General features: G+C 61.9%; 108 protein-coding genes and 5 pseudogenes (2 of these 113 cut by a window edge). 49 read left to right on the forward strand and 64 right to left on the reverse strand.

The annotated features are described in order from the left end of the window. Window positions 1-858, reverse strand: the 5' portion of a protein-coding gene (locus L0U82_RS26330) for an aspartate aminotransferase family protein (RefSeq protein ID WP_233835755.1). The gene continues 483 nt to the left of window position 1, outside the view; the window shows 858 of its 1,341 coding nt (coding positions 1-858); the start codon lies at window positions 856-858; the stop codon falls past the left edge of the window. A 489-nt stretch (window positions 859-1,347) separates the two neighbouring features. On the opposite strand from L0U82_RS26330, the gene L0U82_RS26335 reads away from it, so the two are divergent. Genes L0U82_RS26335 through L0U82_RS26350 form a run of 4 tightly spaced genes read left to right on the forward strand, consistent with a single transcriptional unit; the run spans window position 1,348 to window position 5,006 of the window. Further along, window positions 1,348-2,628, forward strand: coding sequence for a toxic anion resistance protein (locus tag L0U82_RS26335; protein WP_233835757.1), 1,281 nt, complete (start codon window positions 1,348-1,350; stop codon window positions 2,626-2,628). Window positions 2,629-2,664: 36 nt separating this feature from the next. After that, window positions 2,665-3,183: a hypothetical protein gene (locus L0U82_RS26340; protein WP_233835759.1), complete on the forward strand. Its 519-nt coding sequence runs from the start codon at window positions 2,665-2,667 to the stop codon at window positions 3,181-3,183. Between the two features lie 32 nt (window positions 3,184-3,215). Continuing rightward, complete coding sequence (locus L0U82_RS26345) at window positions 3,216-4,106, forward strand: heavy metal-binding domain-containing protein (RefSeq protein ID WP_233835762.1); 891 nt, start codon at window positions 3,216-3,218, stop codon at window positions 4,104-4,106. A gap of 60 nt (window positions 4,107-4,166) precedes the next feature. After that, window positions 4,167-5,006, forward strand: coding sequence for a heavy metal-binding domain-containing protein (locus tag L0U82_RS26350; RefSeq protein ID WP_233835764.1), 840 nt, complete (start codon window positions 4,167-4,169; stop codon window positions 5,004-5,006). Window positions 5,007-5,087: 81 nt separating this feature from the next. Here the strand turns inward: L0U82_RS26350 and L0U82_RS26355 are convergent, their stop codons facing one another. Beyond that, window positions 5,088-5,942: a MurR/RpiR family transcriptional regulator gene (locus L0U82_RS26355; protein ID WP_233835766.1), complete on the reverse strand. Its 855-nt coding sequence runs from the start codon at window positions 5,940-5,942 to the stop codon at window positions 5,088-5,090. A gap of 341 nt (window positions 5,943-6,283) precedes the next feature. Here L0U82_RS26355 and L0U82_RS26360 point away from each other — a divergent pair, with 341 nt between their 5' ends. Then, a complete protein-coding gene (locus L0U82_RS26360) occupies window positions 6,284-7,054 on the forward strand; it encodes a DUF2306 domain-containing protein (protein WP_233835768.1) in 771 nt (256 codons plus the stop codon). A 147-nt stretch (window positions 7,055-7,201) separates the two neighbouring features. Here the strand turns inward: L0U82_RS26360 and L0U82_RS26365 are convergent, their stop codons facing one another. The 3 genes from L0U82_RS26365 to L0U82_RS26375 are packed head-to-tail and all read right to left on the reverse strand — an operon-like array spanning window position 7,202 to window position 10,906. Beyond that, complete coding sequence (locus tag L0U82_RS26365) at window positions 7,202-8,713, reverse strand: aldehyde dehydrogenase (protein ID WP_233835771.1); 1,512 nt, start codon at window positions 8,711-8,713, stop codon at window positions 7,202-7,204. Between the two features lie 18 nt (window positions 8,714-8,731). Then, window positions 8,732-10,129 carry an MFS transporter gene (locus L0U82_RS26370; RefSeq protein ID WP_233835773.1) on the reverse strand — a complete coding sequence of 466 codons (1,398 nt, stop codon included), beginning with the start codon at window positions 10,127-10,129 and terminating at the stop codon, window positions 8,732-8,734. Between the two features lie 45 nt (window positions 10,130-10,174). Next, on the reverse strand, window positions 10,175-10,906 hold the full coding sequence (locus tag L0U82_RS26375; protein ID WP_233835774.1) for an enoyl-CoA hydratase/isomerase family protein: 732 nt from the start codon (window positions 10,904-10,906) through the stop codon (window positions 10,175-10,177). Window positions 10,907-11,101: 195 nt separating this feature from the next. Here L0U82_RS26375 and L0U82_RS26380 point away from each other — a divergent pair, with 195 nt between their 5' ends. Then, complete coding sequence (locus L0U82_RS26380; protein ID WP_233835775.1) at window positions 11,102-11,737, forward strand: GntR family transcriptional regulator; 636 nt, start codon at window positions 11,102-11,104, stop codon at window positions 11,735-11,737. A gap of 177 nt (window positions 11,738-11,914) precedes the next feature. Here the strand turns inward: L0U82_RS26380 and L0U82_RS26385 are convergent, their stop codons facing one another. Beyond that, window positions 11,915-13,426 (reverse strand): CoA-acylating methylmalonate-semialdehyde dehydrogenase, encoded by a 1,512-nt coding sequence (locus tag L0U82_RS26385; protein WP_233835776.1) that lies wholly within the window; start codon window positions 13,424-13,426, stop codon window positions 11,915-11,917. 120 nt (window positions 13,427-13,546) lie between these two features. On the opposite strand from L0U82_RS26385, the gene L0U82_RS26390 reads away from it, so the two are divergent. Next, window positions 13,547-14,488 carry a LysR family transcriptional regulator gene (locus tag L0U82_RS26390; protein WP_233835777.1) on the forward strand — a complete coding sequence of 314 codons (942 nt, stop codon included), beginning with the start codon at window positions 13,547-13,549 and terminating at the stop codon, window positions 14,486-14,488. A gap of 418 nt (window positions 14,489-14,906) precedes the next feature. On the opposite strand, the gene L0U82_RS26395 is transcribed toward L0U82_RS26390, so the two are convergent. Together L0U82_RS26395 and arsD are read right to left on the reverse strand one after the other, a co-directional pair. Further along, window positions 14,907-15,959 carry an ArsA-related P-loop ATPase gene (locus L0U82_RS26395; protein WP_233835778.1) on the reverse strand — a complete coding sequence of 351 codons (1,053 nt, stop codon included), beginning with the start codon at window positions 15,957-15,959 and terminating at the stop codon, window positions 14,907-14,909. 13 nt (window positions 15,960-15,972) lie between these two features. Further along, complete coding sequence (arsD, locus tag L0U82_RS26400; protein WP_233835779.1) at window positions 15,973-16,338, reverse strand: arsenite efflux transporter metallochaperone ArsD; 366 nt, start codon at window positions 16,336-16,338, stop codon at window positions 15,973-15,975. A 268-nt stretch (window positions 16,339-16,606) separates the two neighbouring features. Between arsD and L0U82_RS26405 the strand changes: the two genes are divergently transcribed. Next, the gene (locus L0U82_RS26405; RefSeq protein WP_233835780.1) at window positions 16,607-17,125 is read left to right on the forward strand and encodes a hypothetical protein; all 519 of its coding nucleotides are present in this window, start codon (window positions 16,607-16,609) and stop codon (window positions 17,123-17,125) included. Between the two features lie 66 nt (window positions 17,126-17,191). Then, window positions 17,192-17,539: a carboxymuconolactone decarboxylase family protein gene (locus L0U82_RS26410; protein ID WP_233835781.1), complete on the forward strand. Its 348-nt coding sequence runs from the start codon at window positions 17,192-17,194 to the stop codon at window positions 17,537-17,539. Between the two features lie 75 nt (window positions 17,540-17,614). On the opposite strand, the gene L0U82_RS26415 is transcribed toward L0U82_RS26410, so the two are convergent. From L0U82_RS26415 to L0U82_RS26435, 5 genes and pseudogenes are all read right to left on the reverse strand, one after another. After that, a complete protein-coding gene (locus L0U82_RS26415; RefSeq protein WP_233835783.1) occupies window positions 17,615-18,136 on the reverse strand; it encodes an aspartate carbamoyltransferase in 522 nt (173 codons plus the stop codon). Window positions 18,137-18,174: 38 nt separating this feature from the next. Beyond that, window positions 18,175-18,318: pseudogene (locus L0U82_RS39915) on the reverse strand (sulfite exporter TauE/SafE family protein); the annotation flags it as partial. A 62-nt stretch (window positions 18,319-18,380) separates the two neighbouring features. Further along, on the reverse strand, window positions 18,381-18,812 hold the full coding sequence (locus L0U82_RS26425) for a YeeE/YedE family protein (RefSeq protein ID WP_233835785.1): 432 nt from the start codon (window positions 18,810-18,812) through the stop codon (window positions 18,381-18,383). A gap of 1 nt (window position 18,813) precedes the next feature. Further along, entirely contained in the window at window positions 18,814-19,248 is a 435-nt protein-coding gene (locus tag L0U82_RS26430; RefSeq protein ID WP_233835787.1) for a YeeE/YedE family protein, read from the reverse strand. Window positions 19,249-19,263: 15 nt separating this feature from the next. Then, the gene (locus L0U82_RS26435; protein WP_233835789.1) at window positions 19,264-19,581 is read right to left on the reverse strand and encodes an ArsR/SmtB family transcription factor; all 318 of its coding nucleotides are present in this window, start codon (window positions 19,579-19,581) and stop codon (window positions 19,264-19,266) included. Between the two features lie 86 nt (window positions 19,582-19,667). Between L0U82_RS26435 and L0U82_RS26440 the strand changes: the two genes are divergently transcribed. Continuing rightward, window positions 19,668-20,528 carry an MBL fold metallo-hydrolase gene (locus L0U82_RS26440; RefSeq protein ID WP_233835791.1) on the forward strand — a complete coding sequence of 287 codons (861 nt, stop codon included), beginning with the start codon at window positions 19,668-19,670 and terminating at the stop codon, window positions 20,526-20,528. A 179-nt stretch (window positions 20,529-20,707) separates the two neighbouring features. Here the strand turns inward: L0U82_RS26440 and L0U82_RS26445 are convergent, their stop codons facing one another. After that, window positions 20,708-20,914: a hypothetical protein gene (locus L0U82_RS26445; RefSeq protein ID WP_233835793.1), complete on the reverse strand. Its 207-nt coding sequence runs from the start codon at window positions 20,912-20,914 to the stop codon at window positions 20,708-20,710. A 12-nt stretch (window positions 20,915-20,926) separates the two neighbouring features. Here L0U82_RS26445 and L0U82_RS26450 point away from each other — a divergent pair. From L0U82_RS26450 to L0U82_RS26460, 3 genes and pseudogenes are all read left to right on the forward strand, one after another. Beyond that, window positions 20,927-21,379, forward strand: a pseudogene (locus tag L0U82_RS26450) (ABC transporter substrate-binding protein); the annotation flags it as partial. Between the two features lie 810 nt (window positions 21,380-22,189). Further along, window positions 22,190-22,537, forward strand: coding sequence for a DUF3040 domain-containing protein (locus L0U82_RS26455; RefSeq protein ID WP_233835795.1), 348 nt, complete (start codon window positions 22,190-22,192; stop codon window positions 22,535-22,537). A gap of 166 nt (window positions 22,538-22,703) precedes the next feature. Then, window positions 22,704-23,369 (forward strand): DUF4410 domain-containing protein, encoded by a 666-nt coding sequence (locus tag L0U82_RS26460; RefSeq protein WP_233835797.1) that lies wholly within the window; start codon window positions 22,704-22,706, stop codon window positions 23,367-23,369. A gap of 9 nt (window positions 23,370-23,378) precedes the next feature. On the opposite strand, the gene L0U82_RS26465 is transcribed toward L0U82_RS26460, so the two are convergent. Beyond that, window positions 23,379-23,882, reverse strand: a complete 504-nt coding sequence (locus tag L0U82_RS26465; RefSeq protein WP_233835799.1) for an NUDIX domain-containing protein — start codon at window positions 23,880-23,882, stop codon at window positions 23,379-23,381. A 369-nt stretch (window positions 23,883-24,251) separates the two neighbouring features. Between L0U82_RS26465 and L0U82_RS26470 the strand changes: the two genes are divergently transcribed. After that, complete coding sequence (locus L0U82_RS26470) at window positions 24,252-24,590, forward strand: transcriptional regulator (RefSeq protein ID WP_233835801.1); 339 nt, start codon at window positions 24,252-24,254, stop codon at window positions 24,588-24,590. Between the two features lie 158 nt (window positions 24,591-24,748). Here L0U82_RS26470 and L0U82_RS26475 read toward each other — a convergent pair whose 3' ends face one another. Together L0U82_RS26475 and gltA are read right to left on the reverse strand one after the other, a co-directional pair. Next, complete coding sequence (locus tag L0U82_RS26475) at window positions 24,749-27,034, reverse strand: amylo-alpha-1,6-glucosidase (RefSeq protein WP_233835802.1); 2,286 nt, start codon at window positions 27,032-27,034, stop codon at window positions 24,749-24,751. 394 nt (window positions 27,035-27,428) lie between these two features. Next, window positions 27,429-28,727, reverse strand: coding sequence for a citrate synthase (gene gltA / locus L0U82_RS26480; RefSeq protein ID WP_233835803.1), 1,299 nt, complete (start codon window positions 28,725-28,727; stop codon window positions 27,429-27,431). A 521-nt stretch (window positions 28,728-29,248) separates the two neighbouring features. Between gltA and L0U82_RS26485 the strand changes: the two genes are divergently transcribed. Further along, complete coding sequence (locus L0U82_RS26485) at window positions 29,249-29,650, forward strand: hypothetical protein (protein WP_233835804.1); 402 nt, start codon at window positions 29,249-29,251, stop codon at window positions 29,648-29,650. An 84-nt stretch (window positions 29,651-29,734) separates the two neighbouring features. Here L0U82_RS26485 and L0U82_RS26490 read toward each other — a convergent pair whose 3' ends face one another. The 3 genes from L0U82_RS26490 to L0U82_RS26500 all read right to left on the reverse strand — a co-directional run bounded on the left by L0U82_RS26490 (window position 29,735) and on the right by L0U82_RS26500 (window position 32,688). Further along, entirely contained in the window at window positions 29,735-30,523 is a 789-nt protein-coding gene (locus L0U82_RS26490) for an alpha/beta fold hydrolase (protein ID WP_233837506.1), read from the reverse strand. A gap of 260 nt (window positions 30,524-30,783) precedes the next feature. Then, a complete protein-coding gene (locus tag L0U82_RS26495; protein ID WP_233835805.1) occupies window positions 30,784-31,836 on the reverse strand; it encodes a rod shape-determining protein in 1,053 nt (350 codons plus the stop codon). Between the two features lie 189 nt (window positions 31,837-32,025). After that, window positions 32,026-32,688 carry an alpha/beta hydrolase gene (locus L0U82_RS26500; protein WP_233835806.1) on the reverse strand — a complete coding sequence of 221 codons (663 nt, stop codon included), beginning with the start codon at window positions 32,686-32,688 and terminating at the stop codon, window positions 32,026-32,028. Window positions 32,689-33,036: 348 nt separating this feature from the next. On the opposite strand from L0U82_RS26500, the gene L0U82_RS26505 reads away from it, so the two are divergent. Next, complete coding sequence (locus L0U82_RS26505; RefSeq protein ID WP_442793668.1) at window positions 33,037-34,659, forward strand: DHA2 family efflux MFS transporter permease subunit; 1,623 nt, start codon at window positions 33,037-33,039, stop codon at window positions 34,657-34,659. A gap of 22 nt (window positions 34,660-34,681) precedes the next feature. Here the strand turns inward: L0U82_RS26505 and L0U82_RS26510 are convergent, their stop codons facing one another. The 5 genes from L0U82_RS26510 to L0U82_RS26530 form a co-directional block, all read right to left on the reverse strand. Beyond that, window positions 34,682-35,464: an AraC family transcriptional regulator gene (locus tag L0U82_RS26510; RefSeq protein ID WP_233835808.1), complete on the reverse strand. Its 783-nt coding sequence runs from the start codon at window positions 35,462-35,464 to the stop codon at window positions 34,682-34,684. 120 nt (window positions 35,465-35,584) lie between these two features. Further along, on the reverse strand, window positions 35,585-36,601 hold the full coding sequence (locus tag L0U82_RS26515; RefSeq protein ID WP_233835810.1) for an alpha/beta hydrolase: 1,017 nt from the start codon (window positions 36,599-36,601) through the stop codon (window positions 35,585-35,587). Continuing rightward, window positions 36,598-37,893 carry an MFS transporter gene (locus L0U82_RS26520; protein ID WP_233837510.1) on the reverse strand — a complete coding sequence of 432 codons (1,296 nt, stop codon included), beginning with the start codon at window positions 37,891-37,893 and terminating at the stop codon, window positions 36,598-36,600. The genes L0U82_RS26515 and L0U82_RS26520 overlap by 4 nt, the downstream gene beginning before the upstream one ends. A gap of 128 nt (window positions 37,894-38,021) precedes the next feature. Beyond that, entirely contained in the window at window positions 38,022-39,194 is a 1,173-nt protein-coding gene (locus L0U82_RS26525; RefSeq protein WP_233835811.1) for an alpha/beta hydrolase, read from the reverse strand. 79 nt (window positions 39,195-39,273) lie between these two features. Beyond that, window positions 39,274-40,389, reverse strand: coding sequence for a porin (locus L0U82_RS26530; protein ID WP_233835812.1), 1,116 nt, complete (start codon window positions 40,387-40,389; stop codon window positions 39,274-39,276). A gap of 221 nt (window positions 40,390-40,610) precedes the next feature. On the opposite strand from L0U82_RS26530, the gene L0U82_RS26535 reads away from it, so the two are divergent. Next, window positions 40,611-41,537: a LysR family transcriptional regulator gene (locus L0U82_RS26535; protein WP_233835813.1), complete on the forward strand. Its 927-nt coding sequence runs from the start codon at window positions 40,611-40,613 to the stop codon at window positions 41,535-41,537. 108 nt (window positions 41,538-41,645) lie between these two features. On the opposite strand, the gene L0U82_RS26540 is transcribed toward L0U82_RS26535, so the two are convergent. The 3 genes from L0U82_RS26540 to L0U82_RS26550 form a co-directional block, all read right to left on the reverse strand. Continuing rightward, on the reverse strand, window positions 41,646-42,740 hold the full coding sequence (locus tag L0U82_RS26540) for a porin (protein WP_267929696.1): 1,095 nt from the start codon (window positions 42,738-42,740) through the stop codon (window positions 41,646-41,648). 192 nt (window positions 42,741-42,932) lie between these two features. Then, window positions 42,933-43,808, reverse strand: a complete 876-nt coding sequence (locus L0U82_RS26545; protein WP_233835815.1) for an MBL fold metallo-hydrolase — start codon at window positions 43,806-43,808, stop codon at window positions 42,933-42,935. Between the two features lie 115 nt (window positions 43,809-43,923). Further along, on the reverse strand, window positions 43,924-45,387 hold the full coding sequence (locus L0U82_RS26550) for a 2-hydroxymuconic semialdehyde dehydrogenase (protein ID WP_233835816.1): 1,464 nt from the start codon (window positions 45,385-45,387) through the stop codon (window positions 43,924-43,926). Between the two features lie 123 nt (window positions 45,388-45,510). On the opposite strand from L0U82_RS26550, the gene L0U82_RS26555 reads away from it, so the two are divergent. After that, window positions 45,511-46,209 carry a GntR family transcriptional regulator gene (locus L0U82_RS26555; RefSeq protein ID WP_233835817.1) on the forward strand — a complete coding sequence of 233 codons (699 nt, stop codon included), beginning with the start codon at window positions 45,511-45,513 and terminating at the stop codon, window positions 46,207-46,209. Window positions 46,210-46,247: 38 nt separating this feature from the next. Here the strand turns inward: L0U82_RS26555 and L0U82_RS26560 are convergent, their stop codons facing one another. The 21 genes from L0U82_RS26560 to L0U82_RS26660 all read right to left on the reverse strand — a co-directional run bounded on the left by L0U82_RS26560 (window position 46,248) and on the right by L0U82_RS26660 (window position 65,681). Next, complete coding sequence (locus tag L0U82_RS26560; protein WP_233835819.1) at window positions 46,248-47,600, reverse strand: MFS transporter; 1,353 nt, start codon at window positions 47,598-47,600, stop codon at window positions 46,248-46,250. Between the two features lie 147 nt (window positions 47,601-47,747). Then, a complete protein-coding gene (locus L0U82_RS26565; protein WP_233835821.1) occupies window positions 47,748-48,737 on the reverse strand; it encodes an ABC transporter substrate-binding protein in 990 nt (329 codons plus the stop codon). Between the two features lies 1 nt (window position 48,738). Continuing rightward, window positions 48,739-49,347: a 3-hydroxyanthranilate 3,4-dioxygenase gene (locus tag L0U82_RS26570; RefSeq protein WP_233835822.1), complete on the reverse strand. Its 609-nt coding sequence runs from the start codon at window positions 49,345-49,347 to the stop codon at window positions 48,739-48,741. Window positions 49,348-49,359: 12 nt separating this feature from the next. Continuing rightward, the gene (locus tag L0U82_RS26575) at window positions 49,360-49,764 is read right to left on the reverse strand and encodes a RidA family protein (RefSeq protein WP_233835823.1); all 405 of its coding nucleotides are present in this window, start codon (window positions 49,762-49,764) and stop codon (window positions 49,360-49,362) included. A 121-nt stretch (window positions 49,765-49,885) separates the two neighbouring features. After that, the gene (gene dmpG / locus L0U82_RS26580; RefSeq protein ID WP_233835824.1) at window positions 49,886-50,917 is read right to left on the reverse strand and encodes a 4-hydroxy-2-oxovalerate aldolase; all 1,032 of its coding nucleotides are present in this window, start codon (window positions 50,915-50,917) and stop codon (window positions 49,886-49,888) included. A gap of 11 nt (window positions 50,918-50,928) precedes the next feature. Continuing rightward, window positions 50,929-51,873 carry an acetaldehyde dehydrogenase (acetylating) gene (locus L0U82_RS26585; protein ID WP_233835825.1) on the reverse strand — a complete coding sequence of 315 codons (945 nt, stop codon included), beginning with the start codon at window positions 51,871-51,873 and terminating at the stop codon, window positions 50,929-50,931. A gap of 55 nt (window positions 51,874-51,928) precedes the next feature. Beyond that, window positions 51,929-52,123, reverse strand: a complete 195-nt coding sequence (locus tag L0U82_RS26590; protein ID WP_233835826.1) for a 2-hydroxymuconate tautomerase — start codon at window positions 52,121-52,123, stop codon at window positions 51,929-51,931. 40 nt (window positions 52,124-52,163) lie between these two features. Continuing rightward, window positions 52,164-52,952 carry a 2-oxo-3-hexenedioate decarboxylase gene (gene dmpH / locus L0U82_RS26595; RefSeq protein ID WP_442793700.1) on the reverse strand — a complete coding sequence of 263 codons (789 nt, stop codon included), beginning with the start codon at window positions 52,950-52,952 and terminating at the stop codon, window positions 52,164-52,166. A gap of 84 nt (window positions 52,953-53,036) precedes the next feature. Beyond that, window positions 53,037-53,840, reverse strand: a complete 804-nt coding sequence (locus tag L0U82_RS26600) for a fumarylacetoacetate hydrolase family protein (protein WP_267929697.1) — start codon at window positions 53,838-53,840, stop codon at window positions 53,037-53,039. Between the two features lie 16 nt (window positions 53,841-53,856). Beyond that, window positions 53,857-54,348, reverse strand: coding sequence for a carboxymuconolactone decarboxylase family protein (locus L0U82_RS26605; protein ID WP_233835829.1), 492 nt, complete (start codon window positions 54,346-54,348; stop codon window positions 53,857-53,859). A 466-nt stretch (window positions 54,349-54,814) separates the two neighbouring features. Next, complete coding sequence (locus tag L0U82_RS26610) at window positions 54,815-55,732, reverse strand: LysR family transcriptional regulator (protein WP_233835830.1); 918 nt, start codon at window positions 55,730-55,732, stop codon at window positions 54,815-54,817. 358 nt (window positions 55,733-56,090) lie between these two features. Next, window positions 56,091-56,882: a biofilm regulation diguanylate cyclase SiaD gene (gene siaD / locus L0U82_RS26615; RefSeq protein WP_233835831.1), complete on the reverse strand. Its 792-nt coding sequence runs from the start codon at window positions 56,880-56,882 to the stop codon at window positions 56,091-56,093. Then, the gene (gene siaC / locus L0U82_RS26620) at window positions 56,879-57,268 is read right to left on the reverse strand and encodes a biofilm regulation phosphoprotein SiaC (protein WP_233835832.1); all 390 of its coding nucleotides are present in this window, start codon (window positions 57,266-57,268) and stop codon (window positions 56,879-56,881) included. Before siaC ends, siaD begins: the two co-directional genes overlap by 4 nt. Before the next feature lie 15 nt (window positions 57,269-57,283). Next, window positions 57,284-57,826, reverse strand: coding sequence for a biofilm regulation protein kinase SiaB (gene siaB / locus L0U82_RS26625; RefSeq protein ID WP_233835833.1), 543 nt, complete (start codon window positions 57,824-57,826; stop codon window positions 57,284-57,286). 9 nt (window positions 57,827-57,835) lie between these two features. After that, window positions 57,836-59,809 (reverse strand): SpoIIE family protein phosphatase, encoded by a 1,974-nt coding sequence (locus tag L0U82_RS26630; RefSeq protein WP_233835834.1) that lies wholly within the window; start codon window positions 59,807-59,809, stop codon window positions 57,836-57,838. 165 nt (window positions 59,810-59,974) lie between these two features. Beyond that, window positions 59,975-60,892, reverse strand: coding sequence for an acetamidase/formamidase family protein (locus L0U82_RS26635; protein WP_233835835.1), 918 nt, complete (start codon window positions 60,890-60,892; stop codon window positions 59,975-59,977). A 194-nt stretch (window positions 60,893-61,086) separates the two neighbouring features. Beyond that, window positions 61,087-61,419 carry a hypothetical protein gene (locus L0U82_RS26640; protein WP_233835836.1) on the reverse strand — a complete coding sequence of 111 codons (333 nt, stop codon included), beginning with the start codon at window positions 61,417-61,419 and terminating at the stop codon, window positions 61,087-61,089. 16 nt (window positions 61,420-61,435) lie between these two features. Next, window positions 61,436-61,783, reverse strand: a complete 348-nt coding sequence (locus L0U82_RS26645) for a hypothetical protein (RefSeq protein WP_233835837.1) — start codon at window positions 61,781-61,783, stop codon at window positions 61,436-61,438. Between the two features lie 254 nt (window positions 61,784-62,037). After that, a complete protein-coding gene (locus L0U82_RS26650; RefSeq protein ID WP_233835838.1) occupies window positions 62,038-63,333 on the reverse strand; it encodes an MFS transporter in 1,296 nt (431 codons plus the stop codon). A gap of 57 nt (window positions 63,334-63,390) precedes the next feature. Further along, window positions 63,391-64,665 (reverse strand): phosphopyruvate hydratase, encoded by a 1,275-nt coding sequence (gene eno, locus L0U82_RS26655; RefSeq protein ID WP_233835840.1) that lies wholly within the window; start codon window positions 64,663-64,665, stop codon window positions 63,391-63,393. Beyond that, the gene (locus L0U82_RS26660) at window positions 64,665-65,681 is read right to left on the reverse strand and encodes a phosphotransferase (protein WP_233835842.1); all 1,017 of its coding nucleotides are present in this window, start codon (window positions 65,679-65,681) and stop codon (window positions 64,665-64,667) included. The genes eno and L0U82_RS26660 overlap by 1 nt, the downstream gene beginning before the upstream one ends. An 89-nt stretch (window positions 65,682-65,770) precedes the next feature. Between L0U82_RS26660 and L0U82_RS26665 the strand changes: the two genes are divergently transcribed. Beyond that, complete coding sequence (locus L0U82_RS26665) at window positions 65,771-67,117, forward strand: LacI family DNA-binding transcriptional regulator (RefSeq protein WP_233835844.1); 1,347 nt, start codon at window positions 65,771-65,773, stop codon at window positions 67,115-67,117. Between the two features lie 112 nt (window positions 67,118-67,229). Here the strand turns inward: L0U82_RS26665 and L0U82_RS26670 are convergent, their stop codons facing one another. Beyond that, window positions 67,230-68,936, reverse strand: coding sequence for a methyl-accepting chemotaxis protein (locus L0U82_RS26670; RefSeq protein WP_233835846.1), 1,707 nt, complete (start codon window positions 68,934-68,936; stop codon window positions 67,230-67,232). A gap of 404 nt (window positions 68,937-69,340) precedes the next feature. Here L0U82_RS26670 and L0U82_RS26675 point away from each other — a divergent pair. Continuing rightward, a pseudogene (locus L0U82_RS26675) lies at window positions 69,341-69,536 on the forward strand (IS5/IS1182 family transposase); the annotation flags it as partial. Between the two features lie 74 nt (window positions 69,537-69,610). On the opposite strand, the gene L0U82_RS26680 reads toward L0U82_RS26675, so the two are convergent. The 4 genes from L0U82_RS26680 to L0U82_RS26695 form a co-directional block, all read right to left on the reverse strand. Continuing rightward, window positions 69,611-70,246 carry a LysE family translocator gene (locus L0U82_RS26680; protein WP_233835847.1) on the reverse strand — a complete coding sequence of 212 codons (636 nt, stop codon included), beginning with the start codon at window positions 70,244-70,246 and terminating at the stop codon, window positions 69,611-69,613. A gap of 135 nt (window positions 70,247-70,381) precedes the next feature. Then, entirely contained in the window at window positions 70,382-71,539 is a 1,158-nt protein-coding gene (locus L0U82_RS26685) for an enolase C-terminal domain-like protein (protein ID WP_233835848.1), read from the reverse strand. 12 nt (window positions 71,540-71,551) lie between these two features. Next, window positions 71,552-72,088 carry a lipocalin-like domain-containing protein gene (locus tag L0U82_RS26690; RefSeq protein ID WP_233835849.1) on the reverse strand — a complete coding sequence of 179 codons (537 nt, stop codon included), beginning with the start codon at window positions 72,086-72,088 and terminating at the stop codon, window positions 71,552-71,554. A gap of 79 nt (window positions 72,089-72,167) precedes the next feature. Continuing rightward, window positions 72,168-73,136 (reverse strand): alpha/beta hydrolase family protein, encoded by a 969-nt coding sequence (locus L0U82_RS26695; protein ID WP_233835850.1) that lies wholly within the window; start codon window positions 73,134-73,136, stop codon window positions 72,168-72,170. Between the two features lie 227 nt (window positions 73,137-73,363). Between L0U82_RS26695 and L0U82_RS26700 the strand changes: the two genes are divergently transcribed. The 7 genes and pseudogenes from L0U82_RS26700 to L0U82_RS26730 all read left to right on the forward strand — a co-directional run bounded on the left by L0U82_RS26700 (window position 73,364) and on the right by L0U82_RS26730 (window position 80,547). Then, window positions 73,364-74,314: a LysR substrate-binding domain-containing protein gene (locus tag L0U82_RS26700; protein ID WP_233835851.1), complete on the forward strand. Its 951-nt coding sequence runs from the start codon at window positions 73,364-73,366 to the stop codon at window positions 74,312-74,314. Window positions 74,315-74,384: 70 nt separating this feature from the next. Then, the gene (gene dapF / locus L0U82_RS26705) at window positions 74,385-75,218 is read left to right on the forward strand and encodes a diaminopimelate epimerase (protein WP_233835852.1); all 834 of its coding nucleotides are present in this window, start codon (window positions 74,385-74,387) and stop codon (window positions 75,216-75,218) included. Window positions 75,219-75,829: 611 nt separating this feature from the next. Next, a pseudogene (locus L0U82_RS26710) lies at window positions 75,830-76,477 on the forward strand (transketolase C-terminal domain-containing protein); the annotation flags it as partial. Window positions 76,478-76,633: 156 nt separating this feature from the next. After that, window positions 76,634-77,521: an NAD(P)-dependent oxidoreductase gene (locus L0U82_RS26715; protein ID WP_233835854.1), complete on the forward strand. Its 888-nt coding sequence runs from the start codon at window positions 76,634-76,636 to the stop codon at window positions 77,519-77,521. 47 nt (window positions 77,522-77,568) lie between these two features. Continuing rightward, a complete protein-coding gene (locus tag L0U82_RS26720; RefSeq protein ID WP_267929821.1) occupies window positions 77,569-78,186 on the forward strand; it encodes an alpha/beta fold hydrolase in 618 nt (205 codons plus the stop codon). Window positions 78,187-78,977: 791 nt separating this feature from the next. Then, window positions 78,978-79,634, forward strand: a pseudogene (locus L0U82_RS26725) (PadR family transcriptional regulator); the annotation flags it as partial. Between the two features lie 76 nt (window positions 79,635-79,710). Continuing rightward, window positions 79,711-80,547 carry a siderophore-interacting protein gene (locus L0U82_RS26730; RefSeq protein WP_233835855.1) on the forward strand — a complete coding sequence of 279 codons (837 nt, stop codon included), beginning with the start codon at window positions 79,711-79,713 and terminating at the stop codon, window positions 80,545-80,547. Between the two features lie 47 nt (window positions 80,548-80,594). On the opposite strand, the gene L0U82_RS26735 is transcribed toward L0U82_RS26730, so the two are convergent. Further along, window positions 80,595-81,758, reverse strand: coding sequence for a mandelate racemase/muconate lactonizing enzyme family protein (locus tag L0U82_RS26735; protein WP_233835856.1), 1,164 nt, complete (start codon window positions 81,756-81,758; stop codon window positions 80,595-80,597). Between the two features lie 69 nt (window positions 81,759-81,827). Further along, window positions 81,828-83,126, reverse strand: coding sequence for an MFS transporter (locus L0U82_RS26740; RefSeq protein ID WP_233835857.1), 1,299 nt, complete (start codon window positions 83,124-83,126; stop codon window positions 81,828-81,830). 240 nt (window positions 83,127-83,366) lie between these two features. On the opposite strand from L0U82_RS26740, the gene L0U82_RS26745 reads away from it, so the two are divergent. From L0U82_RS26745 to L0U82_RS26760, 4 genes are all read left to right on the forward strand, one after another. Then, complete coding sequence (locus tag L0U82_RS26745; protein WP_233835858.1) at window positions 83,367-84,443, forward strand: LacI family DNA-binding transcriptional regulator; 1,077 nt, start codon at window positions 83,367-83,369, stop codon at window positions 84,441-84,443. Window positions 84,444-84,546: 103 nt separating this feature from the next. Next, window positions 84,547-85,410, forward strand: a complete 864-nt coding sequence (locus L0U82_RS26750) for a cytochrome c oxidase assembly protein (protein ID WP_233835859.1) — start codon at window positions 84,547-84,549, stop codon at window positions 85,408-85,410. 209 nt (window positions 85,411-85,619) lie between these two features. Then, on the forward strand, window positions 85,620-85,922 hold the full coding sequence (locus L0U82_RS26755; RefSeq protein ID WP_233837515.1) for an ArsR/SmtB family transcription factor: 303 nt from the start codon (window positions 85,620-85,622) through the stop codon (window positions 85,920-85,922). Window positions 85,923-86,002: 80 nt separating this feature from the next. Continuing rightward, a complete protein-coding gene (locus tag L0U82_RS26760) occupies window positions 86,003-87,064 on the forward strand; it encodes an alkene reductase (RefSeq protein WP_233835860.1) in 1,062 nt (353 codons plus the stop codon). Between the two features lie 134 nt (window positions 87,065-87,198). Here the strand turns inward: L0U82_RS26760 and L0U82_RS26765 are convergent, their stop codons facing one another. Then, window positions 87,199-87,726: a GNAT family N-acetyltransferase gene (locus L0U82_RS26765; RefSeq protein ID WP_233835862.1), complete on the reverse strand. Its 528-nt coding sequence runs from the start codon at window positions 87,724-87,726 to the stop codon at window positions 87,199-87,201. Window positions 87,727-87,873: 147 nt separating this feature from the next. Between L0U82_RS26765 and L0U82_RS26770 the strand changes: the two genes are divergently transcribed. The 4 genes from L0U82_RS26770 (at window position 87,874) to L0U82_RS26785 (ending at window position 91,165) form a co-directional block, all read left to right on the forward strand. Further along, window positions 87,874-88,521, forward strand: a complete 648-nt coding sequence (locus tag L0U82_RS26770) for a VTT domain-containing protein (RefSeq protein WP_233835864.1) — start codon at window positions 87,874-87,876, stop codon at window positions 88,519-88,521. 117 nt (window positions 88,522-88,638) lie between these two features. Further along, a complete protein-coding gene (locus L0U82_RS26775; RefSeq protein WP_233835866.1) occupies window positions 88,639-89,091 on the forward strand; it encodes a MarR family winged helix-turn-helix transcriptional regulator in 453 nt (150 codons plus the stop codon). A 52-nt stretch (window positions 89,092-89,143) separates the two neighbouring features. Further along, entirely contained in the window at window positions 89,144-89,707 is a 564-nt protein-coding gene (locus tag L0U82_RS26780) for a cysteine hydrolase (RefSeq protein ID WP_233835868.1), read from the forward strand. Between the two features lie 111 nt (window positions 89,708-89,818). Further along, window positions 89,819-91,165: an MFS transporter gene (locus L0U82_RS26785; RefSeq protein ID WP_233835870.1), complete on the forward strand. Its 1,347-nt coding sequence runs from the start codon at window positions 89,819-89,821 to the stop codon at window positions 91,163-91,165. A gap of 43 nt (window positions 91,166-91,208) precedes the next feature. On the opposite strand, the gene L0U82_RS26790 is transcribed toward L0U82_RS26785, so the two are convergent. Continuing rightward, window positions 91,209-92,165, reverse strand: a complete 957-nt coding sequence (locus tag L0U82_RS26790) for a LysR family transcriptional regulator (RefSeq protein ID WP_233835872.1) — start codon at window positions 92,163-92,165, stop codon at window positions 91,209-91,211. A gap of 236 nt (window positions 92,166-92,401) precedes the next feature. On the opposite strand from L0U82_RS26790, the gene L0U82_RS26795 reads away from it, so the two are divergent. The 3 genes from L0U82_RS26795 to aroQ all read left to right on the forward strand — a co-directional run bounded on the left by L0U82_RS26795 (window position 92,402) and on the right by aroQ (window position 95,443). Continuing rightward, a complete protein-coding gene (locus tag L0U82_RS26795; protein ID WP_233835874.1) occupies window positions 92,402-93,805 on the forward strand; it encodes an MFS transporter in 1,404 nt (467 codons plus the stop codon). Between the two features lie 56 nt (window positions 93,806-93,861). After that, complete coding sequence (locus L0U82_RS26800; RefSeq protein WP_233835876.1) at window positions 93,862-94,929, forward strand: Gfo/Idh/MocA family protein; 1,068 nt, start codon at window positions 93,862-93,864, stop codon at window positions 94,927-94,929. Between the two features lie 70 nt (window positions 94,930-94,999). Next, complete coding sequence (gene aroQ, locus L0U82_RS26805; protein ID WP_233835877.1) at window positions 95,000-95,443, forward strand: type II 3-dehydroquinate dehydratase; 444 nt, start codon at window positions 95,000-95,002, stop codon at window positions 95,441-95,443. 25 nt (window positions 95,444-95,468) lie between these two features. Here the strand turns inward: aroQ and L0U82_RS26810 are convergent, their stop codons facing one another. Further along, complete coding sequence (locus L0U82_RS26810) at window positions 95,469-96,572, reverse strand: hypothetical protein (RefSeq protein WP_233835878.1); 1,104 nt, start codon at window positions 96,570-96,572, stop codon at window positions 95,469-95,471. A gap of 137 nt (window positions 96,573-96,709) precedes the next feature. Between L0U82_RS26810 and L0U82_RS26815 the strand changes: the two genes are divergently transcribed. From L0U82_RS26815 to L0U82_RS26825, 3 genes are all read left to right on the forward strand, one after another. Further along, the gene (locus tag L0U82_RS26815) at window positions 96,710-97,615 is read left to right on the forward strand and encodes a LysR substrate-binding domain-containing protein (RefSeq protein ID WP_233835879.1); all 906 of its coding nucleotides are present in this window, start codon (window positions 96,710-96,712) and stop codon (window positions 97,613-97,615) included. Between the two features lie 100 nt (window positions 97,616-97,715). Next, on the forward strand, window positions 97,716-98,378 hold the full coding sequence (locus L0U82_RS26820; protein WP_233835880.1) for an HAD-IA family hydrolase: 663 nt from the start codon (window positions 97,716-97,718) through the stop codon (window positions 98,376-98,378). A 31-nt stretch (window positions 98,379-98,409) separates the two neighbouring features. Further along, complete coding sequence (locus L0U82_RS26825; RefSeq protein ID WP_233835881.1) at window positions 98,410-99,546, forward strand: DSD1 family PLP-dependent enzyme; 1,137 nt, start codon at window positions 98,410-98,412, stop codon at window positions 99,544-99,546. Window positions 99,547-99,599: 53 nt separating this feature from the next. Here L0U82_RS26825 and hpaR read toward each other — a convergent pair whose 3' ends face one another. Then, the gene (gene hpaR / locus L0U82_RS26830; protein ID WP_233835882.1) at window positions 99,600-100,007 is read right to left on the reverse strand and encodes a homoprotocatechuate degradation operon regulator HpaR; all 408 of its coding nucleotides are present in this window, start codon (window positions 100,005-100,007) and stop codon (window positions 99,600-99,602) included. Between the two features lie 189 nt (window positions 100,008-100,196). On the opposite strand from hpaR, the gene L0U82_RS26835 reads away from it, so the two are divergent. Genes L0U82_RS26835 through hpaI form a run of 7 tightly spaced genes read left to right on the forward strand, consistent with a single transcriptional unit; the run spans window position 100,197 to window position 106,208 of the window. Beyond that, window positions 100,197-100,970, forward strand: a complete 774-nt coding sequence (locus tag L0U82_RS26835) for a fumarylacetoacetate hydrolase family protein (RefSeq protein ID WP_233837516.1) — start codon at window positions 100,197-100,199, stop codon at window positions 100,968-100,970. Beyond that, entirely contained in the window at window positions 100,967-101,725 is a 759-nt protein-coding gene (locus tag L0U82_RS26840) for a fumarylacetoacetate hydrolase family protein (RefSeq protein ID WP_233835883.1), read from the forward strand. The genes L0U82_RS26835 and L0U82_RS26840 overlap by 4 nt, the downstream gene beginning before the upstream one ends. A gap of 48 nt (window positions 101,726-101,773) precedes the next feature. Beyond that, a complete protein-coding gene (hpaE, locus tag L0U82_RS26845; RefSeq protein WP_233835885.1) occupies window positions 101,774-103,231 on the forward strand; it encodes a 5-carboxymethyl-2-hydroxymuconate semialdehyde dehydrogenase in 1,458 nt (485 codons plus the stop codon). A gap of 45 nt (window positions 103,232-103,276) precedes the next feature. Next, window positions 103,277-104,140 carry a 3,4-dihydroxyphenylacetate 2,3-dioxygenase gene (gene hpaD / locus L0U82_RS26850; RefSeq protein ID WP_233835887.1) on the forward strand — a complete coding sequence of 288 codons (864 nt, stop codon included), beginning with the start codon at window positions 103,277-103,279 and terminating at the stop codon, window positions 104,138-104,140. Between the two features lie 42 nt (window positions 104,141-104,182). Beyond that, window positions 104,183-104,581 (forward strand): 5-carboxymethyl-2-hydroxymuconate Delta-isomerase, encoded by a 399-nt coding sequence (locus L0U82_RS26855; RefSeq protein ID WP_233835889.1) that lies wholly within the window; start codon window positions 104,183-104,185, stop codon window positions 104,579-104,581. A gap of 9 nt (window positions 104,582-104,590) precedes the next feature. Beyond that, window positions 104,591-105,394 (forward strand): 2-oxo-hept-4-ene-1,7-dioate hydratase, encoded by an 804-nt coding sequence (gene hpaH, locus L0U82_RS26860; RefSeq protein WP_233835891.1) that lies wholly within the window; start codon window positions 104,591-104,593, stop codon window positions 105,392-105,394. Between the two features lie 10 nt (window positions 105,395-105,404). Continuing rightward, on the forward strand, window positions 105,405-106,208 hold the full coding sequence (gene hpaI / locus L0U82_RS26865) for a 4-hydroxy-2-oxoheptanedioate aldolase (protein ID WP_233835893.1): 804 nt from the start codon (window positions 105,405-105,407) through the stop codon (window positions 106,206-106,208). A gap of 226 nt (window positions 106,209-106,434) precedes the next feature. Here the strand turns inward: hpaI and L0U82_RS26875 are convergent, their stop codons facing one another. The 4 genes from L0U82_RS26875 to L0U82_RS26890 all read right to left on the reverse strand — a co-directional run bounded on the left by L0U82_RS26875 (window position 106,435) and on the right by L0U82_RS26890 (window position 111,867). Next, a complete protein-coding gene (locus L0U82_RS26875; protein ID WP_233835894.1) occupies window positions 106,435-107,019 on the reverse strand; it encodes a hypothetical protein in 585 nt (194 codons plus the stop codon). Window positions 107,020-107,398: 379 nt separating this feature from the next. Further along, window positions 107,399-107,872: an Hcp family type VI secretion system effector gene (locus tag L0U82_RS26880; RefSeq protein WP_233835895.1), complete on the reverse strand. Its 474-nt coding sequence runs from the start codon at window positions 107,870-107,872 to the stop codon at window positions 107,399-107,401. Between the two features lie 305 nt (window positions 107,873-108,177). After that, on the reverse strand, window positions 108,178-110,520 hold the full coding sequence (locus L0U82_RS26885) for a bifunctional diguanylate cyclase/phosphodiesterase (protein ID WP_233835896.1): 2,343 nt from the start codon (window positions 110,518-110,520) through the stop codon (window positions 108,178-108,180). A gap of 201 nt (window positions 110,521-110,721) precedes the next feature. Then, on the reverse strand, window positions 110,722-111,867 hold the full coding sequence (locus tag L0U82_RS26890) for a GGDEF domain-containing protein (protein ID WP_233835897.1): 1,146 nt from the start codon (window positions 111,865-111,867) through the stop codon (window positions 110,722-110,724). A 531-nt stretch (window positions 111,868-112,398) separates the two neighbouring features. On the opposite strand from L0U82_RS26890, the gene bcsD reads away from it, so the two are divergent. Continuing rightward, window positions 112,399-112,733: the 5' portion of a cellulose biosynthesis protein BcsD gene (bcsD, locus tag L0U82_RS26895; RefSeq protein WP_233835898.1), read on the forward strand. 121 nt of this gene lie beyond the right edge of the window; only the first 335 of its 456 coding nucleotides appear in the window; it begins with the start codon at window positions 112,399-112,401; its stop codon lies off the right edge, out of view.

Here is a 112,733-nt window from a genome sequence, read left to right on the forward strand (position 1 = left end):
GCGATCGCTGACCAGCGTCGCGCCGATCGCCTGGTAGCCGGCGCCGAGCCCCTTCGCGATCGTCAGCAGATCCGGCGCTACGCCATCTTCCTCGCACGCAAACAGATAGCCGGTGCGGCCCATGCCGGACATGATCTCGTCGAGAATCAGCAGCACGCCGTAACGGTCGCACACCGCGCGGATCTTGCGGAAATACTCGCGCACCGGCGGCACCGCGCCGGCCGTTGCGCCGACCACCGTTTCCGCGACGAACGCCGCCACCGTGTCCGGCCCGAGTTCGAGGATCTTCTGTTCGAGTTCGTCGGCAAGACGCTGCGCGAACGCTTCTTCGGTTTCGTCCGCGCGTTGCTCGCGATACGCGTAGCACGGGCTCACATGATGCGCTTCGATCAGAATCGGCAGAAACGGCTCGCGGCGCCACGCATTGCCGCCGATCGCGAGCGCGCCGAGCGTGTTGCCGTGATAGCTCTGACGCCGCGCGATGAAATGGCGGCGCTGCGTTTCGCCCTTCTCGACGAAATACTGCCGCGCGAGTTTCAGCGCTGCTTCGATCGCCTCGGAGCCACCCGACACGAAGTACACGTGCTCGAGTCCGGCCGGCGCGCTCGCGACCAGCCGGTCAGCCAGTTCCTCGGCCGGCGCGGTCGTGAAGAACGACGTGTGCGCGTACGGCAGCTGCTGCGCCTGACGCCGGATCGCATCGATCACGCGCTGATTGCTGTGACCGAGACATGAGACGGCGGCGCCGCCCGATGCATCGATATATCGCTTGCCGGTGGAATCGATGATCTCGATGCCGTCACCCGCGACGGCGACCGGCAGCGTCAGCTTCGGAGAGCGATGAAAAATGGTGGACATGGTGTTCGACTCCTCGTGGTTACGGCGACTGCGCGGCCCGTCAATCTCAACAAACAGTACATATTTATAATTCAATGAAACGTTTGTTGTCAAACAGTGAAATACCGCATCGATGAAAATCGTGGTTGGCGCCCAACCGGTTTTACAATTTTTGCGTCCTCATTCGTCCGATGACAGACTAGCCTTGGCCGGTTCCCCAGATGCCGAATGCATGGCACACGCACCACCATCCAGGCGAAGATTCCTATCAATATCCTGACAATCACGAGCTTGAAGCCCACCTCCGATCCATCGAAGCCGTGTCGGGTTCGATGCGAGCACACCCGACAAAGAGCACAATCTCCCCCCGTGCATCCGGTGAGTGACAAGCTGCTCACCACAAACTGACACGCGTGTTGCGCAAACTCTGACCGGAAACCCCGGCGCCCACGATTGCATTGAGCGTCCCGAATTCCGAACCAACGTCCAAGCACGAAGGAATTTTTTGCGATGAGTGATCCACAGCAGCCGACCTCCCAGCCGCTCGATCTGAGCGCGTTCGCGTCGCTGGCGGTACCGGAGACGACTGAAAATCCGCCGTCCGCATCCGGCTCGGATACCCCCGATCTGCCGGCCGGGACGGCAACACCGACCGAAATCGCGGCGCCCATGCCGGCTTTCGAACGGCTTGTCGATCTGAGTACGCTGCCGGCCGAGCTGCAAACCCGCGCGCACCAGCTTGCCGCGTCGATCCGTTTTGAGGACACGACCTCGACGCTGACCTTCATCGAACATACGCTGCAGCCGATCGCGCAGGTCTCGCGCCAACTGCTCGCCGATACCACGGTCGGCAATGCGGGCGAAGTCGGGCTGATCGCCGCCGCCGTGATCGACGGCATCAGGATCCTGCGTATCGACGAACTCCAGGCCGAAGCGCACAAGACCGCGCCGAAAGCGGCCAGCCTGCTCGGCAAGGTGATGGGCCTCGGCAAGCTCGCGCATGACGCGGTCCAGTCCTTCACGGAGAACCGCAAGAAGTTTCTGACGCTGATGGACGCGGAAGAGGCCCGGGCTCGCAAGGCGAAGGCGGATCTGATGACCACCGTGCAGTTGCTCGACGATCAGAGCCAGGCCGTGCGTCAGGGCGTCGGCAATCTGACGATCGCGATCGCCGCCGCGCAACTCGCGCTGGATCGCGGCGTGCAGGAAGCGGAGGAACTGCGTCAGGTCGCATTGCGCTCGAATACTTCGGGCGATGCCGCGATCGCGATGGACCGCCGCAACACGCTGGCAAATTTCCGCGGCCAGACCGCCGATATGCGCGAAGCAATGGTGTCCGCCGCGACGCTGATTCCGCTGATCGCGTCGAACCGCAAGGCGGCGGTGACGCGCATCTCGCAACTGAACAGCGGCATTCTGCTGACGCTGCCACGTCTGATGGCGGTGGCGTCGCAGGCGGCCGTCGAGGCAGACGTGCGACGCGGCGGGCAGGAAAAGGAAAAGCTGGACGAAGCGAACCGCCGGATCACCGAGATCGCCGGCCGCGCCGCGCACGACGCCGCCATCTCCGCCGCGCGCAGCCTGCAAGGCGACGACCGTAACCTCGAGGCGCTGTCCGCGCTCGCCGAACAGACGATCTCGACCATGCAGGAAGTGCTCAAGATCGAGCAGGACGCGGTCGACGAAGACCGTCGGCGTGAGCAGGAGCTCGTGCGCGTGCGCGATCGCCTCGTGTCCGGGATGCGTGGCGTGCAGCAAACCGCGCTCGCCAGCCCGGTCCGCGGCGCCTGATCCGCTCTGCCTCCCCCCTCTACAGGAGCATCGCGAATGACCGCGCAGCCCCCGAAGTCCCTGGACGGCATCGAGATGGATCCGGCCAGACAACCGCTCAACCTGGGCGCCATTGCGCGCGGCGTGGCCGAGATAGCACCCGGCGTCGATACGGCCACATCCGCGCCGCCCGCTACGCCGGATCTGACCTCGTTCGACCTCGACGCAGCCTGGCTGCGCCGGGCCGAAGCAGACAGCGCGGGATTTCTGTCCCGCTTCTCGCGCATCGTCGGCGAAGCGCTGCCGCAGCACGCGACGCTCGATATCGCACGTCGCGGGATCTTCCGTAAAACCGAGGAAGTCGTCGGACTGATTGTCACGTTCGAGGACGAAATCTATCGCATGCGTCTTTCCGGCAGCCGGCAGATCGTCACCGAAATCGAGAAACGCGTGCGCGGCATCACGCTGTCGACCCGACAGGTGCAAACGCACACGTGGATCTCCGGCCTGCTCGCCAACGTGCACGAGCGCACGGAAAAAGCTCGCGGCATCGCCGCGCTGCTGCGCTCGCTCTGATCCATCGCCCCTACTTTCCACCGAGGCTATTGATGGGAATCTGGTCTTCGTTATTCGGCGGCAGCAACTCCCCGACGCAGCAGAGCCGCCCCGATCAACCGTTCTTCGACGCGCAAGGCGTGCCGAACCTGTTGCATGAGCGTCTCGAACAGGCGAAAGCCGGCACGCTGCCGTGGATATCCACGCTCACGGCGCCCGAACTCGCGCTCGCCCGCTCGCATGGCGTCCGGATGATCGCGCCGCTCGCGGCCACCTGCTGGATGCACTACGGCTTTTCATGGACCGAGGGGCACAAGCAGGGCTGGAATACCGCCCAGCAGCGCCTTCAGGCTGAAGCCGCGGCGCTCGGCGCGAACGCCGTCATCGACGTGAAGATGATCTCGCTCGATCTGGCGCTCGAAAGCAGCATGGACTATTCGCTGGTCGGCACGGCGGTGCGAATCGCGGGCCTGCCGCCGAGCCCCGCGCCGATCCTGTCGACCGTGCCGGCGCTCGAATTCGTGCAACTGCTCGAGGCCGGCATCGTGCCCGTCGGGCTCGCCGTCGGCGCGCGTTTTGCCTGGAGCAAAGACAATCTCGACTTTCGTACCGACCAATCCTGGCGCAACGGCGCGATGAAGCAGACCACTTCATTCTGGGAAAGTATCCGTCGCGACGCACATCACGATCTGCGCGCGGACACGGCACGGCAGGGGCGCGGCGTGCTCGCGCAGCTGAACTTCAGCCAGATATTCCGGTGTGACTACGAAAATCCGACCCGCTACAACTACCTCGGACGCCACATCGTCATGGGTACGGTCGTGGACGGCGAGCCGGCCGGCACGATCCATCACCCGGTCGAATGGGTGCTCGATCTGAGCGACCGCCCGGATCTGATCCGGACGACTTCAGTGCACCACAACTCATTGAAAGACGGTATCTGACTACCCCAGATCGCCTCCACGTCGTTTTCCCCGTCGTTTTCCCTGTTACGGAGCCAGTACGTGTCGAACACCACCCTCACCGACTACAGCAGCCAACTTCCCTCGAGCGTGAAAGAGCGCTTGCAGGGGCTTCGCAGCGCCGCGCACCCGTCGGGCGTTTTCACCTCCGATCTGTCGGTCAACGAGTTTCTGCTCGTGCGCAAGGCCGGCTTCGAGCCGATCGGCCTGTGCGTCGGTAGCTGCATCTATCACGTCGGCATCCAGTATTCGTCGTGGAATCAGAACCAGGAAATGACGGTGCTGTCGCAGGCGATGTACCACGCGCGCGAGCTTGCGATGTCGCGCATGCGTGAAGAAGCGCGCGGGATGGGCGCGGACGGCATCGTCGGCGTGCGCCTCGAAATCAAGCACGTCGAGTGGGACGCAAATCTGCTCGAATTCGTCGCGATCGGCACCGGCGTGGTCCACAACCACGACACGAAGGGTTTCAAGGCGCACGACGGCGGGCCGTTCACGTCCGATCTGTCCGGCCAGGATTTCTACACGCTGCTCGGCGCCGGCTACCGCCCGGTCGAGATGGTGATGGGCTCGTGCGTCTATCACGTCGCGCACCGCGGCATGCTGCAGGCATTCCGCCAGGCCGGCCGCAACGTCGAACTCGAGCAGTTCACTCAGGCGCTCTACAGCGCGCGTGAACTTGCCATCGAGCGCATGCAGAAGGAAGCGCAGGATGCCAAGGCGGAAGGTGTCGTCGGCACGCTCGTGCAGGAGAAGTCGTATCGCTGGGAAAGCCATGTGATCGAGTTCTTCGCGATCGGCACGGCGGTCGTGCCGCTCAACGAGGAAATCGCTCCCAAGGACATCCCGGCGCCGACGCTCGTGCTTTCGGTCAACGATTAGAACCGTCTTAACGGCCGGACATCGCCGTGTCCGGCGCCACCACCGTGTGCATCAGGTAGCTGGCGCACTGCCAGGCGATGCTCAGGGTACGTAGGCCCCTTTCGCATGCAACGATTGCTCGGCGAGCGCGAGCTGTTCGACCGCGTGGGTGCCCTCAAGCGCGAGCAGATGCGCGACCAGCGCTTCGGCGATCGCGGTCGCGGCCACTAGCGACGGAAAGAACGACGGACTTTCGTGCGAGAAGATCAGCACCTTGTCGGCGTTCAGCGCGATCGGCGACACCGCGCTATCGGTGATCGCGATCAGCTTGCTGCCTTTTTCGAGCGCGGCTTCGGCAACGCGCGCGGCCTCGACCGAATACGGCGCGAAGCTGATGACGATGGTCGCGCTGTCGCGCTCGATCGTGCGCAGTTGCATTTCGAGCGTGCCGGCCTCGCCGTTGAGCAGCGACACCGACGGACGGAACAGCCGGTAGCCGTACACGAGACCGAACGCCACCGAGTAGCACGAGCGAAACCCCGCCACGTGCACATGCGGCGCGCGCCGCAACACGCGCGCCGCCTCGACGATCGTGCGGCCGTTGTGCGCGGCGGTGGTTTCCAGATTGTGCTGTTGCGCGACGAGCAGATCGTCGGCGAGCGCGTCTTTCGATTTGACGAGCGAGCGCGCGCGACTCGTCAGCGGCTCGGGCCGCGTGCGCACGCGCGCGACGAACAGATTGCGCAATTCGTTCCAGCCGGGGAAACCGAGCTGCTGCGACAGACGCACCAGCGACGCGGGTTGTACCTGCGCGCGCTCGGCGACTTTGCGCATCGACGACACCGCGACCTCGTCGGGATGATCGAGCAGAAAGGCTGCTCCCATCTGGAATTGCGGACTCAGTTCGGAAAAGCGCGCCCGGATCAGGGCGGCCAGCTGGTCGAAGCTGTCTGGCATGGAATTGGGACGGCGGTGAGGATGACAACAAATGTTATCACCGCCGCGCCGGCTTTCAACGGCGTGTTGACATTGTGGTGACTGACAAACCAAACCTGTTCTATCGCATACAAAGTTGATCTCGCGCTTCTTTGCAAGTAAAACTGTCCTGGAAACTCGACCTCAGCGTTCGACTCTGATGAAGGTGACCGAACGGCTGGTCTGTTTCGAAATGCGCGCGATGCAACCCACCGGCTTCACGTAGGTCCATCGCCGGCAGGATCACACCACGTATGATGCACGCGCCAAGAGAACCACCACCATCTGCTGCAATGAAATCGTCAACTTCCCCCGTCCTATATATGAATCGCGCGCTGTTCGCCGCGACGTGGATCAGCATGGCGTGCTTCGCGATCTATATCGTCATCTTTTACGGCGGCGCGATCCCAGCTCACGCGCTCGATGACTGGAACCTTCTGCTGCCAGACGTCTACGTGAAGGGAGCATTCGTCCAGACCGCTGCAATCGCCGCGCACTTTCTCGCAGGAGCCGTACTGCTCGCCATTGGACCCGCTCAAATCGTGACCGGCCAACGCGGCACGATGCCAAAGCTGCATCGTGTGATGGGGCGTGTCTACGCAATTGCCGCCGGGGTCGCGGGGTTCGGGGGATTGACGTACATCGTGCTACAGGGAACCGTGGGCGGCACCGTGATGAACATCGGATTCTCGCTCTATGGTGTGTCCGTGATCGTCGCTGCGATCGAAACGTACAGGAACGCGAGACGAAAGCAATTCGACCGCCACCGTGCGTGGGCGATACGGCTGGTCGCCCTTGCGATCGGCTCGTGGCTTTTCAGGCTGGACTATGGGCTGTGGCTCAAGGCAATTCACGGCCTTGGGCATTCGCACTCGTATCGCGGGCCGTTCGACCAGGTGATGGCGTTTTTCTTCTATGTGCCCAATCTTCTCATCGCCGAGATGATCATCCGCAGGAGGGAACCGTCTTCGCGATCGCACGTGACATTGAACGTGGTGACCGGTGCCGCGACCGTGCTCGTGGGCACTTCGACGTATCTGTTCGCGGCTTCGTACTGGTGGCCGCACATCGCGGCGCGGCTCGGTATCGCGTGATGCGAGCAGAAAAAAGCCCGTGCAACGCGGGCTTAACCGACGGAAGCAGCGGCGACCCGAGGGCTCACGCGTCGCGGCTCTGACCCAATCATGCTCCACCCGATGCGCGCACGATTCCGCGTCGCGCATCGGTCGCTCAGTGCTCGATCAATTCAGCCGCTTCAACTCGCCGTCGTCCGCATACCAGTCCACCGTCTTGCCACTCGTATTGACCGTGACGGCGCGCGGCTCGCTGAACTGATCGAAGGACTCGATACCGGTCTCGCGCCCCACTCCGCTATTCTTGAATCCGCCCCACGGCGAGGCCGGATCGAGCCGGTGATGATCGTTGACCCACACCATCCCGAACTCCAGCTTCGACGCCACGCGATGAGCGCGCGCGACATCCTGCGTCCACACCGATGCCGCCAGACCGAACTGCGTCGCGTTGGCGATCCGAATGGCATCCGCTTCATCGTCGAAGGGAATCACGACGGTAACCGGTCCGAACACCTCGTCCTGACCCATTTCCGACTCCGGCGGCACGTCGTACATGACGGTCGGCTCGATGAAGAAGCCCGTCTTCAACGCTTGCGGCACGGTCCCACCGGTCAGCAGTTTCGCACCCGTTTGCGTCCCGCGTTCCAGCATCGCGAGAATGCGCTGACGCGAGCGTTCGGAAATGACCGGACCGAGTTGCGTCTTCGGATCGGTCGGATCGCCGACGCGGATGCCGGATGCCTTGACGCGAAAACGTTCGAGGAACTCCGCGTACATCGACCGTTGCACGAGAATGCGCGCGCCGCATACACACGTCTGTCCCGCACCGATGAACGCAGCGAACGCGGCGCCGTTCACCGCGCGTTCCATATCGAAGTCGTCGAAGAGGATCACCGCACCCTTGCCGCCGAGTTCGAGCGTGGTCAGCGCGAAATTGCGCGCCGCTGCCTCGCCGATCGAGCGCCCGACGTCCGTGCCGCCGGTGAACACGACCTTGCGAATCAGCGGATGACTCGCCAGTGCCGCGCCCGCCTCCCGCCCTTCGCCATTTACGACATTGACGACGCCTTTCGGCACGCCCGCTTCAACGAGCAAACGAACCAGACGGACGGTCGTCAGCGGCGTCTGCTCCGATGCCTTGATGACGACGCTGTTGCCAGTCGCCAGCGCGGGCGCGAGGCTCTTCGACAGAATCATCAGCGGATGATTGAATGAGGTCATCAACGCAACGACGCCGAGCGCAACTCGCTGCGTGTAGCACAGATACGGGCCTTCGATCGGAATCACATCGCTACGGCGTGTCAGCGCAAGCGCCGCAAAGTAGCGATAAAACTGCGGCAAACGCGAAATCTGCGCGCGGGTTTCGGAGATTGGCCGGCCGTTGTTGAGTGTCTCGAGCTTGTAGAACTGCTCCAGGTCCGCCTCGAACAGGTCGGCGAAACGGTTCAGAATGCGCGCGCGTTGCTGAACGGGCATGTCCCGCCATGCACCGCCATCGAATGCGCGTTGGGCCGCTTGCACCGCGCGATCGACATCGCCAGCGGTCGCGGCGGCCAGCGCACCAATCACCCCGCCCGTCGCGGGATTGACGACATCCATCGTGCGCCCGCTTTCGGCGTCGGTCCATTCGCCATCGATGAAAAGCTGCGCGTTGAGATGATTCGGGAGAGCTGTGTCCATACGATTCCTTGAATGCGGTTATTTCAAAGGCGAAGCATGCGCGCGATCCAGTTCGTGCGCATCGTTTGTGTCGGGTGCATCGGGTTGAAGGTCTTCGAGGCGCGCGCCGGTCGGCTCCACGCCAAGCCACGCAACGAAAACGATCTGAATGGCGAGCAGGCCGATCATCATCGCGAGCACGCCGACGATGCCGTGCCGCGCGTACAACGCCACCACGATGAACGGCGTGACGATGGTCGCGCCGCGCCCGAGCGTGTTGCAGATACCCGACGCGCGCAGCCGCACCGATGTCGGAAAGAGTTCCGGCACGTAGACGGCAAATAGCAGCGCGACGAGCACGTAGATCGGAATGGTGAGAAGAAGCCCAATCACCGGTAGCCAGACCGCGCTGGACACGAATGGATAGATCGCGCCGAACACGATGGCTGCGAGCGACGCACCGATAATGGTCGGTTTGCGCCCCCATGTATCAGCCGTCAACGCTCCGATGCCGCTGCCGATGGGTGCGCCGATCGACATGACGAGCGCAAAGCCGAAGGACTTCGCGATGCTCATGCCCTGATGCACGAAGAAGGTCGGCAGCCATGTGACGAACCCATAGAGCAGCGTATTGATTACCACGAGCGTCACGCAGCCGACGATCATGCGCGGCAGCATCGCGCCGGAAAACAGCGAGCCGAACGACATCGGCGTGGCATTCGATACTTTCGCGATCACCGGTGGCGGCAACGCCTCGCCGCCGCGCGAGCGCGTCACGTCGGCTTCGATGCGCGTCATGATCGCTTCGGCATCGTCGTGACGGCCGACCGATTCGAGCCAGCGCGGCGACTCGGGCAACGATTTGCGGGCATACCAGACGCCGAGCGCGCCGATACCGCCGACGACGAACATCGCGCGCCAGCCAAGCCACGGAATCAGCGAGAGGCCGATCAGGCCCGCGATCGGCAGGCCTGTCACGACGAAGACGGCCATCAGCCCCTGCAGCTTGCCGCGCTTCGACGGCGGCACGAATTCCGCCAAAGTCGAATAACCGACGACGTTCTCCGCGCCGAGACCGAGTCCCATTACGAAGCGGCAGGCGATCAGCACGGTCATGTTCGGCGCCAGCGCCGCGCCGAGCGATGCAAGCCCGAAGATCGCCAGATTCGCCTGATAGGTGAAGCGCCGCCCGTAGCGGTCGCCGAGAAAGCCGGTGCCGAGTGAACCGAGCATCATGCCGAGAAAGGTCAACGACACGAACAGCGCGTTCTGCGTCAGCGTCGAGAAACCGCTATGCAGCGTCGCGCCGAGCACCGTCGACGCGACATAGATATCGAAGCCATCGAAGAACATGCCAATGCCGATCAGCCACATGATGCGGCGATGAAATGGCGACATCGGCAATCGGTCCAGCCTGGGGCCTGCATTGACGTACATGGTTGTCTCCTCCTTGTCGTCGCGTCTTTCGTTGCGTCGTTTGCCTTAGCGTCCCTGCATCAGGCGCAACGACGTGACGGTGAGCATGTCGGTGGCGGCGCGGAAATTCGCTTCCACGCTACTTTCCTGCGCAGCCTGAAAGAACGCCTTGCAGTGGCGCGCACCGGTTTCATCGAGTGCGAGGATCCGTCGGGTCAATTCGTCGGCTTGCGTCTGAAGCGTGTCGCGCTCGCAGACCTGCGTGACGAGTCCTGCACGAAGAGCCTCATCCGGTGTAATGGCATCGCCGAACAGCACCATTGGAAACAGCGCCTTCGGTAGCGCGTAGGTGCCGGCGTAAGCCATGATCGCGGCAGGCGGCAGGCCCTTGCGCATCTCGGGGAACGCAAGCGATGCGCTCGACGCGACCAGCGTGAAATCGCACAGCATCGCGAGGCCGAAGCCGAATCCCAGCGCATCGCCCTGCACCTGCGCGATCGAAACGAGCGACGTGTTGCGCACCAGTCGCTTCATCTCGATGAGGCGTGCGACTTCGTGGCGGATCGACACGGCATCGGTGCCCGCGCGTTCGCGTCCCGTGCAAAAGACGTCGCCCGCCGCGCAGATGCGTAGTACGCGCGCAGTCGGCTCCAGCGCTTCAGCGCGCAGCGCGGCTGACATCGCATCGAACATGGCGGCGGATATCTCGTTGCCGCACTCCGGGCGATTCAGCGTAAAGCTCAGCACACCATCCGTCCGGTCGATCAGGACCGGCTGGGGCAATGGATCTCGATCCATGATTTCTCCTCGTGTATAATCTGTATACAGCGTATTCAGTAAACTATCGAGGTGTCAATGCCTACCGCAAAAACCGTTAGCAAACCCCGGGAAAGTCGACAAGGGGCAAGCCGTGCCAAAGCCACACCGACGCTTGAAGGCATCGCGGAGCGGTATCACACGCGTCTGCGCGCGGTGGACGCTTCGGGAGATTCGTTGAGCGAGGGCGTCGTAGTGCCCGCGCTGCGCGAAGCGATCGTGGAAGGTGTTTTGACGCCGGGAAGCCGGCTGTCCGAGGTTCAGGTGGCGAAGCAGCTGAACGTGAGCCGCACGCCCATGCGCGAAGCCTTCGCGCAGCTCGAGCGCGAAGGTCTGGTCAATACGGTTCCACGCGTCGGCGCGTTCGTGCGCGCGGTGACCTTGCGTGATGTCGAAGAGATCTACACCGTGCGCGCTGCGCTCGAATGCCTCGCAGTACAACTGGCTTCGGAACGCATCACGGCGCTCGGCATCGCGCAGCTCGACGAGGTCATCGCGGCGATGCAAACGAGCGTCGATGCCGACGATCCTTCCGGCTATGTCGATGCGCTCGATCGCTATTACGCGATCGTGATGACCATCGCCGACAATCGCACGCTGCGGGACAATCATGCCGGGCTGATCGGTCCCGTGCGGCGTTTGCGACGCATAGCAATGGCCCGTGGCGGGCGCATGCGCGCGTCGTTCGACCAGGCGAAGAAGATTCGCGATGCGATCGTCGCGCGTTCACCGGATGTTCAGCAACTGATGCGCGAGCAACTGCAGGGCGCATGTGCGGCGGCAATCGAAGTGCTCAACAGCACCGCCGGATGAGACTCGCAGCATCGCGTATCTTTCGTTCCTGAGTGCGACCGCTAACGTGGTTTGCCGAAGCTGTTGAGCTGAGATAAAGCGGTTTGAGCCACATCGATCCAAAGGCGGTCGAGGCGGTGAAAAGCGACGTTCATGGATGCACTTGCCAACCGCAAGTCGTCCGGCACGATCCCGTGCTTACTTCGCCGTCGGCATCGCGAATTCGGCGCCCTTCTCGATGCTTTCCGACCAGCGCTGCATGATCGACTTCTGCTTCGTATAGAAACGCACGCCCTCTTCGCCGTATGCATGCGTGTCGCCGAACAGGCTGCGCTTCCAGCCACCGAAACCGTGCCATGCCATCGGCACCGGGATCGGTACATTGATGCCGACCATCCCGACCTCGATGCGACGTCCGAACTCACGCGCAACGTGACCGTCCTTCGTGAAGCATGCAACGCCGTTGCCAAACTCATGCGCGTTGATCAGTTCGACGGCTTCGGTGAAGTCCTTGACGCGCACGCACGCGAGCACCGGCCCGAAGATCTCTTCCTTGTAGATGCGCATCTCCGGCGTGACGTTGTCGAACAGCGTGCCGCCCGTGAAGAAGCCGTCTTCGTGGCCGGGCACTTTCAGACCGCGTCCATCGACGACCAGCGTCGCGCCTTCCTTGACGCCCTCGGCGACATAGCCCTCGATCCGCTCCAGCGCCTGGCGCGTGATGACCGGGCCCATTTCCGCATCCGCTTCCATACCATTCTTGACGATCAACGTGCGTGCGCGTTCGGCAAGCCTGGGGATGATCTTGTCGGCGACATCGCCGACAAGCAACGCGACCGAGATCGCCATACAGCGCTCGCCCGCCGAACCGTACGCGGCGCCAATCAGCGCGTCGACCGCTTTGTCCAGGTCGGCATCGGGCATCACAACCATATGATTCTTTGCACCGCCGAGCGCCTGGACACGTTTGCCGTGCTTCGCCCCGGTTTCATAGATGTAGTTCGCAATCGGCGTGGATCCAACGAAGCTGATCGCCTTGACATCGGGATGCGTGAGCAACGCATCCACGACCACCTTATCGCCCTGCACCACGTTGAATACGCCGTCGGGCAAGCCCGCCTGCTTGAGCAGTCCGGCCATGAACAGCGCCGCCGACGGATCGCGCTCGCTCGGCTTGAGGATGAATACGTTGCCTGCCGCGATCGCGACCGGGAACATCCAGCACGGCACCATGCACGGAAAGTTGAACGGCGTGATGCCCGCGACGACGCCAAGCGCCTGGCGCGTCGTCCAGTTGTCGATGCCGGTCGAGACCTGCTCCGTGTAATCCCCCTTCAGCAGTTGCGGGATGCCGCACGCGAACTCGATGACGTCGATGCCGCGCGCCACTTCGCCCTGTGCGTCCGAAAAAACTTTGCCATGCTCGGCGGTAATGATCGCGGCGAGCTCGTCGCGGTGTTTGTTCATCAACTCGAGGAAACGCAACATCACGCGGGCACGACGGATCGGCGGCGTATCGCTCCACTTCGGAAACGCGGCCTTCGCGCTTGCAACGGCAGCCTCGGCATCCGCAGCCTCGCCAAGCAGCAGTTTGCGGGCCCTCGCCCCCGTTGCGGGGTTGAACACGGACTGACTGCGGGTCCCCGTTCCGTTGACCCTTTGACCCGCGATGAAATGGCCCACGTCGGTGCTGTCGGTATAGGCGTGCATGTCGTCTCCTTCGAAATGGTCGGTTGCCGGAATGGCAATGTTCGAAGTGTATGGATGGGCGCACGCGCCGGAAAGACGCTAGGATTGAATTCAATGTTTTCCATTGCGAACAATCACTGTATGCAACCTCGAAATATCGAAGAGCTATGGGTCCATCTGCACTGGCTCACGACGCTTGCCGAACAGGGCACCTACACGGCGGCAGCCACGCGCCTCGGCGTCAGCAAAGCCGCAATGAGCCAACGCATCGCCGAACTGGAGCGTGCAGCGGGAATCTCGCTGGTGCAACGCACCACTCGCAGCGTACGGTTGACGGAAGCGGGCCAGCAACTCGTGGATAGCACGCGCAGCCAGTATTCGCAGATCGCCGCGAGTTTTGCGCGGGTGCGCGAATTGTCGGGCGTCCCGCGCGGCCTCGTGCGCGTCACCGCGCCGGTCGCGTTTGCGCGCCAGCAGCTCGTGGCAAGGCTACCGGCGTTTCTGACGACCAATCCGGAAGTGCGTGTTCAGCTGGAAGTGTCCGATCGGCTCGCGTCGCTTGCCACTGAAGGTTTCGACCTGGCCATCCGCCACACGGCCGAGCCGCCCGACACTCATGTTGCATGGAAGCTATGCGGCACGGAGTCGGTGCTCGTCGCGAGCCGGGGGTACCTGCGCAAACGCGGCACACCAACTGATCCCCACGACTTCGTATCGCACGACTGCCTCTTTTACCCACGTTCGGGCGGAGACACAATGTGGTCGTTCGAACGCAAGACCGCGCGAAAGCGGGACGTGAAACCCGTCATCCTGCCTGTCAATGGGCCGTTCTCTGCAAATAACAGCGAGACCTTGCGCGATGCAGCGCTGGAGGGGCTCGGCATCGCGCTGGTGCCGGATTTCACCGCGCAGGCCGCTGTACAGGCGGGCAAGCTCGTTGTCGTGCTGCCCGATTGGCGCGTCACGGGCGCCTTCGCCGAAACGCTCTATATCCTGCGACCGTATGCGTCCCACGTGCCTCGGGCGGTTGGACTATTTGTGAGTTACCTGCGTGAGCAGTTTGCGGAAGGCTTCGTGCTGTAAGCCGATCGATTGGCCTGTGCGAGTACGCGGACCGCAACTCAGGAAATCCACAAAACCCGGACGCACGAAAGTCAAACAGGCACGCCGATAGCAAAAGCATACGGGCGCAGCAACACGAGATGGTCGAGGCTCGTGGTCAAGCCGCATGCGGCACCAACAAGATTCACCACCACACCGAGACAGACCACACCCGCCCACTCATAGAGAAAGCGACGTCCAACGGGTAAGCCTAACCAGGTGCGCGAATGCCCTTTCGGGCCGATCCCGTTGCGGCCCGATCACTGCGCGAGCGTGAATGACCGAACCGCACGGCCCTTCTGGTAGAAGCGGCCATTCTCGAACTCCCCGGCAATGACATTCCCTTTGAACACGGCCCGGTGACTCCCCGCGCGTGCTGTCCGCTACGACCGCTTTATGGTCAATGTCCGCGAGCCAGCTCTTCCAGCCCGTGTAGACCAACGGGCGGAGTCGCCTGCCACGGCAATAACACAGCCCGTTTCGCATCCTGCTTCATCACGCGCTCGATAAATGGCACCTCGTAGCGCCCTCGTTCGGCGAGTGCCGGGTCCTGGGTGCCGCTTGCGAGCAGACTTTGGTCAATGACCCAGGCATACGGTTCAATCTGGGCTCGCCGGAGGTCGGCTTGTAGTCGCTCCGCTTCATGAACCGGTGTCGCCTCAGGGAGCGTCACGATAAGTACGCGCGTGAACTCGGGGTCGCGCAGGCGTGGCAGAAGCTGGCGAACCGCTTCTGGCATATCGCCCTGTGTGCGCATGACTTCGCGATGGTAGGCCTCCGCTGAGTCCATCAGCAGAATGGTGTGTCCGGTTGGAGCCGTGTCCAGTATCACGAACGAGTCCCGGGCCTCATCCACCGTTCGCGCAAACGCACGAAAAACCGCTATCTCCTCAGTGCACGGCGACCGCAGGTCCTCCTCCAGCATCGCCCTGCCTTGGGCGTCGAGATGAGCACCGGCCTTGGCAAGAACTTCGTCACGATAGCGGTTCACTTCCTGTTCCGCGTCGATGCGACTCACGCTCAGACCCGGCAGCGATTCCTGGAGAGTCCACGCCACATGTGCAGCTGGGTCAGTGGTCGAAAGCAGGACTGCGTGTCCGCGCTGAGCCAGTTCAAGTGCTATCGCCGCGGCAACCGTCGTCTTGCCGACGCCACCCTTGCCCATTGTCATGACAAGGCCATGGCCCGCTTTCTCAAGGTCGTCAACGAGCGGCAAGAGGCCGCCGGGCAACAGTTGCCTGTTTTGCTCAAGGCCTGCCAAGGGCCCCAGGCACGAATTGCCGGTTGTGTTTGTTGACAGGACGAGATTGGATGCCGGGTCGGTGCTGACAAGCAGCACAGTCTTACCCTTTTCGGCCAACTGCAGCGCCGTTGCGCAGGCGAGCGACGTCTTACCGACGCCACCCTTGCCGGTGAAAAAGAGATGGCGAGTTGTAACGGCTGGGAGTGTCATATCGGTGCGCCGGTTAGCATTCGCCAGGCTTGCAACCGCAGGCTCCGGCCTTGATGTGCGGCTTGTCGGCGGCGGAAACCCTGAGGCCCAATTTCTGAATCAACTGGGCACGTGACGGATACGCTCCGACAGAGATAATCCGGCCATCCACCGTTGCGATGGGCAGACGGTCCATACCCTCATGCAGCTCCCGGATCACTTCCGGGTTGCCCGCAAAAGCAGCCGCGTCGTGTCCGAGGCCGTGCCGAGCGACTTCGACACCCTGTTCAGCAAGCCATCGAACGTCAGCGCTGAACTGAACGAGGGTCGGGTCCACGTCGACGCCGCAGACGCCAGTCGCGCAGCACATGGCCGGCTCAAACACGTCAAGTTTGCTCATCGTTGCTCCCACGAATTCGCCTGTCGGGCCAGACTGCAGCCGCATCCACCCGCCATGCTCGTCCCTTTGAACGACGAGTCATTGACCTCGGTCAAGTCACAGACGATGGAGCGGAACCTTCCCCGCATGGAGAAGCGAATCGATTCGCCAATCGACTCAAGCTAGTTCGTTGACAAGCGTCAAGGGAAGCTCGGTCGTGACACGTAGCCTTGGGAGCACGATGACTGCACGCGTTGTGTCTCCGTATCGTGTGCCCACGGGAGGAAATATGAAAAAACTTCTAGTTGCGATGGTTGCCGGTATCGCGTTGACATCCCCGGTCCTGCACGCTGCTTCCAAGGACACCGGCGCGCCGCAAAGCAGTTCAAAAACATCGCCCGCAGGCGCCGCTGAATTCGACAAGAGTCTGGCGCAGCTTCAGGAGCAAATGAAGACAATGCAGGCGCAAATGGATCAGATTCGCAAAACTCAGGACCCTCAGGAACGCCAGAAGTTACTTGAGCAGCACTGGGCCACGATGCAAAGCGCGATGACAATCATGCACGGCATGTGGGGTCCGGGAATGATGGGTCGTGGAATGGGCCCGGGAATGATGGGTGGCGCTGGGCCCGGAATGATGGGGGGCTGGGGGCATATGGGCGGCTACTACTCGCGCCTGACACCCGAGCAACTGCGGCAGCGTCAATACATGACTGACCAATACCTGCGGATGCAGCAGGCGATGATGAACAACATGATGTGGCAGCAGCAATACCGGGGCGGCCCACCGCCTGCCAATACAAAGTAGACATGGCGAACAATCGGCTGCTGACGACTTCCGAGCCTTAAAAGCTCGCCAACCATAGGAGCGGACATGAGTGGCATATCCGACTACAAAGACCTCATAGGCGCAGTGTCGGCGCAAATGCGAGCGATGCGCGCATCTCAGCCCGAATTGATGACGGCATTCGGTCAACTCGCTGCGGCCGGCACAAAAGACGGAGCGCTGAATCGAAAGACGCGGGAACTGGTGGCGTTAGGGATTGCGATTGCCGGTCGTTGCGACGACTGCATCGGCTTTCACGTCCAGACGCTGGTAAAGCTGGGCACGACGAGAGCAGAACTGGAAGACGTGCTCGGCACCGCAGTCTATATGGGGGGCGGCCCATCAATGATGTATGCCACCCATGCGTTGAGAGCCTTTGAGGAATTCTCGCTCTGAACATCGACTCGCCCGGATTTCCGCCAGTTTCTGCCGCGCAATCCAATGCCGCGAAAAAGCACCACAGCATGCGACTCAGGGCGGCGGCGTCCCCGTGTGATGATGCATGTGCCCATCCATCGCGTCAGCACCGTGGTCCGAAAGCTGCGCATCGAACCATGCGTGAAGTGACGACACGAGATTCGGGTCATCGCTGCGATAGGTGAGTTCCCCGCCACCTGCGATGTCTTTATACGTAATCGACATCTGGCCGGGCTTTGCCGCCCTGAGTTGCACCAATCCGGGCATGTCAGCTCCGTGAGTCCGCACAGGTCCCGAAAAGTCACCACGCTGAAACTGCATCTGGATTTCGCGCAGGTGCTTACGAATCAGTCGAATCTGGTGGCTATCGGACAGGCTTTTCGCAATTACCTGCTGGCTCCCACCATCGTCCGATTTGGTGAAGATGTGAATCGTGGCCTTAAGGCTGAACGGCATGACCTCCGCACCTAGCTGTGCGACCTCGGCCTGACGTTCAGCTTCCGCTGCGAACGGTTCAATCGCTACGCCCAAGCCTGCCATCACGATAAGCGTTGTGAATAATGTGCGCGGTTTCATTGCATGAGACTCCAGCGTGGTCGACAGTGATAGCTGATTAGCGGCGCAGCCTCAGTCACATCCAGGTGAAGTACGAAGAGCAGCAAGGGCACTGCCACGGTAGCACCGCCAGCGCCCGTCAGCGCCAGAATCAGGTCGACAACACCTCCCAGGAACATACCGGCTGCAGTCGTGCTGTCCATCCCTCTACCCTATAAAAACGGCCGGATTTGCGCGCACGGCCCACCAGCCGGTGCGCAGCGGGTCAGGCCTGCTGCCGGCTCAATTTCGCGCGCTCGATGAATTCGAACACCACCATGCCGCCGAGCATCGCGCCCACAAAACCCCACGCCTTCGGAAAGCCAGCGCCCAGTGCGACCAGCGCCGGGCCCGGACAAAATCCTGCAAGCCCCCAGCCGACGCCGAACACCGCGCTTCCCAGGACCAGTCTCAAGGTCACGGATGAGTTGGCCGGAATCTGCATGGGCAGCCCTAGCAGGGATTTTTTGCGGCGTTTTGCAAACAGGAACGCGATAGAGCCAACGGCTATCGCCCCGGCCATCACGAATGCCAGTGACGGGTCCCACCGTCCCGCCAGGTCGAGAAATCCCAGCACCTTTGCTGGATTGGCCATGCCGGAGACCATCAGGCCAACGCCAAACAGAAGCCCGGAAATTAAAGCAGCGAGCAAAACCATTTCAACCTCCCAGCAGATGTCTGGACACGAACACGGTCAGAAAACCGCTTGCCATAAACGTTGCCGTTGCGACGAGTGAGCGGATGGAGCCCCGCGAGATGCCGCAGACACCATGACCGCTTGTGCAACCGCTCGCGTAACGCGTGCCGATGCCAACCAGAAAGCCCGCGACAAGTATTTCGCCCCACCCGGCCTGGATATCAGGTGTTACCGGATTCCCGAGCAGGCTTGCCAGCACAGGCGCCCCAATCAACCCTGCGAGAAACGCGACACGCCATCCCGCATCTTTCTGATGCGTGCCCAGCAGGCCACCGAGGATGCCGCTGATGCCAGCTATACGTCCGTTGAATAAAACAAGCACGGCAGCCGCGGCGCCAATCACCAGACCGCCAGTCAATGACAGGCCCGGCGTAAAGCTAGCGATATCAATCGACATACCCCCTCCTCATCTTTAATGAGCGCAAAACTGGTCGTACAGCACGTTCATGACCGCAATCGCTTCCTTGCTTGCGATGGAATAAAAGATGCTTTTTCCTTCTCGCCGCGTCGCCACGAGTTCGTTATCGCGAAGCACTCCCAGCTGTTGGGAGAGCGTGGGCTGGCGTATGCCCAACTGTTCCTCCAGGTCGCTCACACATAACTCGCCCTGCGACAACTGGCACATCAGAAGCAAACGGTCGGGATTGGCCAGCACCTTCAGTAGCGCACAGGCTTTCTCTGCCGATGCCTGCATCACCGACAGGTCGATTGGGACGGACTTCTTCCTCATCTCAACATCCTATAGTTTACATACAAACATTATATTGAATTATATATTAATTTTGAATAGAATGAATAACATCTAAGGAGGTCAGGATGCAGCCCATCGTTCAGCCGTTCTTCGACCCGGTCACCGGCACGGTGACTTACGTGGTGTTTCAGTCCGGGCATCGGGAATGTGCAGTCATTGACCCGGTCCTCGACTACGACCCCAAGGCAGGACGCACTTCGACGGCGAATGCCGGCAAGGTCATCGAGTTCGTCCGCCAGCGCGGCCTGCGGGTGCAGTGGATTCTGGAAACGCACGCGCATGCGGACCACCTGTCGGCAGGACATTATTTGCGCGGCGAGCTTGGCGGCAGGATTGCGATTGGCGAGCACATTCGCACCGTTCAGGGCGTCTTCAAGCAGATGTTCAATCTGGAGCCCGAATTCCGCCTTGACGGCTCCCAGTTCGACCATCTGTTTCGCGAAGACGAGGAGTTTTCCATCGGCACCATGACAGCAAAGGCGCTGTATGTGCCGGGTCATACTCCTGCGGACACGGCGTACCAGATTGGCGATGCGGTCTTCGTGGGTGACACGCTTTTTATGCCGGACGTCGGCACAGCGCGTTGCGACTTCCCCGGCGGCAATGCGCACACGCTGCATGGGTCGATTCGAAAGCTGCTGAATTTGCCGGGCGACACCCGGCTTTTCATGTGCCACGATTATCCACCCGAGGGCCGCAAGCCAGAATGGGAAACCACGGTACTCGCTCAGCGTACGCATAACATCCATGTGCATGACGGCATAACAGAAGAGCAGTTCATCAGTATGCGCGAAGCTCGCGACGCAACACTTGCGATGCCCGTTCTTATTCTTCCGTCTGTGCAGGTAAACATACGGGCCGGGGAATTTCCACCCGCCGAGGAAAACGGCATCCGCTATCTGAAGATTCCGCTAAACGCGCTCTGACAGCTCGAGCCCGCTGTTCCAGCACCATTGATAACGAGGAACGGCTCGTCTGATTGATATCTTCGAGGCTGCACGGGAGAGGTCCCGTAAGACCGATATTGACCCGACTCTCGCTTGTACGCGGCTATCGCGCTCGTCAATCAGCGGGCCGCCAGTTCACTGAGAAGGCACGCTGTCCGTCACCGCTTCGCCTCGAGTGCGCTTCCAACGGGTGTGCCTCGCCGCGAGGCGCAGAAAGCCCGACGCTCCCAGGCGGAAATAATGGAGAACAGCGCAAAAAATAGAAGGGTTCGAAATGTGAAGCCGTAGCCCAATCGAGTGATGTCGACCTCCCCAGCGAGCTTGAACTTGCCGGATGCGATAGCGGAAATGTTTGTGTCGCTCATGCTCCAGAAATCCTCGGAGCATTGCTGGTCTTCATCGGCGATATTCACAGCCCCGGGCTCGATGAAACGCAGGGCATGGTGTTGACGGACAGTTGCGACTGGAATCAGAACGCCGCGTCCCGCAAGTGGGCCAAGCGCTACTTCGAAAAGATGAAAAGGATGCCCTCGAGCTTGCAGGCCGCCGACTACTCTGCTGTCACGACGTATCTGAACGCAGTGAAGGCCACCGGCACGACCGACCCAGACAGAATCATGGCGTAGCTGAACGATATCAAGATTGATGACTTCTACGCCAAGGGCTCTATCCGTCAAGACGGCAGCATGATTCACGACATGTATTTGATGCAGGTTAAGACACCGGCTGAATCCAAGGAACCTTGGGACTATTACTAACTCACGGCGACCATACCGGGCGAGCAAGCCTTCACCACCAAAGCACAATCGCACTGCGCACTATGGAAATAGTGCCTCTTTTGAAATCCGAGTGGTGCTATGGCGGATCGATGACAGGCCCGAGCCTGGCGCGACGAACCCTTGAGGCGCTTTGAATCGACAAGTTGGCGCATGGCTGGTTGTGGCAGAATGCCACCGGCTACTTCTCAGAAATGGCTATGAAGCCAACCCTGCCGCTAACAAGCACCAGATGTTTAGGTCGTCGACCATAACGGGCTTCGTTTGGTGTTGCCGGCGATATTTGTGCTCAAGGCGTTGTTCAAACCGAAAGCGACCGTCTTTCAATATCTATTTCGACCTTCAGGACTCGGCATGCTGCTCGCTCCCGTGCACGCCAATGGTTCGACAACTGTTGCAATTCTTCCTCGACAGCTTAGACAACATGCCCCGAAGTCTGATGCTTGACCAGCATCGGCCCGGCTTTGCTACAGACCGCCCAATTGGGCGGTCTGTTTTTTCTGTCGCTATATAAGAAATCAAGGCTGATTGCTCCCACCGAAATCACACCTCGGCCAGAGCATCACGTTAGGACAACATTGATAGCGATTTCCAGGACAGCTTTCGTTTGCTAGCCACCACTTGCTGCCGTTGGGCTGGCGAGTGACGAATACTCCCGGCACGGGTATCGGTTCCCCTTCAGATCGACGCAAGATCATCCTCGCGGCGCTCGACCGGATCTTCGGCGCATACTAAGCGGCAACACGTCGACTTTGTTCGTACGTCGACCTTCGTATCAGCGAATCAACATCAATCCTCGAGTATTCAATTGCTGTTGCGCTTCACGCTGATACCACCCCTTGCAAAACTACGATTGGAGAAACAATGCAGTTCGACAAGCAACAGCAGAGGCTCAGGCAGAGCGACGCAACTTCGCGTTCTGGTCCGCCGAGCTTGCTGACGAAGGTACTAGCCGTGGTGATAGGCGCTGCCCTGCTCGTCGTGGGGTTCGCCGTTTCGCTCGTCGTGTTGGCCGTGGTTCTTGGGGCAGGCATTGTGATCGGGGGATTCGTCTGGTGGAAAACGCGCGATCTGCGCAAGCGGCTTCGCGAGGAGGCAATGCGGGCACAGCAGATGCACGAGCAGCAGGTGTACAAACGGGCGGCCCAGCGCATGGATAACGGCGAGGTGATCGAGGACGTCGAGTTCAGGGACGAAACGCGACAGAAATAGGCGCGGCACCGCGGCAGTGTCTGCGCTGCCGCAATTCTCAGGTCAAATTTCGATTGGCAGTCTCCGCTGCCGTTGAACTAAGCTTTAAAGCCGTAGCAACGGCGCTTTCACCCGCATCATGCGCGCCGGTACGAAGTGAAAAACACCATCAGCGCGGAGGTGCTCGATGATTTCCCGATGGATGCGAATGATCGGCCTGGCGACGTGTGTCTGCGTCACATCGCCCGGCTCCGTGGCGGCGGATGCGTCGGCCGCCGCGCCGCCGCTCGTCTATGTCAACGATTTCGATCTCGACGTCGCCAATGTGACCACCGACAGCGGGCCGGGCAACCGCGCGCGCGGCATCGTCGGTCATCTGCTGCCCGAAGGGCCGCTGCGACAGCAGAACGATCCGCAGGCACGGGCGCGGGAAATCGTCGAACTGATGGCGCAATCGCTGACCGACGATCTGAAGAAGGCCGGCATCGACGCGCGCCGTGTCTCACCGGGTGAACCGCTGCCGCGCAATGGCTGGCAGGTGCGCGGCGTGTTTCTCAGTGTCGATGAAGGCAACCGGCTGCGTCGCGCGATGGTCGGGATGGGCGCGGGTCAGAGCCAGTTTCAGGTCGCGGTGTCCTGCGACAGCCTGGCCGCGCCGGATTTGCCGCCGCTCTATGAAACCGTCGATGCGGGCGCGAGCCGGGATATGCCCGGCGCCGTGATCAAGCTCAATCCGTACGTGATCGCCGCGAAGGTTGTGCTGTCCGGCCGCGATCAAAAGACCGCGATCAAAAAGAGCGCCGCGCAGATCGCCGACGCGCTCGCGCAGAAACTTCAGGCCGGCGCAAAGTAGAATGCGCTGCTAGCCGCCGGCGAAACGGGCCGCAGCGATTTTGCCGAGATGCACGGCAACCGGAGCAGTCAGCGCGAAATTCCGCAGTTCCTCCGGCGAGGCCAGATGGGCGGCAACGATCTCGCGATTGTCGAGCCGCAACTCCGGCAAGCGATCGAGGTGAAGTTCGAAGAAATGCACGCGGTCCCGTCGCCCGTCCCAGATACCGTAGACGCTGCCCGCCGGTATCAGCGGGTAAGCCGGCAGACCGATCTCCTCGTCCATTTCCCGCTGCGCCGCCTCGGCGGGCGTCTCACCGGCATGGATACTGCCGCCGGGAAGACCCCACTCGCGCCGGTACGATGTCTTCACCAGCAACAGCGACTGGCCGACGTACAGGGTCACCAGCGCGCCCTCATGATGAGGCCGCCGAATGTGCCACCAGGCGCGAGCGAGCTGAAACCCGACGCGAAGCGCGATGCGCCAGAGCGCGTCGACAAGTGAACCGGAGCGGGCTCGCTCAACACTGGGCATGGGGTCTATCCTTTTGTGTCGGTGACGATCGTGGTCGATTGCCGGATCGTCGCGGTATCGAAGGCAGATCGCGGCGATCTGTCGACGGGCGGCCGTTTTCGCGTCGATCTGCTGTACCGGCTAAACGTCACGCGAACAAAGATCCGCGTGGACTCACGATATCCGGTTTTGAGAAATCTGATTTCTACCACCGCAGCGCGGGTAATGGGCCGCCGCGACCTCCTTGCATCCCACTCAAAAACTGCGCGATCACACAGTTTCAGGACGAAAACCGGCCTTAGGGACAAAAACTTTGCAATCACCTAGTTTTCTTAAAAAAGCCGGATTTTTTGCCTTATACTTGGTGAACGCCTAGTTTTTTACCGTCCTATGGCTCATATCATCCGCAAGGCCTCCGATATCGGAGGCATCATCCGCGCCGCCCGAAAAGTCCATCAGTTGCGCCAGAACGACGCTGCCGGCGGCGTGGGCGTGAGCGAATGGTTCATGGTCAAGGCTGAACAGGGATCGGACAGCGTTCAATGGGGGAAGTTGTTCCAGATCCTGGACGGACTTGGCGTGCGCATCACGATGGACGTTCCCGACGCCGACGATCGGCTTGTCGAGGCCGAATTGGCGCGCGCGCATCGCAGCGCGGAGCGCCGTCGCAAGCGGGTCGGCGCTGCCCGCTCCGCCGACCCGGATGAAACGCCGGAAGATTCGCAATGAGCGTCCGTCGCCTTTTCGCATACATCGACGAGCAACTGATCGGCACGCTGAGCGAATGGCCCTGAAGCAAGCGCCGACCGCATGGCATTCGCGGCACTCCACGCGCCGCGAATGCCCCGGCTCACTAGCCGCTGACAGTCACCCCGCTGCCACCAACCTCACAGCAACGCGATCACCCTGACATCGCCCTGCTCCGCCGACGCCACCACCTTTTCGCCAATCCGGCGGAACGTGATCGATACCGACGCATCCCCGACGCGCAGATCGCTAACTTCGAGCCAATCGATACCTTCGGGCAGCATCGGCTGTTCGATCAGCACCTCGCGTCGTTCCGCATCGATCGTGATGCCCAGACACGCCTCCAGCATCATGAACGGCGAACCCGCCGCCCACGCCTGCGGCAGACACGCGACCGGATACGCGGTAGGCGGCTCGCCGCGCCGGCGCGGGAAGCCGCAGAACAGTTCGGGCAGACGCATGTCGAAATTGACCGCGGCCTGGAACAGCGCCTGCAGCAGCCGCACCGCCGATGCCTTGCCGCCGTAGCGCGACAGCCCGCGCGCGCACAGTGCGTTGTCGTGCGGCCAGACCGAGCCGTTGTGATACGCCATCGGATTGAAACGCGCCTGGCTCGCAGCCAGCGTGCGCACGCCCCAGCCGGTATGGAACAGCGTCGAATCGAGTGCGCGCACCACCGCTTCGCCGCGCTCGCGCGACGGCAGGCCGAAGGCCAGCAAGTGCCCGGCGTTCGATGCCATCACGCGGCACAGTTCGCCATGACCGTCGAGCGCGATGCCGTAGAAACCGGCTTCGTCCATCCAGAACTTTTCCTCGACGCAGCGGCGGATCTTCTTCGCGCGCTCCGCGTACTGCGCGGCCTCATCGCGCTGGCCGCGCTGCGTCGCGAAGCCGGCCATCGTGTCGAATGCGGCGCTTGCGTAGGCCTGCACTTCGACCAGCGCAATCGGCCCATCGGGAAAGCGGCCATCGGCATGGAACACCGAATCGTGGCTGTCTTTCCAGCCCTGGTTCGCGAGCCCGCCATCCGATTCGCGCTGATAGTCGAGCAGCCCCAGACGGTTGCGATCGCACACACCTGCGACCCACTGCGCGGCGCGTTCGAGCGCCGGCCACAGTTCGTCGATCAGCGCGAGGTCGCCGGTGCGGGCCGCGTAAGCGCCGGCCAGCACGATAAAGAGCGGCGTGGTGTCGACGCCGCCGTAGTACAGCGCAAACGGCACTTCGCCGGCCGCCGCCATTTCGCCCTTGCGCATCTCGTGCATGATCTTGCCGGGCGCCGCGTCGCGAAACGGCGAATTCTCATGCGCCTGATGATCGGCGAGAAAACGCAGTACGCCCGCGGCCAAATGCGGCTGCAGCCACAGCGTTTGCAGCGATGTGATCACCGCGTCGCGGCCAAACGGAGTCGAAAACCATGGGATGCCCGCATACGGATATGGACCGGTCGCGAGGTCCGTCGTCAGCAGGCTGAGGTCCGCGAACGAGCGGTCGATCCACGCGTTGAACAGCGGATTGCTGGTGCGTATACGCGCGCTCGCGCGGCGCCGTTCGCGCATCACCAGGTGGGCATCGACGAGCGCGGCGCGCACCGCCGTGCGGCCGACGCGCGGACGCTCGGCATCGATCTGCGACATGTGAGCTTCGCTCATTGCATGGACCGGCTGCGCTACGTCGGAGCCGGGCTTGCCCGCCACCGGCACCACGTGCACCGCGACCGACAGATAGATCGACACGCAGGCCTGCGCGGGCAGCTTGACCGTGTAGTCGGCACGGTCGGCGAACAACTGATCCGGCTGCGGCGAGAACGCAATCTGTACGTTGCGCGCCACGTCGTCCAGACCGATATAGTCGAGCAGCACCTGCTGATTCTCGACGCGTGCCGGCTCGATACGCCCCTGCTTGTCGCGCTTCAGGCCGCGCACTTCGAACATGTCACGGAAGTCGCTGGAAAACGAAATGGACAGCGGTACGGTCGCGTCGCTCGTGCCGTAGTTCGTCAGTTCGATCGCCTCGTTGAGCACGGTGCCCGACAACACGCGCACGCGCTCGACGTGGATCACGCCTTCGGGCGTGCTGTTGCCGCCGAGCGGCGGCAAAGGACGATTGGTCAGATGCGCGGTGAACGACGTGTTGTCGCTGCTGACACTGCCCGACAGCAGCGACGGCGCGCGCCCGCCGAAGGTGAGCCGCAGTTGCGACAGCACGCGGGTGTCGTTGACGAACAGGCCATCGTCGTGGCCGGTGATATCGCCGAGAGGGTCGTTGACGATGAACGTGTCACCCGACTTCAACACGTGTTGCGTGGCGCTCGCGACGTTGAGGTTTTCCGTCGGGATGAAAACGCCTTCCTGTTCGGGTTCGCGATGATCGACGCCACCCGTATGGGTCACTCCGCCGAGGGCTTCTGGCTGCTGCTGTGTCAAGGTCGCTCCTATGGATTCGATTCGCTGCTGCTTTCAGTTTCGCATTCGGGTAACGCCCAGGGGCGTGCGCCGGCTTGCCCGGTTGCATCCGATTGTAGAAGGTCTGTGCGCGTGAGACGAACTTATCGCGGTGGAGTTTCGGCTTTTTTACGGCGATTTGCTGGCGGATTTCCCGTGGCACAGGACGTGCAGGGCAAAGTGCGGGGATACACAACAACGACATACGCGGCGCTTCTTGCGTCGGATCCACGTTGGATCCGTGCCGGGTCCTGACCGAAGCGCCGCGTGCGCAATGTGAGGACCAGCAGGATCACCGGCCTCGTGGGCCGGTGATCCGGTGTGTGTTAGCGGAGTGCGCTAACGGTTTGCGTTATGGCGTGCGTTACGGCGAGCATTAACGCTGTGCAATCGGCTTCGCTTCACGCAGCGTCTCGCCGACGAACAACTGGCGCGGACGACCGATCTTCTGCTCGGGATCAGCGATCATCTCGTTCCATTGCGCGATCCAGCCGACCGTACGCGCCATCGCGAAGATACACGTGAACATCGACGTCGGGATGCCCAGCGCGCGCTGCACGATACCCGAGTAGAAGTCGACGTTCGGGTACAGCTTGCGCGATACGAAGTATTCGTCTTCGAGCGCGATCTTTTCGAGCGCCATTGCGAGCTTGAACAGCGGGTCGTCGTGCAGGCCCAGTTCTTCGAGCACTTCGTGGCAGGTCTCGCGCATCAGCTTCGCGCGCGGATCGTAGTTCTTGTACACGCGGTGACCGAAGCCCATCAGCTTCACGCCCGAGTTCTTGTCCTTGACCTGCTTGATGAACTCGGGAATGTTATCGACCGAGCCGATTTCTTCCAGCATGTTCAGCGCGGCTTCGTTCGCGCCACCGTGCGCCGGGCCCCACAGACATGCGATACCGGCAGCGATACACGCAAACGGATTCGCACCCGACGAACCGGCCAGACGCACGGTCGACGTCGACGCGTTCTGCTCGTGGTCCGCGTGCAGGATCAGGATGCGGTCGAGCGCGCGCACCAGCACGTCGTTGACCTGGTACTCTTCGGCCGGGTTCGCGAACATCATGCGCATGAAGTTCGCGCTATACGACAGATCGTTCTTCGGATACACGAACGGCTGATCGACGCTGAACTTGTACGCCATCGCAACCAGCGTCGGCAGCTTCGCGATCATACGGATCGCCGACACTTCACGATGTTTCGGATCGGTGATATCGAGCGAGTCGTGATAGAACGCGGACAGCGCGCCGACCGCGGCAACCAGAACCGCCATCGGATGCGCGTCGCGGCGGAAACCGCGGAAGAAGAACTGCATCTGCTCGTGCACCAGCGTGTGCTTCGTGACGGTATCGACGAACTCGGCTTTCTGGGCCACATCCGGCAACTCACCGTGCAGCAGCAGATAGCAGGTTTCGAGGAAGTCGGCGTTCTGCGCGAGGTTGTCGATCGGGAAGCCGCGATACAGCAGCTCGCCCTTGTCGCCGTCGATATAGGTGATCTCGGAATTGCACGACGCCGTCGACATGAAGCCCGGGTCGTAAGTGAACTTGCCGGTCTGGCTGTACAGCTTGCGAATGTCGATGACGTCCGGGCCCAGCGTGCCCTCGTAGATCGGCAGATCGACAGTCTGGTCGCTGTCGGAGAAGCTCAGTGTTGCGTGTGTCTTCGAGTTCATCTACATCTTCCTTTTGCTTTGATACCGCAGCTTTGATACCGCATACGTGCCGGCGTACATGAGGTCGTACCGTGAGACGCGATCTCGGCGCGCTCCGAAGGACTGGCCATGCGCCAGGCTCCGCCCCGCATTCTACGGGCGTGCGCCTAGCCGATTGCGGCGATTGACGGCAACAGACCATCTCCGTTCACGCAACATTCGTTGTTCGCGCACAGTCATTCGTTGTTTGCGAACAATCGCGTCGTTTTGCCTACACCGCGCTTACGGATCACTCGCGAAACCCGCGCGCATCGTCGACCGAGTCCCTGTGCTGATCTTCGCCGCGCCGCGTGACAGGTGTGAGTCCATCGCTGGTCAGACGGAAGTCTGCGATGAAAGTCCGCGCCGCCGTTGCAACAATGTTTTGCTCGGCTTGGACTGCGTCGTCCAGCGTCCATCTGCGATACTGGATTCAAGCACTGATGCTAACAGCCCGCTTCCGAAGCGGGCTTTTCTGATCAAAGCAAAACAGGAAGGATGCAATGAACGCTTCGCTCGAAACGCTGTTTCCGGATCATGTCCATACCGAAGAAAGCACCGTCACCGCGCTGAACCATCAGGACATCGTCGTTGCGTTGTCCGCCGCGTTGAAGACGCAGGACGTCGCGGTGCTGCATATGCTCTACCCGCGCACCGACGCGCGCACGCATCGCAGTCTCGACACGCTCGTGCACGTGTTGCATGGACACGGTCTGCATGAAGTCGCCGATCTGGTCGCACGCGAAGCGCACTACCTGCTGATCAAGGATCCGGTCAAGGCATGGAAGGTGTTCCATGAAATCCGCAACGACTCGCTCGCGATCGGCGTGCATCTGTACTACCACGGGCTCGTCGGCGAAGCGGCCGAAGTCGCGCTCGACAAGGACGCGCATCGCAAGGCTTGATGCTTTTCTTTACCCGGCGATCAGCGACGCGCATGCTCGCTGATCGCCGCGTTGATCGCGCTTAATGCTGCGATCAAGCTGTATTCAACGACCGCCCATCGCCTGAATAAACTCGTCGACGTAGCGATTGAAAGCGGATGGGTGCGCGAGATTCATCCCATGCGACGCGCCGCGCACCGTCTCACGGCGCGCATCCGGCAGCCACGACTGCAACGCGTTCACCGTGCGCCGGAACATGTCCGGGCTCTTCTCTCCATCGATCAACAGCACTGGGCAGCGCACGTCGACGGCTTCATCGGGTACGTACGCGGGTAGCGGATCGCGGAATTGCCGCGCAAGCGTGTGCGCGTTATCGGTCGCCATGCGGCGAAAGCCCGCCGTGCTCATCGCCCAGAAGCCTGGACGGCTCACCGAATCGACGAACAGTTGCAGACCCGCTTCGACCTCGCCCGTTTCGATCAGTTGTGCCGCTTTCGCGCGCAACGCATTGACCGTCTCCGGCAGACGAGCGGGCGGACGCCCGGCGATCTGCAACGGGCCGCCCGGATCGGCGAGCGTCAGCGTGCGCACCTGTTCGCGATGGCGCCGCGCGAAATGAAAGGCCACGCAGCCGCCGCGCGAATGCCCGACCACGTGCGCCGGTCCCGCGCCGAAGCGGTCGATGAATTCGGCGACTTCATCCGCGTGCACGCTCCAGCTGAACGGCAGATTCGCGCCGCTGTCGGTCACCGGCCAGTAGTGCGTGAGACTCACCGCGACGCAGCGATAGCGCTTCGACAAGCCGGCCAGTTGGGGCTCCCAGTAGCGGTAATCGCACAGCGAGCCGTGTACGAACAGCAGCAGTTCGCCCTCGCCTGCCTCGACGTAAGGCATGCGCAAACCGTTCTGCAGTTCGATGAAGGAAGGCGAGGAAGAGAGCGGTGATGCGGAGGCAGATTGATTCACGGGTGGTTCGGGGCAGCGCGGCCGCGGCACGCGGATGCGCGCGGCGCCGACAAAGCGTTGGGAAGTGAGCTTACGGGCATCCCTGAAAGTGGGACGCGACGCGCGTATTGTCACATAAGCAATCAAACGCGCGTCAGGCAGATGTCAGGCAGACGCATTGCGCGCACTGCCCTCACCCTCACCACCGCTCACTCGTACCCGACTTCCTCGACCAGACCCGCCGCCGTCGCCACGCCCGCGCCACGCACCGCGCAGGTCATCGGATCGTCGGCGACATGCACGTCGAGGCCGATTTCATCGCTGAGGCGCCGACCAAGATCGTTCAGCAGCGCGCCGCCGCCGGTCAGCACGATACCGTTGTGCGCGATATCCGTGACCAGTTCGGCGGGCGCCATCTCGAGCCCGCGTTTGACCGCGCCGATTACCTGGCGCAACGGCCCTTCGATCGCCTCGGCGATATCGCGATTGCTCAGTTGCACCGTGCGCGGCAGGCCGTCGTCGACGCTGCGGCCGGTTGCGTTCATCTGCTGCAGCGGTACGTCGTGCATGGCCGAGCCGATGTTCTTCTTCAGATGCTCGGCGGTCTGCTCGCCGAGCAGTACGCCATACAGATTGCGCACGTAGCTGATGATCGCCGCGTCGAAATTGTCGCCGCCGACGCGCACCGAGCCGCTATACGCGGTGCCGCCGAGCGCGATCACGCCGACTTCGGTAGTGCCGCCGCCGATGTCGACCACCATCGAGCCGGTCGCGGCGCTCACCGGCAGGCCCGCGCCGAGCGCGGACGCGAGCGATTCGCCGATCAGGCTGACCTTCCATGCCCCGGCCGCTTCGGCGGCTTCGCGGATCGCGCGGCGCTCGACCTGGGTCGCGCTTTCGGGCACGCAAACGATAAACGCGGCGCGCCGGCTAAAGAGCGAACGCGGGCGAGCCATATCCACGAATTGCCGGATCATGTGTTCGGCGGCGGAGAAATTGGCGATCACGCCGTGGCGCATCGGCCGCACCGTTTCGAGGTTCAGCGGCGCGCGGCCGAGCAGTTGGCGCGCCTCGGTACCGATCGCGGCAATGCGTTTGGTTCCGGCGGAAGGTTCTTTCTCGAAGCACACGACCGACGGCTGATTCAGCACGATGCCGCCGTCGTCGGTATAGATAAGGGTGTTGGCCGTACCGAGATCCACCGCCACGGCGTGGCGGAACAGTCGCTCGAAGAGCGGGTAATACGGCGTCGATCTGGCCATAAGCAGGCTCTGATATGTCGTTATCCGCCGTCTCAGGCGGTCTGAAAATGCGCCCCCGGGTACCCCGAAACCGCGCGTAACGCCCCGCTGGGCGCTGCGCTTCTCGCGCGGCGGGGTGATTTTCAAGCCAATGCCCGTATAACGGCAAGCAGATCAGAATCTTTAGAGCCTGTTTCGATTACCGCTGTATCAATCGCGCGACACCGCGCCGAGCGCGTGCTGTAACGCGGTGCGGCCGAGCTCGACGCCGTCGGCGGTGATCGTGTGGCCGACCCCGGGCAGCACGTATGCATCGAGCGGGTAGCCGGCCTGGCTGAGCGCGTCGGCCGCGCGTTCGAGCTCGCTCACCGGGATCACGTCGTCGTCCTCACCGTGAATCAGCGTGAGCGGCGTCGTGCGGTTCGCCGACACGATCGCCGACGCGAGCCGCCCCGAATAAGCGACCACGCCAGCCGCACCCTCCGGGCTCGCCGCGACGTGATGCAGCGCCATCATCGAACCTTGCGAAAAGCCGACCAGCGCAAGCATTTCGAAAGTGATCTGCCAGTGCGCGAGTTCCGCATCGAGCACGCGACGCAATGCCGGATAGGCGGCGGCGATGCGCGCCTCGCGATTCGCCTCGTTGACGTCGCGCAGGCTGAACCACTGGCGGCCGCCGAAGCCGCCGTCGAACGGGTCGGTGCCGTCGAGCGACACAAACGCGGTATCCGGCAAAACTTCGCTCCAGATGTCGGCGAGCGGCATCAGATCGCGCGCATTGCTGCCGACGCCGTGCAGCAGCACGACGAGGCCCTTTGCGGGTGCGTTCAGCGGCGCGCGGCGCCAGCCGTGTTCGAATTGTTGCCAGGCCATGGCGATTTTCCTTTCTCGGTTGGATTGGCGGGTTTTGCGGTCTTCGTGTTCCGGTGTCGCGTGCAACGTCTCTGACGCCGGCGGAGTCAGGCAGCCTCATCAGGCGGCGTCATGCAGCCTCAGCCGCGAGCATACGCCGCGTGCCGGCTTTGCGCCGTCAGGACCGCATCCGCTGTGCCTGCCGGCGACGCGCCGCTGCGAATGCGGGTAAGCTGATGCGACCACCCGACTCCGCCGCCGCGGCGGCGCTCCCGCCCACGGCGCACAGCGCACCCGGCGCATCCCGCGTATTCGGCACGGCCAGTACGTCGATGCGCCCGATGCGCCGCCCGCATCCGGAGAAACCGTTTGAGCCAGCCCCCCGACGCGCCCGCTTCCGCTTCGCCATCCGAGCCAACGCCGCAGCGCCCGTCGCAGCCGTCATCACAGCCCGCCGCGCCACCGCCGCTCGAAGGCGGCAAGCTGGTTCTCGCCACCATCGCCGTTGCGCTCGCCACCTTCATGAACGTGCTGGACACGTCGATCGCCAACGTCGCGATTCCGACGATTTCGGGCAACCTCGGCGTCTCGGTCGACGAAGGCACATGGGTCATCACCGTGTTCGCGGCGGCCAACGCGGTGTCGATTCCGCTGACCGGCTGGCTCACGCAGCGCATCGGCCAGATCAAGCTGTTCGTCGGCGCGATCCTCGGCTTCGTGCTCGCATCGTGGCTGTGCGGCATCGCGCCGACCTTGCCGATCCTGCTGCTCGCGCGGGTGTTCCAGGGCGCGGTGGCCGGCCCGCTGATTCCGCTGTCGCAGGCGATCCTGCTGGGCTCGTATCCGAAGGAAAAAGCGTCCACCGCGCTCGCGCTATGGGCGATGACCGCGACCGTCGGCCCGATCGCGGGCCCGGCGCTGGGCGGCTGGATCACCGATAGTTACAGCTGGTCGTGGATCTTCTACATCAACATTCCGGTCGGCCTGTTCGCGGCCAGCATCACATGGATGATCTACCGCACCCGCGAATCGGCGACGCGCAAGCCGCCGATCGACGTGGTCGGCCTCGGCCTGCTGATCACATGGGTCGCGTCGCTGCAGATCATGCTCGACAAGGGCAAGGACCTCGACTGGTTCGCCTCGCCGGTGATCGCGATTCTCGGCATCGTCGCGCTGATCAGCTTCGCGTTCTTCCTCGTGTGGGAGCTGACCGAAGAGCATCCGATTGTCGACTTGCGGCTGTTCCAGCAGCGCAACTTCCTCGGCGGCACGATCGCGATCTCGGTTGCGTACGGCGTGTTTTTCGGCAACCTCGTGCTGCTGCCGCAATGGATGCAGGAGTATCTGAACTACCGCTCGGTCGATGCCGGCCTCGTCACCGCGCCGCTCGGCATCTTCGCGATCATTCTCGCGCCGGTGCTCGGCCGCGTGATGCCGCGCTCGGATTCGCGCGTGATCGCGACGGTCGCGTTCGTCGGTTTCGCGATCGTGTTCTACATGCGCTCGAAGTACGTGATCGAGATCGACACGTGGCACCTCGTGCTGCCGACGCTGCTGCAAGGCATCCCGATGGCGCTGTTCTTCGTGCCGCTCACGGCGATCATTCTGTCCGGCCAGCCGCAGAGCCGCATTCCAGCCGCGGCCGGTTTGTCCAATTTCGTGCGGGTATTTTGCGGCGCGGTGGGCACGTCGATCGCGGGCACCGTGTGGAACAGCCGCACGATCCTGCATCACGCGCGGCTGACGGAACAGGCATCGATCGACAACCCGGCGTTCGCACGGCAGATCGATACGACGCAGTCGCTGCTGCATCTGGATACGCAGTCAGCGCATGCGCTGTTCGATTTCACCGTGAACACGCAGGCCGCGATGATGGGCCTGAACGACATCTTCTTTATCTCGGCAATCATCTTCTTGCTGATCATTCCGCTGATCTGGATCACGCGGCCGGTCAAGGGCGGTGGCGGCGCCGACGCGGCGGGCGCGCATTGAGCCGCGCGGCGGCTTCGTTGCGTCAGCGGAAGAACCGCGCGGGCGTATCGCCGAATGCGTCGCGAAACACCGCGATAAACGACGACACGTCGCTATAGCCGACTTCGAGCGCCACCTGCGTGACGCTTTCGCCGGCGCCCAGATGTTCGAGCGCGGCGAGCAGGCGCAACTGCTGCCGCCATTGGCCGAAGGTCTGCCCTGTTTCTTTCGCGAACAGGCGCGCCGCGGTACGGGCCGTCACGCCGGCGGTGGCGGCAAGCTGCTCGAGTACCCGCGATTGAGCGGGATTTTCACTGAGCGCATCGGCGATGCGCTGCGCGCGCGGATCGCGCGGCCAGTTCAAACCCAACGGCGTCGGGGGCAAGGTCGCGAGTCGATCCAGCAGCACTTGCAGAAGGCGGCGGGCGGGTTCATCGAGCGGCTGCCGAAGCGGCAGCTCGGCCGCGGCGGCCAATAGTGCCTGCACCAGCAGATCGGGGATCAGCGCGCCGGTTTGCGCGGGTAGCGGCGCGGCACCGGAGGCGCCGGCGAATGTCGCGCCGGGCTCCATGGCAACGTACAGCGAATACAGTTGAACGGGACGCGTCGCGTGCAGACAGTGCAGCGTATTCGCGACGAGCCACAACGCGCGGCCGGGCGGCACGACCCATCGCCCGGCTTCGGTACGCACCGTCAGCACACCGTCGTTCACGTGAATCAGCCGCGCGCGCCGGTATGCGCGCCACGGTTCGTCCAGCGTCTGATGGCGCTCGCCGACCACGAAGACCGTTTGCTCGATACCGTCCGGATCGAAGGCTTCCATCATGGTGTCCGCTCTTTCGCCGCGTGGCTTCCGCGAAGGGAGCAAGATTAGCACGCGCGCGGCAGCGGGTCGGCTGGTCTCTCGCTATCGCGAGAGTCGCCGCGCCCGCGACAGACAGGCGGTTCAGCCCCGCCTACGTTCGCCGAACAGCGCGGCGAGCCCCGCCGCTGAGCTGAACACCGCGTCGGCATCGTGGCCCGCGCCCGGAATCCGGTGCAGCGGATGCGCGCGCCCGGCGATACTGCGCGCATCGATATAGCGTGCATACGCGAGGCCGCGCGCGAGCCGGTGCTGCCCTTGCGCCATCGCGGCGCACGACCGGTCGAGCGCCGGATGCTGCGGATCGCAATCCTCGTCGCCGAGCAACAGTGTCACGTCGCGCGACAGATACGCGTGTTCGAGCCCGCCATCTCCGACGTACGCCGCGCTGGCGAGCGCATACGCCGGCAGCGCGCCGAGACCGTACTTCCAGTCGTTGAAGCCGACGCAGCGCGCCGCGTCGTACGGCGCGAAGCCGCCGTCCGCGGCAGGCCGCAACGTATCGAAATAAACGTACGACGATGGATTGGCAATCACATAGCGCACATTGACGCCGCGCGCGGTCAGCGGTGCCTCGCCCTGCGCGACGACCGCATAGCGCTGCGCGACCTGCGCGCCGCCGGAATGGCCGGCGACGACCACCTCGCGCAACGCCGGAAACCGGTGCACGTCGGCGAGCGCCGCGAACAACGCGTCCAGCACCGCGAACGAACTGACCGGTGCCGGCGCGAGCGCTTCGCCGCCGCCCATCCAGCCGGTCCATTCCCAACGCAGCGTCGACGCGGGCGCCGCGTGCGCATCGACATCCGCGGCGGCGAGAAATTGCGGCACGACGAGCAGCGTGTCGTCCGAATCGAGACCGGCCGCCGCGCGCGCGCGACGCGCCAGTTCGAAGTACACATCGGCGTTGCGCAGCCGGCCGTGCAGCAGGATCACCGCGCGTTCGACGCGCGGCTGCGGCGCATCCCACTCGCCGGTCGCGAAAAACGGCACGGTACCGTCGCCGCGCGGCGTGGAAACAGTCAGATGTTGCGATGCGATCACGTCGACGGGCCGTTCGTTCGGCGCGCGTTCGTCGTGTGCGGAGTGCGGCACGGTCATGAAGCGGAAATCCTTTGGGTATGAGTGCCGTCGGTGCCTAGCTCCGGGTGTCCCCTGCGGGACAGGCCCACCAGCGCGAGCGATACGAATCCGGCAAAAATCAGATAGAACGCGGGCGTGAGGCTGCTGCCGGTCAGCCTCGTCAGCCCTGTGATCGTGAACGGCGCCATGCCACCGAACAGCGTGACGGCAATGTTGTAGGACAGCGCGACGCCGGACGAGCGGCTCTGCACCGGGAACAACGTCGCGAGCATGCCCGGATGCGCGCCGGACATCGCGGCGAGAAACACCGTCGACACCACCTGCGCGATGAACAGCCGCTCGGCCGACGGCGCCGACACGACATACACGAACAGCGGGTACGCGCACAGCATCCACGCGAGCGTGACCGGATAGAACAACCGGTACGCGCCGTATTTATCCGCGAGCCGCCCGGACACCGGGAACAGGAACAGGTTCAGCACGCCGCAGAAAAACGCGCCGCGCAGCGCGACCGCGAGCGGCAGATGCAATTGACGCTCGACATACACCGCCAGATACGAATGCCACACGTAGTTGGTCGCGGCACCAACGGCGATCACGCCCATCGCGCAAAAGGCGGCGCGGCCATTGGTACGGCAGAATTCGCGCAACGACACGCGCGGCGGCTTGCCGGCACGCTCGCGCAATTCGACGAACTCCGGCGAATCGGCGACCTTGTGGCGAATATAAAAGCCGATCGGCCCGGCAAGCGCACCGCACAGAAACGGCAGCCGCCATCCCCACGCGACCAGCGACGCATGCGACAGATGCGTGGTCAGCAGATAGCCGGTACCCGACGACAGCAGCAACGCGAACGACTGCGCGGTCATATTGAAGCTGCCATAGAACATCTTGCGGCCCGGCGGTGCGTACTCGACCAGCATCGCCGATGCGGTCGCGAACTGGCCGCCCACCGACAAGCCTTGCAACACGCGCGCAAGGATCACGAGCGCCGGCGCCAGATAGCCGATTTGCGCGAAGCCCGGCGTCAGCCCCATCAGCAGCGTGCTGGCCGCCATCGAAATGATCAGCAGCGACAGCGCGCGGCTGCGGCCCACTCGGTCCGCGTAAATGCCGAGCAGGATGCCGCCGAGCGGGCGCACGACGAAGCCGATCGCGAACGTCGCGAGTGTCAGCATCAGCGACACGAAGCCGCTGCCCGCCGGGAAAAACACCTGCGCGATGATCTTCGAGAAGTAGCCGTAGATCAGAAAGTCGAACCATTCGAGGCCGTTGCCGAGCACCGACGCGAAGATCGCGCGGCGCACCATCGACGCGGACAATTGCGGCCGGCCCGAATCGGTGGCGGCGGCATGCGGCTCGCGAGCCGCGCCATCGGCGCCCGTCGGCTGCATGGATGCCGGCCGCGCGGCCGACGCCTGAGTTCCTCGGGTCGTGCTCATGATGCGCACCCCGGCACGCCATACATCGCATGCAACGCGCAGGCCGACGTCAGCATCCGCGCGCCGTCGTGTCCGACGCCCGGCACGATATGCAACTGCTGATTCAGCCCCTGCGGATGACGCGTGCGCAGGTAGTCGAAATACGCCTCGGCGCGCGCGACGCGTTGCGGGCCCTGCGCCTCGGCCGGGCAGCTCTGATCGAGTGCCTTCTGCTGCGGATCGTTGTCTTTGCCGCCGACCAGATAGTCGACGCGGCGTGCGACATACGCGGTTTCGAGCTGCGCGGGCGTGCGTTCGGCCAGATACGCGGGCCGCTTCTGCATGCCGTATTTCCAGTCGTCGAAGCCCGGGCACGTAGCCGGCTCGAACGGTTTGCCGTCAACGGCGGGACGTTGCGCGTCGAAGTACGCATACGACGACGGGCTCGACACCACGTAGCGCAGTGCGATCCCGTCGCGGGCGAGCACGTCCGTCTCGTGAGCGGCGACCGCATAGCGCTGCACGACTTGCGCGCCGCCGGAATGGCCGGCGAACACGATCTCGCGCAGATCGGGGAAGCGCTTGCGATCGGCGAGCCGTTCGACGATCGCGTCGAGCGCCGCATACGAACTCAGCGGCACCGGCGCGACCGCGGCGTCGCCGGCCATCCAGCCGTTTGCGTCCCAGCGCAATAGATCGGCGGGCTGCGAGCGGCCACCGAAATCGAGCGTGGCGAGAAACTGCGGCGCGATCAGCAACGTGCCGTTCGCGTCGGCATCCGCCGCGTGCTGCTGTTGCGCGGCATCGCGGCCCTGCTCCGCGCTCTCGAAGTAGCGGTCCGCATTGCGCAGCTTGCCGTGAATCACGATCACCGCGCGCACGATGCCCGGCAGCGGCTGATTCCAGTCGCGCGACATATACAGCGGCAATTCGGCGGCGCCGGCCGCGGTATCGATGCGCATCCGCGTGTCGGAGATATGCGAGACCGGCCGCAGATGCGGGTTATAGGCGTGCGTTCCGGCAACGTCCGCGGCACTGGCTTGTGTACCGGTTGCGAGCGCAACAGCGGCAAGCGCGGCCGCGCGGACGACGCGCGCCCACGTGCGCGCCGCTTTGCCGCCGGCATCTGCCTCTGCTCCGCGACGATCCACGCCACGTCGCGCGCGCTGAAGAATCGGCTCAAAATTCATTCGTACGGCTCCTCGGGAATCCCCGGCCGCGCGTCATTCGCATCGCGCGGGCCGGCCCTGACATCAACGGATCAAACGTTTAGAACTGGTGGTACATGCCAAGCGTGACGCCGGTCTGGTTCGACGCGAACGCGGTGTCGGCGGTTGTCCCTACCGGCGTGAACACGCCGTTCGCGCCGCGCGTCGCCTGAGCGTACGCGACGGTCGCATACAACGCGGTGCGCTTCGACAGCGAGTATTGCGTGCTCAGCACGCCCATCCACGTATTGGAATTGCCGGGCGTCTTGTCCTGAACGTAGTAGTACGCGGCAGTCGTCTTGATATGGCTCATCACCGGGTAGCGGACACCGGCGAACCACAGCGCCTGAGACTCCGACGAGCCCTTTGTCGGGTTGTACAGATAGTGCTCGTAACCCATCTTCAGCGTGGCCGGACCGATATCCTGGCGGAACGACAGGCTCAGGTTGCGCGACTTCGTCCATGTGTTGCTCGAATTGATCGCGCCGTTGCGGTAGTCGTAGGCGAGCGCGGCGCCGAACGAGCCGCCATCGTAGTCGAGACCGCCGCCGTACGCGGCGCTGCTCTGGAACGATTCGGCGTCGCCGCCGAAGCTGTAGCCCGCGATCGCGGTCAGCCCGGCGAAGTGTCCGACGTACTTGACCATGTTCGGGTTGCGCGCGCGAAACGAAAAGCTGTTCTCCGAGCCGGTGGTCGGGAACCACGTGTATTGCGGCGAGAACGACATCGGATCGTAGCGCAGCAGAATGTCGTACATCGGCGTGTACTGCAGGCCGAACGACAGTGAGCCGTAGGTCTGATTCGTCAGGCCGACCGCCGCGGTGCGATTGAACAGCGTGCCGGCGGTCGCCATGGTGCCGTCGTTCGAGTTGAAGCCGGATTCGAGCACGAACCACGCGGCGTTGCCGCCGCCGAGCGACTCCGTGCCGCGCACGCCGAACCGCGAATTATGGATACCGCCGGAATTCATCCGGACGAGCGAGTCGCCGTTCTTGTCCGCGTGCGTCAGATATTCGACGTTGGTGTCGATCACGCCGTACAGCGTCACCGATCTGCCGGCGGGGGCGGCCGACGTTGTCAACTGCATGGCTTCGTCGACGTCGTCCTGTTGCGCGAAAGCGGATGCCGATACACAACCGGCAAGCAGCGCGATGGCTGCGGCATGGTGCTTTTTCAAAGCGGTCTCCTTGGTGTTGTTTTCGTCCGCGTGGCGGTTTCCAGCGGCGCCGGAGGTCGCGGTGCGCGGGCTGACGAAACTCGAGCGCCATCGTAAGGAGCACCGATACAGATGTAAAATATCTATTTGATTGTGTCACCATATTTTATAAATATGGATCGTCGGCCTAGCCTTCGTTTGTGCGCCGGCCATCCCTGCTTTTTTTGCTGCCGGAGCTGTTCATGGAGCTGCGCCACCTGCGTTATTTCCTCGCGGTCGCCGAGGAAGGGCAATTCACCCGCGCCGCCGAGCGCCTCGCGATTCAGCAGCCGCCGCTGTCGCAGCAGATCCGCCTGCTCGAGGAGGAAATCGGCTTTGAACTGTTCGCGCGTTTGCCGCGCGGCGTCGAGTTGACGCCGGCCGGCAAGGCGTTCGCGCAGAGCGCGGAACAGGTGCTTGGCATGCTGCAGCAAGGGGTCGCTCACGCCCGGCGCATTTCGCGCGGCGAGCTTGGCGCGATCGCGATCGGTCTCACCAGTTCCGCCGGTTTTCATCCGGTCACGACCGACGCGATACGTGCGTTCAACGCGGAGCACCCGGGCATCGAAATCACGCTGTCCGAGTTGAATGCCGCCGAGCTGATCGAGCGGCTGTTGACGGGACAGCTGCATGTCGCGTTCTTGCGCAAGCCGGTCGAAACGCCATCGGGCGTCGCGTTCGACCAGTTGCTCGATGAGCCGATGGTGGCGGTGCTGCCGGTCGGCCACCGGCTGCTCGATGCGGCCGATGAAACCCGTCCGACGATACCGTTGAAGGCGCTCGCGAATGAGGAATTCATCCTCGTGCGGCGTCCGGGCGCGCCTGGCATGTATGCGGATTTTCTGGCCGCGTGCCGCCGCGAGGGATTCGAGCCGCACGTCGCGCGGGAGGTGCCTCGCATGCTCACCGGCATTCATATGGTCGCGGCCGGGCTGGGCGTGACGCTGGTGCCGGCGTCGATGCAGCGCTACGACCACAAGAGCGCGGTGTTTTGTCCGTTGACCAGCGATGCGGGTCTATCGGCACCGTTGCATCTGGCGTATCCGGCTGTGATGCGTGATCCGGCCGCGGCGCGCTTTGTCGAGTTTGTCAGGCAGCGGGGGTGGCCGGGGGAGTATGTGGATGGGTAGGCGGTACTGATGTACCGGCCGCCGCGTTTGCCCCCGCCTCTCTCCTGTCGCATGTCATTCAAGCTCCAGCACCGCTATCTCGTTGCAGCACCGGAGCCGTGCGAGCGATCAGAACGAATGCACCATGCCCACCACCGTAGTCAGCAGGTTCTTGCCGGGACTCACCGGAATGCCTGCGCCCTGCGCCGGGTTCTCCGTGAAGCTCGCCTCGCTGCCGTTGCGCATGTACGCGATGCCCGCATACAAGCCGGTACGCTTCGACAGCCGGTAGTCGTAGCGCAGACCATACGACGTAGCATTGCCGTTCGAATTGCCTTGCAGCTTGTACTGCCCGAAATCGGCAATCAGCGTGCCGTTCAGCACGTGCGGAATCTGCGCCGACAGGTCGTAATAGAAGTTGTTCGGATCGGCGAAGGCCGCTGGATTCGACACCTTCACCTGCGCCGCTCCACGATGCAGCACGAACAGGCCATACAGGTGCACGAAACCGAAGTCGTAGCCGATGCCGAACAGGCTGTGATTGCCGGTGCTCGTCGGCGACGACGGGGTGATAACCGTATCGGTCGAATACACCTGGCTCTCGTAGTCGGCTTCAAACGACAACGGCCCCTTCGCGTAGTACACGCCGAGAGACGCGGTATTGCCGAGCGTGCGCGGCAGTGTCGGGTCGCCATTCGCGCCGAAGCCCCACATCGCCGAGAACGTGAAGCCGTTGAAAGTCGGCGACACGTATATCACCGAATTCGAGATCTTCGTCGAAACGAAAAAGTTGAAGTTATTGGCCGCATGACCCCAATCCCAGCGGCCGAGGTCGCCAGCTTCGAAGCGCGCGAGGCCCCACATTTCCGGCGAATTATTCAAGCCGAACTGGACGCGTCCATAAGGTCCCGACAGACCGACCCACGCTTCCCGGCCAAAGATCTTGCCGGTCTGCACGATCTGTCCGTTCGCGACGTTAAAACCGTTTTCGAGCTTGAAGATCACCTTGGTGCCGCCGCCGATATCCTCTGCTCCGGTCAATCCCCAGTCCGACGGAAATACGTTGTTGCTGTCGAGTCGCGCGACGGTCTTGCCGCCGGTGCGCGCATACTGAATCGATGCGTCGATCGTTCCATACAGCGTCACGCTCGACTGTGCATGAGCCGCGCATGGCAGGGTCGCCGCCAGCAAAATGGGCCAACATTGTTTGAAAGTGGTTTTCATCGTTGTTCTGAGTTGTGTGATCGAAGCGGCGGAGAATGGACGAGCTTTGACACGCGCCCTTGCCTCGCGTCCCCTGTTTAGTCGCATTACTAATGAAATTGAATACAGAACTACTGAGACGTATAACTAACTAAAATCCTTGCATTGACAGCATTCGCCCGGCACCTTGCCGGGCGGCGATCGACAGTCTGCTCAGACGTTCCAGTCCGGCAGATAGCCTCCCTGATGATCATGTCCGGTGATCCGGCAGCAGAACGGCGCCGCGAAATGCGTCGGCATCAGCAATGAGCCGCGCGCCGCGCAATCGTCGAGCATGCGGATACGCGTCTGCAGCGCCGTACCCTGATCCTCGTCGAACGACGAACACAGATCCGGGCGATGCAGTTGCAACGGGTGATGAATCACATCGCCCGAAAACATGCCCTCGCTTCCTTGCGAGCTGACACGGATCTTCACGCTGCCGGCCGTATGGCCGGGCGCCGACTCGACGCTCAGCACGTCGTCGACGCCATAGCCTTCTTCGACGAACTGAACCTGCCCCGCCTCCACCACCGGCAAGATGCTGTCCTCGAATACGCACTGGTTGAACGGCCGCGCCACATAGTCCGGCCGGCGCGCGTCCCAGCTATCGAATTCAGTCTGGCTGAACAGATACTTCGCGTTCGGAAAAGTCGGCACCCAGCGCCCGTCCTGCAGCCGCGTATTCCAGCCGACGTGATCCGCGTGCAGATGCGTGCACATCACGAAGTCCACTTCTTCCGGCTGCACGCCGGCCGCCTGCAAGCGCTGAAGCCACGGCGCGTCGCGCATATTGAAGTGCGGAACGTGCGGACGCTCCTTGTGGTTGCCGATACAACTGTCGATCAGCACCGTATGGTGCGGCGTGCGCACCAGCCAGCTATGAATGCTCGTCAGCAGCCGGTTCGCCGACAGATCGACAAAGCGGCGCGCCCAGTCCGGCGCGTCTTCCCACATCTTCGCGTCGATGGCCGGGAACATGAATTCCGGCGCGAGACCGGGTCCGTGATAGTCCTCGATCCGCGTGATTTGAACAGAACCTAGTTGCATGCTTATTGCCCTTTCGTATAACGCTACCGTATGCAAAGCGTATTTAGCCGAAAAATCGATGTCAACGACAAAATCGATTAATTGACGAAAAATCTAGGATAGCGACGTGCAGCGCTTACAGCTTCACGCACACGTTGCGCAGTTCCGTATAGAACTCGAGCGAATGCAGCCCGCCTTCGCGGCCGATACCGGACATCTTTGCGCCGCCAAACGGCGTGCGCAGGTCGCGCAGGAACCACGCGTTGACCCAGCAGAGTCCGACGTCGAGTCGCGCCGCGACGCGATGCGCGCGCTGCAGATCGCGCGTATGCACCGAGGCCGCGAGGCCGTACTGCGTGTCGTTGGCGAGCGCAACCACCTCGTCTTCACTATCGAACGGCGTGACGTGGCAGCACGGACCGAAGATCTCCTCGCGGACCACCGCGCTCGTCTCCGGCAAGCCGGTCCAGACGGTCGGCTCGATCCACGCGCCTTCGGCCAGCCCGGCCGGCATCTGCGGAATGCCACCGCCGGCGACGATCGTTGCGCCCTCTTCCTTCGCGCGCGCGTAGTACGACAGCACCTTGTCGCGATGGCCGAGCGAGATCAGCGGGCCGATGCCGCTGCCTGCATCGTCGGGACGGCCCGGTTTCATCGCACGGGCGATTTCGCCGAGACGCTGCACGAAGGTCTCAAAGAGCGGCCGCTCGACATAAACGCGCTCGGTGCCGAGACACACCTGGCCGCAGTTCGCGAACACCGCGCGGCTCGTCACTTCGAGCGCGTTGTCGAGGTCGCAGTCGGCGAATACGATCGACGGGTTCTTGCCGCCCAACTCCATCGAGGTCGCCTTGATACCGCCCGCCGCCGCTTCGAGAATCTTCGTACCCGTCGCGGTCTCGCCGGTGAACGTGATCGCGTTGACGTCGGGATGCCGCGTCAGAAATTCGCCGGCCGAGTTGGGACCGAAGCCGTGCACGACGTTGTAGACGCCCGACGGCACGCCGACCGCATTCATCACTTCGCCGAGCAAGGTAGCCGTCGACGGCGTTTCCTCCGACGGCTTCACGACCACCGCATTGCCGCACGCGAGCGCGGGGCCGACCTTCCACGTCATCAGCAACAGCGGCAGGTTCCACGGGCAGATCACGGCGACCACGCCCTTGGGCCGGCGCAGCGCGTAGTTCAATGCGGTACGGCCATCCGGCGTGGTCATCTCGAAGAACTCGGCGCTCGCGCTCTTCACCGTGTCGGCAAAGATCTTGAAGTTCGCCGCGCCGCGCGGAATGTCGAGATGCGACGCCAGCGCGATCGGCTTGCCGGTGTCGGCGACTTCGGCTTGCAGGAAATCGTCGAAACGCCGGTTGATCTCGTCGGCGACTGCATACAGCATCGCCGCGCGCTCCTGCACCGACAGACGCCCCCACGGCCCGGCCAGCGCCGCGCGCGCCGCCGCGACCGCCGCGTCGACCTCCGGTCGTCCCGCTTCGTGCACGCGCGAGATCAGCGCGTGATCGACCGGGCTGCGATTCTCGAACAGGCGTCCGCTGCTCGACGGCACGAAACGGCCGTCGATGAAGTTAAGCGTTTCCGCTGTCATACAAATTTCCTTCGCTGGATAGTAAGTGAATCAATAATCGATCAAATCGCTAAAATCGATGTTTGGCGAGTCGTAAGGCTATAATCGACCCCGACAAGAACTCGTATATCTGGAGTGCCCCCCATGATCGAAACGCCTATCGAAGGCACCAGCTCAGGCCTGACGCTGTCGGCCAGCGTCGCGAATACGTTGCGCGCGCAAATCACGAGCGGCACCATGCCGCCCGGCGAAAAGCTCCATCTGGACGACCTGCGCGCCGCGCTCGGCGTGTCGCTGAGTCCGTTGCGCGAAGCGCTGTCGCGCCTGTCGGCCGAGGGCTTCGTCGTAATGGAGAGCAACCGCGGCTATCGCGTCGCCCCGGTCTCCGAAGGCAACCTGCTCGAAGTCACGCGGCTGCGCACGATGCTCGAATCGTTCGCGCTGCGCGAGTCGATCCGGCTCGGCGACGAGCGCTGGGAAGGCGCCGTGGTCGCCGGCCTGTATCAGCTCAACAAGCGTGTCGGCGCGAAGGACGTCAAGCTCGGCGACTGGGAAACCACGCACCGCGCGCTCCATCAGCAGTTGTTGTCCGCCTGCGGCATGCCGCTCGTGCTGCACTTCTGCTCGATCCTGCACGACCTGAACGACCGTTATCGGCGCCTGTTTCTCGAAGATCATCCGATCGATCTGTCGGTCGCCGACGAACATGCGGACATCTGCTCCGCCGCACTCGATCGCGATGCCGACAAGGCCTGCGCCTTGCTCGAAGCGCACATCGAGCGCACCGGCGCGAACGTCGCCAAGACACTGCGCGAACGCAGCGTTTCGCACGACGCCGCCTGAGTCTGCACCCAAGCTCGTACCCGAACCCGCGCTACCGCCTAACGCGCGATATCCGTATCGCGCGTCTCGCGGGTGAACACCACCGCGATCAGTGCGACCACCGCCGGCCCGAGGTAATAGAAGCCGATACCGGCCGCGTTGCCGTTGTGAGCCGCTACCAGCGTCGCGGCGATCATCGGCGCGATGCCGCCGCCCAGCATCGTGCCGACCGCCTTGCCGAGCGAATAGCCGGTGAAGCGCACGCGGGTAGGGAACAGCTCGCCATAGAAGCTGCCGAACAGCGCGTACATCGGCGCATGCACGATGCCGATCGCGACGATCACCGCGAGCGTGATGTAGAGCGGCGACTTCGTATCGAGAATGCCGAAGAAGAAGTTGATATAGATCGTCGACGCGACGATACCGAGCAGGTACACGCCCTTGCGTCCGACGCGATCCGAAATCGCGCCATACAGCGGCGAACTCAGCAGCGTGAAGGCGTGCGCGGCGGCGATTGCGCCGATCGCAACGGAACCCGGCATGTGCAACGTGCGCGTCACGTAGGCGATCGGGTACACGCTCGTCAGGTAATAGAACGTGCTTTCCATCACGCTGACCGCGAGCACGACGAAGGCAGGCCACTTGTAGTCGCGCAATGTTTCGAACAGCGGCACGCGCTTGAGCACCTCCGGATCCTGCTTGCGGAACGTCGCGGTTTCCTCGACGCGCGTGCGGATGTACAGCCCGATCACGACGAGCACCGCGCTCATCAGGAACGGCACACGCCAGCCCCACGACAGCATCGCGCTGCGCTCCATGTGCGTGACGAGATAAACGGTCAACGATGCCAGCAGCACGCCGACCGGTCCCGCGCATTGCAGCAGTCCGCCGAGCAGGCCGCGGTGCTTCTTCTGCGCGCTTTCGAGCACCATCAGCGCGGAAGCCGCCGACTCGCCGCCGAGCGCGAAACCTTGCAGAAAGCGCAGCACGACGAGCATGCCGGTCGCCGTGACACCGAGTTGCGCGGCGGTCGGCAACAGGCCCATCAGCGCGGTGCCGAGGCCCATCATCAGCAGCGTGATCTGCATCATCGACTTGCGTCCGATGCGGTCGCCGAAGTGACCGAACACGAGACCGCCGAGCGGCCGGCTTGCGTAACCGACCGCGAAGGTTGCGTAGACCGCGATCACCGCGGTCATCGGATTGAGCTTCGGAAAGAACAGCTCCTCGAACACCAGCGGCGCGAGAAAGCCGTAAAGAAAGAAGTCGTACCACTCGACCATCGTGCCGAGGAAGCTGGCGAAAAAGATCCGCCAGCGGGCTTTCGCCGTCAGCGTGTCGCCAGGCCCAGACGTGTCGTCGTATGCGCTGCTTACCGCCGGCCAGTCTCTCGGTGCTTCTGCTGCTTTCATTCCCATCTCCCCATAGCGGAGCCGCGCGCGGCCCCCGCGGCCCCGTGGCCGCACTCGCCTACCTGATTGCTTTGAATGGACACGCGCGACTGGAGCTCGGCACTCCACATGAGCACCGCTAGTCCAGCCCGCGCCGTGTGAGCGGACTCAGATCACGACCTGCTCGAGCGTCGATGGCGCGAACAGCTCCGGTATCGTCATCAGCCGGTTCGACAGACCCTGCTCGTGGTGATACTTGAGGAACGCGTTCAGCGTCGCTTCGTTGCCGGCGACACCGTAGCGCCAGAAATCGCGGCCCATCAGTGCGACGGTCTCGTCGTATTCGGCGACGAGCCAAGGCAGCGTCGCCTTCAACGCGGCCAGTTCGCCGAGGTTCGCGAGCGCGAGATTCTTCGCCTCGGTGAAGGCCTTCAGCACACTCGCGGCGATCCATGGATGGCGCTCGACGAGTTCGCGCCGCACGCCGACCACATGCATGATCGGGAAGATGCCCGTGTTCGTGTAATAGGTTTTCTCGACGTCGCGAAAACGCGGAAAGAGCCGGCCGATTTCCGGATGCTCATCGCTGAATACGCTCGGCGCGCGCGGCGCGACGATACCGTCGATACGCCCTTCGAGCAGCCACTGGTTGAGCGTCTGATCGGCCGGAATCGGTTCGATCTCGATGCCGCTATCGTTCGTGTAACTGACTTTCTCGTGGCGTCCAGGCTGTTCGACGCCGCCGGTGCGCCAGCGAATATCCGACGACTTGACGCCGTATTCGTCCTCGAGAATGCCGCGTGCCCACACCGGCGCGGTGAGCTGGAACTCGGGCACGCCGAGCGTTTTGCCCTTCAGATCGGCCGGCGTTTCGATGCCGCGATCCTTGCGGATGTAGATGCACGAGTGACGGAACATCCGCGACAGGTACACCGGAATCGCGACGTAAGGCGACTCGCCTCGCGAGCGCAGGATCGTGTAGCTGCTCAACGACAGCTCGGCGACATCGAACTCGACCGAGCGCAGCGAGCGGAAAAAGGTTTCTTCGACCGGCAGCGAGAAGTACGTCGCATCGCAGCCTTCGATCGCGACGCGGCCGTCGAACAGCGCGCGGGTACGGTCGTAGTCCCAGCAGGCGACGGTAAGCGGAAGTTTCATGTCAGTCTCCAGAATTGGCGTGGCGCGCTGAATCGTTGGCACCTGTGGCGGCGGCTTCGGCACCGGCGGCTTCAGCGGCCTCGGCAGCCTCGGCTTCGGCGAGCGCATTCGGCATCACATGGCCGCAGGCCTTGCAGGTCCGATGCTGCACGTTGTCGTAAAAGTTGCGATAGGCCTGCGCGACCGGATCGGCGCCGTAGTTGCCGACCGTGAAGCGCTCCTCGTGCAGCAGGTGATCGCACTGCGGGCAGTACCACTGAAACACGTCCTCCTCGCCGGCGCGGCGGCCGCGTTCGAGGATCATCGCGTAGGCGTCGGGCGGAAAGCGCGGCGAATGCGGAATGCCGGCCGGCGTATGAATCGCCGCGCCCTCCGGAATCACCACGACCTCTTCCTTGCCTTCGGGCGTGCGATAGTGCAAATGCATCTCGCCCTTCAACTGGATCATCACCTCGTCGCTGGGATTGATGTGGAACTCGCTGCGATACGCGCGTCCACGCGCGACGAACACCAGCGATTCCGGCTGCTGCCAGAACACGCTGACGTATTTGCCGCTTTCGCCGAGACTCTGGACGCGCTCCTGCATGCTGACGACCGGCATCTTGTACATGACGCCCTCCGCCTAGCCGAGATACGCAACGCAGTCGATCTCGACCAGCACGCCCGCGCGATGCGGCGTGCCGCCCGTGCAGGTGCGCGTGACCTTCTCGCCGTTCATCACGTCGCGAAACACTTCGTTGAACACCGGAAAATCGCTGGTATCGCGCAGGCACACGCGCATGTTGACCACGTGCGCGAAACTCGCGCCGCCTGCTTCGAGCACCGCGGCGAGATTCGCGAGTACCTGGCGCGTCTGCGTCGCGATGTCGGTGGCCACCACCTGCCGCGTGACGGGGTCGAGCGGCCCCTGGCCGGACACGAACAGCAGATCGCCGGCGCGGATCGCCTGCGCGAGCGGCGAGGGCTTGCTCGCATCGGTAAAGCCGGTTACCGGCGCCTGACTGGATTGCACGAGAACTTTAGGCATCAACTCACTCCACTGGATCATTCTGAATATCGACAACCGCGCGCGGCCGGAAAGCTCGCGGCCGATGCGCGGCGCAGCACACACCCGTGCGTGCCAACGCGATTCTGTGCCGCTAAAAAAGTCACTGCGCGCGGCGCTCGCGCAGCAGATCGAGCGCGACGTCGACGATCATGTCTTCCTGACCGCCGACCATCCGGCGTCGGCCAAGCTCGACGAGGATGTCGGTCGTCTTGAGTCCGTACTGCCCCGCCGCTTTCTCCGCGTGACGCAGGAAGCTCGAATAAACGCCCGCGTAACCGAGCGCGAGCGTTTCGCGATCGACGCGTACAGGCCGGTCCTGCAGCGGCCGCACGATGTCGTCGGCGGCGTCCATCAGCGCGTAGAGATCGCAGCCGTGCTGCCAGCCCATGCGCTCGGCCGCCGCGATGAACACTTCGAGCGGCGCATTGCCGGCGCCCGCGCCCATGCCGGCGAGACTCGCATCGATGCGGTCGCATCCTTCCTCGACCGCGACGATCGAATTCGCGACGCCGAGACTCAGGTTGTGATGCGCGTGCATGCCCGTCTGCGTGGCGGGATCGAGCACGTCCTTGAACGCGCGAAAACGCTCGCGCACGTCGCGCATCGTCAGCGCGCCGCCGGAGTCGACGACATAGATGCAGGTCGCGCCGTAGCTTTCCATCAGACGTGCCTGCTGCGCGAGCTGCGCGGGCGGGGTCATGTGGCTCATCATCAGGAAGCCGACCGTATCCATGCCGAGTTCGCGCGCGTACTCGATGTGCTGGCGCGAGATGTCGGCCTCGGTGCAGTGAGTCGCGACACGCACCACGCGCGCGCCCGCGTCGTACGCGCTGCGCAGATCGTGAATCGTGCCGATGCCGGGCAGCAGCAGCGTCGCGACGCGCGCGTGCTGCACCGATTCGGCGACCGCCTCGATCCATTCGAGATCGGTATGCGCGCCGAAGCCGTAGTTGAACGACGAGCCTGCGAGCCCGTCGCCGTGCGCGACCTCGATCGAATCGACGCGCGCCGCGTCGAGCGCGCGCGCGATCCGTCGCACGTCGTCGACGCTGTATTGATGACGGACCGCGTGGCTGCCATCGCGCAGCGTCACGTCGGAGATATAGAGCTTGTCAGCGGTGAGCGTGGTCATGGAAAGCGGGCTCAGTGGATTTCGGGCTGCTCGCGCAGCGACGCGGCAATGCGTTCGCCGCAAGCGAGCGCCGCCGAGGTCATGATGTCGAGATTGCCGGCGTAGCTCGGCAGGTAGTGCGCGGCGCCCTCCACTTCGAGAAACACTGAAGTCTTGAGTCCGGCGATGCGGCCGACGCCGGGCACCGTCAGCGGCAGCTCGACGCGCTCGAACTGCACGCGCTGCTTGAGCCGGTACCCCGGCACATACGCCTGCACGCGCGCGCTCATCCGGTCGATCGAAGCCTCGATAGCTTCGGTGTCCGCGAGTTCGGACAGACAGTAGACGGTGTCGCGCATGATCAGCGGCGGCTCGGCCGGGTTCAGCACGATGATCGCCTTGCCGCGCGTCGCGCCGCCGACCACTTCGATCGCGCGCGAGGTCGTCTCGGTAAACTCGTCGATGTTCGCGCGCGTGCCCGGCCCCGCCGAACGGCTCGAAATGCTCGCGACGATCTCGGCGTAATGGACCTTCGCGACCTGCGAGACCGCGGCGACTATCGGAATCGTTGCCTGGCCGCCGCAGGTGACCATGTTCAGATTCGGCGCGCCGATGTGCGCGTCGAGATTGACGACCGGCACGACGAACGGCCCGATCGCCGCCGGCGTCAGATCGACGAGCCGCACGCCGTGCTCGCGCAGCAACGCGTCGTGACGCTTGTGCGCGCCGGCTGAAGTCGCATCGAACGCGACGCGGATCTCGCCGAAGCCGGGCATCGCGAGCAATCCGTCGATACCTTGCGCGGTGACCGGCACGCCGAGTCGACCGGCGCGCGCAAGTCCTTCGGAGGCCGGATCGATGCCGACCATCGCGCCCAGCTCCAGGTGCTGCGCGTGGCGCAGGATCTTGATCATCAGGTCGGTGCCGATGTTGCCGCTGCCGATGATCGCCGCCTTGATTTTTCCGTTGTGTTCCATCAGAGCCCTCCTCGCTCGTCGCCTGCTTGCCGCGCCTGTTATGCGGCCGGCGGACTCAATGTCGGCCCAGCGCCAGCGCGGTCTTGCCGGCGATGCCCCACTGACTGCGCGGCACTTCGTCGAGCAGCACGCGGATGTTTTCGCGCGGCGCGCCAAGGCTTTCGTGAATGGCTTCGGTGACGGCGGCGATCAACGCGGCTTTCTGTTCGTCGTCGCGGCCGTCCATGATCGAAATACGGGCAATAGGCATGGTGGTGATTCCTGAAAGTGAAAAATCGGAAGTGAATGAATCAGGCGAGCGTGAGTTCGGCGGTGCCGACGCTTTGCACGCTGACGCGCACGGTGTCGCCGGCCTCGACGCGAAACGCCTCGGTGATGCCGCCCGTCATCACGAGCGTGCCGGCCGGCAGCACTTCGCCCTCTTCGGCCAGCAGATTGACGAGCGCGGCGACACTCGCGGCCGGATGGCCGAGCACCGCGGCGCCGGCGCCCGTCGCGAGTACTTCTCCGTTCTTCTCGAGCACGACGCCGAGATGGCGCAGATCGAGCCCCACGGCCGGCACACCGCGCGCGCCGATCACGTAGCGCGCCGCCGACGTGTTGTCCGCGATCACGCTGACGAGATCGAAGCGGAAATCGCGGTAGCGCGAATCGATCACTTCGATCGCTGCGTAGGCCATGTCGAGCGCGGCAAGCGCCTCGGTCGCGGTACAGCCGGGGCCGCGCAATTCGCGCGATGTCGTGAAGGCGATCTCGGCCTCGACCTTCGGATGGATCAGGCCGTGCATCGGCAGCGTCGCACCGTCGGCCACGCAGCCGCGCCCGGTCAGAAAGCCGTGAATCGGACGCGCGACGCCCATCTGCTGCATCTTCGCGGGCGAAGTCAGCCCCATCTTGCGGCCCGACAGTTGCTCGCCTGCCGCTTGCCGGCGCCGCAGGATCGCGCGCTGGATCGCATAGGCGTCGGCCTGTGTGAGCTGCGGCAGCTCGTCGGTGATCTTCGTGACTTCGCGCGCTTGCGCTTCGGCGTCGTGCAGCAACGCGGCGAGACGTTCGATCGATGCGTCGTCGAGTGTCAGGGAGGGATTCATCGCGAGGTTCTCATTCGTTTGCATGTGCTGTTGTTCGTTCTGGTCCGTTCTTATTCGGCACTTATTCGATACTTACTCGACAAAGCGGGCGCGGCAGGTGCCGAGTCCGCTGATCGTCATCGAGATGCTGTCGCCGGCCGCGACCGGAAACATGATCGACAGCGAGCCGGACAGAATCACTTCGCCGGCCTTCAGCCCGATGCCGAACTCGCCGAGCTGATTCGCGAGCCAGGTCACGCAGGTCAACGGATCGCCGAGCGCCGCGGCGCCCGCGCCGGTGCCGACGATCTGGCCGTTCTTTTCGAGCACCATGCCGGCACAGCGCAGATCGAGCGCATGGTGTGGCGAATTCAGTGGAGCGATCGCATCGCCGAGCACGAAGGCGCCGGACGAGCCGTTGTCGGCGACCGTGTCCGCGATCGTGATCTTCCAGTCGCGAATCCGTGAATCGACGATCTCGAAGCACGGCACCGCATAGGCGATGCTCGCGCGCAGATCGTCGCGGCTGAGGCCCGGGCCGCTGATGTCGCGCGCCATCACGAACGCGATCTCGCCTTCGGCCCGTGGCGAGATGAAACGGCTCGCGGAAATCGCCGCGCCGTCTTCGTAGGCCATGCCGGAAAGCAGCACGCCGAAGTCCGGCTGCTCGACGCCGAGCATGTCCATCACCGCGCGGCTCGTGATGCCGATCTTCTTGCCGACCACGCGCTGGCCGGCGGCGATCCGGTGCGCGACCATCGCGCGCTGGATCGCGTAGGCATCGCTGACCGACAGCGACGGATCTTCGTGCGTCAGCGGGTCGATCGGCGTGACGGTTTCGAGCGCGCGATGCAGCCGCTCGCCGAGCGCGTCGATACGGGACTGTCCAATGGTCATGGTGATTTCGCCGGGCTCAGCTCGCGGCATCGGCGGCGCTATCAACCTGCGCGGCCTGAGTGGCCTGAGCGGCTTCAACGCGCTCGCGATGAGCGATATTGGCCAGCACTTCAGCGCCGCGATTGGCCGCCGACATGCCGCGGAACAGGAAGCACAGATTCACGGTGTCCTGCAGCTCGGCCCAACTCGCGCCCGCGCGGCGCGCGGCGATGGCATGCAGCGGAGCGGCGTCGCTGCTGTCCATCAGCAGCATGCCGAACAGCATCAGCTGCGCGGTTTTCACGTCGAAGCTCTTCGGATACATGCCGTGCTTGCGCAGCTTCTCCTGCAGATCGAGGATGGTCGGATCGAGCGCGCCGGTCACCGCGAAGCGGGCTTCGATGCGCGGCGGCAAAAAGCCAAGCAGGTCCTTGTAGATATCGGCGCGTGCGTCGAACGACTCGCGGGTATCGGCGTATTCGCCGATGCTGTCACGGACTGACTCAAGATTGACTCTGGATGGAAGCATGCTGGTTCTAATTCGGGTGCCGCGGAAACACCTGAGGACGCGCTCGTCTCGCGGCATCGGACTGACGAGCGAAGGACTAATCGATTATTTTTTGTTTAATCGATGATATGAGGTTATGCCGACCAAAAAATCGTGTCAACAGGAAAATCGATTATTGGGCGGCTCATCGCTTTTGGGTGAAAAGTGGCGATGGGAGCGTGACTGGAGGTTGCACTGGGTGCAACCGAGGGGGGGATTGATGGGGAACGGAGATTGAGGATTGCGTTGGGCGCGGTATCAGCTATCTGCGCACGTTGAAGTGTGCGAGACGCTAGACCCATAGCAGTAAAACAGGCGTGACAGCCGGCGACTATCTACTCTCGAGTCGCCACGGCTTGCTATCTGGGTATTGAGATGGATGACGCGCTTGAGAAGCGCGGAGCCAGTGTGTCGATGTACAACCCCACCAGGCCCATCAACACAAACACTACGTGCCAGTCAACGCATCCGCTTCGTCGATTCGGGTCTTCAGCAAGTCGATGAATGCGCGGACGTGTGGCGGCAGGTTGCGCTCCGACAGCGTTTGAATCTGCAGATTGCGGGACTGAAATTCTGCGTTTTTAATTAGCCTGGCCACCAGAGCGTCACTCACTGGTTGCGAGAAGAACGACATCCGTCCGGCGAACGTAATCGCATCGGATGAGGCGACGAATCTCATCAACGCCTGCGTGAAATTAGACTCCAGCGCAATATTCATCTGCACCGGAATCGAATCCAGACTACAGCTTCTCTCAAGAAGCAGTCGCGTCGTGCTCTGCCCGTCAGTCAATGCCAGCGGATAAGCTAACAAGGCCTCCAGTTCCACGCTGGGCCGGTCGGCTAATGGATGCGTACTGGACATCACGGCATAAACCGGCGATCGCCATGAATGCCTGACCGCCACTCCGCGAGCATGCTCCACCGCGAAATTCACCGCGATATCGACCTCGCCGTCGGCAATACGCCGGGCGGCTTCCGACGGGCGAACGACGTACATGATGAAACGGGTTTGCTTATGATGGCGCCGGAATTCAGCCATCGCTTCCGGCAGAAAAATCTGCGCGAGACTTTCCGAAGCCGCAATACGAATCTCATTGAGACATGGACCACGCAGCGCAGCGATCTGATTCAACACCGCCTCGGACTCCAGCACCGTCCGGCGTGCATGCGCCTGCAGCAGCTGGCCAGCCGGGGTCAGTCGCATACCGTGCGAGGCGCGCTCAAATAGCTGCGTTCCGACTTCAGCCTCCAATGCTGAAATCTTCCGGCTGATAGCTGAGATGGTGACGTGAATCTCTCCAGATGCACCACTCAGGCTGCCGGTTTGCGCAACCGCCAAAAAATACCTAAGTGCAGTTCCGTGCATGAGGATGTCGCTGAAGTCGACTGAGGGAATGTTGACGAAGATGCAGACCCATTGGCAATTTGAACCATTGCTCCGGCAGATTTGCACCCGATAAGATTTTTTTAATCCTCGTCATGGTCGTTATGGCTACGACTACATCACCCACGAAAGCGCGCACCGCTATCGATGCATGCGCTGATTCGCTTCGGGGTAGCGTCAATCTGACCACGCAATGCCGGGACTTCGGCCTGACACTTCTATTCGCTGCTGATATCAGCATTTCAGATCACATTCTTGTCATTTCTGTTCTCTTCCTCGTCGATTCCAGGTGGTCTCCTATCGACATGTCCGAGGAAGTTAGACCGCTTTGAGATGTCTTTTAGCCACCCTTAACGAACACGCATCTGTTCCGGCCTTCGCGCTTGGCTTCAAACAGCGCGGCGTCCGCCCGGCCAATGGTCTGCATATAGTCTTCGCCAATCAGGTACTCGGTCGCACCAAAACTGGCCGTGACCGAAAGCATTTCCGCGCCAACTCTAATGCTGACAGTACAAACAGCCTTGTGAATATGTTCGACCACGATACGGGCGTTATCCAGACTTGTTTCCGGCAGTAGCAGAAGAAACTCTTCTCCTCCCCAGCGTCCGCACAGATCAGACTGGCGAGTCACCCCTTTCATAGCCCGACTGATTTCCACCAGTACGCGATCTCCGACATTGTGACCCCAGGTGTCATTGATCCGCTTGAAGTTGTCCGCATCGAGTAGTACCAGCGAGTACGGCTTCCCGCTACGTTGAGCCCGGGCGCTTTCTTCCTGCAAACGCTCCGTGATCAAACGGCGGTTGCCGATACCCGTCAACGGATCATGCGTGGATGCTGTCTTCAATGCATCGTTGAGATCGGTCATCATCGCTTGATAGCGATCGGAAATACGCAAGATCTTTCGCAAACGCCGCAACTGCTGGTCGTAGCGCTCGGACAGCGTCGAATGCTGCGCACGCGTCATGGACTGGAAGCCATCGGATATGCGTGTGATGCGCTCAAGGTGATTGAGCTGATCCGTCGAATGCTGATAAACGAGAAAGAGTGCCTTGCGCAGAGGATGATCCAGATATTGCGGATCCGCCAGCAACTGTTCGACGAGGGTATCGAGTTCACGTTCGCCGCTCATATTGCCTGCCCATCGCGAATCTGAATCTCAAACGGAAACGTGCAGTCCTCGCGGAATTCTTCGGCCAGTTCGGCCACGCGCTCGTTACCACGATCGTAGTACCAGTTGACGCGAACAGTACGGTCCGCACGATGCGCTCTCTCGAGCAAATCGAAGATATCCATCATGACCTTGACGGAACTGGTATTGAGGTACAACAGCCTCAGCTCGAGATAGAGCGGTTGCTCCTTCTGGGCAAGATAGCCTTTCACCCAGTCTATGAGAGGGTCGAACAATTCGTAGGAGTTTTCCGGGTAGGAGTCCCCTTGCATGGCGAGGACACCGGTATTCCAGTTACCGTTAATAGATGGTGTGGACTGTGTGCCCCGGATAGCAAGATCACTCATCATAATGTTCCTGGCTCAAATGACTGCGCGGAGGGTGAAGAATGCGAGGCCGCCGGGTTGCTCGGTCAGTGACGTGAGCAATGGCGCGCTTGACCTGCGGGCGATATCCAGCAAGCCGAGACCGGCGCCGCTACTCGAATGAGGATCACGCGGCCGGCGCATCTGTTCTTTGTAAGCCGCCTTGAGTTGTGCTTTGTCGAGTCGGGCATTGGCTTCGATGGTACGCATCAGCCCGCGTCCATCTTCCAGTTCGACCAGATTTCCCGCGGAGACGACATAGCGACTGTCCTCGTTCTTGCCGATAACCACCGTGGCGGAAGCATTCTGTTCGTTGTAGCTACGCTCGGTGGAGTAATGCCGGATGTTCTGGGTCATTTCGATGTAGACCGCAAAGACGTCCATGGACTCGTTGAGGTTGGCTTGGTCTCCATGCAGGTAGTTGCGCAAAGCATGGCCAATTTCTTCAATCAGACTGCGAGAAATGGGACCGTTGAAGCAAAGCAGAATACGCTGCCGGCTATAACTTTCACGCATCGCCAGCAAATCCAGTAATTCCATGAAGTACCCTCAGTTGATACGGAAGGAAAGAACGGTGATGTCGTCGCGCTGTGGCAGATCGCCCTGGTACTCCGCGAGCGATGTCGAGAACACCCGAGCCTGATCGTCCAGCGGTCGGTTCGCGTTACTGCGCAGCATTTCGGTAAATCGGTTAGTGCCGAAACCGAACCCATGCGGGCCGCCCGCCTGGTCGAGAAAACCATCAGTACAAAGGTAGAAGGTCCAGCCGTCCTGTAACGGCACTTCGATATCGTCGTACTCGCCCTGGCGGCGATCTCCGACTGCTCGACGGTTACCCTTGTATTCCCGCACTTCGCTACCGTCGCTGGCAAATAGCGAAATCTTCGCACCGGAAAATATCAGGCGACGCCTTTTCCTGTCGATGCGGACGAGGCCCGCATCCATACTGGTCGCCAATACCTCGTTGAACCGGTCCCGCCCGAGCATCGCGCGCATTGCGGCGTCGGTATTTCGTAAAATGGCGGCAGGATCGTGCCCTTGCACACTATCAATAGCCTGATCGATCGCAGCAAAGGCGAGCATCGTCATTAATGCACCCGGCGGCCCATGGCCAGCGCAGTCGATCACACCGAGCAGGTCGCCATCCTCTCCTTCTCGATAGATGTAGAAGTCGCCTCCCACGACGTCCCGTGGTTTCCAAAGAACGAAGTGATCTTCGCCTAAAGCGGCCTGCATCAGACGATCCGGCAGAATCGCACGCTGGATAAGGCTCGCGTAGTCACGAGCATGCTTCCGATCCAGAATGACCGTCCTCAACGTATTAACCGAATCGAAAAGTGCCTGGATTTCGCCGCGATATGCCCGTGCGGGAATGTACTCCCCAAGATTGCCCTTCGACATCGCGACGATTGCCTGGGTCGCCTCGGCAAGTGGCCGGATGACGCGTTGACGAAACAGGCAGACGACAAACAGGAAAACACTTCCCGTGACTAACGCGATACCGCTCGTTCCAATCAGGCTCGCCAGCATCGCGTCACGGTGTCGGTTCAACTCTGTGTCGACGAGATCCAACATCTGATCGCGGAAATCGACTATTGGGCGCATCAAAGGCACGTATTGCTGCACAAATTTCCGCGTCGTCAGCGCAGCCCCTTCCGGCCGACTTGCGAGCGCACGTACAGCGACGACATAGGACAGTCCGTCTACAAAGTAACGCCTGGTGAGTTGAGAGATCGCCGGTTGAGCGGACTTGGGTCTATCCGCGATCCGGGACTCGATAAACGAGCGCAACTGATCAATGCGACCATACGAGCGTTCGATGGCCAGTTGCTCACCGGCCGTTAATTGACGATGGGCACGGAAAGCTCCCGTGAAATGCGAACCCAGTAACTCAGCCTGTTCGCGCAGCATTGCACTATGCCGCGCCATCTGCATCTCGTCCTGCGCGTCGGCATCACCTCTGACAACGCTCAACCCGATTGCATCGGCAATCGGGAAAAACTGCGAAACGGCGCCGTCCATCTGTCCGATTATATTGTCCAACGCACGCGAGGTCCGTTGTTCGCGAGGCAGTGCGAGGAGCCGATTGACACGTATGCGCACAACAGACAAAGCCGCCTGAGCCTGACTCACCGCGGCAAGTTCCATCTTCCATTGACCGTTCCCGTCAGCGCCAAGGCGCTCGGATAATCGTTCTATAGCCAGATCGCTTTCATCGGTCGTTTTCCGGAGAGTGGCCATTCTTGCCGCGGGTATCGGCAGGTCCGCTTCCAAAGTCTCGTTCGTCGACGCGCGTTCGGCCGACACCGCGTCCATCGCAACCAGTGTCTCGCGAAACATCTCGAAGACGTCGAGCGTCCTCTCAGCATCCGAATAGATTCTCCACTGATGCCAAAGCAGAGCGCAGGTCAGCGCCAGAATCAGGCAGGATGCGACGACGGTCAACGCCCCAAGGCGTTGGCCGATAGACATCCGTGATGAGAAAAGATCGAATGTCTCCGCGCGATGTTCAGTCAGATGCATATATCCCAAACGGCAAATTTCTGGAAACCGGTCGCCTCAGCCAGGATTCGCCTGGTTCATTGATGACGTTGCGTGTCCCCTTCCGAACAACTGCTGCGACGGAACCGAACCAGATATCAAACGGTGACTACGCACTTGATTTCTCACGCTCATCCAAGTTCTCTTTCAAATGGCACATTCTTCTTTCTGGAGAACAATGCCGAGTTGCTCGGCGATAGCTTTGGGCAGCGCGTAGCGGCATGTTTTCTGCATGTCAAAGACCTGGCAAATTTGCAGATCGCCGGCGACCGACAGCAAATCGACCACGTCTTCCGTCGAGAGCCCCGTTTCACTCGCAATGAAGCTGAACATATTGCGCGCGGCAAGATTGGCCGCGTCATCCAGAAATGGAGCGGACGCGATGGTATAGATCGTGTCGGCAGTCTGGGCCATCGGTGTCGGGAGTACACGGTTCCTGATCACTGAAATTCTGACGGTGACTTCACCGGCGATCGCCATCCCACACACGGACACTTCACCATCGCCAATCGCCGCATGCAAATCGCCCAACGCGAGCAGCGCGCCGGGCACGTTGACTGGCAGATAAAGGGTTGTGCCCTCGGTGATGATCTTGCAGTCCATGTTTCCGCCATGCGCATCCGCCACGCCGCACGACACAAACGCACGGGATGGAGCCGTGCCGATTACACCGATCATCGGCTTAAGCGGCACGCGTACACCGTGCGCAAGCGTGCCGAAGCCGTTTTCCAGCGGAATGATGCGGATGGAAGGCACCGAGATCAGATCGCCACAGACGCCCAGTCCTGGCGCCGTCATCATGACCGATTGATTACCAAACCCAATCCGTTCGATCTGAACGGCAAGCACGTCACCAGGTTGCGCGTCTTCCACATACAGTGGGCCTGTCGCCGGATTGACGCGCCGCCAGTCGAGCTGTGTGTAGCGTGTATCCGCGTGCCGGATTTGATCCTCGAAGCAATCACAGGTCTCGAATACGACGCGCTCGCCCTCCTTTACGGTTAAAGCCGGCACATTCCCCGGACCCATTGCATGGACGAGATGGCTTCTGGTAATTCGATGCACAACGACTCCTTGCCTCTTCTATTCTCAATGTTCGATGTCTGGCGCAAGATCGATCCACCTGCCGGACAGCCATGCTCTTTCAACACGTCCGACCTGGAATTCCTATTCACCGGATGGAATTCGTCATATTTTTAACCCGTAAGAGAAGGGTCGAACGCACCTAGCGTGCGGCAATAGTGTGGCGCACGAGTACTTCAATAAAAGAAGGCGTCGCGCGAACGCGACGCCAAAAGAATTCTGGTTGAAGCCGGGAACAACAACCAGAACCCGAGAGACGAAAACGAAAGAGAGTTACGCTGCAGTAAGAACGACAGCTTGCCGAACTTTAGTCCAACACCTTGTTGCGACAGAGTCCAACGGCGGGTGTAGAAGTAGCCATGAAGCCACAATGAAAATCGATAAAAAATCTTAGCATGTGCAAATATGTCGGCACAATTGCTTAATTTTCCAAGGGGTTTGCATTTTCGGCAAATTCCTTCAAGCCTAAAGATCCACTTGGCAGTAGATTCTTTCATTTTCTTTTTCATGACCTTATACATCAATTCAATGCTCTGTCATCGTGGAAGGTTCCATGACACAGGCCTCTATTCCATCTTCGCGAACGGTATGGCCCGCGGTCTGGGAAGCAAACGCGGTTAAGAACTCCTGGACCTGAGCCAGTTGTAATGCAAGTTCCGCTCTACCTTCCTCTGCAATCGTCCGCAGTTGTGCCACAACAGGCATACTGTCAAGGTTCGATGCCTGACAGTCCTGAATCGTCGTGGCAAGCTCGACGAGTTTCGCGAAAACGTCGGCATAGTACTGGCCGGCTAACAGCGTATTGATAACGGCATCCTCGAGCGAGAAAATGTGCAGAGGGTTCTCGGAGATGCGCGTGGGACGTTGAGGCATGATCTAGTCCATATAGGTAATCAAATCTTGTGTCGCAATACGGGCGGCAGGTCGAATCAGTTCCGGAATGAAAAAGACCGCTTATGTCACGATCGAATGAAATTGCTCCGCGGAATTCGAGCGATACCATCAGCCTGTCGAAAGGCACGCGCGGGAAGAAGTCGAAATTACCGTTGGTATTTGCGAAACGCTTCTTCAAACAACAACGGCAAGACCATCTTTTGCGACGGGCCTCGCGACCTGACAACGTCGTCTCAACAATTGACGAGTTTCGCGGGCACCCTTAGCACGAGCACGGCCCCCAGCAAGGCGATCGCCGAAAGCACGTACAGCGCCACGCTCGACGAATGCATCGTCTCGCGCATCCAGCCGAGGAAATACGGGCTGACAAATCCCGCCAGGTTGCCGAGCGAGTTGATCATCGCCAGCCCTCCCGCGGCGGCAGCGCCGCCAAGAAACGCCGAGGGCAGCGGCCAGAACATCGGCAGCGCGGTAAATACCCCCATCGCGGCTAGCGTGAGCGACACGAGCGACATCACGCTATCTTGCGGAAACCATGCCGACCCCGCCATGCCGATGCACCCCATCATCACCGGCACGATCAGATGAGCGCGCCGCTCGCGCGTCGCGTCCGCCGAGCGGCCGAACAACAGCATCGTGACCGTCGCCGCCAGATAGGGAATTGCGCTCACCAGCCCCACCGTCGTGTTCGAGCGGAATCCTTGTGCCTTGATCAGCGTCGGCAGCCAGAAGCTGATCGCATAGACGCACATCTGGATGCAGAAATAGATCAACGACAAAGTCCAGACCCGACTGTTTTTCAACGCCGAGCCCAATCGGCTTGTTTCATGCCGGGGCAGATCCCGCTTGAGCGCATTTTCAAGCAGACGCTTCTCTCCCACATCGAGCCAGCGCGCGTCGGCGATCCTGTCGGTCAGCAGAACCAGCACGAGCACGCCGAGCGCAACAGTGGGAAGTCCTTCGATCAGAAACAGCCATTGCCAACCCGCCAGGCCATGCATACCCTGGAACGCGTCCAGCACCCAACCCGACAGCGGGCCGCCGATCAACCCTGAAATCGGAATCGCCGCCATGAAAAGCGACGTGATGCGTCCTCTGCGGGCGGACGGAAACCAGTACGTCAGGTACAGCACGATGCCTGGGAAAAAGCCCGCTTCGGCGATACCCAGCAGGAACCGCAAAACGTAAAAGCTCGTCGGGCCCGACACGAAAATCATGCCGGCGGATAGCGCCCCCCATGTGATCATGATGCGGGCAATCCACCGTCGCGCGCCCACCCGGTGAAGAATGAGATTGCTCGGGATCTCGAACAGAAAGTAGCCGATAAAAAACACGCCGGCGCCAAACCCATACACGGCGTCGCTAAAACCGAGCTCGCTCTGCATCTGCAGCTTCGCAAAACCCACGTTGACACGGTCGAGGTACGCGAAGAAGTAACAGATGAAGAGCAACGGCAGGATGCGCCGCGTTGCTTTTTTCAGGCTCGTTTCGAGCGACGCGCGGCCGACCCCGAACATCGTGTGGTCCATAATTATGGTCTCCTCCCAGCGCGTCTGCGCGCGCCGTTATTTACGAAAAGCGTTGGATCAGCGACAGGCGAGCGCCGAAGTCGAGAACCCGGCCGGCGGATGATCGCCGGTCTCGATGCGGATACCCTCGTTCCATTTCGCCATGCGCTCCGAACGCGCAAATGACCCCACCTTGAGCTGGCCCGCGTTCCAGCCGGTCGCGAGATGAACGATCGCGACGTCCTCGGTCTCGCCCGAACGCGCGGAGACGATCGACGCGTATCCGTTCTGCTGGGCCGCCTGCAACGCCCGATATGTTTCGGTTACGGTGCCGGCCTGATTCGGTTTGATGAGTACCGCGTTGCATGCTTTCTTGCGTGCCGCGTCCTGTACGAGCGCCGCGTTGGTCACGAGATAATCGTCGCCGACAATCTGCACGCGCTCCCCTGCTGCTCTCGTGAATGCGATCAGACCGGCTTCGTCGTCTTCCGCAAGCGGATCCTCGATCGACACGATCGGATACCGGTCGAGCCAGCGCAGCAGCTTCTCTATCAGCCCGTCGGAATCGAGTTCGACGCGTTCGAGCCCAAGCGAATAGCGGCCCTGCTTACCGAATTCCGAGGCCGCGATATCGAGCGCGATGCTGACGTCGCTGCCCGGGATGAAGCCCGCGGATTCAATCGCCGCGACCAGCACGCCCATCGCTTCTTCGTTGTTCGAAAACACGGGCCACCATCCGCCTTCGTCCGCGACGCCGTGCACGGCACCGCGCCTTCGCATCAACTGGCCGGCGCGCAGATAGACTTCCGCCGTCATTTCCAGTGCTTCCTCGAAATTGCGCGCGCCTGTTGCGACCACCATGAAATCCTGCACGTCGACGCGCCGCTCGGCATGAGCGCCGCCACCGAAAATCTGGATCTGCGGCAGCGGCAATTTGACCGGCCGGTCGCCTGCCAGATAGCGCCATAGCGGCAAGCCCGACTCGGCGGCCGCGGCGTGCAGCACGGCTAGCGACGTCGCGATGAGGGCATTGCCGCCCAGACGCGACTTGTCAGGCGTCCCGTCGAGCGCGATCAGTGCATCGTCGATCGCGGCCTGCTGAAACACATCAAATCCAATGAGCGCCGGCGCGATTTCACTTTCGATGCCGGCTAGTGCGGCGCGAACATCCCTGCCCTCGAAACGGTTTCCGCCATCGCGCAACTCGACGGCCTCGCGCGTGCCGCGCGACGCGCCGGCCGGCGCGATACCGCGGCCACTAGCGCCTGTTTCGGTCTGCACCTCGACCTCGACGGTCGGCCGGCCACGCGAATCCCATACACGTCGCGATCGGATCTTCCTGATTCGGCTCATCAACCCAACTCCTGTTTCCAGAACGATGTGATTCCTTCAAGCGACGACGACCGTTCACGCAACAGCTTCAGCGCTGCCGCGCGCACGCGCGCCTGCGCGTCGGCATCGAGATATTCAACCGGAGACTTGCCATCGACCCGTGCAAGCAGCAATGCCGGCAGCAGCGCCGCCACGCGGTCGCGCAGCGCGTGTACCGACTCCCACGCGACATGCGGTAGATATCCGGAAGCAAAGGCATCGAACGAAGCCAGCAGGACCGGCAGCAAGGTCGGCATCCACGCGCCCTTGAGCAGCAGATGGTTCAGGCAGAACGCCACATCGAACGCAGGATCGCCGTAGCACGCACATTCGGCGTCGAGGAGCACGGGACCATTCGGCCCGATCAGGATGTTCTTTGGACTCACGTCGCCGTGCACGAGCGCAAGGCGTGTGTTGCGAGTCCGGTCAACAAGCCTCTGCAACAGCGACGCTACGCCGGGGTTCTGCCGTGCTGCCTCTTCAAGATAGGGTTCGAGCCGAATCGCGTGGAAGTTCGCATCGTGAGCAAACTTTCTGGCGAGCGCTTCCCGACCCGCCGTTCCCGCGTGAATGCGGCCCAGCACGTCCCCCATCTGGGTGGCTACCTTGGGGTTGACGCGCCCCTCTGACAGTTCGCGCTTCCAGTTGACGAATGTCTCCGGCAGATACTCCATCACAAAACAGCTCGTATTCCGATCGGAACCGATCACGTGCGGTACATGCCCCGGCACGATCTCCCCAGCCGTCTGCAACCAGTCGATTTCCGCGTAGATGCGCTCGACCGGCACCTTCCAGTCTTTTGCCACCTTCAGTTGGGGCAACGCCTGCTTCAGGCAGTAGCTGCGAGAGCCCAACTGTATCCGCGAGATGCTCGATGACACTCCGCCTGTGAGAGCAGTGATAAGAAGTGGCTCGCCGGCGTGTTCGATTCCCATGTCGCGCAGAACACGCAGTAATTGATAGGGGTATTGAGTCAGGTCGTGAAAAGCACTGGTCATGAACGTAATGGTGACGCGGCGAAGACGTTGTTGCTGGCACTGGCTGGCGTGCAACGCGGCGGCATTGATTTAAGGCACACGTGTGCCTTTTGCATATTCTGCCGAATGGCCTGGTAAACCGCAAGCGCCCACGGCAAACGTTTTCCCTGGTCCGACTATCAGTTGCAGAAATGATGAAAGCCTGCACATGTCTGCATATTTTGTGCTCTCTTCTCGAAAAGTTGTCTGACCACATCGAGCCAACAAGGGAAGCAAGTTATAATTACAAAGGAACGCACACGTGTTCACTCAACGAGGAAATCTCGCGGATGAAACCGGGAATAAAAAAGACCAAACCGCGGCATGCGGAGATTGCAACGAATTCGACACGGACTGAACGGACGCCTGATACCAGGTCCCCCAAGGCGCCGGCGGAAGTGACCATTCGCGATATCGCTCGCGCACTCGATATCTCTCACACCACGGTGTCGCGAGCGCTCGCCGGCAGCCCCAAGATCAGCGACGAAACGAAGCTGCGCGTCCGTGCGGCCGTAGAGCAGATGGGCTACGTGCCGTCCGCATCGGCCCGACTAATGCGTGGCCGGCAAAGCTCGATTGTCGGCCTCGCGATCCCCGACATTCAAAACGACTTCTATGCGACCGTGGCGAAATTCGTCGCCGACGCCGTGGCGGCCCGTTCGATGCAGCTCATGCTGTGCGTGACAAACGACGATCCCGTACGTGAACTGCGGGAACTACGCGCGTTGCTGGAGCTTCGTCCAGCGGGCGTGATCGTCGTACCCTCGCCGGCGCCCGAATCCGAAACACAGGCATTGCTGCGCAATCTTTGCACGGTGCAACTGCTGCGAAAACACGCCGGCCTGAACGGAACCGCCGTCCTGATCGACGACAGGAAAGGGGTTCATGCAGCGACGCGTCATCTGCTCGACTATGGTCACCGGCGCATTGCCTATATCGGCGGCGGAACGGACATCAGCACGGGCCGCGAACGTCTCGCCGGATTCCATCAGGCGCTGGCCGAACGCAAGATCGAATCCGGTCCAGTGATGCTAGGGCCACCTCGCCCTGAGTTCGCGAGGCACGCGGTGACCTCGCTGATGACCGCGAAGAACCGGCCCACCGGGATCATATTCGGCAGCAGCGAGTTGACCCTCGGTGCGATGCAGGCGCTTCGGGCGCTAGGTCTCGAATGGCCGCGCGACGTCTCCGTGGTTGGCTATCACGACCCCGCATGGTTCGAGCTGGCCGAACGCGGCATTACGACGGTGCGCCTGCCTGTCGAAGGCATTGCGCTTACGGCGACGAGCCTCGTTCTGTCGAGACATGACGCGCATCGACTGGAGGAACAGTTGGAACCGTTGCCCTCCGATGTGCAGTTCAGCCCGAGTCTGGTGCTGCGCAACTCCACCACGGCACTGCTGACGTCGTTTCGTTGAGGTCGTCATCTTCCAGCACGACTACCTGTTGCCGCATCAGTTGGATGGGTGATGGCATTGGGTGTGTTCCACGAGGTCCGGTCGACCCGGACCCCGCCCTGGAAGGTCTCCCTTAGAACGTCGCCCAATCGTTATCACTGCCCGCACCTGCCGTCACCGCTGTGGCCGGTGTCGGAATCGACGCCGCAGCGAACTGTGCCGCCTTGCGTGAAGTCGTCGCAAGTAGAGGCTTGAATGCACGCTTAGGCGCCACACTCTGGCGCGCCTTGCAGCCGCCGTCGTCGAGCTGAAAGACCGCGACCGCGCTACGCAGCTTGCCCGCCTGGTCTTCGAGCGACGCGGCAGCCGCCGCAGCTTCCTCCACCAGCGCCGCGTTCTGCTGCGTGACCTCGTCCATCTGCGTAACCGCGCGCGCCACCTGATCGATACCACCGCTCTGTTCTTCCGATGCTGCTGCAATCTCGCCCATGATGTCGGTCACGCGCCGCACCGCGCTGATAATTTCCGTCATCGTGCGACCCGCTTCGTCCACCAGTGCCGAGCCCGACTGCACGCGTTCGACCGACGTATCGATCAGCTCCTTGATTTCCTTCGCCGCCGCCGACGAACGCTGCGCAAGGCTGCGCACCTCGCCTGCGACCACCGCGAAGCCACGCCCTTCTTCACCGGCGCGCGCCGCTTCAACGGCGGCATTCAGCGCCAGGATGTTGGTCTGAAACGCAATGCCTTCGATGATCGAGATGATGTCCGCGATCTTGGCCGAACTCTGGTTGATATCGCCCATCGTGCCGACCACCTGCCCGACCACTGCGCTGCCCTTGTTGGCGATTTTCGACGCGTTGGCTGCCAGCGAACTCGCCTGGCGCGCGTTATCCGCGTTCTGTTTGACCGTGCCGGTCAGCTGGTCCATGCTCGACGCGGTTTGCTGCAACGCCGAGGCCTGTTCTTCGGTACGCGAGGACAGATCGATATTGCCCGCCGCGATCTGACGCGTCGCGGTCGCGATCGATTCGCTGCCGCCGCGCACGGTGCGCACCGTCTCGATCAGACTGCGCTGCATCTTCGCAATGCCTTCCAGCAGATGACCCATTTCGTCACGCGACGTCACCTCGACCGGACTGCGCAGATCGCCGGCGGCGATCGCGTCGAAATGGCCGAGAGCCTGGTCGAGCGGCCGGGAAATCGCGCGGCTCAGCGTCACGTATGCAAACGTTGCGGCCAGCACGCCGAGCAGCAATGCGCTCACGCTGACCATACGGAATACGTCGTAGCTGTTCTCCGCATTGTCGTAGCCCCGCTGGGCCGAGTCGAACAGGAATTTTCTCAGCGTGTCGTCGGCGTTGACGAGATCGTTGTAGGCTGCCTGCAGATGCTTGGCGCCGTCGATCACCTTGGTCGAATCGTTGGCCGCCACGGTGGCAGAGAACGAATCCATTTCCTGATGCAGCGTGTCGCGCTTTGCCGCGACGTCCTGTGCGAGCCGGTTTTCCTCGGCATCGCGCGGCAGCGACAGGTATTTTTTCCACCACATGTCGGAGGTGGTCCGCATCAGGCGCGCGCGCTCGAGCGTCGGTGCCACTTCGGGGGTGCCGGCCAGAAAAGCGGCGCGGTCGAGCACGAGGCGCTCGCGCGCCGAGTACATCTCCGCATTGCCGACATCGACGGCGCCAGGCATCGCATTGGTGAACGTGTTTTTATAGGCGTCGTTCGAATGGCTCATGCCGACCACGCCGAAAACCCCGGTCGCTACCAGCAACGCGGCAAGAAATGCCATCGTGAGGCCAATCCGCGCCTTGATCGTAATAGCTTTGTTCAACATGCATGTTCCTGTGCTTGACTAAATGAGAGGCGGCGCGACGCGGGTCATCTGGATGCCTACGCTTCTAATGGTTGCGCCGCAATCAGGTCGGCAGGCGACGCATTTTTCTATCTGGTCAGGAATATCTACATGTACTCTTTCCGACTGTTCGCTTGCGTTGGCGAAACGCTTTTTCAGTGCGGGTTCGTCGTCCTGGTCATCGTGGTAGTCAGCAATTCTTGTCGCGACTGAGCCCAACGGCGCATGCAGGAGTAGCCATAAGGACCACGACGAGGACTGGAAAAATCTTATCAGACGAAAATCTGCCGGCGCATTGCTCAATTTGGCAAGGGGTTTGCATTTTCGTCAACGCTCCCTCGGTCGACTTCGGCGGGCTCGCGCAGAGTCTTTCTGGAAGCGATGGCGACGAAATGCTTTGCGAGCACGGGCTGATGCTCCGCAGTGGATCCGCGATGGGTGCTACGCTGATTTCCGCGCCCTGGTTCTACGAGGAATTCTTCGGGCGCACGGGATCCGGATTCATCAGACGAAGAAAAAGATCGGTGGTACTTCGGCATGAAAGTACATATCGGCGTCGACGCGGACTCGGTGAGTGAACATCAATAGCACCGCCGAAGGGCTATCGGCTTGTTTGCCGAGCATTGCCGGCTTCGAACCTTTTAAATGAACTCGCCCTAGCGCGTTGTAATAGCGATTCGAATACCAATACCCACGAAGGTCGCGCCAACTACTCGATGTAGCCAACGGCCAATTGCAACCTGCTTTTTCATCGAACGCGCCACCATCGCCGCGCAGCAGGCCAGTAACGAATCCGTCACCATCCCAAGCACGATCATCAAGGCGCCGAGAACGAGAAGCGCCAGCGTTTTTCTCGGACCACCCGTCTCGACAAATTGAGGCAGGAACGCGATATAGAACAGCAGCACCTTCGGATTTCCTACGTTCGTCAAGAAACCGCGCAACAGCAACGCCCTTGATGACAGACGTCTTATCGGTGTGACGATGTCTTTGGATGACCCGCGACCGGACCATCTCAGTGTGCTGACGCCAAGATAGACGAGATAGATTGCACCTACCCACCTGATCGCGTTGAAGATCGCAGGCGAAGCGGCAATTACCGCACTGACTCCGAATGCACATGCCATTGTGTGCATACATCCACCAAGCGAAACGCCCAACGCCGATAGAATGCCCGCGCGTCGACCATGCGCGAGGCTTTGGCCGGCTACATACGCCATATCGGGTCCAGGCGTCAAATTCAGCAAGACAACAGAGCCGATGAACAACGGCAGTCCGGATATTCCGAGCATCGTTCCCTACCTCGATTACATTAAACGACTCTCGTCATTCGAAATAAACCTGTAGCCCAAAGCGTTTCCTCGCGCGCACACGAAGCCAGCATTGCGCCGCGTATCGCCGAAGCACGCAACCGCCCAACCTTTCGATTAGTCGAAAAGGCGATGGAATTCCCGACGAACTTCGTCGTGCAGTTCGAAGCCGATGCCGGGGACTTGGGGCAAGTCTATGAAGCCGTCTGCGATCGTCAAACCGGATGCGACCCCATGAAATGGTGCGAAGGCGAAAGGATTGATTTCCGCGCCGCCGAGATCAAGGGCGGCTGCAACATGCAGGCCAAACACGTGCCCTCCATGTGGCCAGAAGGCGGAACGCGGCCAACCACGTTCAGTCAGGTCCGCGACGATCTCGCAATAGTGTGTCAGTCCGTAGCAATGGACCGGATCGAACAGCAATATATCTTGAGGCCGGCGCAACCCGGCATATCTATCGACCAGCCGCGCCTCCGCGCGCGAGAACAGTGCCTCGCCAGCCGCGATTGAGCCGGGATAGACGGTTGCCACGCGCGAGTGCGTTTCGAAGTCCAACGGATCGCAGATGTCCTCGAACCACCATAGGCCGAGCGGCGCAAGCGAATGCGCGGCTTTAAGTGCGTCGTCAGGACAATATGCGTTCATTGCATCCACGGCAAGGTGCGATGGATCCGCCAACTGCGAGGCTGCAGTCTCGATGCGCTGCAAGTCCTCGGTGAGGCTGGGAGAGCTGATCTTGATCTTGGCATGAGTGAAACCGAGATCGGTGAACCTGTGGATCTCGTCGGACAAGCGACTGAGGTCATTCTCCGGATGGCGATAGCCGCCGCCGGCATAGACGCGCACCCGCGACATTGGCGCGGCGTTGCCTATATGTTCCGCCAGGTACTGATGCAGCGGCTTGTCCCCGATCTTCGCGGCTGCATCCCATATCGCCATATCGAGCGTGCCCACTGCCACACAACGTTCGCCGTGGCCGCCCGGCTTTTCGCCCTGCATCATCGCCGACCACGCACGCAACGGATCGAGGCCGCTACCCGCGTCATCGATCAACGTGCCGGTAGCAATCAGTCGCGGTGCAAAGCGCTCACGGATAAGGCCACCCTGTCCAAACCGCCCGATGGAAGCAAAACCGTATCCCACTATCGGCCTGCCCGAGCGGATAACGTCGGTCACCACGGCGACGAGGCTGGTAGTCAGACCACCGGACGGAATCGTGGAATCGGCATAACGTGAGATAGGGATCGTGCGCTCTCTGACGTCGACAATGCGCATGGGCCGCTCTCTCTAGTTTTGTACGGTGCTATCCAGCCGACGCCAGACCGATATCGGCGTATCTCCATTAGGCCGAGGACTGACGTGATAGCTCAGTTCTCCACCTTTGAATTCGTATTGTCGCGTCTGTTGCGTGCCATCCCAATTAGGAAAGGAAGCACTCTGTATGTGAAAAGTCAGCGTGCCAGCCGATCGGTCCACGCTGATGCTGCCGAAATGCGTGCTCGATCCCATCACGACCGCTTTGTATTCGGCGACTGTTCCTTTGCCCTTGTCGTTCGATGCGAATGGCCGCAGCTCCGCCTTGAAGATCTGAAGCGAGTAGTGTCCCTGCGCGTCGATAAGCAACAGGCCTTTGGGATCGCTTCCGTAGTCACGCTCCCTCGAGCCGTCGGGATGCTGGATATCTGCCGCGACCAGTGTCCACGTTCCTGCCAACGAAGGATCGAAGGTTGTCGCAGCGTCCGCGTGAACTGCACCGCTCGACAGTATGCAAGCCATGAAGACAACGGCCACAATGCTCGATCTGAAAATGGTTCGTCCAGTCATGCGTTTTCCTTCGCCACGTGTTGAGAGTGTTTTCAACCGCCTGGATTAGACGCGAATGAGTTCGCTCTAAATCGTATTGTTAAGTCTCGGAGGGAACTCGCTTCGATATAACGCAGCCTGGAACATGGTCCAGCAATGCGCCCGACCGTAGCCACGCAAGTGGGATATGCCACAGGCTATCTTTGAAGCGGCTGTGAAAGAAAGAGAAATGCCCGATCTGCGAGTAACCAATCTGCTCTGGAGCAATGCGCAAGTGCGTACGCGAAGATCCCGTGAAGTAGTTAAGCAGACGTTCGATCGCGGATACGGTTCCGAATTCGTCGTCGGTAACACTGATGGCCAGGATCGGTGCTCGCACGATCCCGCATTGCTCGACAAGGCGGCTAAGTTCGATATCTTCACAGGCGAATTCGCCGCGCCGATAGGTTTCCTCGAAGCGCGCCTTGCTGCGGCTCCATGATGCGGCGACGCCCTTGGGGGTGTCCTCCATCCAGCCAAGCCGTTTGGCCGGAACATAACCGATCAGCGCCGCGAGTAATGGCATCAAAACATGCCAGCGCCACAGCATGGAGAGCCTGCGATTCAATGCATAGTCGCGCCAGTGCGCGTACTGCGCGCCCATGGTAACGATGCGCCTTATCATCGCGTTCGATGGTGCCAGGCCAACCAGAAAACCGCCAACACTGTGTGCAACGACGTCGATTGGTTGGCCCGGAAACTCATATGCCGCGTATTGAAGCACAGCCTCGAAATCGAGCCGTCCCCATTCGAGCCACGACGCGCGAAAGCCGCGTAGCGTCGGCGGACGTGATTCGCCAATGCCACGATAGTCATACACGATCACATCGGCTCCATGCTCATGGAGGAACGTTGCGAAGCGGAAGTAATAGCTGCAGCGCACTGAAGTCGCTGAATTCACAATCACTACGGTTCGGTCGGCGGCGCTTTCCATCGATCCTGGCTTACGTTGACGCCAGACAAAGCCCTTGAGCGCGCAGTCGTCGCCCGCGAGGAACGTGATCGCCTCGGGTCCATCCACTCCTTCCATCGTGCCTCTCACCGTGTTAAGACCGCTTTCAATGACGGAAAAGCCTCTACGGCTTGTAGCGAGTCGACTTGCCCGTGCGGACCATTCCTTGTCATGTTCCGACAAGGCGACTTCGGATCATATGCAGTAAGATCAGCCGCATATGCTGCGCTTTGCAGCTGCCATTTCACCTGACTCCCGCGGCCCGCTCAATCAATTTTTTTGCATCTTTCACATAAGGAAAGCGCATGCCAACGCCGTTGGTGAAACTCCCGTCTCTCGACCTGATTCGTGGATTCGTCGCGGTCGGCCGGCGTATGAGTATCACGCAAGCAGCCGCGGATCTCTGTATTACCCAATCCGCGTTGAGCCGGCAGGTGCGAGTGCTCGAGGATTCGCTTGGCGTCGTACTATTTCATCGCGGCTACCGCTCTATTTCGTTCACGCCGGAAGGTGAACGCCTCTTTCGCATCGCCGATTCGTCAGTTCAGCAGTTACAGGAAGTACTGGAAATACTGAATCAACCCCAAGGACGACGGTTGCCCGTGACGATCACAGCCAGCATCGGCGTCACCGGCCTCTGGTTATTGCCACGCCTGAATCGGTTTCAGCAGCGCCACCCGAACCTCGACCTACGTGTCGCGGCGAGCGATAAAAATCTCGACTTGCGCGTCGAGGGAGTCGATCTCGGCATCCGATACTGTCCTGCAGAGTCCACTCCGACTGGCGCCGTGCGCCTGTTTGAGGAAGCTGTGATCCCCGTGTCCCATCCTTCGCTCGGACTTACGCGGATCGACGATGATGCGATTCTTGTCCAACAGGTATTGCTTGAATTCGACGGGCCGCGTCGACCCATGCTGAGCTGGGCGGATCAACTGGCAAAAATGGGGCGAAATAGCACGCAACCATTGGGCAAGTTACGCTTTAATCACTATGATCAGGTGATTCAGGCGGCGCTTGCCGGTCAGGGTATTGCGTTAGGCCGAATCGCGCTGATCGAACCGTTGCTCGCTGACGGGAAGCTGGTTGCGCTTTCAGATGGAATCTCCGGACGCACGAGTGCCTACGGCTATTGGCTTTATCAGGCCGAATCCAATCCGCGCCAGGACGTGCTTGATGTCATCGCGTGGATCCGTACGGAAGCGTTCGCGGTCGAAGCCGTCATCGACCGCGTCCTTAATAGACAATCCGCGCGCTAGTTGCGCTACGGGCAAGCGTAAGATCACAACGACTTCCATCTATTTCTCCCTGTCGACCCTGGAAACATCAATGGAGATCCCCTTTCTTAAAATGCACGCAAACGGAGACGATTTCGCCATCGTCGATCTACGTGGACAAGAGAACTTTATCGATGGCATGCTTGCCCGGCAGCTTGGCGATCGTAACCGGGGGATCGGATTCAATCAGCTCGCGATGCTGTCAGACTGTGACGACGCGGTTGCACGGCTTACTTTCTGGAACGCAGACGGCTCGACACTAGATACTTGTGGAAGCGCAACGCGAGGCGTCGCGTGGAAGCTGATGCGGGGCGCCGGATCTTCTTCGGTTGTTGTTAAGACCAACCGCGGGCTGCTAACGTGTTTAGAAGAGAACGACCTGATATCAGTAGAGATGGGTGTACCCCTCACGGAATGGCAGGATGTACCGATCTCGGAAGATATCGATACGCTGACGCTTCCCTTACCCGGTACTCCAAGCGCTTGCAGTATGGGAAATCCTCACTGCACGTTCTTCGTCGATAATCTTGAGGAAATAGACTTGGAGGTGTTCGGCCCGAAGTTTGAAACTCATCTGTTGTTTCCGCTAAAGACCAATGTCCATGTTGTTCAGATCATCGACCGCGCTCGAATTCGGCTGCGTATCTGGGAGCGTGGTGGCGGCATCCCGTTGGGTTCAGGGTCATGTTCGTGCGGCGCCGTCGTGAACGGGATCAGGCGCGGCCTGCTTGAAAACGCCGTCCAGGTTGAATGCGACGGTGGGAAAGTTACGGTACGGTGGGACGGGATCGGGAGCGTGTTTCTCACCGGGCCGGTTGAGCCAAGCTTTGAGGCCATCTGGGTTGGCGTGATTGGGCCAAAACATATTCCCGGTAACAGGAAGTGAAATCCATTCATCATTGAAGATGAAGTACTGCCATCTTCCAGATCGCTGCGAGCGTGAGTGGCGTACGTCATCTGAATTCAGGAAGGCAACATGCTCGGATCGGGAAATCTACCTTTCGACCCGATGCAGGCATTGCTCGCCATAGTGACCAGAATCGGCAATGCAGACGCCCACAATCCCTATCCAAGAGAAGGCGCTACCTTTGCGCAGACGGTCGACTAGCCGTTGAGCATGCGCTGGCACGACGTGCTCTGCATAGTTGCGGTCTTTCCAGTCCCCACGGCACGTCGTACCACGCATGGACAGTCAAACCGCCTCCCGCTTTGCCAACCACCTCTCGATCTCCTGCGGCATCAGGCGACGCGTGCGTCCAAAGAGAACCACGGATTGGGTTCGTTCCTAGACATGCAGAAAAAATTTCCCGAGGTAATTGCAGTTGCAATTCTGTGCTGCCACGATACAATGCCCGTCGAAACTGTTGCAGTTGCAATCGTCGTGAATCGATTTTTTTTGCGCACATATATATAGCTTTCTCAGCAATCCGTGCGACAGAACTACCTGCAATCCTATTCAGGAGACACGCCAATGGACTCCATCGTTGATCGTCGCTCTGTATCCCGAACATGACAGTGATGGCCGCATCGAACGAAAATGAATGTCGCCAGATGCTATACACGGCTTTACAACACGCAGGTCCCACTGCCGCTCGTTATCCACGGGGTGCAGGCCCCGGCGTCGCGACCATCAGGCAGATGGCACAGATTCCAATCGGCAAAGGTGAGATGTGCCGTCAGACCTCTCAGCCATCCGGCAAACGCATCGCGATCCTCCCATTCGGTACGATGGTGGCGCCCGCATTGGACGCAGCCGAGCAACTCAATGCCACGGTCGCGAACATGCGTTTCGTGAAACCACTCGATGTCGATCTGATTCGCCAACTTGCCGGGACGCACGATGCCATCATCACGGTCGAGGAAGGTTGTGTGATGGGAGGCGCTGGTTCGGCCTGTATGGAAGTCCTATTGGCGAGTGAGATTGTCCGACCCGCACTGCAACTGGGCCTGGCCGACCGTTTCATCGACCACGGGGACCCCGCAAAGCTGCTCGCTGAATGCGGCCTCGACGGCGCGGGTATTGCGAATGCGATCCGTGAACAATTCTTTGGTCGTCTAGCTCCGAGCGCGTTAGACATGGGTGGACAGTCGCTGGACCGCGTCGATACCGCCGCGTTCGCGAAACGATCTGCAAGGACAGCATGAATTCTCTCGGGAGTGCGCTACCCGGTCAGTACTCGACGTGAACGAAAACCTTAAAGTACAGCTGGGCACTTGCCCGAATAGCGAGCGTGTTGAGATACGCGGGAAAGCGTCGATCCAAGGACGCGTCAACGTCTTGACTCACTTTTAGGAGTTGTGATGCGAACACATGTTGGATTCATCGGCTTGGGCGTGATGGGCACACCCATGGCGCTCAACATGGCCAGAAGCGGCACGCCACTGCTGGCCTGGAGCCGTTCCAGTACAAAATACGACGCGCTACGCGGTGTAGGGGCGCAAGTTGCCGAGCTACCCGACGACGTATTTTCTCAGTGTGAAGTCGTCATGCTGATGCTCGCCAACGATCGTGCAATAGACGATGTTCTGGGTCGAGGAACTCCAAACTTTAGAACTCGTGTAACCGATCACATCATCGTGAACATGAGCACGACGTCCGCTGAGTACTCGCAGTTGCTTGCTGCCGAGATTCGCGCCAACGGCGGTCGGTACGTGGAAGCGCCTGTTTCCGGATCACGCAAACCGGCCGAGACCGGGCAACTTGTCGTCATGCTGGCCGGCTTACCTGAGGACGTTGAAAAGGTCCGCGTACTCGTGCAGCCCCTGTGCCGCGAAAGCTTCCTGTGCGGCGACGTCCCACGCGCCTTGACGATGAAACTCGCTGTGAACCTGTTTCTTATCACTATGGTCACGGGCCTGACCGAAGCAACGCATTTCGCCGAACGCCAGGGCATAGACCTGGCGTTGTTCGCCAGTATATTGAACGCTGGCCCGATGAGCAGCGACGTCTCACGTGTGAAGCTCGACAAACTCGTTGCGCAGGACTTCTCCGTCCAGGCTGCTATCACGGACGTGCTGAAAAATAGTCGGCTCGTGGTCGAGGCTGCCCGTAACGCTGGTGTTGCCTCTCCGTTGATGGACATCTGCCTGGCGCTTTACGGGGATGCCGAGATGCTAGGGTTCGGCACCGACGACATGTGCGCTGTCGTCAAGGCGATCGAAAAGCGCACGGACGGACATTCACAATGAGATGCGTGCGTATCGACGCTGCGTGAAGTTCTGGACGAGACAGGTGTCTGGGGTCGAGCGCCTGGAACGTTCATGTCGATCGCGATTCAGCGAAGCAGACTCTGGCTCGGGAGATTCCTGCAGGCTTACATATTGTCGCTTTCTCGATGGGCGGCTATCTCGCGTTAGAGCACACGCTGGCGAACCCGCAACAGGTAAGGTCACCGGTAATCGTCGCTGCATCGGCCAGAGGGCTCACAACGCAAGAGAAGGTTCGCCGTCAACGCATGCTGGAACAGCTCTCGAAGCGTCCGTATGCAGGAATTTCGACGGCTCAGCTAAGCGCCTATCTTGGACCAACCAGCGCCGAGGATTCGCAAGCAACCGAAACGATCATTGAAATGGACCGAACGTTCGGCGGCAAAGTATTGCAGGCACAGATTCGAGCCACGATGGAACGTCCCGATCTCGTCTCGTCATTGGGCGCAATTGGATGCCCTGTGCTCATCGTTGGCTCGATGCGCGACAACATGGTACGAGCGGAAGATCTGCAGGAGATGAACGCATATATTCCGGATTGCCGTCTTCGGTTATTTGAGGGACCTGGTCACATGATCCCGCTCGAATCTCCTCAACAGCTGGCGATGGCGATTTCTTCCTTCTATGAGGTTCTGCAGTTGTCGTGATGCTGCGCAATACACAATGAGCGTGCGCAATCTCAACGGAGTGACGGCTCCTCCACTTCGTCCAGAAATCTGCCGATGACATCCATGTAGTACGCGATGCTAACGCGTACTTCAGTCGCGCTCGGAAATGAGCCGCCGGGCACTCGCATTACCTCCGCAGTAAGCGCGTTAAGCCGCAAGTCACGCAGACGCGTCGCCGCCAGCAATTTGCGCAACCAGCCCGCAGCAGAAAACAACCGCGCTCCATCCACGCGAGCCTTGTGTCCCCATTCCAGCCCAAAGAAAAATTTGACAGACTATCTTAAGATATATATCTTAAGATGCATCTTAAGATATTCAACGGAGTTTCCCAGATGCGTCATCCCCATCGTTTCTCCGGCCCGCGCGGCGCGCACGATCGTTTCCACGCCGGCTCCGGCCGTCCTTCGCTGCATGCGCTGTGGCAGGCGCTCGTTCAACAGCATGGTTATCAAGGCTCACGTGGCGAGCCGACCACAGGCTTCGACCGGGCCGCCGGCGCGCAAACCGATCAGCGCGCGCACGTCGCAGACGATCCGAGGTCCCAGCGCGGATGGCACCATCGCTGGTATTGCGGCTCACGTCACGGCTCACCTCGTGACTGGCACGGCGTCGACGGCAACGAGCATGGCCGCCGCGGTCACCACGAGTTTTACGCAGACGCAGATGCGAAGGCGAACGCGCCCCAGCGCGACCTCCACAGCCGCGACGATTTCAACCGCCCTGATCACCCACGAGACCCCGCCTCCGCTTCCCCCCGCGAACACTTCCTATACGCACTGTGGCACGCAATCGGCCGCCATCACGACCACCGCGCCGGCGGCCGTGGCGGGCGCTTCGGCGGCGGCCCTGGCGGTTTCGGCGGCGATGGCGACGGCTTTCCGCGCGGCCGCAAATTCAGCTCCGACGATCTGCAACTGCTGCTGCTCGCGCTGATCGAAGCGCAGCCGAGCCATGGCTACGAGTTGATCAAGGCGCTGGAAACGCGCTCGAACGGCTTCTATGCCCCGAGCCCCGGCATGGTTTATCCGGCGCTCACCTATCTGGAAGAACTCGGCTACGTGACCGTGCAACTGGAAGGCAATCGCAAGCGCTACGAATTGTCGGATGCGGGCCGCGCGTATCTGGGTACGAACCGCGAGCGCGTCGAGCTGATGCTCGCCAAACTGACGCATATCGCTCGCAAGATGGATTCGGTGCGCCGCGCGTTTGCCGGCGAGGAACCGGCGGATGTCAGCGAAGGCGGCTGGGTGCCCGAGTTGAACGAAGCACGCCGCACGCTGAAAACCGCGCTGCTGCGCCGTGATAACGCACCGGCCGACGAACAGCGCCGCATCGCCGCGATCCTCATGCGCGCGGCGAAGGAAATCGAAGGGACTCGCCAAGGCCCGAGCGAAGGCACGGACGACGGCGCCGAACCCGTTGTCTGAAACACCCCGCTGCCTAACGCGCACAGCCTCGGAGCGCGCCAGCGCGCTCCACGAACCGAACAGGAGCAACACCCTTATGCCGACTCAAGACCATCGCCCCGATCTCGCCGTCTATCGCGTACGACATCCGTTGAAATTCCGGTTGCTGCAAGTCAAAACGGTGCACGCGCTGACCCCGCATCTGATTCGCGTCACCTTCACCGGCGACGATCTGCACGACTTCGTCTCCGCATCGTTCGACGACCACGTCAAGGTCTTCTTCCCCGAGCCCGGCGCCGACAAACCGACGCTGCCGCAAGCCGGTCCCGACGGCCCGATTTTTCCGGAAGGCCAGCGCCCGATCGCGCGCGATTTCACCCCACGTCGCTTCGATGCCGACGCGCGTGAACTCGATATCGAATTCGCGATGCACGAAGCCGGTCCCGCGGCAACGTGGGCCGCGCAGGCGAAAGTGGGTCAGTACCTGGGCATCGGCGGCCCGCGCGGCTCGCTGGTGATTCCGACCGGCTTCGACTGGCATCTGCTGATTGGCGACGACACCGCGCTGCCCGCCATCGCGCGCCGTCTCGAAGAACTGCCGGCCGGCGCGCGCGTCGCCTCGGTGATCGAGGTGGCCGATCCGTCGGCGCGTATCGACTTCGCGACGCAGGCCGAATTGCATGTCGTCTGGTGCTATCGCAACGATGCGGATGCACCGGCAAGTGCGCGCGGCGAAGCACTGCTACAGGCCGTGCACGAGACCTGGCTGCCGGAACACGGCGAAGGCTATGTATGGGCCGCCGGCGAAGCGGCGACGATCCGCGCAGTGCGTCAGCATCTGTGCGGCGAGCGCGGTATCGACAAAACGCGGATTCGCGCGGCGAGCTACTGGAAACAGGGGGCCGTCGCGGTCCACGAAACACTCGACGACTGAGCATCGGCCACCGATGCCCGCCGTACGTAAAGCGATTTCGAATCGTTTTACTGATCGATCACGAAGCCGTCGAAATGCGGTCGCATCGAAATCGGTTTGACGAGCGGCGGGCGGATTTTCTGCGCGTCGGGCAGCAGGTTCATGCCGAGCCCCGGTCCGCTCGGAATATCGACGAAGCCTTCGCGCGGCAACGGCACCTGATCGACGATATCGCTTCCCAGGTGCGTGCCGGTCGATTCGAACACGCCGGCCTCGAAACCGGTCGCATATTCCTGAATCGCGAAGTTGGGAATCGCCGCAGCGACCTGCAGACATGCGGCAAGCCCGATCGGCGACAGCGGATTGTGCGGCACGACCTGCACGTGATGCGCTTCCGCCATCGCAGCCACCTTCTTCGCCCCGGTGATGCCGCCGCACACCGCGACATCGACTCGTGCATATTCGACCGCGTTGCGTGCGAGCAGCGCCTGGAACTCGTAGATCGTGCAGAAGCGTTCGCCGGTAGCGATCGGCACGCGAATACGATCCGCGACACGCGCCATCGCATCGGCGTTTTCCGGGCGAATCGGATCTTCGACGAACATCGGCGTATCGGCTTCGATGCCATTGGTGAACGTCACCGCTTCGGCCGGCGTCAATCGGCGATGCAATTCGACGAGCAGATCCACACGATCGCCGACGACTTCGCGCATCCGGTGCACGTTGTCGATCGCATCGTGCATCTTGCGGATATGGGTCTTGAAGTAGACCTTGTCGTTGCCTTCGTCGAGGAACGGATTGATGTGGCCGAACGCGTTGTAGCCCGCCTCCATCTTGCGCTGGCATTCCTCCAGCACTTTCTCGATGCTGCTTTCGTAAATGTGCCCGTAAATACGAGCCTTTTTGCGCGCCGGGCCGCCGAGCAACTCGTAGATCGGCACGTTCAGCGCCTTGCCCTTGATGTCCCACAACGCGATATCGATCGCGGAAATCGCCGCATTGATCGCGAGCCCCTGGAAGTAGCTGAAGCGATGCATGACGTTCCAGTGATGCTCGATATCGAATGCGCGCTTGCCGACCAGATATTCGGCGAAGCGCTGGATCGCGGTGCCCGCTGCTTCAATATGCCCCCAGATGCCGGCTTCGCCGTAACCCGTGATGCCTTCGTCCGTGTCGATGCGCACAAACATGAACTGGCCGACGTGCAGCGGCTCAACCTTGGTGATCTTCATTTCCACTCCTATGTCGCGACCTTCAGGTCTCTGAAAAGCTCGATATGTTGTTGACGAACCGGCACGTGCCTATTGCGAAACGGCCGCGGCGGAACCTGTCGTCATGTCGCTTCTATCCTGTTGCTCCTGTAACGGACGGCCCTTCGTCTCCGGTCCGAGCGCAACCGACACTGCCGTGATGACGCCGAGCACCACCACGTACCACGCCACCAGATGCGGCGAGCCGTCGCCGAGCGCGAGCAACGCGACGGCAATCATCGGCGCGATACCTCCCGAGATCGGCGAGGTCACCTCGCGAGCCAGCGAAAAGCCGGTATAGCGCACGCGCGACGGGAACATCTCCGCGAGCCAGGGGCTCTGCGCCGCGGTCATCATCGTCTTGGCGCACGACGACACGAGGAAGAGTCCCGTATAGATCCATATCAGCTGACCGGTCTGCAGCATCGTGAAGAACGGGAAAATCGCCACGCCGGAGATCAGCGCACCGGCCATATACACGGGCTTTCTGCCGATGCAATCCGACAGCCAGCCAAATAGCGGCACCGTGATGAATTGCAGCGCGGTACTCCACATCAGCGCGGTCACGATCGTGTCGCGCGACATATGCAACTGCTGCGTGACGTAGACGATCACGAAAGACTCATAGATGTACGCAAGCGAGTTGTCACCGAGGCGAGCGCCCCATGCGCACAACATCGGCCGCAGCGAGGTCTTCAGTACTTCGGTGACGGGCGAGCGCACCACCGCATTGCTACGGCGCAATTGCTCGAACACAGGCGTTTCCTTGAGCCGGCTGCGCAGCAGCAGACCCAGCGCGACGACGACCGAGCTAAGCAGGAACGGTATGCGCCAGCCCCACGCCTCGAAGCTGTCTTTCGACATCGACGAAGAAGCATGGAAAGCCACCAGCGACATCAGCAGGCCAAGCGCGACGCCCGTATAGGGCAGCGAACCATATAAGCCGCGCCGCTTCGCGGGTGCGTATTCGATCACCATCAACACCGCGCCCGCGTATTCCGCGCCCGAACCGAGCCCTTGCGCGGCGCGCAGCACGCACAACAGCAACGGCGCCCAGACGCCGACCGCGGCATACGTGGGCAGCAGGCCCATCAAGGTGGTCGAGCCGCCCATCAACAGCAGCGTGATGATCAGCACCGCCTTACGTCCGATCCGGTCGCCAAGGCGCCCGAAGATCACACTCCCCGCCGGCCGCACGATGAAGCCGATCGCAAAGCTTGCGTACGCAAGCAACGTCCCGGTCAGATGATCGAAGGAAGGGAAAAACAGATGATTGAAAAGCGTCGCCGCCGCCGTGGCGTACAGGTAGTAGTCGTACCACTCGACCGCCGTCCCGACGATCGCGCTCAAAGTCGCATTCCGAACCGCTCGCCGGATTTCCGGCGTCATACGTGCCGCGCTTTCCACGTATTACCTCCTTGTCTACGCGCGCCGCACCGACGCCGCGCGCTGGCTGTCTCCATGGGGCCCGTTGCCCCTTTCCCGGATTGGTCCGCTGTTTTTGTTTGTTGCTCGATGTTCGGAAACGTTTCCGGAAACGTTTCCGAATACTGCGCGTTATAAAATGGCGTGTCAAGAGGAGAACAAGCAATGAGTGACAACATGCCGGGCGATCCCAAAGGGCGGCCTGGGATCAAGGCAGTGGCCGCTTTGGCGGGGGTGGGCATTGCATCGGTATCGCGTGTGCTGTCGGGTCAGCCGGGATCGAGCCCGCAACTGACGCAGCGCGTGCTGGACGCCGCCCGTGCGCTCGGCTATACGCCGAACGCGGTCGCGCAAGGTTTGCGCAGAAAGACGACCCGCTCGATCGGGTTCGTCGGATCGGACATCAACAACCCGCTGATTGCATCGATCGTCGGTGGTGCTGAAAGCGTGCTGAGCGTGGCGGGTTTTTCCGTTTTGCTGACCAACTCGGGCGGCGTTCCGAGCGTGGATGCCGAGCGTATCGAATTGCTGATGCAACGCCAGGTAGACGGTTTCATCGTGCTGCCGGCTCTCGAGGACGATCCGGCCACGCTCGCCGCACTGCGCGCCGCCAAGGCGCCGATTGCGCTGATCGACCGGACCTTGCCTGCGGATATTCCCGCGCATTACGTGCTATCCGACCATCGTCAGGGCGTGGGCGATGCCGGGCGTTATCTGCTCGAGAACGGCCATCGGCGCATCGGCCTCGTGGTGGGACGCGATGTCCGCCCGACGCGGGAGAGAATTCGCGCGATGGAATCGGCCTTCGACGCGTTCGGTGTCAAACGCGATCTGATCGTGCATCGCGGAACGCTGTCGCCGGAACATGGCAAGGCCGCGCTCGATGAAATGCTCGCGGCCAAACGGCCGCCGAGCGCCATCGTGCTCGGCGGCAACCAGTTGCTCGAAGGCGCGCTGGAGTCGGTACATCGGCTCGGCTTACAGCTCGGGACCGATCTGTCTCTGGTCAGTTGCGACGACGTGCCGCTGAGCCGTTTCCATCAGCCGGCCATTGCAACCGTGATGCGCGACGCCTCGCTGCTTGGAGTAAGAGCCGCGCAGATCCTGCTTGCACACCTCGAAACGCCTGGCGAGCCCGAGACGGTCACTCTGCCGACATGGTTCGAGCCGCGACCGAGCTGCGGCGCGATTCGCACGACGGCACGTTCGGCCCGACGCTTGAGTCGCGAAGATGCAGCCTGACGGAAGATGACATTCGATCAGATCCGCTGCCAATACGACCATTTGATGCGTCTGCTAATATCCACGCAGCCGTAACGGCCCCCCTCCTATTCCGATTCGCACCATGTCCTTGCTGAGTCTGCTCGACCCATGGGAGCCCTCGTTCAGCTTCGTCGCCATTTGCCTGATAGCGGCCGTACTGTTCGCGCGTGGTTCCCGCCGTCTCCATCTCAGCTTGCCGCGCCAGGCTGCCTTCTGGATCGGCCTCGCGTTGTTCTATATCGCGCTTCATACGCGGCTCGACTATTACGCCGAGCATCAGTTCTTTATTCACCGGATTCAGCATCTGGTGTTGCACCATCTTGCGCCGCTAATCCTGATGGCCGCCTATCCGGCCAGCGCGCTGCGCGCCGGGCTTCCATTGCGCTGGCGCATCGCGCTGCGGCACTGGCAGCGTGGCCGGACCGCTCGCGTGATGGCCGCCGTGATACTGAACCCGGCATTCATCTCGCTGGCTTTCGTCGTGTCAGTCGTGTTCTGGCTGATCCCTTCAGTGCAGTTCGTCGCGATGCTCGACTGGCGGATCTATCGGTTCATGAACTGGTCGGTTGCGCTGAGCGGTCTGCTGTACTGGTGGATGCTGCTCGATCACCGGCCGTCGCCGCCGAGCCGCGCGCGCCCGGGATTGCGAGTGCTATCGCCAGTTATCACGATGACGCCGCAGATTCTGGTCGGCGCGATCATCACATTTTCGTCGCACGATCTTTATCCGGTGTTCACGCTTTGCGGCAGAGCCTTCACGTCGGTGCCCGCTGCACTCGATCAAAGTCTCGGTGGTCTGATCATGTGGGTGCCCGCGGGTGTGCTGGAAGCCATCGGCGCGATGATGGCCTTGCGTCATCTGATGCGTTTGTCCGCATCGCCTCGTCATGCGAAGGCCAAGCCCAAATCCAGCGGCCAGCGCCCAGCGCCTGTGTTGCAGCGGTAACAGGCGTGTCCCGCGCGGGACCGCCCTCGCCTGCATAGCCGTCGCCGATCGGTCCCGTATTGCACTCTGCCTATCGCCCCCATTGAGAGTAGTGCTTTCAAATATATCGCAAAATTACGATATATGATTCGTCCCGTAGCGATGCAATCGGGCGGACGCATTTCCACGTTTCGCGTACCGGTTGTCGAATCACCTTGAAATCCACTCACATGACGCCCGATATCGACGCGATCCATAAAGCACTCGCCAACCCGGTACGCCGCGAAATCCTCGGCTGGCTGCGGGAGCCGCAAGTGCATTTCGGCGATCAGGAGCTTCCGCTCGACCACGGTGTATGCGCGGGCAAGATCGATGAACTGTGCGGTCTGTCGCAGTCCACGGTGTCGGTGCACCTCGCCGCATTGCAACGCGCGGGGCTCATCACGTCGAAACGGGTCGGCCAATGGGTGTTTTTCAAACGCAACGAGCCCGTTATTCAGGCGTTCCTCGAACACATGAACGCGAAGCTCTGAGCGTGCGTTTGCATCGCCGCGCTCCTTTTCACGCAGTCTTTTAAGGCACGGGCCACGCCCGCCGCCAAAGGTGAACTTTCATGCCGACACTTTTCGATCCGCTGCAAATTGGCGATATCACGCTGCCGAATCGCATCATCATGGCGCCGCTGACACGTCAGCGCGCCGAGGAAATCCGCGTGCCGAACGCATTGATGGCGCGCTATTACGCCGAGCGCGCGAGCGCCGGCCTGATTCTCAGCGAGGCGACCTCGGTGACGCCGCAAGGCGTCGGCTACGCGGAAACGCCGGGAATCTGGTCGCAGGAACAGGTCGAAGGCTGGAAGCTCGTCACGAAGGCCGTGCACGAAGCGGGCGGCCGGATTTTCCTGCAGCTGTGGCACGTCGGCCGGATCTCCGATCCGCTGTTCCTGAATGGCGAGTTGCCGGTTGCGCCGAGCGCAATCGCCGCGGGCGGCCATGTGAGCCTCGTGCGTCCGGAGCGCCCGTTCGTCACGCCGCGCGCGCTCGAACTCGATGAAATCGCCGGCGTGATCGAAGCATTCCGCAAGGGCGCGGAAAACGCGAAGGCCGCGGGCTTCGACGGCGTCGAAGTGCATGGCGCGAATGGCTACCTGCTCGACCAGTTCCTGCAGGACAGCACCAACAAGCGCACCGACGCCTACGGCGGCGCGATCGAAAACCGCGCGCGTCTGCTGCTCGAAGTGACCGACGCCTGTATCGATGTGTGGGGCGCAAATCGCGTCGGCGTGCATCTGGCGCCGCGCGGCGACGCACACACGATGGGCGATTCGAACCTGGCCGCGACGTTCGGCTATGTCGCGCGCGAACTCGGCAAGCGCAAGATCGCGTTCATCGCCGCACGCGAAGCAATCGGCGACGACCGCATCGGCCCGCAACTGAAGCAGGCGTTCGGCGGCCCGTACATCGCGAACGAAAAGTTCACCAAGGAAAGCGCGCAGCAAGTGCTCGACGCGGGTGAAGCGGACGCGGTGGCATGGGGTCAGCTGTATATCGCCAATCCGGATCTGGTGCGCCGCTTCGCGGAAGACGCGCCGCTGAACAAGCCGGTTCCGGCGACGTTCTACGCACGCGGCGAAGTGGGTTACACCGACTATCCCGCGCTGGAAGAAGTGCAATAAATGATGCGATGAGCGAGTGTGGCGGGCCGATACGTTGAAGCCCGCTGCATCGACGCGATACGGCGGGCGTGACTGGATTCGTTTCAGTCACGCCCGCTGTTTTTTCGGGTCCGCATTACGCTGTGATTCTCGCATCACCCTAGATCGCGCTGCATGAACACCCGTCGCGACTCGTCGAGCCCGCGCGCGATATGCGCATCGCGCCGCGCGATCAGCGCCGCGTCGAGATCAGCGGTTTCGATATCGCGAAAGCCGAGCCGCCGATAGTACGGCGCATTCCACGGCACATCGCGATAGGTGGACAACACCAGTTGGGTCAGTTGCCGCTCGCGGGCGATTTGCGCGACCTGCTCGATCAATGCCGCGCCAATGCGCCGGCCCGCGTGCGACGTCAGCACGTCGAGTTCCTGAACGTAGATTCGAGCCGGCTGCGGCTCGAACATCACGAAGCCCACACAGATTGCGCGCGCATCGATCGCGACGATGATCTCGCGTGCGGCGATCTTGCGGTTGACGGTGTCGAGCGCCATCGGCGGCGCATCTGCAATGCCGGTCATGCCCACGGCGATAAAACGCAAGCCCGCCTCGAACTCGATTGCGCGGATCGCATCGGCATCGTGCGGCGTGGCGAAGCGGAAAGTGACGGCGGGCTCGCGTTGCATGGCTGAGGGTTCAAGGTAGACCGGCCGAGTTTGACATCCTGGCCGTGCAATCGGCAAGCCTTCCGCGTCCATGAGTTTCAGCGCACATAACCACGCGTGCAGGGCTACACTCACCACATTCCAACACCGCGCCGCCGCCACTTCACCATGACTCTGATGAACGTGCTGCAGATCGCGCTGCACCTCGATCAACATCTGGCCACGCTGATCGTGCAATTCGGCACCGGCATCTATGTGCTGCTATTCGTCGTCGTGTTCGTCGAATACGGCTTTCTGCCGCTGTTCTTTCTGCCCGGCGATCCGCTGATCTTTATCTGCGGCGCGCTCGCGGCCACCGGTGCGCTGAATCTGTGGATCGTGATGCCGGTGCTGTTTATCGCGACGATCGGCGGCAGCATCGTCGGCTATGCGATCGGTCACGCGGTCGGTGAAAAGGTCTACACGCGCAACTATTACTGGCTGAACCGCGACGCGCTGCGCCGCGCGCATGCGTTCAGCGAAGCGCGTGGCCGGCTGACCTTCCTGCTGTCGCCGTTCATCGCCGTCGTGCGTACGTTCGCGCCGTTCGCCGCCGGCGTTTCGCGGATGACGTTCTCGCGCTTCGTCTCGTTCGTCACCGCGGGCGCGGCGCTATGGGTCGTGTCGTTGATCGCGGCCGGCTATCTGTTCGGCAACGTGCCGGTGATCCGCGAGCATATGAGTTCGCTCGTGCTGCTTGGCATCCTGCTCGGTGGTGCGATGCTGGTCGGCGGCGCGGTATGGCGCTTTTTCAGCCGGCGCGCGCGTGCCCGCTGATGCTCATCACATCTACGATGCCCATCACGCCATCCACTCGATTCAGCAACGAAGCCGCGACTTGACCCGGACGAGATGCGAAGGTAACCTTCACATCACGTTGCCGCCGGTCGCCTCATGAGCCATCCCCCTCCCTCCGTTCCCCCAGAAGCATTGCACGCGCTCGCGGAAGATCTGCGCGTGCTCGCCGGCAAGCTGGTCCGTCGCTTGCGCGAAGAATCCTACGTCGGCAACTTCACGCCTTCGCAGGTGCAGGTGCTGAATCTGCTGGAACGCGAAGGGCCGGCCACGGTCACCGCACTCGCGCGTGCCCAAGGGATGCGCCCGCAATCGATGGGAGAAACGCTTGCGGCGCTGAAAGCCGCCGGCTTCGTCAGCGGAGCGCCCGATCCCAACGATGGCCGGCAAACAGTCCTGTCGCTGACACCCGCCTTTCGCAAGAAAGTGAAAGCCAGCCGCGCGGCACGCGAAGACTGGCTTTATCGCACGATACAAACGCATTTCTCGGCGGCCGAGCAGCAACAACTGACAACGGGCGTCGATTTACTCAAACGTCTGATCGACTCGTAACTCGCGAGTCGCCAACGCGCGACTCGCTAATCGTCACTCGCAGGAGCACACCATGGCATTGACCACTCTCGACGCAAAGACCGCACTGGTCGTTATCGACCTTCAGCGCGGCGTCGTCGCGCTACCCACCGTTCATCCGAGCAGTGAAATCATCGAGCGCTCGGTCCTGCTGCTCGACGCGTTTCGCCGCCACGGTCTGCCCGTGGTGCTCGTGCGGGTAACTGCCGGCGCGCCGGGCCGCAACGAACAGGGCCGCCCCGGCGGCGACTTCCCGGCCGGCTTCGCCGATCTGGTGCCGGAGTTGAAGCAACAACCGTCGGATCACGTCGTCACGAAACGCACGTGGGGCGCGTTCACGAACACGGACCTCGCCGCGTATCTGCGCGAGCAAGGCGTCACGCAAGTGGTGCTCTGCGGTATCGCGACCAGCATCGGCGTCGAGTCGACCGCGCGCTTCGCGAGCGAACATGGTCTGCACGTGACGCTCGCCGTCGACGCGATGACCGATCTGCACCCGGATGCGCACACCAACAGCGTTACGCGTATCTTTCCGCGTCTCGGCGAAACCGGCACGACGCAGGAAGTGCTCGATCTGCTCGAAAAAACGCGCGTTTGATCGCGCATATGAAGCGGGCTTCGGCTTACGCGAACCATCGCGCAACCCGAAGTCCCTCCGAACGAGTCACCCAACCCACGCGCCCCACGACGCGTTGAGGAAAAACCTGCCGTGAGCACCACGTTCCGTTCGCTGCGCAATTTCAACTACCGTGTCTGGGCAAGCGGCGCGATCGTCTCGAACATCGGTACGTGGATGCAGCGAACGGCGCAGGACTGGCTCGTCCTCACCGGGCTCACACACAACAACGCGACGTCGGTCGGCATCGTGATGTCGTTGCAGTTCGGCCCGCAATTGCTGTTGGCGCCGCTCACCGGCTACGCAGCCGATCACTTCGATCGCCGCAAGCTGCTGTTCGCGACGCAGGCGGCAATGGGCGCGCTGGCGCTCGCGCTCGGCCTGCTGACGGTCACCGGGATCGTGCAGCTCTGGCAGGTCTATGTGTTCGCCGGCCTGCTCGGCTGCGTGACCGCTTTCGATTCCCCCGCGCGCCAGACCTTCGTGTCCGATCTCGTCGGCGAGGACGATCTCGCCAATGCGGTCGGCCTCAACTCCACGTCGTTCAACGCCGCGCGCATGATCGGGCCGGCGGTCGCTGGCCTGCTGATCGCGTCGGTGGGCACCGGTTGGGTGTTCCTGATCAACGCGCTGTCGTTCGTTGCGGTGCTCGGCGCGCTGCGCATGCTGCGGCTCGACGAACTGCATCACAAGCCGCTCTCGGCGCGCGCGCGCGGCAGCTTCGTCGACGGCTTCAAATACGTATGGGCGCGCCCCGATCTGAAGGCGGCGCTGTTGATGCTGTTCCTGATCGGCACGTTCGGGCTGAACTTCCCGATCTTTATCTCGACGATGTCGGTCACCGCGTTCCATGCGGGCGCAAGCGAATACGGCGTGCTCAGCTCGACGATGGCAATCGGCTCGGTCACCGGCGCGTTGCTCGCCGCGCGCCGCGCGCGGCCCCGCATGACGCTGCTACTGCTCGCCGCCACGCTGTTCGGCACCGGCTGCACGGCGGCCGCGTTGATGCCGAACCACGTACTGTTCGGGCTCGTGCTCGTGGTAATCGGCGTATCGGCACAGACCTTCACCACGTCGACCAACAGCATCGTGCAACTGACCACCGAACCCGCGATGCGCGGCCGCGTGATCGCGATTCTGCTCGCCATCCTGATGGGCGGCACGCCGCTTGGCGCCCCGGTGGTCGGCTGGGTCGCCGATCGTTTCGGCCCGCGCTGGGCACTCGGCGTAGCGGCGGCTTCGGGCTTCGCCGCGGCGCTGGTCGGTCTCGCCTATCTGATGAAATACCGCCAGTTGCGGTTCTATATGGAAGGCCGGCGCCTGCGTTACAGCATCGACGATCCGCGCCCGGTCTCGCCGGCCAGCGTGCCGGAGTCCGTCACCGCGATGCAGCGCAGCGGCCTGGACGAGGCGGAAGAAGACACGACATCGAGCGTGTGATCGAACCGTCAGCGCAACCTGCGCTGAAGAATCGTGCGCACCATTAGAATCCGCCCACGCCGCGCGTCACCAGTGCATGGGGGCCGCACGTCAATTGCTCGCGGAGAAACTCGATACACACCTGAATCCGCGCCGACGACGATAGACGCTCCGCCGTCACCGCCCATACGTCGGCGGGCTGCTGATAATCCGGCAGTACACGTACCAGTTCGCCCGCGCGCAGACTTTCCGCGACATCCCAGATCGACACCATCACGATCCCGTAGCCGTCCCTCGCCCATTGCACGACGATATCGCTCAGATTCGACGCAACGGTGCCCGTCACCTTCACACTCTTTTCGCCGTTCGGACCATTCAGACGCCACACGCCGAAGCGATCGTCGCGGCCACGAAATAGCAGACAGTCATGCTGCGTCAGATCGCCGGGTTCGAGCGGCACACCATGCCGTTCCAGATAAGCCGGCGACGCGCACAGAATGCGTGCACTCTCCACCATCTTGTGCGCGATCAGATGGGGCTCCTGCACTTCGCCGACGCGCACATCGATATCGAAGTTTTCTCCGACGACATCCGCGCGTCGATCCAGTAACTCCAGCCAGATTTCGAGGTTCGGATGCCGCTCGCGCAGCAGCGCGAGGATCGGCGATACATGTTTGCGGCCGAGCCGCAGACTCGTGCTGATCCGCAACAGGCCGCTCAATTCGGTGCGGCGATCCGCGAATGCATCGGCCATGCCCTGCACGTCGTCGAGAATCTTCTGCGCCCATTGCAATGCGGCTTCACCATCGCTCGTCACACTGACGCGCCGCGTGGTGCGTTGAAACAGCTTCACGCCGAGGCCCGCTTCGAGCATCGCGATGCGCTTGCTCACATGCGAGGGCGACAAGCCCATTTCCGTCGATGCCGCGACGAAACTGCCGCGCCGCGCGATATGGCAGAACAACTGCAAATCGCGCAGAAAAGACTCATTCGTGGCTGTGAGCGCATTCTGATTTTGCATAGGGCCGCATTGTGTCGGGACAGAACTCTATTAACCTAATTCGAACGGATCGACGAGGCAAGCGTCAGCCGCCTGAATGCATTGCGATAGATGTACTCGCAATGGTTAACCCCTGGCATTCATGCCGCGCCGCGGCAATGTGACCCCGGAAAGTCCTGGCTTGCGCAGCACCGATTTAAGGACGCCAATGATTCAGCCATAGAAGCTGACGCGAACACTACTGTTCAGGAGACGATATGGAAACGAATGCATCGGCAAACAGCGGGCATGGCTCGCAGGCTCGCAAGGCAACCGCCAGCGGCTGGATCGGCTCGGCGCTCGAATACTACGACTTCTTCATTTACGCGCAGGCCGCGGCGCTGATCTTCCCGCAACTGTTCTTCCCTTCCGGTAATCCAAAGATCGCGATCGTCGCATCGCTCGCAACCTATGGCGTCGGCTACGTCGCCCGGCCGATCGGCGCAATCGTACTCGGGCACTGGGGCGACACCCACGGCCGCAAGAACGTGCTGCTCGTCTGCATGTTCCTGATGGGTGCATCGACGATGGCGGTTGGTCTGCTGCCCACCTACCACAACATCGGCTTTCTCGCGCCGGTACTACTGGTCGTGCTGCGCCTGATTCAGGGCTTCGCGGTGGCCGGCGAAATCTCGGGCGCGAGTTCGATGATTCTCGAACACGCACCTTTCGGACGACGCGGCTATTACGCGAGCTTCACGCTGCAAGGCGTGCAGGCCGGGCAGATTCTCGCCGCAGCAGTATTTCTGCCACTCGCCTATTACATGGACGACACGTCGTTCAACTCGTGGGGCTGGCGCATTCCGTTCCTGCTCAGCGCCATCGTGCTGATCGCCGGCTACTACATTCGACGCGAAGTCCACGAGACGCCTGCGTTCGAGAAGGAAGATTCGAGCGGCGGCGTGCCGCGCTCGCCGATCATCGAAGCGTTCCGTTACAACTGGGGCGACATGATACGTGTCGTGCTGTGCTCGCTGATGAACGTGATCCCGGTTGTCGCGACGATCTTCGGCGCTGCCTATGCGGTGCAGGCATCGTACGGAATCGGCTTTTCGAAGAGCCTGTATCTGTGGATTCCGGTCATCGGCAATATCGTCGCGGTGCTGGTAATTCCATACGTCGGCAATCTGTCCGACCGGATCGGGCGGCGCCTGCCGATCATCGTCGGCGCGCTCGGTGCCGGGCTGCTGTCGTTCGGGTATCTGTACGCGATCAGCATTCGCAACGTGCCGTTCGCGATGGTGATGTCGATCCTGATGTGGGGCGTCATCTACCAGGGCTATAACGCGATCTTCCCGAGCTTCTATCCGGAACTGTTCCCGACCCGTTCGCGCGTGTCGGCGATGGCGATCGGCCAGAACATCGGCACGACGATCACCGCGCTGTTGCCCGCGCTGTTCGCCTACGTCGCGCCGCCGGGATCGAACAACGTGCCGCTGACGATCGGCGCGATCACGTTCGCGATCACGATCGTCGCGGCGATCTCCGCGTGGAGCGCGCGCGAAAACTTCCGCGTCAGACTGAGCGATCTCGGCGAGCCGGGCGCGGTGCCGATCGACAAGCAGAGCTATGAAGCGATGCGCGCGCAGAGCATGTCGGAAGCGAAAAAGGCCATCGCGTAAGCCGCACGTTTCAACCCAACTCAACTGAAGCTCACTCCAACTACAGGACCTGATTCATGGACAGCATCCGGATCGCCGTGGCGGGCGCAGGCTATATCGGCCGCGCGCATATGGCGGTCGCGCGGCAAAGCACCGCGTGCACGCTGTCGGCGATCGTCGACCCATCGCCCGCGGCGGTTGCCGTCGCGGCCGAGGCCGGCGTGCCGCTCTACCGCACACTCGACGAACTGCTCGAGCGCGACCGGCCCGACGGCGTGATCCTCGCGACGCCGAACCAGCTGCACGCCGAACATGCGTTGCGCTGCCTCGCGGCACGCGTGCCGACGCTGCTCGAAAAGCCGATCGCGCCGAGCGTCGACGAAGCCGAAATGCTCGCCGCCGAAGCCGAACGCAGCGGCGTGCCGTTGCTGATCGGCCATCATCGTGCGCATAGCCCGATCATGGCACGCGCACGCGAACTGATCGACGAAGGCCGGCTCGGCAAGCTGGTCGCGGTAATGGGCAGCGCGGTGTTTTTCAAGCCGGACGAGTATTTCGCCGATGCCGAATGGCGGCGCATGCCGGGTGGCGGCCCGATTCTGCTGAACATGATTCACGAAGTGCACAACCTGCGCATGCTGTGCGGCGACATCGTCGCGGTGCAGGCGTTTTCGTCGCATGCGACGCGCGGCTTTCCGGTTGAGGACACGGTTGCGATCAATCTGCGTTTCGCGAACGGCGCGCTCGGCAGCTTCATGCTGTCCGACACCGCCGCAAGCGCGCGCAGCTGGGAGCAGACGTCGCAGGAAAACAAGGCCTATCCGTCGTATCCGGACGAGGATTGCTACGTGATCGCAGGCACCTTCGGCTCGCTCGCGGTGCCGACGATGCGCCTGAAAACCTATGCGAAAGCCGCGGACCGTTCATGGTGGAAACCGTTCGACGTGAGCATCGCGGCAATGACGCGCGACGATCCGCTAAAGCGTCAGCTCGAACATTTCGTGCGCGTCATTCACGGCAACGAAGCACCGCTCGTCAGCGCGCAGGACGGCTTGCAGAATCTGCGCATCACCGAGGCGATCGTCGAAGCGGCCCGAACGGGCACCGTCGTCGATACGACGCGTGTCGTCGCACCCACGCACTAGCATCCGCGCATTAGCACCGCTCGCTACCCCAATTTTTCCACTCGCTCTATTCGCTATTGAGGCTGACTCGATGAAAACGTTCGTCATGCTGCACGGCATCAATCACAACATGTTCGGCAAGCGCGACCCCGCGCAATACGGCACGATCACGCTGGATGAAATCGACACGCGTCTGCGAGCGCTGGGCGACGAACTCGGCGTGCGAGTCGACAGTTTTCAGACCAATAGTGAAGCGGCGATGTGCGAACGGATTCATCAGGCGTTCACCAACAACGCCGACGGCGTGCTGATCAATGCAGGCGCATGGACGCACTACAGCTACGGCATTCGCGATGCGCTCGCGATCCTCACCGTGCCGGTGGTCGAAATCCATATGTCGAACATTCACGCGCGCGAGGCGTTCCGGCATCAGTCGGTCTTCGCGGAGATCGTCAAAGGGCAGATTTGCGGCTTTGGCGTGGACAGCTATCTACTAGGGCTGCGCGCTGCCGTATCGGCGGCGGACTTGAAATAACCGGGCCGCCGGCCGCCATTTACGCCTATCGCCACGCTTCGGTCAGTTCGTTCGCGAGAACCATTTTCTGGCGCACGACTTCGACGAAGCTCGCATCGATGCCGCCCTGCGCCTTTAAAAATTTCAGCGCGGCGGAATGCACCGCGCGCAGCGCGCCGCCATCGATGCCGGTCATACGCGCCGCGCTGCGCCGCGTTTCCTCGACCAGATCGCGCGCATTCCCGAACTCGGGCGACAAACCGCACCGCGCGTCGAACGCAGCGCGCAAACCCGCGCCGTATTCGCGCGATTGCCCGAGCCGGTCCATGTCGATCAGCAAATCGACGCCCTCGCCCTCGCTCTTGCCCATACGCAGCGCGCAAAGAATCCACAATGCGATGAATGCGCGATACGCGTTATCGCTATTCACCGTGCGCGCGTATTGCTCGCATGCCACCGCGTAAGCATCGTCGGGCATCGACGCGAGCGGCGGCAAACTGACGCCACAGATACCGACCACTTCACGCACCAGCGGATCCCATTGATTCAGACCGAGCACGCGAAACGGCGCGGCGACGAAAAACGCATTGCTCCACTGTTGCCGAAGCAGCCACCCCGACGCGAACTGCGACGCCGGATTGCGCAACACGCCCACATGCAACGCGTTTTCGAATGCCTGCCGTAGCCATGGCAGCCGACCGCCCGAACGGCAAAACTTGAGCACCGGTACGCGCCCCTGTTCGATCGTGTATTCGCACAGATTGCGCAGATACGCATGCAACGCGGGAAAAGTCGCATCGGGTTCGCGCGAGAAACGGTCGATGCTGAAGCGCCGGTCGTAGCCGCTCACGCCGCGCGCGTCATCGCGCAGGAATGGCTGGTATTCATCGAAGTACGGCGCGCGAAGCGGCGGATGGCCGGAGGTCAGCGTGGGTTGCGATGCGGCAACACCGGCAGGCGTCAGATCCGCGAGCACATTGCTGAGCGGTTCATAAAAACCCGCCGCGCGCTCCAGTTCACGCAGGCGCGACCACACCCACGTGCCCGCGCTGCGCCAGCCCGTATGCAGAAAAACCGCCTGTTTCAGCGGACTTTCGGGCGTAGCATCGTTCATCGATGACGCGGTGGACGGCTGATCTGGCAACGACATGACACTTCTCTTTGAGTGATCGAATCAAAAACGATGGCAGGCCCGGAAAGGTGCACACCGAACCGCAAGCGCCACTTTACCCTGTGCACGGCGCGGACGCATTATGCTGCGAGACTCCCCACCCGACACACGCAGACATGAACGATTCCGCCGATATCCGCTTCCTGCTGACGCTGCGCGCGAGCGGCAGCCTGGTCGCCGCCGCGCGCAAACTGGCGCTGTCGCCATCGGCAGTCACGCAGCGCCTGCAACAGCTCGAAAAGAAGCTCGGCGCGCAACTCGTGAACCGCAGCGCGCGCCGCCTGCAATTCACCGACGAAGGCCTGCTGCTATGCGAACGCGGCGCCGCGCTGATCGAGCAGTTCGACGCGTTGTTCGACGACCTGCAAACGCGTCGCGGCGGTCTCGTCGGTACGCTGAAAATCAATGCACCGCTCGGTTTCGGACGACGTCATCTCGCGCCGGTGATCGGCGAATTCCAGCAACAGAATCCCGATATCGACATAGCGCTGACGCTGTCCGACCGTCCGCTGACCGACACGACCGATCGCTTCGATATCGTCGTGCATATCGGCGAGTTGCCGATGTCGAATCTGGTCGGCTATACGATCGCGCCGAATGCGCGGTTCGTCTGCGCGGCGCCCGCGCTCGTCAAACGCATCGGCATGCCGGACTCGCCGGATGCATTGAGCAGCCTGCCGTGCATCGTGCTGCGCGAAAACAACGAGGACGTGTCGCTGTGGCAGTTCAGCAAGGGCCGCGCACGCCGCAGCGTACGCGTGTCCACGCATCTGAGCTGCAACGACGGCGACGTGATCCGCCAGTGGGCCTGCGAAGGACGCGGCGTGATTCTGCGCTCCGAATGGGACGTCGCGGACGATCTCGCCAAAGGCAGGCTCGTGCGCCTGTTGCCGGGCTGGAAAGCACCGGATGCGAATGTGATCGCGCTCACGCACCGGCGTACAGGCCTGCCCGCGCGCACACGCCATTTCATGCAGTATCTGCAGAGCCGGTTCAAACCGTTGCCGCCGTGGCGGCGATGATTCAGTCAAACTGAATCTATGAATCGGTCAGACTGAACGTGCGCACACAAACGCGCTCCTATAATCGGTTCACCACCCACAGCTAGTACAACGCCGGATCATGACTGACGCTTCCGTTGCCCCTGCCTATCCCGACGCGGTCCTGTTCGACCTGCTGACCGCGCTGCTCGACTCATGGACTTCGTGGAACCGCGCGGCGGGTTCCGAAGCGGCGGGCCGCGCATGGCGTGCCGCCTATCTGCGTCTCACCTACGGCTGCGGCAGCTACGTTCCTTACGAACAGCTTGTGCGCGATGCCGCAGCGGAAGTCGGCCTGCCCGAATCCGCCGTCGGCGCACTCGAAGCGGACTGGTTGAATCTGACACCGTGGTCCGGTGCGCTCGATGCGTTGCGCGCGCTCGCGCCGCAGTGCAAGCTCGCGGTCGTTACCAACTGCTCGACACGTCTGGGTCATCAGGCAGCCGCGCTGCTGCCGGTCCGCTGGGACGCGATCGTGACCGCGGAAGAAGCCGGCGTCTACAAGCCGGACCCTCAGCCATACCGGCTCGCGCTCGACAAACTCGGCGTCGAACCGCAACGCGCCGTGTTCGTCGCCGGTTCCAGCTACGACATGTTCGGCACCGCGGCGGTCGGATTGCGCACCTACTGGCACAACCGCGTCGGCTTGTCTTTAGTTGACGGTGCGCGAGCACCCGAAATCGAATCGCCTTCGCTCGACCAGCTGTTGCCGTGGCTCGCGCGCTTCGGCCACCGTCAAGATTGAATCCCCTACATCTCGTTCTTCTGGTGCAAGCATGAAACTCGAACAGATCGAAACCCCGGCCGCGTTGATCGACGTCGCGCGGATGCAGAACAACATCGCGCGGATGCAGGCGCGGATGAACACACTCGGCGTCGCGTTTCGCCCGCATGTGAAAACCACCAAATGTATCGACGTCGTGCGCGCGCAGATCGCGGCCGGCGCGCGCGGCATCACGGTGTCGACGTTGAAGGAAGCGGAGGCATTCTTCGCGGCCGGCATCAACGACATTCTGTACGCGGTCAGCATGGTCCCCTCCAAGTTGCCGCGCGCCCTCGCGCTGCGCCGCCAGGGTTGCGATCTGAAATTCGTCGTCGACAATCCGACCGCCGCGGCCGCGATCGCCGCGTTCGGCGATCAGCATGGCGAAACCTTCGAGGTATGGATCGAAGTCGATACCGATGGACACCGCTCCGGCATCGATCCCGAACAGCAGACGCTGCTCGAAGTCGGACGGATTCTGCACGAGAACGGCGTGAAGGTCGGCGGCGTGATGACCCATGCCGGGTCAAGCTACGAGTTGCACACGCCCGAAGCCTTGGCCGCGCTCGCGGAACAGGAACGCGCAGGCTGTGTCCGCGCGGCCGAGCGGCTGCGCGAAGCGGGCATCGCGTGCCCGGCTGTTAGCGTCGGCTCCACGCCGACCGCGCTGGCCGCGCAGCATCTCGAAGGCGTCACTGAAGTGCGCGCCGGCGTCTACGCGCTATTCGATCTGGTGATGCACAACGTCGGCGTGTGCGCGCTGGAAGACATCGCGCTCAGCGTGCTCGCGACCGTGATCGGCCATCAGGAAGACAAGGGCTGGGCGATTCTCGACGCGGGCTGGATGGCGCTGAGCCGTGACCGCGGCACGTCGCGGCAAGCGCACGATTTCGGCTACGGTCAGCCGTGTTTGTTGAATGGCACGTTGCTGCCCGATTATGTGGTGAGCGGCGCGAACCAGGAGCACGGCATCCTTTCATTAGCGAAAGCCGGCACGCATGATACGGAGATCGCGCAGCGCTTTCCGATCGGCATGAAACTGCGCGTCCTGCCGAATCACGCATGCGCGACCGGCGCGCAATTCCCCGCGTATCACGCGGTCGGGACGGACGGCGACAGCGTCGAGTGGCCGCGCTTTTACGGTTGGTAATTCACTGCGTCACCCGATCGCCGCGCGCATGCCACACGCACGCGCGGCGCCGATCACTCTTCCTCTTCCGACAAGCCGGCCAGTAAATCGTCGACCGCGCGATACACGCGCTCGACGATCTCCGGTCCCACCTTGCGCTCGAGATCGCGATAGTGCGCCTCGAGATCCTTCGAAATCACCCGCACCAGCTCGGCGCTCGTATCGGTCAACGACACCAGCACGCGGCGCTGATCGTCCGGGAAACGCTCCTTGATCACCAGATCCATGCTCTCCATGCGCGCGAGCACGCCGGCCATGCTCGGACTCGAAATCGTACAGATATCGGAGATATGGCGCGGCTCCATCGGGCCATGTTCGTTGAGCGCGCGAATCACACGCCATTGCTGTTCGGTCAGCCCATGCGCGGTAATCAGCGGGCGAAAGCGCTCCATCATTTTTTCACGGGCCCGTAACAACAGCATGGGCAGGTTGCGATGCAGAACTCGAATGGATGCGGCGGACATATTGACTAGAAATAAAGAAGCGACGGCCGAAGCTTAAGGGAAAACCCGCGATCAACTCACAGCCTATTGACCGTAAATCATATCAAGCACGATACTACTAACATATTAGTGTTTCCGCTGGATTTTCTCCACGAGGCCCGTCCAGACATGTTTGCCCTTGCCGATCATCTGTTGCATCCCGAAGGCGACTCACTGCCTCGCGACGTGGATGCCAGCGCCGCGGCGGCGCTGCTCGCGCGCGGCGTCGCGTGCCACGCGCCCATCAGCGGCACCGTCTATGGAACCCTGCTGAACGATCGTGCCGCGCTGGATGCGCTGGGCGACGCGGTGCACGCGGCGCCATACAAAGCCCCGCCCAAGGCGCCGATACTGTATGTGAAGCCGCGCAATACCTTTGCCGGGCATCGGGCGCGCGTGGTGGTGCCGGATAACGCGGCGGGCGTCGAAGTCGGCGCATCGCTCGGCATCGTGATCGGCCGAACCGCGACGCGCGTTAACGTTGAGCAGGCAGGGGACTATATCGCCGGCTATACGCTGGTCGGCGATCTGAGCGTGCCGCATACCAACGTGTACCGCCCCAACGTGCGCATGCGCGCCCGCGATGGCTTCTGCGTGATCGGTCCGGCCCTCGTCGCCGCGCGTCATGCTGCAACGCCAGATCAACTCGACATCGAGGTATCGCTGAACGGCGCCAAGCCGTTCACCGCCAGCACCGCGTCGTCGGTGCGCGGTGTCGCGCAACTGCTCGCGGACGTCACCGACTTCATGACCCTCAATGCCGGCGATGTACTCACACTCGGCGTGCGCCACGGCTCGCCTATCGCGCATATCGGCGACACGGCGACGCTGTCGATCGGCAATCTGCCGCCGCTGGTCGTGTCATTCGTCGGCGCGGATCAACATAACGGAGAACAGTCATGATGCGCGGCCGTGTTGCGTATGCCGGAGCGATTCACGAAGCGTATCCGCACGAAAACGGCGTGCGTCTCGCGGACGGCCGCGTGCGGCGCGAAGACGAAGTCGTGTGGCTTGCGCCGATCGAAGTCGGCACGATCTTTGCGCTCGGGCTGAACTACGCGGAACACGCGAAGGAATTGCAGTTCAGCAAGCAGGAAGAACCGCTGGTGTTCCTGAAGGGACCGGGCTCGGTAGTCGGCCATCGTGGCTTTACGCGCCGCCCCGCCGACGTCACCTTCATGCACTACGAGTGCGAACTCGCGGTCGTTATCGGTCGAACCGCGCGGAACGTCACGCGCGAAAACGCCATGCAGCATGTGGCCGGCTACACGATCGCGAACGACTACGCGGTTCGCGATTACCTCGAAAACTACTACCGTCCGAACCTGCGCGTGAAAAATCGCGATGGCGGCACGGTGCTCGGGCCGTGGTTCGTCGACGCGGCCGATATCGCCGATGTCACGCAGATCGAGTTGCGCACGTTCGTCAACGGCACACGCCAGCAATGCGGCAATACGCGCGATCTGGTCACCGACATCCCCGCACTGATCGAATATCTGAGCGGCTTCATGACGCTCGCGCCCGGCGACGTGATCCTGACCGGCACGCCGGAAGGCATCGTCAACGTCAATGCGGGCGATGAAGTCGTCTGCGAAATCGACGGCCTCGGCCGTCAGGTCAACACCATCGCATCCGACGCGGACTTCGGCCGCGCCTGATGAACCGCGAAACCTAGGGTCTGTTTACAACAGGGAAAGGACACCGCAATGCCGATCAACCATCTGATCAACGGCGAGGCGTGCGCCTCGAGCGAGTATTTCGAAACCATCAATCCGGCCACGCAGGAAGTGCTCAACGAAGTTGCGCGTGGTGGTACGAAGGAAGTGGACGCCGCCGTGCAGGCGGCGAAAGCCGCGTTCCCCGCATGGGCGAGCAAACCCGCCGCGGAGCGCGCGAAGCTGATCCGCAAGCTCGGCGAACTGATTACGAAGCACGTGCCGGAGCTGTCGGAAACCGAAACGAAAGACACCGGCCAGACGATCTCGCAGACGCGCAAGCAACTGGTGCCGCGCGCGGCCGACAACTTCAGCTATTTCGCCGAGATGTGCGTGCGCGTCGACGGCCACACGTATCCGACCGAATCACATCTGAACTACACGCTGTTTCATCCGGTCGGCGTGTGCGCGCTGATCTCGCCATGGAACGTGCCGTTCATGACCGCGACGTGGAAGGTCGCGCCCTGCCTCGCCTTCGGTAATACCGCGGTGCTGAAGATGAGCGAACTGTCGCCGCTCAGCGCCTCGATGCTCGGCCAACTCGCGCTCGAAGCCGGCATCCCGGCGGGCGTGCTGAACCTCGTGCATGGTTACGGCAAGGAAGCGGGCGAACCGCTGGTCGCGCATCGCGACGTGCACGCCGTGTCGTTTACCGGCTCGACCGCGACCGGCAATCGCATCGTGCAAACCGCGGGCTTGAAGAAGTTTTCGATGGAACTGGGCGGCAAATCGCCGTTCGTGATTTTCGACGACGCGGACTTCGAACGCGCGCTCGACGCCGCCGTCTTCATGATCTTCTCGAACAACGGCGAGCGCTGCACCGCCGGTTCGCGCATTTTCGTGCAACGTTCGATCTACGCGCGTTTCGCCGAGCGCTTTATCGAGCGCGCGAAGCGTCTGACGGTTGGCGATCCGCTCGCGGAAAGCACGATCGTCGGCCCGATGATCAGCCAGGGACATCTGGCAAAAGTGCGCAGCTATATCGAACTCGGCCCGAAGGAAGGCGCGACGCTCGCGTGCGGCGGCCTCGATACGCCTGATCTGCCGGACGGCTTGCGCAACGGCAACTTCGTCATGCCCACGGTGTTCGTCGACGTCGACAACCGGATGCGCATCGCGCAGGAAGAAATCTTCGGGCCGGTCGCATGCCTGATTCCATTCGACGACGAAGCCGAAGCAATCCGGCTCGCCAACGACATCTCGTACGGCCTGTCGAGCTATATCTGGACCGAGAACACCGGCCGCGCGCTGCGTGTCGCCGCTGCTGTCGAAGCAGGCATGTGCTTCGTGAACAGCCAGAACGTGCGCGATCTGCGTCAGCCGTTCGGCGGCACGAAGGCATCGGGCGTCGGACGCGAAGGCGGTACGTGGAGCTATGAAGTGTTCCTCGAACCGAAGAACGTCTGCGTGTCGCTCGGCTCGCATCACATCCCGCGCTGGGGCGTTTGATCGAACGACGAGCCGCAGAAGTAGGCGTAACAACTGGAGACCGCGATGGGCAAACTCGCGTTGGCAGCAAAAGTGACTCACGTGCCGTCGTTGTATCTGTCTGAACTCGATGGGCCGCACAAGGGTTGCCGTCAGGCCGCGATCGACGGTCATCATGAAATCGGCCGGCGCTGCCGCGAACTCGGTGTCGATACGATCGTCGTGTTCGACGTGCACTGGCTCGTGAACAGCGAATACCACATCAACTGCGCGCCGAAATTCGAAGGCGTGTACACGAGCAACGAGCTTCCGCATTTCATCAAGAACATGCCGTACGCGTTCCCCGGCAATGTCGGGCTCGGCGAAATCATTGCGGATGTCGCGAACGAAATGGGCGTGAAAAGCCGCGCGCATAGCCAGACCACGCTCGAACTCGAATACGGCACGCTGGTGCCGATGCGCTATATGAACGGCGACCAGCACTTCAAGACGGTGTCGGTTGCGGGCTGGTGCATGTGGCACGACCTCGAAACGAGCGCGCGTTTCGGGCTTGCGGTGCGCCGCGCGATCGAGGAGCGCTATGACGGCACGGTCGCGATTCTCGCCAGCGGATCGCTGTCGCACCACTTCGCAAACAACGGCACCGCCGAGCAGTTCATGCATAAAGTGTGGAGCCCGTTTCTGGAACAGATGGATCGCAGCGTCGTACGCATGTGGGAAACCGGCGACTGGAAAACCTTCTGCGAGATGCTGCCGCTTTACAACGAGAAATGCTGGGGCGAAGGCGGCATGCACGATACCGCGATGCTGCTCGGCGCACTCGGCTGGGATCGTTACGACGGCAAGGTGGAAGTCGTCACGCCTTATTTCGGCAGCTCGGGAACCGGCCAGATCAACGCGATCTTCCCGGTCACACCGCTGCCGGCCTGAATCTCGAAGCACAGTCTCCAAGCACAACGCAAAGGACACGCGATGCCACACCTGACACTCGAATACAGCGCGAATCTCGCTGACGCACAGCGCGTAGGCGAACTATGCAACGAACTCGCGCGATGCCTCGACGCGCAGCGCGATAACGGCGAGCGCGTCTATCCGCTCGGCGGTATCCGCGTACGCGCATTGCGCTGCGAACAATACTGTGTCGCCGACGGACGTCCGGACGCCTCCTTTCTGCACGCGAATCTGAAGATCGGCGCGGGCCGCTCCGAGGCGGTCAAGAAAGCCACCGGCGATGCGCTCTTCGCGCTGATCAAACAGTGCTTCGCAGCGGAGTTCGAACGGCAGGGCCTCGCGTTATCGCTGGAAATCAACGAATTCAGCGAGGCGGGCACCTGGAAGCACAACAATCTTCACGCACGTCTGAAGGGCTGATCACTCATCATGCTAGACGAACAGACCATCCGCGACCTCGCCGCGCAACTCGATCACGCGGAGAAAACGCGCACGCAACTGCGCCACTTTTCCGCGCAGTATCCGCAGATGACCGTGCAGGACGGTTACGCGATCCAACGCGAGTGGGTCAAGATGAAACTGGCCGAAGGCCATGTGATCAAGGGTCGAAAAATCGGCCTGACGTCGCGCGCGATGCAGCGTTCGTCGCAGATCGACGAGCCCGATTACGCGCCGCTGCTCGACAGTATGTTCATCGATGGCGGCCAGGATATTCGCGTCGACCGCTTTATCGCGCCGCGCGTCGAAGTGGAACTCGCGTTCGTGCTGAGCAAGCCGCTGAAGGGCCCCGGCGTCACGCTGTTCGACGTGCTCGACGCGACCGCTTACGTGACCCCGGCGGTCGAGATCATCGATGCGCGCATCGAGCAGTTCGACCGCGAAACCCGCGCGCCGCGCAAGGTGTACGACACGATCTCCGACTTCGCCGCGAATGCGGGCATCGTGCTCGGCGGCCGGCCGGTGCGGCCGCTCGACGTCGACCTGCGCTGGGTCGGCGCGCTGCTCTACAAAAACGGCGCGGTCGAGGAAAGCGGGCTCGCGGCGGCGGTGCTCAATCATCCGGCCACCGGCGTCGCGTGGCTCGCCAACAAGATCGCGCCGTACGACGAAATGCTGAACGCGAACGACGTGATCCTGAGCGGCTCGTTCACGAGCCCGATCCCGGCGCGCGCCGGCGATACGTTCCACGTCGACTATGGCCCGCTTGGCGGCATCGCTTTGAATTTCATCTGAGTGCATCGATATGTCTTTGCCGAAAAACCCGTTCAAACGCGCGCTCGCCGAGGGCAAGCCGCAATTCGGCCTGTGGGCCGCGCTCGCCGATGCCTACGTGACCGAATTGCTCGCGACCGCCGGCTTCGACTGGCTGCTGATCGACAACGAGCACGCGCCGAACGACGTGCGCAGCACGCTCGCGCAATTGCAGGCGGTCGCCGCCTATCCGTCGCATCCGGTCGTGCGGCCGGTGCGCAGCGACGCCGCGTTGATCAAGCAACTGCTCGATATCGGCGCGCAAACGCTGCTGCTACCGATGATCGATACCGCCGCGCAAGCGTTCGATGCGGTCGCCGCCACACGCTATCCGCCGCAAGGCATTCGCGGTGTGGGCAGCGCGCTTGCGCGCGCGTCGCGCTGGAATCGCGTGCCCGATTATCTGAACACCGCGGCTGAAGAGTTGTGCGTGATCGTGCAGGCGGAAACCGTGCAGAGCCTCGACAATCTCGCGGAGATTGCGCGCGTGGATGGCGTCGATGGGGTGTTTTTCGGGCCGTCGGATCTGAGTGCGTCGATGGGCCTGCTCGGCAAGCCGGGCGATGCGCGCGTGCGCGATGCGATTTGTCGCGGCATCGATACGGTGCGCGGCGCGGGCAAGGCAGCGGGCGTGCTCGCGCCCGATCCGGCGCTGGCGGCCGAATATCTGGCGGCCGGCGCGACCTTCGTCGCGGTGGGCACCGATACCGGTTTGCTGAGCCGCGCGGCCGCCGACCTCGCCGCGTCGTATAAAAACTCGACGCCGATGGCCGCGCCGGTTAAGGGTGGGTATTGATACGCTGGAATCCGGGCGTGCGCTCGACCACCCAATAATGCCATCCCATGCGCTCGGTATTTTCCACGCCGCGTCAAGCAACGCGTGCTGCGATTCGCCGCTGTTCCCGGAAAACAATTGGCATCGCCTGGTCCCGCTATTCGACCTGGGAAATGAGGCGTGGGAACAAGCGCGGCTAACGCTCCAATAGAAAGCCTGCCGAAGCGCCACAGGTACAGGAAGCAGATTATTCTGAATCGTCGGTGTACAACCCGGTGTATTTAATTTGCCCAAGCATAAAGGCGAAACCCACCGTATCTTGCAATCCTTCGTTCACTCCTTCCATAATTAAAGCTGCGGGTGCACTGCGAATTGCCATTCCAAGCAAATCTGGTTTCACAACACCCATTAGAAGCAGATCACGATTAATGCCGAGAAGCATGAATGATCCTGCGCCGCCAAACAGATAACCTACCGTGCCTTCCAGATAGATCGTCCCGCCTTCAAGACTTTGGGGACTTACGATATCAGCCCCCTTGAACGAATCCGTTAGATACAGCTTGCCCTGGCTCGTAAAATCAGTTGTGGAACCTGACCCACTCAGTTCATCGTTTTTAACGATTATCTTTGGCAATGCAAATCTGGGGATACGAAGCATTGATGAAAGCCCGCGAGATATACCCATTCCAAACCCGCTATAGATATATTGATGCGTTTTCCCCGATGGCTCATCAAGTGCAAACATTCCGCCTTCGGAATTGAACGCGCCAAATCCAATTCCCGCGTCCGCGCTGGTATCGAAATTCCATCGACTTTTTCGCAAAACGATCATCGAAGGCCCTTCCTGAGTGGTTCGCCTCTCAAACCTGCGCCGAGAAAGCCGATTGCCAGAATCAACAACAAAACCGATGGCGCCCATAGATCAAGCGCGCTATCAATCATGGCTGTACCGCCCGGGTCCTCGGGACTGTATCGGATCGATATAACTTCACCAGTCTGAAACGAGCGTATCGTTCCAGTAGGTCTTTCATAATGCTGTCCATTCCTGGCATTAAAGGCTATTCGCGGATGATGTCCACCGGAATTCAGACGAACTACAGTGCCGGTTGTTACATCCGACGACAAACGAAATTCAACGGCTGAATAAATCGAAATTGCTGCCGCAATGGAGGCAAGAATCCCTATCGCAAGCGCGAAATGGTTTGAACGTTTCACCGCTCAAGATTCTCTTTGATATCGAAGCTGGCTGTAACGGTGCCCGCACTTCCTCCAATTGAGTTTTGCAGTTTGTATTCGTTCTTTACCCGTGCAAATGACAAGGTGACATGCTCGAAGTAGCTGTCGCCGAACACGATGGGTTCAACTCCTGTGATAACCACATCGCCCATTGTGATCGTCAGAAAGTCCATCGGAATACCGCCAGCTTTGCGTGTGCTTAACACGACTTCCGGAATATGCCGCCCGGTAAGGCAGTAGCGCATCAGATTCGGGGTTGCACGGTCGATTTGATGAACGAACTCCAGATCATTGATCGTGGCCTTGCCCGCACCGCCTCCAGAACCGGACATCATTGACGATTGCTGCGTCATCTTCCAGCGCCAGCTTTGAACCTGTATTTCGCCTGGATGCAACTCGTCCTGCGATTCGCCAGCTATACCGTCAATCTTGATGAAAATATCGGACACTCCTGTTACCTCCTTCAAAACAGACGCGCTTGCGGCGTGCGAAAGACGGATCCGCCGAAAGGCACACTCATCCTTTTCAACGCCAGAACAAATCGATCGCCCAAATTCGTTGGGACAGGCCTGAATTCTGCTGCTAAAAGGCTTCCTGGCCTATAGGCTTTGCAACATTTAACAAGCACGGTTCATTCGCCAGTAAGACGAATGAACTTCGAATGGAAACGATGGCATAAGCATCCATCCGCCGATCCCCGACACGCGCCGGCCATCCTTTTGATTGACGAATCAACACCAACCCGCCTGCCCCACTAATCCGTCGACGGCCACGGCAACCCGCGCGCCGACCAGTCCAGCTCGACTCCGATCACACAGCGCCCCTGCGCCAACTGCTCAGCCATCGTCACCGCGATACAAGGCCGCCCGCTCGCGAGCGACAGATAGGGACTGCTGGTCACCGCCTCGCCAGGCAACAGCACCGCGTTACGGAAATACGGCCGATGGTCCCAGCGTGCATCGCGCGGATTCGCGACCGGCTGCAACGACGCGGCATCCTCGCTCCACGCCGGCCCCGGTAGCTCGTCGCCGATCTGCCGGCCCGTTTCGTCGAGCATAAAGCAGCTAATGCAGCGCTCGAAGCCCGCCAGCGTCGTGAAGGCGTCGGCCATCGCGGCGCCCGCGCGCAACGCCTCGGCGGCGCGGCGCAGTTCGAGCCGATACGGCTCGACTTCCGATTCGAACAACGCATGCTGATGCGCGCGGCCCTGCGCGATCACATCGAACGCGTCGTCGATCTGCCGATGCACGGACTCCGGCGACGCAAGCACGCTTGCCGGCCGGCCGAGCAGATAGCCTTGCGCGAAATCGACATTCGACTCGACCGCGAGAATCAGTTCCTCGGCGGTCTCGACGCCTTCGACGACCACCAGCATGCCGGCCTGATGCAGCAGCGACACGAGCTTCGGCAGGATCGGCTGCTCGGTGCGGTGCGTGGTCGCGCGAATCAGTTCGCCGTCGAGCTTGACGAGGTCCGGACGAATGCGCAGCAGCCGGTCGAGATTCGATTGGCCCGCGCCGAAATCGTCGACGGCGATCAGAAAGCCGTGCTGCCGGTACAGCGCCGCCGCGCGCGACATATCGTCGACGCTGCCGCCGTGCGATTCGAGAATCTCGAGAATCACACGCTCAGGCTCAAGCCCCGCCGCGCGCACGATTTTCGACAACTGATCGGCGTAACCATCGGCGATGAACGTGGCCGGCAGAATGTTGAGGAACAGCCACGCGTCGCCCGGCAGCGCGCGCCGCGCATTGCCGAGGTGCACCGCGTGACTCGCGCGATCGAGCGCGCCTTCGTCGCTCGCCGGTTTCGGCGCGAACATCACCACCGGCGGCACCAGCGTGCCGTCGTCGCGCTCGCCGCGCAGCAGCGCCTCGAAGCCGACCTGCTTCTGATGCGACAGACTGTAGAGCGGCTGGAAGTGCGAAATCAGCGAGAAGTTGTCCCAGCGATAGCGCGCCGCATCCGTGCTCAGCTCCGTGCCGGCTTGCGCGTCTGCGTTGCGTTGCGCGAATACCGCGTCGAACGGCAGCGCGCGCTCCGCGCAAACGCGATTGCGGCCGGTGTGCTTCGCGCGCAACAAGGCTTCGTCCGCGCGATCGAGCAGCACCATGAAGCTCTCGCCGCGCCGGTATTCGGCCACGCCGAAGCTCGCGGTCAGATGACCGTCCGGCCGCTCGATCGCGGCAATCGCGACGCGCAGCCGCTCGGCAAGCTGCAGCGCGCCGCCGAGATCGCCATCAAGCAGCACCGCGAACTCCTCGCCGCCGATACGGCTCACGCTATGCCGCTGCGCGACCTCCTCTCTCAATGCCTGCGCGACCTGGAACAGCACGTGGTCGCCCGCCGCATGGCCGAAGCGGTCGTTCAGCGACTTGAAGCTGTCGATATCGAGAAAGATCGCGCTGATGCGCGCATTCGGCGGCAACTCATCGAGTCGTAGCTCCGCGCGCTTGACGAACGCGCGGCGATTCTGCAGGCCGGTCAGCGGATCGGTCGCGGCGAGCTGCGCGAGCTGGCTTTCGAGCAGAAAGTGATTGCGCCGGAAATGGTAGAAGCCGAAATGAAACACCGCCGAGCTGGGCGCGCCGATCGCGATCACCCACGTCCACGCGGCCGCGTTGACGTCGTGCGTATGCGCGTGGCCGAGCAGCAGCGCGACGGCCGCCGCGTAGAACAGCACGCTGCCGGTCAGGAAATGCGCGGGCGTGAGCCACAGCGGCGCCGCGCAAATCGGTATCACGACGAGGCCGGGCAGCAGCCACAGCAACGGCTGCGCGACGCCGGCCGCATTCAGCACCATGCCGCCGGTCAGTACCTGCATATACACGACGCCGATCGCGCCGAAGCGCCATATCGACGTCGTGCCGGGAATCGCCAGCACCAGCAGCGCGAGCACCAGCGCGCACAGCAGCCGGTAGCCGAGCGGCGCCGCCGGGCCGTCGACCAGCTCGCGCGCCGCCACCATGCACAGGAACGCGGCCACCGTGAAGGCCATCGTCATGATGGAAAGCGGCCGCTGGTGTTCGAGCGAGCGCTGATGAAAGCGCTCGCTCAAGCCGGGCTCAAGCAGGTGCTGCGTCGGGATAGCAGACATAGAGGGCTTATCGGGCTGGGGTTCCGGAGACTTCGCCAATGGTTATCGGCAAACGTCAGACAAACATTTATGGCTAACGTTAAACCAACGTTCAATTTCCTGACGGGAAGCGGACCGGAAGTGCGATGGAATGACGGCGGCGCGTGCTTATCCCACTATCCAGCCGTTCCGCGGCGATTCGGGCGGCGCGCGCATCGGCGCTCAGGCGGCCACCACCCGATTGCGCCCGGCCGCCTTGGCCGCATACAGCGCGCGGTCGGCGCGCGCCATCAGTTGTTCGAGCGATTCGCCGCGCCGCCACTGGTCCACGCCCACGCTGAACGTATAGCGCAGCCCGCGCGGCAGTTCGCCCGGCGTGCTGGTCGCGAGCCGCGTGCGCAGCCGATCGAGCAGCACCACCGCCTCGGCGGCATTGGTCACCGGACACAGCACGCCGAACTCCTCGCCGCCGAGCCGCCCGAACACGTCCGAGGCCCGCACCTCGCGCGCGACGAAGGCCGCGAAGTGCGCGAGCACCTGGTCGCCTGCCGCATGACCGTAGGTGTCGTTGACCGACTTGAACGAATCGATATCGACGATCGCAATCGCCACCGGCAGGCCGCTGCGCAACGATACGTTCAGCAGCGCGGCGCCGCTTTCGAGGAACGCGCGCCGTGACAACGCGCCGGTCATATCGTCGACGTTGGCGAGACGCTCGAACCGCTCGGCGAGGCGATCGTGCGCCAGCATCACGACGCCGATCGCGAGAAACGGCGGCGCGAGAATGCCGAGCGCAAGGAACGCGACATTGATCGGCGACACCTGCAGCAGGCTGGTCTGCATCAGACTGCCGAAGCTGTACATGATGCCGCGTGTGCTGTGCCCGATGCACAACAGCACCGCCGCGGCGGCGAGGAAGTAATAGTTGTAGCGCGGCCGGTGAGCCGGGCGTCCGCGCAGCATCAGCACGGCGAGCGCCGCGTAGAGGATCGCGTGATACGCGGATACCAGCGTGACCCGCGCGTTGAAGTCCGGCTCGATGAAGGTCCAGTAGCTGATGCCGAGCAGCACGAGAACGAGCCCCGCGTAGCCGGCCCACGGCCGCTCGCGGCGTCCGAGAAAGCGCAGGCAACCTTCGAGCACGAGCAGCAGCGCGAGCGCCAGCAACACATTGGCCGCGACGAAAGACAACCAGCGCGGCGCATGTCCCTGCAATGAGAAAGCGAGCAACGCGACGATCCCCACCGCATTGGCCGTAATCCAGTAGCCGACTCCCGGGATCGCCACGCGCCATAACGACCCGAGCACGGCCATCGCCATCGCGCCCGACAGAACCGTGACCAGCAGAATAGTGATTGGATTGAGCATTGGTATAGGTTGGACGACCGCGCGAGTGTGTGCCCCGCGAAACATTATCCGATGATGACGGAAAAAACTTCCACCCCTGATCGCCTGATGACGCTATTAACGCTTCGCACCATTCGGAAAGCATTCTGTAATAGACGCTTGCGCGCAAACCCAGTCGTGATGGGGTGTTACGACACAAGCGTTGCATTTGAGATGAAACCTAATGCATAAAGCACCGCCGAATTGTCCGTAAATATCGCGATGGCTGCTGAAACCTTTTTGCGTTATGCGGCGCGGAAAAACGTTTCAATCCGATGGAGTCAGCAAAATTTACGTATCCGGCAGCCGTTCAAATCGACGCCCTCAAGCGTATAAGCTGATCAATGGCAGGTGGCTAAAAATCGGTGTCTTAAGTAGACTCCTTCGAATGCGGCCGAAACACTAGACAATTGGGCGGAAGCGACGTAGCACGTCGCCCGTCGTACGCCGAAAAACTTCTCGAACTTGCCTGACCTCTGCTTCACGAATCAGGCGGAGGCCACCCCGGAAACCATGGTCCCAATTCTCGACTATCTGCTGGAACGCCAAATCTCGCCGCAGTGGCGCGGCATGCTGAGCGCACTGGCTAACGAGTTCGAAGCGCAGATCGGACGCGACGAACTGCGTCTGCTGATGCATCGTGTCGGCAGCCGCTTCGCGGCCGCGCATCCGCTGCCGGCTTGCGGCTCGACCGCCGAACTCGCGCAGGCATTGAATCTTTACTGGCGCGGCATGGATTGGGGTTACGTCGAACTGGCCGACGAGGCGGAATCGCTGCGCATCATCCACTACTGCGCGCCGCTGCCGGCGTTCGGAGAATCGGCGCTCGCGTGGACGCCGGCCTTTCT

The sequence above is a fragment of the Paraburkholderia sp. ZP32-5 genome (assembly GCF_021390495.1).
GTDB lineage: Bacteria > Pseudomonadota > Gammaproteobacteria > Burkholderiales > Burkholderiaceae > Paraburkholderia.

Bases quoted from the DNA above. Each gene is read 5' to 3' on its own strand.
- L0U82_RS26335 (WP_233835757.1), top strand. From the start codon at position 1,348: ATGAGTGATCCACAGCAGCCGACCTCCCAGCCGCTCGATCTGAGCGCG.
- L0U82_RS26340 (WP_233835759.1), top strand. From the start codon at position 2,665: ATGACCGCGCAGCCCCCGAAGTCCCTGGACGGCATCGAGATGGATCCG.
- L0U82_RS26345 (WP_233835762.1), top strand. From the start codon at position 3,216: ATGGGAATCTGGTCTTCGTTATTCGGCGGCAGCAACTCCCCGACGCAG.
- L0U82_RS26355 (WP_233835766.1), bottom strand. From the start codon at position 5,942: ATGCCAGACAGCTTCGACCAGCTGGCCGCCCTGATCCGGGCGCGCTTT.
- L0U82_RS26360 (WP_233835768.1), top strand. From the start codon at position 6,284: ATGAATCGCGCGCTGTTCGCCGCGACGTGGATCAGCATGGCGTGCTTC.
- L0U82_RS26365 (WP_233835771.1), bottom strand. From the start codon at position 8,713: ATGGACACAGCTCTCCCGAATCATCTCAACGCGCAGCTTTTCATCGAT.
- L0U82_RS26370 (WP_233835773.1), bottom strand. From the start codon at position 10,129: ATGTACGTCAATGCAGGCCCCAGGCTGGACCGATTGCCGATGTCGCCA.
- L0U82_RS26375 (WP_233835774.1), bottom strand. From the start codon at position 10,906: ATGGATCGAGATCCATTGCCCCAGCCGGTCCTGATCGACCGGACGGAT.
- L0U82_RS26385 (WP_233835776.1), bottom strand. From the start codon at position 13,426: ATGCACGCCTATACCGACAGCACCGACGTGGGCCATTTCATCGCGGGT.
- L0U82_RS26390 (WP_233835777.1), top strand. From the start codon at position 13,547: ATGCAACCTCGAAATATCGAAGAGCTATGGGTCCATCTGCACTGGCTC.
- L0U82_RS26395 (WP_233835778.1), bottom strand. From the start codon at position 15,959: ATGACACTCCCAGCCGTTACAACTCGCCATCTCTTTTTCACCGGCAAG.
- arsD (WP_233835779.1), bottom strand. From the start codon at position 16,338: ATGAGCAAACTTGACGTGTTTGAGCCGGCCATGTGCTGCGCGACTGGC.
- L0U82_RS26405 (WP_233835780.1), top strand. From the start codon at position 16,607: ATGAAAAAACTTCTAGTTGCGATGGTTGCCGGTATCGCGTTGACATCC.
- L0U82_RS26410 (WP_233835781.1), top strand. From the start codon at position 17,192: ATGAGTGGCATATCCGACTACAAAGACCTCATAGGCGCAGTGTCGGCG.
- L0U82_RS26415 (WP_233835783.1), bottom strand. From the start codon at position 18,136: ATGAAACCGCGCACATTATTCACAACGCTTATCGTGATGGCAGGCTTG.
- L0U82_RS26425 (WP_233835785.1), bottom strand. From the start codon at position 18,812: ATGGTTTTGCTCGCTGCTTTAATTTCCGGGCTTCTGTTTGGCGTTGGC.
- L0U82_RS26430 (WP_233835787.1), bottom strand. From the start codon at position 19,248: ATGTCGATTGATATCGCTAGCTTTACGCCGGGCCTGTCATTGACTGGC.
- L0U82_RS26435 (WP_233835789.1), bottom strand. From the start codon at position 19,581: ATGAGGAAGAAGTCCGTCCCAATCGACCTGTCGGTGATGCAGGCATCG.
- L0U82_RS26440 (WP_233835791.1), top strand. From the start codon at position 19,668: ATGCAGCCCATCGTTCAGCCGTTCTTCGACCCGGTCACCGGCACGGTG.
- L0U82_RS26445 (WP_233835793.1), bottom strand. From the start codon at position 20,914: ATGAGCGACACAAACATTTCCGCTATCGCATCCGGCAAGTTCAAGCTC.
- L0U82_RS26455 (WP_233835795.1), top strand. From the start codon at position 22,190: ATGCAGTTCGACAAGCAACAGCAGAGGCTCAGGCAGAGCGACGCAACT.
- L0U82_RS26460 (WP_233835797.1), top strand. From the start codon at position 22,704: ATGATTTCCCGATGGATGCGAATGATCGGCCTGGCGACGTGTGTCTGC.
- L0U82_RS26465 (WP_233835799.1), bottom strand. From the start codon at position 23,882: ATGCCCAGTGTTGAGCGAGCCCGCTCCGGTTCACTTGTCGACGCGCTC.
- L0U82_RS26470 (WP_233835801.1), top strand. From the start codon at position 24,252: ATGGCTCATATCATCCGCAAGGCCTCCGATATCGGAGGCATCATCCGC.
- gltA (WP_233835803.1), bottom strand. From the start codon at position 28,727: ATGAACTCGAAGACACACGCAACACTGAGCTTCTCCGACAGCGACCAG.
- L0U82_RS26485 (WP_233835804.1), top strand. From the start codon at position 29,249: ATGAACGCTTCGCTCGAAACGCTGTTTCCGGATCATGTCCATACCGAA.
- L0U82_RS26490 (WP_233837506.1), bottom strand. From the start codon at position 30,523: ATGCCTTACGTCGAGGCAGGCGAGGGCGAACTGCTGCTGTTCGTACAC.
- L0U82_RS26495 (WP_233835805.1), bottom strand. From the start codon at position 31,836: ATGGCCAGATCGACGCCGTATTACCCGCTCTTCGAGCGACTGTTCCGC.
- L0U82_RS26500 (WP_233835806.1), bottom strand. From the start codon at position 32,688: ATGGCCTGGCAACAATTCGAACACGGCTGGCGCCGCGCGCCGCTGAAC.
- L0U82_RS26510 (WP_233835808.1), bottom strand. From the start codon at position 35,464: ATGATGGAAGCCTTCGATCCGGACGGTATCGAGCAAACGGTCTTCGTG.
- L0U82_RS26515 (WP_233835810.1), bottom strand. From the start codon at position 36,601: ATGACCGTGCCGCACTCCGCACACGACGAACGCGCGCCGAACGAACGG.
- L0U82_RS26520 (WP_233837510.1), bottom strand. From the start codon at position 37,893: ATGGTGCGCCGCGCGATCTTCGCGTCGGTGCTCGGCAACGGCCTCGAA.
- L0U82_RS26525 (WP_233835811.1), bottom strand. From the start codon at position 39,194: ATGAATTTTGAGCCGATTCTTCAGCGCGCGCGACGTGGCGTGGATCGT.
- L0U82_RS26535 (WP_233835813.1), top strand. From the start codon at position 40,611: ATGGAGCTGCGCCACCTGCGTTATTTCCTCGCGGTCGCCGAGGAAGGG.
- L0U82_RS26540 (WP_267929696.1), bottom strand. From the start codon at position 42,740: ATGAAAACCACTTTCAAACAATGTTGGCCCATTTTGCTGGCGGCGACC.
- L0U82_RS26545 (WP_233835815.1), bottom strand. From the start codon at position 43,808: ATGCAACTAGGTTCTGTTCAAATCACGCGGATCGAGGACTATCACGGA.
- L0U82_RS26550 (WP_233835816.1), bottom strand. From the start codon at position 45,387: ATGACAGCGGAAACGCTTAACTTCATCGACGGCCGTTTCGTGCCGTCG.
- L0U82_RS26555 (WP_233835817.1), top strand. From the start codon at position 45,511: ATGATCGAAACGCCTATCGAAGGCACCAGCTCAGGCCTGACGCTGTCG.
- L0U82_RS26560 (WP_233835819.1), bottom strand. From the start codon at position 47,600: ATGAAAGCAGCAGAAGCACCGAGAGACTGGCCGGCGGTAAGCAGCGCA.
- L0U82_RS26565 (WP_233835821.1), bottom strand. From the start codon at position 48,737: ATGAAACTTCCGCTTACCGTCGCCTGCTGGGACTACGACCGTACCCGC.
- L0U82_RS26570 (WP_233835822.1), bottom strand. From the start codon at position 49,347: ATGTACAAGATGCCGGTCGTCAGCATGCAGGAGCGCGTCCAGAGTCTC.
- L0U82_RS26575 (WP_233835823.1), bottom strand. From the start codon at position 49,764: ATGCCTAAAGTTCTCGTGCAATCCAGTCAGGCGCCGGTAACCGGCTTT.
- dmpG (WP_233835824.1), bottom strand. From the start codon at position 50,917: ATGACCACGCTCACCGCTGACAAGCTCTATATCTCCGACGTGACGCTG.
- L0U82_RS26585 (WP_233835825.1), bottom strand. From the start codon at position 51,873: ATGGAACACAACGGAAAAATCAAGGCGGCGATCATCGGCAGCGGCAAC.
- L0U82_RS26590 (WP_233835826.1), bottom strand. From the start codon at position 52,123: ATGCCTATTGCCCGTATTTCGATCATGGACGGCCGCGACGACGAACAG.
- L0U82_RS26600 (WP_267929697.1), bottom strand. From the start codon at position 53,840: ATGACCATTGGACAGTCCCGTATCGACGCGCTCGGCGAGCGGCTGCAT.
- L0U82_RS26605 (WP_233835829.1), bottom strand. From the start codon at position 54,348: ATGCTTCCATCCAGAGTCAATCTTGAGTCAGTCCGTGACAGCATCGGC.
- L0U82_RS26610 (WP_233835830.1), bottom strand. From the start codon at position 55,732: ATGCACGGAACTGCACTTAGGTATTTTTTGGCGGTTGCGCAAACCGGC.
- siaD (WP_233835831.1), bottom strand. From the start codon at position 56,882: ATGAGCGGCGAACGTGAACTCGATACCCTCGTCGAACAGTTGCTGGCG.
- siaC (WP_233835832.1), bottom strand. From the start codon at position 57,268: ATGAGTGATCTTGCTATCCGGGGCACACAGTCCACACCATCTATTAAC.
- siaB (WP_233835833.1), bottom strand. From the start codon at position 57,826: ATGGAATTACTGGATTTGCTGGCGATGCGTGAAAGTTATAGCCGGCAG.
- L0U82_RS26630 (WP_233835834.1), bottom strand. From the start codon at position 59,809: ATGCATCTGACTGAACATCGCGCGGAGACATTCGATCTTTTCTCATCA.
- L0U82_RS26640 (WP_233835836.1), bottom strand. From the start codon at position 61,419: ATGAAAAAGAAAATGAAAGAATCTACTGCCAAGTGGATCTTTAGGCTT.
- L0U82_RS26645 (WP_233835837.1), bottom strand. From the start codon at position 61,783: ATGCCTCAACGTCCCACGCGCATCTCCGAGAACCCTCTGCACATTTTC.
- L0U82_RS26650 (WP_233835838.1), bottom strand. From the start codon at position 63,333: ATGGACCACACGATGTTCGGGGTCGGCCGCGCGTCGCTCGAAACGAGC.
- eno (WP_233835840.1), bottom strand. From the start codon at position 64,665: ATGAGCCGAATCAGGAAGATCCGATCGCGACGTGTATGGGATTCGCGT.
- L0U82_RS26660 (WP_233835842.1), bottom strand. From the start codon at position 65,681: ATGACCAGTGCTTTTCACGACCTGACTCAATACCCCTATCAATTACTG.
- L0U82_RS26670 (WP_233835846.1), bottom strand. From the start codon at position 68,936: ATGTTGAACAAAGCTATTACGATCAAGGCGCGGATTGGCCTCACGATG.
- L0U82_RS26680 (WP_233835847.1), bottom strand. From the start codon at position 70,246: ATGCTCGGAATATCCGGACTGCCGTTGTTCATCGGCTCTGTTGTCTTG.
- L0U82_RS26685 (WP_233835848.1), bottom strand. From the start codon at position 71,539: ATGCGCATTGTCGACGTCAGAGAGCGCACGATCCCTATCTCACGTTAT.
- L0U82_RS26690 (WP_233835849.1), bottom strand. From the start codon at position 72,088: ATGACTGGACGAACCATTTTCAGATCGAGCATTGTGGCCGTTGTCTTC.
- L0U82_RS26695 (WP_233835850.1), bottom strand. From the start codon at position 73,136: ATGGAAGGAGTGGATGGACCCGAGGCGATCACGTTCCTCGCGGGCGAC.
- L0U82_RS26700 (WP_233835851.1), top strand. From the start codon at position 73,364: ATGCCAACGCCGTTGGTGAAACTCCCGTCTCTCGACCTGATTCGTGGA.
- dapF (WP_233835852.1), top strand. From the start codon at position 74,385: ATGGAGATCCCCTTTCTTAAAATGCACGCAAACGGAGACGATTTCGCC.
- L0U82_RS26715 (WP_233835854.1), top strand. From the start codon at position 76,634: ATGCGAACACATGTTGGATTCATCGGCTTGGGCGTGATGGGCACACCC.
- L0U82_RS26730 (WP_233835855.1), top strand. From the start codon at position 79,711: ATGCCGACTCAAGACCATCGCCCCGATCTCGCCGTCTATCGCGTACGA.
- L0U82_RS26735 (WP_233835856.1), bottom strand. From the start codon at position 81,758: ATGAAGATCACCAAGGTTGAGCCGCTGCACGTCGGCCAGTTCATGTTT.
- L0U82_RS26745 (WP_233835858.1), top strand. From the start codon at position 83,367: ATGAGTGACAACATGCCGGGCGATCCCAAAGGGCGGCCTGGGATCAAG.
- L0U82_RS26750 (WP_233835859.1), top strand. From the start codon at position 84,547: ATGTCCTTGCTGAGTCTGCTCGACCCATGGGAGCCCTCGTTCAGCTTC.
- L0U82_RS26755 (WP_233837515.1), top strand. From the start codon at position 85,620: ATGACGCCCGATATCGACGCGATCCATAAAGCACTCGCCAACCCGGTA.
- L0U82_RS26760 (WP_233835860.1), top strand. From the start codon at position 86,003: ATGCCGACACTTTTCGATCCGCTGCAAATTGGCGATATCACGCTGCCG.
- L0U82_RS26765 (WP_233835862.1), bottom strand. From the start codon at position 87,726: ATGCAACGCGAGCCCGCCGTCACTTTCCGCTTCGCCACGCCGCACGAT.
- L0U82_RS26770 (WP_233835864.1), top strand. From the start codon at position 87,874: ATGACTCTGATGAACGTGCTGCAGATCGCGCTGCACCTCGATCAACAT.
- L0U82_RS26775 (WP_233835866.1), top strand. From the start codon at position 88,639: ATGAGCCATCCCCCTCCCTCCGTTCCCCCAGAAGCATTGCACGCGCTC.
- L0U82_RS26780 (WP_233835868.1), top strand. From the start codon at position 89,144: ATGGCATTGACCACTCTCGACGCAAAGACCGCACTGGTCGTTATCGAC.
- L0U82_RS26790 (WP_233835872.1), bottom strand. From the start codon at position 92,165: ATGCAAAATCAGAATGCGCTCACAGCCACGAATGAGTCTTTTCTGCGC.
- L0U82_RS26795 (WP_233835874.1), top strand. From the start codon at position 92,402: ATGGAAACGAATGCATCGGCAAACAGCGGGCATGGCTCGCAGGCTCGC.
- L0U82_RS26800 (WP_233835876.1), top strand. From the start codon at position 93,862: ATGGACAGCATCCGGATCGCCGTGGCGGGCGCAGGCTATATCGGCCGC.
- aroQ (WP_233835877.1), top strand. From the start codon at position 95,000: ATGAAAACGTTCGTCATGCTGCACGGCATCAATCACAACATGTTCGGC.
- L0U82_RS26810 (WP_233835878.1), bottom strand. From the start codon at position 96,572: ATGTCGTTGCCAGATCAGCCGTCCACCGCGTCATCGATGAACGATGCT.
- L0U82_RS26815 (WP_233835879.1), top strand. From the start codon at position 96,710: ATGAACGATTCCGCCGATATCCGCTTCCTGCTGACGCTGCGCGCGAGC.
- L0U82_RS26820 (WP_233835880.1), top strand. From the start codon at position 97,716: ATGACTGACGCTTCCGTTGCCCCTGCCTATCCCGACGCGGTCCTGTTC.
- L0U82_RS26825 (WP_233835881.1), top strand. From the start codon at position 98,410: ATGAAACTCGAACAGATCGAAACCCCGGCCGCGTTGATCGACGTCGCG.
- hpaR (WP_233835882.1), bottom strand. From the start codon at position 100,007: ATGCTGTTGTTACGGGCCCGTGAAAAAATGATGGAGCGCTTTCGCCCG.
- L0U82_RS26835 (WP_233837516.1), top strand. From the start codon at position 100,197: ATGTTTGCCCTTGCCGATCATCTGTTGCATCCCGAAGGCGACTCACTG.
- L0U82_RS26840 (WP_233835883.1), top strand. From the start codon at position 100,967: ATGATGCGCGGCCGTGTTGCGTATGCCGGAGCGATTCACGAAGCGTAT.
- hpaE (WP_233835885.1), top strand. From the start codon at position 101,774: ATGCCGATCAACCATCTGATCAACGGCGAGGCGTGCGCCTCGAGCGAG.
- hpaD (WP_233835887.1), top strand. From the start codon at position 103,277: ATGGGCAAACTCGCGTTGGCAGCAAAAGTGACTCACGTGCCGTCGTTG.
- L0U82_RS26855 (WP_233835889.1), top strand. From the start codon at position 104,183: ATGCCACACCTGACACTCGAATACAGCGCGAATCTCGCTGACGCACAG.
- hpaH (WP_233835891.1), top strand. From the start codon at position 104,591: ATGCTAGACGAACAGACCATCCGCGACCTCGCCGCGCAACTCGATCAC.
- hpaI (WP_233835893.1), top strand. From the start codon at position 105,405: ATGTCTTTGCCGAAAAACCCGTTCAAACGCGCGCTCGCCGAGGGCAAG.
- L0U82_RS26875 (WP_233835894.1), bottom strand. From the start codon at position 107,019: ATGATCGTTTTGCGAAAAAGTCGATGGAATTTCGATACCAGCGCGGAC.
- L0U82_RS26885 (WP_233835896.1), bottom strand. From the start codon at position 110,520: ATGTCTGCTATCCCGACGCAGCACCTGCTTGAGCCCGGCTTGAGCGAG.
- L0U82_RS26890 (WP_233835897.1), bottom strand. From the start codon at position 111,867: ATGCTCAATCCAATCACTATTCTGCTGGTCACGGTTCTGTCGGGCGCG.